The organism is Variovorax sp. Soil_C_17 (assembly GCF_057657265.1).
Map to the genome: position 1 here is coordinate 394,022 of NZ_JBDGIT010000001.1, position 109,398 is coordinate 503,419.

The following is a 109,398-nucleotide window of genomic DNA, read 5'->3' on the forward strand; positions in this document are numbered from 1 at the left end:
CTGATGCCGGCCGGGACTTGCGGCAACGCGGCGCCGCTGGTGGCCTATGCCAAGGGCACCGACGTGCAGAAGCCGCGCACGCTGGTCAATCCGCAGGACCCGGAAACCTTCATGCTGACCGCGATGTACGCGGCCCAGGGCTATGCAGTGGTGGCCACCGACTACCTGGGCTACGCCAAGTCCACCTTCCCCTACCACCCCTACCTGCATGCCGACTCGGAAGCGCGCACGGTGCTCGACTCGGTCCGGGCGGCTCGTGCCGCGGCGGTCAGCGCCGGCGGCTCGCTGTCGGGCAAGGTGATGTTCACCGGCTACTCGCAGGGCGGCCATTCCTCGATGGCCGCGCACCGTGCCGCCGAGCGCGACAACGCCTCGGAGTTCAACGTGGTGGCCGGTGCGCACCTGGCCGGGCCCTACAACGTCTCGGGGTCCTTCAAGCTCACGCAGGCGATCGCGGGCTACCAGTTCTTCGTGCCCTTCATCGTGAACTCCTATCAGAAGGTGTACGGCGACGTCTACACCGACGTGAACACGGTCTACAAGCAGCCTTATGCCGGCTACATCGAAAACCTGCTGCCGAGCCCGACGCTGAACTACACCACGCTGGTCACCAGCGGCTCCCTGCCCGGCGCCAACGGCGAGACGCCCAACCAGGCGCGCGATGCGATCTTCCAGAGCGCCTTCCTCAGCGATGTGCAGACCAACCCGAACAACACGCTGTTCCTGAACGCCAAGAAGAACGACCTGCTGGGCTGGAGCCCGCGCGCCAAGACGCTCTTGTGCGGCGGCGCCGGCGATCCCACGGTGCCGCCGGCCCTGCACATGGTTCCGGCAAAGGCGGACTTCGATGCGCGCGGCGTGACCACGGTCACGACGGTAGACGTGGATGCGCAGATCCAGGCGACCTACGGGCCGGGCGGCAAGGCGCCGACCGATCCGACCACGGCCGCCTACGCCACCTACTTCGGCGCCTACCACGGCACCTACGAGCCGCCCTTCTGCCACGTGCGGGCCCGGGCGCTCTTCGACACGGTGAAGTAAGGCTCAGGCTGCAGCAGCGCGCTGCAGCCGGTCTCGCACGCCTTCCCATTCGGGGCCGGCGGGCGGGGTCTCGACCCAGATCAGCTTGGCGCCTTCGGCATCGAAGGCCCGCAGCACGGCAAACAGCTGCTGGGCGGCGGCCGCGGCGTCGTCGGGCATGCGCCGCAGCAGCACGCGCTGCGAGCGGCACTTGAGCGGGCTGCGCGACCACACGGCCAGGTGCGCGGCATTGACGCCCAGCACGTCGAGGCCGGTCTGCAGTGCCTTGGCCTCCATCAGCCGCAGCTTGGCGGTGGGCGCGTAGTGGGCCTCCAGCGTGCCGGAGGCCCGCGGATCGGGTGCCGCGAGCTCGTGCCTGTCGCGCAGCGGCTCGCCGCAGGCGGCCTCGATCTGGGTGCGGGTGATGGCGCCCGGGCGCAGCAGCACCGGCTGGCCGCGGCTGCAATCGACGATGGTCGATTCGATGCCGACCTCGCAAGGTCCGCCGTCGATCACCAGCAGCGCGTCGCCGAATTCCTGCTGGACATGCTGGGCGGTGGTCGGGCTCACCCGGCCGAAGCGGTTGGCGCTGGGGCCTGCCACGCCAGGCACGCCCTGCTCGGCGCAGGCCACGAGCAGGGCCTGCGCCACCGGGTGGGCCGGGCAGCGCAAGCCGATCGTGTCTTGCCCGCCGGCCGTGGCGGCAGCGACGCCGGGCTGGCGCGTGACGATCAGGGTCAGCGGGCCGGGCCAGAAGGCCTGCACCAGCTTCTGGGCAAAGGGCGGCAGCGGCTGGGCGAAGCGCGACAGCGACTCGGAGCCCTTGACGCCGGCGGCCACATGCACGATCAGCGGATGGTTGCTGGGCCGGCCCTTGGCCTTGAAGATGCCGGCCACGGCATCGTCGCTCGTCGCGTCGGCGCCCAGGCCGTAGACGGTCTCGGTCGGAAAGGCGACCAGGCCGCCGGCGCGCAGCACCCGGGCGGCTTCCTGGATGGCATCGGGCGAGCGGCCGTCGCGAACTGTCATCGCGCCCGGCTTATTCGGACAAGGGGATCGGCAGCCCCAGCAGCGCGGCAGCGAAGTCGGCCGTGCCGCGAACCGTTTCGATGCTGCTGCCCGTGATCGTGAGATGCCCCATCTTGCGGCCGCGCCGCGGCTCTGTCTTGCCGTAGAGGTGCAGGTGCGCGCCGGGCAGCGCGAGCACGTCGGCCCAGCGGGGCTCGACGGGCTTCGATTCGCCGTCGGGGAACCACAGGTCGCCCAGCAGGTTCAGCATCAGCGCCGGGCTGTGCTGGCGCGGCGCGTTGAGCGGCAGGCCGGCCAGGGTGCGCACCTGCAGCTCGAACTGCGAGACGTCGCAGGCATCCAGGGTCCAGTGGCCGCTGTTGTGCGGGCGCGGCGCCATCTCGTTGACCACCAGCGCGCCATCGGCCAGCACGAAGAACTCGACGCACAGCACGCCCACGTACTGCAGGCCTTCCGCGATCGCGACGGCCGATTCGACCGCCAGCCGCGCTGCCGCCTCGGGGACGTTGTCCGCATGCACCTCGGTCACGGCGAGGATGCCGTCGCGATGCAGGTTGCGCTGCGGCGGAAAGTGCACGATCTGGCCGTCCTGGCCGCGCGCCACGATGACGGAGCATTCGAAGTCCAGCGGCAGCAGCTTCTCGAGCACGCACGGCACCTGGCCGGCGCGCTCCCAGGCCGCGGCCAGTTCCTCGCGGGTGTTCACGCGCTGCTGGCCCTTGCCGTCGTAGCCGAGGCGGGCGGTCTTCAGGATGCCGGGCAGCAGGTTGGGCGGCACCAGCATGGCATGCTCGGCCGACTCGATGACCGCGTAGGGCGCGCAGTCCACGCCGCAGCCGACGAAGTGGCTCTTTTCCCGGACGCGGTCCTGGGCGATCGCCACCGCGGCGGCGGCCGGGCGCACGGGCCGGGCCACGGCGAGATGCTCCAGCGAGGGCGCGGGCACGTTCTCGAACTCGGTGGTGATGGCATCGGCCAGGCCGGCGAGCCGGGCGAGGCCGTCGATGTCCGCGTAGTCGGTGTGGATGTGATGGTGGCTCACCCGCCCGGCGGGGCTGTCGGCATCGGGGTCGAGCACCGCGACGAGGTAGCCCATGCGCTGGGCCGCGTGCGCAAACATGCGGCCCAGTTGCCCGCCGCCCACCACGCCGAGCGTGGCGCCGGGCAGGATCACGCTCACAGCGCGCCTCCGCCCTGGGGCGAGAAGGGCGACACGGTCTCTGCTTCGGGCGGCGGCAGCGTCATGGATCGGGCGGCCTCGGTCTGCTGCGCGCGGAAGGCGTCGAGCCGCTCGCGCAGCGCCGGATCGGCCACGGCCAGCATCGCGACCGCGAACAGGGCCGCGTTCGCCGCGCCGGCGTTGCCGATGGCGAAGGTCGCGACCGGCACGCCCTTGGGCATCTGCACGATGCTGTAGAGCGAATCCACGCCCTGCAGGTGACGGCTCGCGACCGGCACGCCGAGCACCGGCACGGTGGTCTTGGCCGCCAGCATGCCGGGCAGGTGGGCCGCGCCGCCCGCGCCGGCGATGATGGCCGCCAGGCCGCGCGGGGCGGCGTTCTCGGCGTAGGCGAACAGTTCGTCGGGCATTCGGTGGGCGGAGACCACCCGCGCCTCGTGGGCGATGCCGAATTGCTGGAGAATCTCGACCGCGTTGCGCATCGTCTCCCAATCGGAGTTCGAGCCCATCACCACGCCGACCTGTATGGCTTGCTTCATGGTTTCAATTTTACGTTTCACCCTCAGCTTCCCGCGATGATGGACATCACCCTCGAAAATTTTCAGACCGAGCTGATCGACGGCTCGATGACCACCCCGGTGCTGCTCGACATCTGGGCCGAATGGTGCGGGCCGTGCAAGCAGCTCGGGCCGGTGCTCGAGAAGCTCGAGCTCGAGTATGGCGGGCGCTTCACGCTGGCCAAGCTCGATGCCGACAAGGTGCCGCAGATCTCGCAGCAGCTGAGCCAGATGTTCGGCGTGCGCAGCATCCCCTTCTGCGTGATGTTCAAGGACGGCCAGCCGGTCGACGGCTTCGTCGGCGCGATCCCCGCCGACCAGATTCGCGCCTTCCTCGACAAGCACGTACCGGGCCAGGAGGAGCTCGAGGCTGCCGAGCACGAAGAGGCTGCGCAGGATGCGCTGGCCGAAGGCGACACCCAGGGCGCGCTGGAACGGCTGCAGCATGCGGTCGCCACCGACCCGGCCAATGACGACGCGCGCTTCGACTACATCAAGCTGCTGCTCCAGGAGGGCCGCATCGACGATGCCAAGGTCGCCTTCGCGCCAGTCATCGCCAAGGCGCCGGCAGTGCGCCGATTCGACGCGCTGCAGCGCTGGATGGATGCGATCGATTTTGCGGCGCCGGCCACGGGCGCAGCCCCGACGATCGCCGACGCCGAGTCGCGCATTGCCGCCGACAAGCGCGACTTCCAGGCCCGCTTCGACCGGGCGCGCCTGCTGATGGCCGCGCAGCGCTGGACCGACGCGATGGACGAGCTGCTCGACATCCTGATGCGCGACAAAAGCTGGAACGAGGAGCTGGCGCGCAAGACCTACATCGCGATCCTCGAGCTCATCGAGCCGCCCAAGCCGAAGGTGGCGGACGGCCAGATCCCGCCGGACGACCCGACCGTGGCGACCTACCGGCGTCGTCTCAGCAGCGTGGTGCTGAGCTAGCGACAGGGTGAGCGCAGGCTCACTTCGACATCGGCGAAGCGGGTGGGCCGGCCGGGCGTGACGTTGGCGCACCGAACGGGCTGGCATACGATTGGCGGGTTTCGACATGTTGCAAAGGAAAAGTCCGGCCATGCGCTCTCTCTTCTTGACGGCGGCCCTGTTCGCGTCTGTGCTCGCGAGCGGTTGCGGCAGCGGCATCAACCTGGACGAGCCGATCGAAGGACCGGTCTGGCAGCTGGAGCAGTTGGGCAGCGAGTTGATCGAGCCGAGCAGCGATCCGCGCCGCAACGCCCAGATCCAGTTCGACCGCAGCAGCGGACGGGTGAGCGGCTCGGGCGGCTGCAACCGCGTCACCGGCACTTACGAGCGCAGCGGCAGCACCCTGCGGGTGCGCCAGCTGGGCGCCACGCGCATGGCCTGTCCCAACGAGGCGAGCACCATCAACGAAAGCCAGTTCTTCGCGGCGCTGCAGGCGACGGCCAGCTACCGGCTGCAGGGGACGTCGAGGCTTTCGCTGCTGGACGCGAGTGGACGAACGGTCGCCACCTTGAGCAACGGCGGAGTGCGCTGAGCCCCGCCCCGACTCACCATTTCGCCGGCAGCGGCTTGAGCACGACCAGCCGCGGCCCGCGGACCTCCACGAAGCCGCCGCCCTCCAGGTCCTTCAGCAGCCGGCTCACCATCTCGCGCGAGCATCCGATTTCGCTGGCGATCGCCTGGTGGGTCAGCCGCTCCATCTGCATGACGCCATCCGCCTGCGGCAGCGATCGATCCTCCAGCAGGGCTTTCAGGCGGCTGTAGACGTCGAGCAAGCCCATGCTGCGGGCACTCTCGGTGGCCAGTCTTGCACGGCGGATCAGCCGCATGATCAGCTCCTGGGCCAACTCCGGATCGAGCGCCAGGTGCCGCAGCATGGTCTGGCGCGTCACCACGACGCACACCGTCGGCTTCACTGCCTGCACGCTGGCCGAGCGCGGCCCCCCATCGAGCGACATCTCCCCCACGTATTCGCCCGGCCCGTGCAGGCCCAGCGTCACCTCGCGTCCCCGGGCATCGGAGACGAAGGCGCGCAGCCGGCCCGAGAGCACGATGTAGACCGTGCCGCCGTGGTCGCCTTCCTCGATCAGCATGGCGTGCGTCCGGTAGCGTCGCTGCACGCCCAGCGCGGCGAGCCTCTGGAGCGGGGGCGGCAGTTCGGCGAGGGGGTCGGCGCGGGATGCAACGGGCGTCGGCGGCATGCGCGGACTATACGGCCCGCCTCCGCTGCGGCGCGCCCCTGCGATGCAGCGGGCAAGGCGCCGGCGTGGTCGCTCCCTGTTCAGTCTTGGCCCACGAGCCGCAGCGAAGACACGATCTGCGGCATGCGCGAGAGCTCGCGCACGATCTCGCGAACGCTGCCGCGGCCGGTCTTCTGCCGCACGTTCTTGATGTGTGTGCGCACGGTGGAGACGCGAATGCCCTGCTCGCAGGCGATCTCCTGGGCGCCGCGGCCCGCGCACAGCTGCGTCAGAACGGCCTGCTCCGCCGGCGTCAGGCGCTTGGCACGGGCGAACATCTGCACCGTGAGGGTCTCGCAGCTCGAGCGCCGGCTGCAGATGATCAGCACCGCGTCGACCGCGGCGGCAGCGTGCACCACGGCCAGCGGCACGAAGGCCAGCGAAAGCGTCTCGCCTTCGGGGTCGAGCTCCACGATGCTGCGGCAGTCGCGCTCTGCGTCCTTGAGGGCCTGGCGCAGCTTGGCCTGCCAGGCAGGCTGGGCTGCCGACAGGCTGCCATCGACATCCCGCAGCGCGCGCCCGCCCACGAGCTCGCGGCGCGCCGGCCGGTTGGCATGCAAGATGCGGCCGCTCAGGTCGACCAGCAGCAGGCCGTGGTCCATCTCGTCGAGCACACGCGCCAGCAGGCCGGCTTGCAGGGAGTCCGGCGTGGGCACATCGGCCCGGGCTTCGCAGGGGGGAGCGAACAGTTCGGCAGTCACGTTCATGGCACTTTCCTCATCCGTTGTAATGAGGACAAGTGTGTGAAATCGTGGCTTCGCGGTGCGGTGACTATTGCCCGCGGATTTGTGATTTATTCACGTCCGGCGGTGGGGGGGCTTCAGCCGGTCAGCCGCTGCAGCGCCTCTCGGTACTTGGCGGCCGTCTTCTCGATCACCTCGGCGGGCAGGCGCGGCGCCGGCGGGGTCTTGTCCCAGGGCTTGCCGTTGACCTTGACAGCCTCCAGCCAGTCGCGCACGAACTGCTTGTCGTAGCTCGGCGGGTTGGCGCCGGCAGCCAGCGCGGCCTGGTAACCCTCGATGGGCCAGTAGCGCGAGCTGTCGGGGGTGAGCACCTCGTCCATCAGGACCAGGGTGCCGGCCTCGTCGAGGCCGAACTCGAACTTGGTGTCGGCAATGATCATGCCCTTGGTCAGCGCGATGGCGGCGGCCGCCTCGTAGATCGCGATGCTGGTGTCGCGGATCTGCTGCGCGAGCGCGGGGCCGACCACCTCGACCACGCGCTCGTAGCTGATGTTCTCGTCGTGCGCACCCGCAGCCGCCTTGGCCGCGGGCGTGAAGATCGGCCGCGGCAGCTTGCTGGCATTGCCCAGGCCCTCGGGCAGCGGCACGCCGCAGACGGAGCGGCTCTCCTGGTATTCCTTCCAACCGCTGCCCGCGAGGTAGCCGCGCACGACCGCTTCGACCGGGATCGGCTTGAGGCGCTTGACCAGCATCGAGCGGTCGCGGACCTGGGGCACCTCGGCAGCCGTCACCACGCTCTCGGGCGCCTCGCCGGTCAGGTGGTTGGGGCACAGGTGGCCCAGCCGGTCGAACCACCACAGCGCCATCTGCGTCAGGATCACGCCCTTGCCCGGGATCGGCTCGCCCATGATCACGTCGAAGGCCGAGAGGCGGTCGCTCGCGACCATCAGGATGCGGTCCTCGCCGACCGCGTAGTTGTCGCGCACCTTGCCGCGCGCGAGCAGGGGCAGGCTCTGGATGGAGGATGTGTGGACGGTGGTCATGGCGGGTGAATGGAACAGCGGGAACGGGGGACGACCGAGATTGTGCGCGCAGAAAAAAGCCACCGCGAAGGTGGCTTCGGCAGGAAGTCGAAGAGATCAGAGCACTTCTTGCGCCAGCTCGCCCTTGGCGTACTTGGCGGCAACGACCTGCAGGGTCTCGCCCTTGATCTTGGCGCCCTGGCCTTCGCAGCCGAATTCGATATAGCGCTGCTTGCAGATCTGCTTGGCGGCCTCGCGCGCGGGCTTGAGCCATTCGCGGGCGTCGAACTTCTCGGGGTTCTCGGCCATGAACTTGCGCACCGCGCCGGTCATCGCCAGGCGGATGTCGGTGTCGATGTTGATCTTGCGCACGCCGTACTTGATGGCTTCCTGGATCTCCTCGACCGGCACGCCGTAGGTCTCCTTCATGTTGCCGCCGTACTGGCGGATGATGGCCAGCAGGTCCTGCGGCACGGAGGACGAACCGTGCATCACGAGGTGGGTGTTGGGAATGCGGCGGTGGATTTCCTTGATGCGGTCGATCGCCAGGATGTCGCCGGTGGGCTTGCGGGTGAACTTGTACGCGCCGTGGCTGGTGCCGATGGCGATGGCCAGGGCGTCGAGCTGGGTCTTCTTCACGAAGTCCGCGGCCTGCTCCGGGTCGGTCAGCAGCTGCTCGCGCGTCATGGTCGCGTCGGTGCCGTGGCCGTCTTCCTTGTCGCCCTTCATGGTCTCGAGCGAGCCCAGGCAGCCCAGTTCGCCTTCCACGGTCACGCCGACCTTGTGTGCCATGTCGACCACCTTGCGGGTGACGTCGACGTTGTAGTCGTAGCTCGCGATGGTCTTGCCGTCGGCTTCCAGCGAGCCGTCCATCATTACCGAGGAGAAGCCCAGGTTGATCGCGCCCTGGCACACGTCGGGGCTCTGGCCGTGGTCCTGGTGCATCACCAGCGGAATGTTCGGATAAGCCTCGACGGCCGCCAGGATCAGGTGCTTGATGAAGGGCTCGCCCGCGTACTTGCGCGCGCCTGCACTGGCCTGCAGGATCACCGGTGCGCCGGTTTCCTTGGCCGCTTCCATGACGGCCTGCACCTGTTCCAGGTTGTTGACGTTATAGGCCGGGATGCCGTAGCCGTTGGCCGCGGCGTGGTCGAGCAGTTCGCGCATCGAGACAAGTGCCATGGGTGTACCTCGCGGGGAAAATTAAGAAGGAAAAACTACCGCGATTCTACTGAGCACCCCTGTCGGACGGCTCCGACGCCCCGTTCGGGACGGCCGCGCCTCAACCCACCCGGCAGATCTTGAGCATGTTGGTGCCGCCCGGCGCGCCCATCGGCTCGCCACAGGTGATGGCGTAGATGTCGCCGGTCTGCACGATGCCGCGCTTCTTGAGGTGGGCCTCGGCCTGCAGCAGCGCCGTGTCGCGGTCGCTCTCGGCATCCATGAGCAGCGGGCGCACGTTGCGGTAGAGGGCCATCTTGCGCTGGGTTGCCAGGCGCGAGGTCAAGGCGTACATCGGGATGTGGGCGCGGTGGCGGCTCATCCACAGCGGGGTCGAGCCCGACTCCGTCAGCGCGACGATCGCTTTCGCGCCGAGGTGGTGCGCGGTGAAGAGGGCGCCCATGGCGATCGACTGGTCGATGCGGCTGTAGGTCTGGCCGCTGAAGTCGGCGTCCAGCTGCAGGTCCTCGGCGGCTTCGGCGGCCTCGCAGATGCGGCTCATCTCCTGCACCGTCTCCAGCGGATAGCGGCCTGAGGCGGTCTCGGCCGAGAGCATCACGGCGTCGGTGCCGTCGAGCACCGCGTTGGCCACGTCGCTCACCTCGGCGCGGGTGGGCACCGGGTTGCTGATCATCGACTCCATCATCTGCGTCGCCGTGATGACCACCTTGTCCATCTCGCGCGCCATGCGGATCATCTTCTTCTGCAGCGCCGGCACGGCAGCGTTGCCCACCTCGACCGCGAGGTCGCCGCGCGCAACCATGATGCCGTCGCTCGCGCGGAGGATCTCCTCCAGCTTGGGAATCGCCTCGGCGCGCTCGATCTTGGCGATCAGCCCCGGCTTGTGGCCGAACTCGGCCGCCGCCACGTTGCACAGCTGGCGCGCCATCTCCATGTCGGTGGCGTTCTTGGGGAAGCTCACCGCCACGTAGTCGGCCTGGAAGCTCATGGCAGTCTTGATGTCCTCCATGTCCTTGGCCGTCAGGGCCGGCGCCGTGAGGCCGCCCCCCTGCTTGTTGATGCCCTTGTTGTTCGAGAGCTCGCCGCCCAGCCGCACCGTGGTGTGCACCGCCTCGCCCTTGACGGCATCGACCGTGAGGACGATGAGGCCGTCGTTCAGCAGCAGGCTGTCGCCGGCCTTCACGTCGCGCGGCAGATCCTTGTAGTCCAGCCCGACGGCATCGACGTCGCCCAGCTCGGTGCGCGCACCGTCCAGGACGAACTTCGCCCCCGGCTCCAGCCACACCTTGCCCTCGGCGAACTTGCCGACCCGGATCTTCGGGCCCTGCAGGTCGGCCATGATCGCCACCTCGCGGCCTGCCGTGCGCGCCGCCTCGCGCACCATGGTGGCGCGGTTGATGTGGTCCTGCGCCGTGCCGTGGCTGAAGTTGAGGCGCACCACGCTGACCTTGTTGTGGATCATCTGCACCAGCAGCTCGGGCGTGCTCGAGGCCGGACCGAGCGTGGCGACGATCTTGGTGGCGTGGCGGGGAGGGCGGGTCGTGCTCATGCTGCGGGTCTCCGGTTTGTATTCCATACTGTATACACTTTTCGAGTGCGGCGATAGTCCCGCCGGCGCCATTTCCGGTGCCGCCCGCGCCGGGCTCAACCCGCCGCTCGTTTTTCGAGGATCTCGAAAGCCGGAAGCGTCTTGCCCTCCAGCACTTCGAGGAAGGCGCCGCCACCCGTGGAGATGTAGCCGACCTGGTCTTCGATGCCGTACTTGGCGATCGCCGCCAGCGTATCGCCGCCGCCGGCAATCGAGAAGGCGCTGCTGTCGGCGATGGCGCGCGCGATGGCTTCCGTCCCCTTGGAAAAGGCGTCGAACTCGAACACGCCCACGGGGCCGTTCCACACGATGGTGCCGGCCTCGCGCAGTTGGGCGGCGAGGATCTCCGCGGTCTTCGGGCCGATGTCGAGGATCAGGTCGTTCTCGGCCACGTCGTTCGCGGCCTTCACCGTGGCGGGCGCGTCGGCGGCGAAGCTCTGGGCGGTGACCACGTCGACGGGGATCGGCACCGCGGCACCCCGCGCGCGCATGGCCTCGATCACGGCCTGGGCCTGGTCTTGCAGATCGGGCTCGGCCAGCGACTTGCCGATGGGGAGGCCGGAAGCCAGCATGAAGGTGTTGGCAATGCCGCCGCCCACGATCAACTGGTCGACCTTGTCGGCCAAGCTCTTGAGGATGGTGAGCTTGGTGCTGACCTTGGAGCCCGCGACGATGGCCACCAGCGGCCGCTTCGGGTTGGCCAGCGCCTTGGTAATGGCATCGATCTCGGCCGCCAGCAGCGGACCGGCGCAGGCGATCTTCGCGTACTGGGCGATGCCGTAGGTGGTGGCCTCGGCGCGGTGCGCAGTGCCGAAGGCATCGTTGACGTAGATGTCGGTGAGGGCGGCGAGCTTGCGCGCGAGGGCCTCGTCGTTCTTCTTCTCGCCCTTGTTGAGGCGGCAGTTTTCCAGCAGCACGGCCTGGCCCGGCGCGACCTGCACGCCGTCGATCCAATTCGACACCAGCGGCACTTCGCGGCCCAGCAGCTCGCCCAGGCGCTTGGCAACCGGCGCCAGCGAATCCTCGGGCTTGAACTGGCCCTCGGTGGGCCGGCCGAGGTGCGAGGTCACCATCACCGCCGCGCCGGCATCCAGCGCCTGCCGGATGCAGGGCACCGACGCACGGATGCGCGTGTCTTCGGTGATGTTGCCGGCATCGTCCTGCGGCACGTTGAGGTCGGCTCGGATGAACACGCGCTGGCCGGCGACTTTGCCTTGCGCTGCGAGGTCGGTGAATCGAAGGACGTTCATGGGTAGGAGCGAGAGGATTGAAGCGGGGGGAGGTGCCTCGATGGAGGCGAAGAGCGATTGTAGGTTTGGCCGCGGGGGCAAGCTGCATCAGCCCGCCAGCCCGGACTGCGCGAATCGCTCCAGGATCTGGACGAAGCCCGCCGCTGCCGGCGAGAGCGAGCGCCGCGCCGCCGCGTACACGCACACCTCGCGATGGAAGTCGGGCCGGTCGAGCTTGACCATCTGCAGCCCATGGGCCCGCACCAGCGAGGCGGAGTAGGTCGGGCAGACCGTGAGCCCGAGCCCCGAGGCCACCATGCCGAGCGCAGTCGTCATGTACGACACCTCCTGCGTCGAGGCCCGCAGCAGGAAGGCGCGCGCATCGGCCTCCAGCTCCGGCAGCACGCGCTGGCGGAAGTCGCGCGTGGGCGCGATGAAGGTATACGGCCCGAGCTCGCTCCAGCGCACCATGCGCCGGCGCGCAAAGGGGTGGTCGGGCGGGCAGATCAGCCAGTGGCGGTCGCGGAACAAGCTGCGGCGCTCGACGGTGGCTGCATCCACTGCCACGTCCTGCCCCACTGCCAGTTCCGCCTCGCCCGAGGCCAAGCCCGCCAGCAGGTGCTCGGGCAGGGTATCGGCCAGTCGCACCTCGATGTCCGGATAGCGCGCGCGGTAGGCGGCGATCACGCGCGGCATCAACGTGCAGGCCATCAGCTGCGGCGCGGCCAGGCGCAGCAGGCCGCGCTTCTGGTCGCGCAACTCGGTGACGCCGGCCACCGCGCCGGCGAGGTCGGCCAGCAGGCGCTGCACCGAGGGCTGGAATGCGCGGCCGGCCTCCGACAGCAGCACGCGCCGCGTGTGGCGGTCGAAGAGCTGCACACCCATCTCGCGCTCCAGCTCGCGCACCAGCACGCTCAGCGCCGATTGCGTGAGATGCAGGCGCGCGGCGGCGGCGGTGAAGCTGCCGGTCTCGGCCACGGCGTCGAAGGCGCGCAGCTGGCGCAGGGTGATATTCATGGCCATTCTTCATCAATTGATGAATTTATTTCGATTGAATCATAAGAAGAACAAAGGCCCAATCCGGCCTGTTCCCCCCTGGAGACAACCCATGCCCCCTGCCGAGACCGTGCCGCCTGCCCTGCCTCCCGTGCCCGTGCGCGGGCTGCACCACTTCGCCTGGCGCTGCCGCGACAGCGAGGAGACGCGCCACTTCTACGAGGACCTGCTGGGCCTGCCGCTGGTGCACGTGATCAAGAGCGACCACGTGCCGAGCACCGGCGAGTACTGCCCCTACGTCCACATCTTCTTCCAGATGCGCGACGGCTCGTACATCGCCTTCTTCGACCTCGGCGACGACACGGCGGCCCTGCCCTCGCCCAACACGCCGGCCTGGGTCAACCACATCGCACTGCGGGTGGATTCGGTGGCCGACCTGCGAGCCGCCAAGGCGCAACTCGAATCGGCCGGCGTCGAGGTGCTGGGCGTGACCGACCACCACATCATCGAGTCGATCTACTTCTTCGATCCCAACGGCATCCGCGTGGAGCTGACCACGCCCACGGTGCCGCAGGCCGAGATGCAGGCGCATGCGCAGCGCGCACACGCCGAGCTGGACGCATGGACCCTGCGCAAGGCGCAGCTGCGCGCAAGGGCGGCGGCATGACGCAGTTGCAGCTCGCCGTCATCGACGTCAAGCCCGGCGCGGCGATGGAAAGCCAGTCGGGCCTGCAAATGCTGCGCCCGCGCATCTATGGTGCTTACCGCGCGCCCGCCGGCCGCAAGAAGATCGCCGCGATCGTGATGCATCCCACGAGCAACTTCATGGGCCACTACCTGATCGCGCCGCTGGCCGAGCGCGGCATCTGCTGCATGGGCCTCAACTCGCGCTACATGGGCAACGACACGGTGCTGCTGATGGAGCGCGCGATCCAGGACCTGGGCGCGGGCGTGCAGTTCCTGCGCGGCCTGGGCTACGAACACGTGGTGCTGATCGGCAACTCGGGCGGCGCAGCGCTTGCCAGCTTCTACCAGGCGCAGGCCGAGAAGCTCACCGCTCACCACTTCCCCGACGGCGACTCCACGCACCTGCACCCGGACGACCTGCCGCCGGCCGACGGCATCGCGCTGTGCGCGGCGCACCAGGGCCGCTCGAAGCTGATGCGCGACTGGATCGACCCGTCCGTCACCGACGAGCACGACCTGCTCTCGGTGGACCCCGAGCTCGACATGTACGACGCGCGCCATCGCGTGCCCTACAGCGCCGAGTTTCTCGCCCGCTTCGGCGCGGCGCAGAAGGCCCGCCTCGACCGGCTGGAGGCCTGGGCGCTGGAACGGCTGCACCTGCTGCGCAACACGCCCGGTGCGCCGCGCGACCAGGCCTTCGTCGTCTATCGCACGCACGCCGATCCGCGCTGCGTGGACCTCTCGATCGACGCCAACGACCGCGCACCCGGCAGCGTCTGGGGCGATGCGCGGCAGGTGAACTACTCGGCCAATGCGATGGGCCGCACGACCTCGCTGACAGCCTTCCTGTCGCAATGGTCCTCGCGCTCGCAGGCCGACGGTCCGTCGAACCTCGCCCGGACCGCCTGCCCCAAGCTGCTGTTGACCTACACGGCCGACCAGTCCACCTTCCCGAGCACGCGCGATGCGTGGATGAAAGCCGGCGGCGAACGCATACGCAATGTCGACATCGTCGGCGGCAACCACTACCTCGCCGGCCAGCCCGAGCTGGTGCAGCGCGCCGCGGACGCGATCGCCGAATGGGCACACGCGCTATGAGCACTGCGACGGAAGCCTTTCACTTCGCGCCCGCGTACCAGCTGCCGCACTGGCCCTTCGTGCCGCCGCCGGAGCTCGGCGGCGACGCGCTCGTTCGGCATCCGATCGTCATCGTCGGCGCGGGCCCGGCCGGCCTGACGCTCGCCTGCGACCTGGCGCAGCGCGGCGTGCCCGCCGTGCTGCTGGACGAGGACGACACGGTGGGCGTGCGCGGCGCGTCCTCGCGCGGCATCTGCTACGCACAGAAGAGCCTGGAAATCTTCGAGCGGCTGGGCATCTACCAGCGCATCGCGGACAAGGGCATCACCTGGTCCTTCGGCCGCACCTTCTCGGGCGAGACCGAGGTCTACAACTTCAACCTGCAGGCGAGCTGCGTCTCGGCGCAGCCGCCCTTCATCAACCTGCAGCAGTTCTACCTCGAATGGTTCCTGGTCGACCGCCTCCTCGAGCTGGGCGTGGTCGAACTGCGATGGAAGAACCGGGTGACGCGCATCGAGCCGGGCGAGCAAGGCGTGCGCGTCGAGATCGAGACGCCGGCCGGCGCGTACGCCATCGACGCCGGCTACCTCATCGATGCGAGCGGCGCCAACAGCCCCATCCGCGCGCAACTGGGCCTGGACGCCCACGTCTCGCGCAGCACCGACCGCTGGTGCATCAGCGACGTGCGCTTCAAGAAGCCGCTGCCCGTGGAGCGCTGGACCTGGGTCGACGCGCCCTTCAACGAGGGCCGCGCGGTCTGGCAGCACCTGATGGCCGATGGTGTCTGGCGCATCGACTACCAGATGCCCGAGGACTGCGATGCGGCCTACATCAGCAAGCCGGAGGTCGCCGGCGCGCGGCTGCGCGAGCAGCTCGGGCCGGGCGTGGAGTTCGAGTTCGTCTGGATCGGGCCGTACGGCTACCGCGACCACCTGCTCGACCGCTTCCGCCATGGACGCCTGTTCTTCATCGGCGATTCGGCGCATGTGGTGAGCCCCTTCGGCGCGCGTGGCGGCAACAGCGGCATCCAGGACGCGGCCAACCTGGGCTGGAAGCTGGCGCTGGTTGCGCAGGGCCGGGCCGGCGATGCGTTGCTCGACACCTACGATGCCGAGCGCCGGCCCGCGGCGGCCGAGAACCTGAAGGTCACCAGCCGCACCGCCCGCTTCCTCGCGCCCCGCTCGCAAGCCGAGCACACGATGCGCCGCGCAGTGCTCGCGCTGGCTTCGCGCTATCCGTTTGCGCGCGCGCTGGTCAACACGGGGCGCATGTCGGTGGCCAACGACTATCCGGCGGGGCGGCACCTGCTGAAAGGCGGGCGCAGCGTGCAGAACCTGCCGCTGCGCTGGCGCGACGGCCGACCCTGCACGCTGATGCAGATGCTGGCCGAAGGCACGCGCTGCCTCGGGCTGTGGTTCGCACCGTCGCGCGAGCAGGTCCGGGCGGCGGCCGACACGGTGGCGTCACTGCCGCTGCAGCTCGTCGCGATCGGCGGCGACAGCGGCCTGCCCACGCTCGAGCCCGACGACGCGCTGGCCATGCAGCTGGGCGATCAGGCGCCCGGCAGCTTCTGCCTGCTTCGTCCCGACGCCTACCGCGCCACGCTGCTGCAGGATCCAACGCCCGCGGCCATCGCCGCCGCTGTCCACACCGCCCTTGCCCACGGCTGAAGGGCCGCCCCGGGAACCCGCGAACACGACGGCGAGCTCCAGAAGGCGCCAGCTCACCAGTTCAGGCCCAGACGCAGGGGCAGGTACACCGCCATGCCGGCCAGCATCGTCCCCAGCACGCCCCGGCGCTGGAAGAAGTAGGCCGCTCCGGCCGCCGCGCCGTACAGCCGCGCGTCCTGCCAGGTCGAGACCAGGTGGCCCTGCGTCATCACGATCTCGGGAATGATCACCGCCGCGAGCGCGGCCACGGGGGCGTAGTGCAGTGCGCGGTGCGCCCAGTCGGGCAAGCCCCAGGGGCGGTCGAGAATGAAGAAGAAGCAACGCGTGAGCACGGTCACGCAGGCCAGGCCGACGATCACGGCCAGGGTCCAGGGATCGGTGGTGGCGCCGCTGCCCAGGGTCATTGATCGTCCTCCGCGTCGGCATCGAGCCCGAATTGCTTCTCGAGCCAGAAGCACAGCAACACGGCCACGCCGATGCCGGCCACGATGTTGAGCTTCAAAGGCAGCGCGTAGGCCGCCACGGCGGTCACGCCCGCGATCAGGGCCGCGAGGATGCGCAGCCGCGTCGTCGCCATCGAGCAGACCACGGCGACGAGGCACAGCACGCCGGCGAAGCCCAGCCCCCAGCTTTGCGGGATCAGGTTCGCGAGCACGACGCCGAGCACGCTCATGCCCATCCACGAGCACCACACCACGAAGTAATTGCCGGTGAGATAGGCCTCCTGCGCGCGCTCCTCGGCCGCGTTGGCGGGCGGCTGCGCGTACTGCCGGGTGAAAAAGGCGTAGGTCATGTCGGCCGTCAGGTAGCCGTGCGTCATGCGGCGCCAGCGCGGCATGTGCATCAGATAGGGCCGCAGGTGCAGGCTGAACACCACGAAGCGCAGGTTGACGCAGAAGCCGGTGGCCAGGATGACCCACGCCGGAGCGCCTGCGATCAGCAGCGGGATGGCCGCCAACTGCGAGCTGCCGGCATAGACCAGCAACGTCATCGCGATCGACTCGAAGACGCTCATGCCCGCCTTGACCATCGCCACGCCGGTCATCAGGCCCCAGGCGCCGGTGCCGAGGGCGACCGAGGACATGTCGCGCGCGCCCTGGCGGAACTCGGGGAGACGGCGGATCGACGAGAGAAAGAACATCAGCCGAAGACCTGCCCGGGCTTCAGGTCGAAGCCGCGCAGGAAGTCGGCCACCGGCAGGCGCTTGCCGCCTGGGCGCTGCAGTTCGGTGAGCACCACGACGCCATCCAGGGCCGCCACGGCGACGCCGGTCGGGCCGACCGCCAGCACCGTTCCGGGCGGCTCCGTCGAAGGCTCGGGATGAACCTTCGCGGCCCAGAGCTTGAGGGTTTCGCCGTCCACGTTGCTGCTGGCGCCCGGAAACGGATCGAAGGCGCGGATGCGGCGCACGATGGTCGCGGCCGGCTGCGTCCAGTCGATGTGCGCCTCCTGCTTCTCGACCTTGTGCGCGTAGCTCACGCCTTCGGCGGGCTGGGGCTCCGGGCGCAGCGTTGCGGCCTCGGCCTGCTTCAGCGCGTCCACGATCAGCCGGCCGCCGAGCGCGGCCAGCCTGTCGTGCAATTGCGCGGTGCTGTCCTCGCCGATGACGAGCGATTCGCCAAGCAGCATGTCGCCGGTGTCCAGCCCCGCGTCCATTTGCATGATGGTGATGCCCGTCTGCTCATCGCCGGCCTCGATGGCGCGGTGGATGGGCGCCGCCCCGCGCCAGCGCGGCAACAGGCTGGCATGGATGTTGAGGCAGCCCAGCCGCGGCGCATCGAGCACCCATTGCGGCAGGATCAAGCCATAGGCCGCGACCACCATGACGTCGAGCTCGGCGCCGACGATGGCGTCACGCGCCGCGGCCGCGTCCTCGGGGTACTTGCCGTCCAGCCGCAGGCTGCGCGGCTGTGCCACCGGCCAGTTGCGGGCGAGGGCGAGCTGCTTGACCGGCGAGGCCTGCAGCTTCATGCCGCGGCCCGCGGGGCGGTCGGGCTGCGTCAGCACCAGCAAGATCTCGAAACCGGCGGCAGCGATCGCCTCCAGCGCGACGCGGGCGAACTCGGGCGTGCCCGCGAATGCGACTTTCATGGGGCCCTCACAGCGGCGCCAGCAGCTCGAGCATCAGGTCGTCACCTGTGTGGTAGCGCTGCACCACACCGGTCGGATCGATGTAGATGTAGAGCAGGCGCGGCGTGTTCTGCCACTTGTAGCGCCAGGTCCAGATGTCGCCCTCGAAGGAGCTCACCTTCGTGATCTCGAAAGGCCGGCCGTACACGCGCAGCACGTCGGCCACGCGCCAGCGGCCGACGCCGGGCTGGATGGTCCGGTCGAACAAGCGCTCGTCGAGCTCCTGCTTGACCGAGACCACGTGGCCGCCTGCATCGAGGTCGACATTGTTGACCTCGAAGCCGGCCGGCGCGCGCGAGTACTGCAGCCGCTCGCCGCCGCCGGACAGGGGATAGACGGCCGTCGGCGCGCCGAGCTCGCGCACGGTCTGGTCGCGCGAGCTGCCCATGGCCAAGCGCGTCGGCTCGCCAGCGCAACCGGCCAGCAGCGCCGCCGCGAGCAGCGCAGCCGGGCCGGGCCGCAGGGCGAGCGTCAACGGCGCCCTTCCCGCGCGTCGAGGCGCTGGTCCTCGCGCTGCTGCTTGAGAAGCTTGCTCTTGATGCGGTTGCGCTTCAAAGGCGAGAGGTATTCGACGAACACTTTGCCCAGCAGGTGGTCGAGCTCGTGCTGGATGCAGACGGCCAGCAGGCCCTCGGCCTCGATGGTGCGCAGCTCGCCCTCGGCGTCGAGTGCCGTCACGCGCACGGCGGTGGAACGCTCCACGCCGTCGTAGATGCCGGGCACCGAGAGACATCCTTCCTCATTGAGGACTTTTTCATCACTGGCCCAGACGATCTCGGGGTTGATCAAAACCAGGGGCTCGTTACGCTCCTCGGATACATCGACCACGACCAACCGCTCATGCACGTCGACTTGGGTGGCCGCGAGGCCGATGCCGTTGGCGTCGTACATGGTTTCGAGCATGTCGGCGACCAAGGTCTTGATGCGTGCATCGACGCCCTGCACCGGCTTGGCTACCTTGTGCAGGCGCGGGTCGGGATAGCTCAGGATGGTTCTTTTGGCCATGAACGGGAGGAAAAATTGTCGTTATTTTCGCCATTTCCGCGACGCCCAAAGGCCTCGCGACTTGATAAACGTTGCCCGATCAAGGGCTTCAGCGCAAAATTGGTTTCAAATTGTGAGTATTCGTACGCCCTCCCGGTCCCGTGCGCGCACACCATCCGACCATGAAGAAACTTCGCATCGACAACAGCCCGCGTCCGAACCTTCTCGCCACGCTGGCGGCGATCGCCATGGCAGGCTTGGGCGCAACGGCGCAGGCGCAGAATTATCCCGTCACGCCTCAGCAGCGCGGCACCGCGCAGCAGACAGCGCAGGCCGGCGTCCCACTGTCCGAGCTGGCACCGAACGCGCCCGACGAGTACACGGTCAAGCCACGCGACACGCTGTGGGCCATTTCCCGGCTGTATCTACGCAGTCCCTGGCGCTGGCCCGAGTTGTGGGGCATGAACATGGGCGAGATCCAGAACCCGCACCGCATCTACCCCGGTCAGGTGCTCTACCTCGACAAGAGCGGGGGCCGCGCCCGCCTGGCGCTGCGCCGCGGCGGCAGTGGCATGCCGGAGGGCGGCACCATCAAGCTGTCCCCGCGCACGCGCTACGAATCCCTGTCGGACATGGCGCTTCCCACGCTGAACCCCAGCGTGATCGAGCCCTTCCTTGCCGAACCGGTGGTGGTCGACGCCGAGACGCTGGCGACCGCGCCACGCATCGTGGCGGGCAACGAAAGTCGCGTGGTGCTGGCGCGCGGCGACCGGGCCTATGCGCGCGGCGAACCCAACGCGCCGCTGATGGAAGCGCCCGGCCCGATCCGGACCTACCGCGTTTTCCGCAACGCCACTCCGCTGAAGGACCCGGGCACGGGCGAGATCCTCGGGTACGAAGCGCAATACGTGGGCAAGGCCCAGCTACAGCGCGGCGAATCGAGCGTCAAGGAAGAGGTGGAGGGCAAAGAGGTCGTGTACCCGGTGCCGGCCACCATCGACATCATCGCCGCCCGCGAGGAGATCCGAGCCGGCGACCGCCTGCTGCCCGAGCCGCCTCGCCAACTGGTGAGCTACGTGCCGCGCGCCCCGGCGCACACCATCGCCGACGGCCGCATCGTCTCGGTCTACGGCAACGCGGTGCAGTTCGCGGCCCAGAACCAGGTCGTGGCCATCAACAAGGGCACCATCGACGGGATCGAGAACGGCCATGTGCTGGCCATCCTCAAGAACGGCGAAACCGTCATCGACAAGACCGGCGCCGCCAAGGAGACGCTGAAGCTGCCGAACGAGCGCATCGGCCTCCTGATGGTGTTCCGTCCCTTCGAGCGGGTGTCGTACGCGCTGGTGCTCGAGATCAACGACGCACCCCGTATCGGCGACCTGCTGGTCAACCCCTGACGCCGGCCCCGCCGTCGCGTGGAACGTGACGAACTCGCAGGCTGGCTGCGGCTCACGCTGACGCCGGGCATCGGCAACACGGCCGCGCGCAGGCTGCTGGCGGCCTTCGGCCTGCCCTGCGATGTCTTTGCACAACCGGCGGCGGCGCTCCGGCAGATCGTGCCCGAGGCGCAGGCCAATGTCTTGCTGCAGGCGCCGGACGAGCTCGGTGCCCTGCTCGACCGCACCGTCGAATGGCTTCAGCGCATCGAGCCGCAGGGCGCGACGCACCGCATTCTCACGCTGGCGGACGCCGCTTATCCGGCCTCTCTGCTCGAGATGGCCGATCCGCCCCTGATGCTCTACCTGATCGGGCCGGCGCCGCTCGAGCTCGCCCAGTTGGGCCGCAGCGTCGCGATGGTGGGCAGCCGCAACCCCACGCCGCAGGGCGTCTCGAATGCGCGCGCCTTCGCCCGGAGCTTCGGCGAGGCTGGAATCACCGTCGTGTCGGGGCTGGCGCTGGGCATCGACGGCGCGGCCCACGAGGGCGCGCTGGAGGCGGCGACCGATTTGCTCTGGCCGGCGACGGTGGCGGTGGTCGGCACGGGGCTGGACCGCGTCTACCCCGCCCGTCATCGCGCGCTCGCACAGCGCATCGCCGAGCGCGGGCTGATCGTGAGCGAGTTCCCACTGGGCACGCCGCCCCTCAACCAGAACTTCCCGAAGCGCAACCGAATCATCGCCGGCCTATCGCGCGGCACGCTGGTGGTGGAGGCGGCGCTGCAGTCGGGTTCGTTGATCACCGCACGGCTCGCCAGCGAGCAGGGCAGGGAGGTGTTCGCCATCCCCGGGTCCATCCATTCGCCGCAGTCGCGCGGCTGCCACGCTCTGATCCGCCAGGGCGCCAAGCTGGTCGAGACGGTCGGCGACGTGCTCGAGGAGCTGCGCTTCGATGCCGCCGCCCCTCCACCCGCGCCAGCCCCGCAGAACGAGCCCGCCTCGCTCCCCGGAGGCCTGCTGCACGCCATGGGCTACGACCCGGTGAGCCTGGACGCGCTGTGCGCGCGCACCGGCCACCCGGTCGCCGCACTGCAGGTTCAGCTATTGGAGCTGGAGCTCGCCGGTCACGTGGCCCGGCTGCCCGGCGCCCTGTTTCAGCAAATCGCCCAAGGCTGAGCCCTGTCGGCGCCGCGTTCCGGCAACGCAACTGCGCCGACGCGGAGCTGGGCTATATTGGGCCCATGTTCGAAGTGCTCGTGTACGTGTACGAAAACTACTGGCGCGGTGATGCCTGCCCCGAGTCCGGCCAACTGGGCCGCAAGCTCAGCGCACAAGGCTTCGACCCGCAGGAGATCCGCGACGCCCTGCACTGGCTGGACGGCCTGAGCCTTGCCACCCAAGGCATCCAGCTCACGCGCCATGCCGACGGCACCAGCGCCACCGTGAGCCGGGAAGGCCCGGCTGCGCTTCCCGAATCACCCCGGTCGATGCGCGTCTACTCGATGGCCGAGCAGGAGCATCTGGGCGCAGAGTGCCTGGGCTTCATCAGCTTCCTCGAATCCTCCGGCGTGCTGCCGGCCAGCCTGCGCGAGATCGTGATCGAGCGCGCGATGGCCACCACGGGCGATCCGCTGGAGTTGGACGAACTCAAGATCATCGTGCTGATGGTGCACTGGAGCACCGGCATCGAGCCCGACGCGTTGGTGCTCGACGAGCTCTGCGACGACACGCTGAACCGCATCGCCCACTGAGCTCCGCGCTCAGTTCAGCAGCCGTTCGGGATTCGCGTCCAGCTTGGCCAGCGCTTCGCGGGTGGCGCGCACCGTGAGCGTCTCTTCCTCGGCCGGCACCAGCAGCCCCGCCTGCAGATAGGAAGCCAGCCGTCCCACCTGAATCAGGAAGCTGCGCCCATCGCTGGAGGCGAACAGATGCAATTGCTTGCGCTCGCTGCGCCAGACGAACTGGACTTGGCTCACCCGGTCGTTGTGATCGAGCATGAACCAGGTGCCCACCTGCAACTCGTGCGCCCACTGGAGCATGTCCTCGCCGACCTTGTTGCCGGTGTCGGGGACGATCTCGAGCGAGGCGGCATCCACCCCGAGCAGAAGCTCGATGCTGGCGGCATCCAGCGGGAGGTCGGTTGCATCGCCCTCGTCGGTGACGAAGTCCTCGAGGTTGGCCAGACGCTTGGCCATGGCCTCGATCTTGGCGGGTGGGATGGCCTCGGTCTTGGAGAGGAAAGCATCGGAAAGCGTCGACCCGATGGTCTTGATCTGCGCCTCCTGCGGCTCGCCCTCGATGCCCAGCAGGCTCATGCCCTGGCGCAGGCGCTGCAGCAGCTGCGGCAGGTCCTGGATGACGCGGGCGCGGTCGTTGCGGTTGGGCTTGGCGCTTGCGGCCCACACCAGGTCGGAGGCCGCACGCTTGAGGGTGACGGTCTGCTCGTCCTGGGCACCGTAGCGCAGGGCGGCGATGGCCAGCACTTCCGCCCAGATCTTGAACAAGAACTCGCGGATCTCCTCGCGCACCGGCATGTCGTTGAGCATCTTGCGCAACTCGATGGTGTACTGGATCGCCATCGTCTCCTTCTGCTCGACCTGCTGCGCCACGCTCATCAGCCGCTGGGTGGCGTCGCTCTGCGTCAGGTACTTGTTCAGGAAGGCGACGAATTCATCGAACACCAGCTTGAAGACGCGCTGGCCGGTCTCGGGGTACTGCTCGATCACCTGCACCACGCGCCGGATCTCGCCCTCCAGCGCACTGCCCGAGATGGCGGCGGCGTCGAAGCCCATCACGCAGGAGCCCATGCGGTCGATCAGCATGCGCGCCGGGTGCTGCAGCGTGCCGAAGAATTCCGGCTCGGCAATCGCCACCCGCAGCACCGGCATCTGGAGGCGAGCGAACCACACGCGCGCCGAGAAGGGGATGCGCTCCTCGGCCAGAATGGCCTGGAACATCAGCGCAACGATCTCGACCGTGGCCTTGTCGGCCGTGGTCGGCGCCTTTTTCTTGAGCTCGCTGGTGCGCCGACGCAGCTCGGCGGCAGTTTGGTGGATGGCCGTGGCCTCTTCGCCGACCACGTACTGGGAGGCCATCACCTGGTAGGCCGCCTCGGCGTCGGCGATGGCCGCGGCGAAGGCCGGCGCGGCCAGACCGATCGGGCCGCCACCGCCTCCCGCACCGCTGCCACCACCGCCCAAGGCGCCGGCCCCAGGGCCCTGGGCGCCCGGCGCGCGCAGTTGGCCCAGGTCGCCGCCTATCCGGGCGGTCACGAATCGCTTGAGATTGAGCAGCACGCCCTGGGCGCGCTGGCGTGCCAACACCAGGGGGGAGCCGCCGGTGGCGACCAGCGTGTCGCCGCCCACCTGGCCTTGCCCGCGGCCGACACCGATCGCCGCTGGCGCAAAACTGCCCGGCGGGGCGCCGAAGCCGCCCGGCATGGCGCGGGGCGCGCCGCCGACGCCGGGCTGGGTGGTGCCGGCCTGCGAGGCGTGCGCGAAGCTGCCGCCGAGCGCGGCCGGCGCCGAATTGACGCTGCCGGTGCGTTTGACAAAGCTCTTGAGATCGATCTCGGGCATCACCCCGCGCTCGATCAGGAAGGCATTGGCGTCCTTGTAGGCTGCGACGACCACGTCGACCAGGCGCTGCTGGACGATGTCCTGCACCCGCGTCCAAGTCTCGCGAGTCAGGCCGACGGCCAGCCACTGGTCGACCAAGGTCCGGGCCAGCGCCTCGGGCTTGAGCACGTCCTTGGCATCCAGCTCGGCGGTGCCCTCCAGGTACTGGATGCGCAGGCGCAGGTCGTTCAGCTCGAACTGGGCTTTGTCCTGGATCGACTGTGCCAAGCGAGAGGACAGGATGCCGGTCTCCACCACCTCGTCGCCGATCAGCTCCAGGCGCAGGCCGCCGGTGGCGCCGCCTTGCGTGCTGCCTCCCAGCGCCTTGCGCCACGCGCTCCGGGACATCGGCACCCAGTTGGAACCCTGGGCCTGGAAGGCCAGGTAGTCGTCGCGATGCTGCTGCATGTCGCGCGCGTTGGCGGTCATCCCGGCCAGCGCCGCGAGACGTTCGCGGACCGCATCGGCCACCGGTACGATCGCTCCCTCGGTGGCGGCGACGAAGCGCTCACGGGTCTCTCGGGCGAGCTGCTGGGAAGAGGCGGGGGACCGCGAGATCATGGAAAGGGCGAGGACGGCAATTAATACGTTTCAACAAGTCCGAGCTTGCATCGCGAAGCGTAACCGCACAAGGGTACCGGATGCTGCTCGGCAACCCGAATCCGCAGCTGCCCGGGCAAAGGCCCGGGCCGGTTACACCGTGGCGCCGGCGTTCGGATCGTCCGGGTCGCCCTGCTTGGGGGTTGCCTTGACCAGGTCCTCGCGCTTCACGCCCAGCCACATCGCGATCGCCGCCGCGACGAAGGCGGACGAATAGATGCCGAACAGGATGCCGATGGTCAGCGCCAGCGCGAAGTAGTGCAGCGTCGGACCGCCGAAGAAGAACATCGACAGCACCACCAGTTGGGTCGAGCCATGGGTGATGATGGTGCGGCTGATGGTGGAGGTGATGGCGTTGTCGATCACCTCGCGCGTCGACATCTTGCGGTAGCGCCTGAAGTTCTCGCGCACCCGGTCGAAGATCACCACCGACTCGTTGACCGAGTAGCCCAGCACCGCCAGCACCGCCGCCAGCACCGCCAGCGAGAACTCCCACTGGAAGAAGGCGAAGAAGCCCAGGATGATGATCACGTCGTGCAGGTTGGCCAGCACCGTGGCCAGCGCAAACTTCCACTCGAAGCGGAAGGCCAGGTAGATCATGATGCCGACCACCACCATGCCCAGCGCCTTGAGGCCGTTGGTGGTGAGCTCCTCGCCCACCTGCGGGCCGACGAACTCGTTGCCGCGCAGGTTGGCGCTGGGGTCGACCGCCTTGAGCGCCGCCATCACCTGCTCGCTTTGCTGCGCCGAGGTCTGGCCCTTCTGCACCGGCAGGCGGATCTGCACGTCGCGCGAGGTGCCGTAGTTCTGCACCTGCACGTCGGCATAGCCGAGCTTGGCGATGGTCTCGCGCACCTTGCCCACGTCCACCGACTGCTGGTAGGCGACCTCCATGACGGTGCCGCCGGTGAACTCCACCGACAGGTGCAGCCCGCGGTGGAACAGGAAGAAGACCGCCAGCAGGAAGGTGAGGACGGAGATCGCGTTCAGCACCAGCGCGTAGCGCATGAACGGGATCGTGCGGTGGATTCGGAAGAACTCCATGTTTCTAGTGCTCCCTTACTTGGCGGCGGCTGCGGCCTTGTCGGCGTCGGGCTTCCAGACCGTGCCGATGGACAGGCTCTTGAGCTTCTTCTTGCGGCCGTACCAGAGGTTCACCAGGCCGCGCGAGAAGAACACGGCCGAGAACATGGAGGTAACGATGCCGATGCAGTGCACCACGGCGAAGCCGCGCACCGGCCCCGAGCCGAAGGCCAGCAGTGCGATGCCGGCGATCAGGGTGGTGACGTTGGAATCCAGGATGGTGCCCCAGGCGCGGTCGTAGCCCGCATGGATGGCGGCCTGCGGCGAGGCGCCGTTGCGCAGCTCCTCGCGCACGCGCTCGTTGATCAGCACGTTGGAGTCGATGGCCACGCCGATCGCCAGCGCCATGGCCGCGATGCCCGGCAACGTGAGCGTCGCCTGGAGCATCGACAGGATGGCCACCAGCAGCAGCAGGTTGACCGCCAGCGCAATCGACGAGAACAGGCCGAACAGCATGTAGTACACGCACATGAACACCATGATCGCGGCGAAGCCGTACATCACGCTGTCGAAGCCCTTCTGGATGTTGTCGGCGCCCAGGCTGGGGCCGATGGTGCGCTCCTGGATGATCTCCATCGGCGCAGCCAGCGAGCCGGCGCGCAGCAGCAGGGCCAGGTCGTTGGCCTCCACCACGTTCATCGAGCCCGAAATCTGAAAGCGGTTGCCCAGCTCGCCGTTGATCGACGGCGCCGTCAGCACCTCGCCCTTGCCCTTCTCGAAGATCAGCATCGCCATGCGCTTGCGGAAGTTCTCGCGGCTGACGTCGCGCATGATGCGGCCGCCCTTGGCGTCCATGGTCAGGTCGACCTTGGGCTGCTGGGTCTGCGAGTCGAAGCCCGGCTGGGCGTCGGTGAGGTTCTCGCCGGTCACCAGCACCTGCTTCTTGACGATGACGGTGCGGCCTTCGCGGTCGAGGAATTTCTCGGAGCCGAAAGGCACCGGGCCGCTGCCCGTCTCGGCCGCGCGGCCCTCGGCGGATTCGTCCACCAAGCGCATCTCGAGGGTGGCGGTGCGGCCCAGGATGTCCTTGGCCTTGGCCACGTCCTGCACGCCCGGCAGCTGCACCACGATGCGGTCCAGGCCCTGCTGCTGGATCACGGGCTCGGCCACGCCCAGCTCGTTGATCCGGTTGTGCAGCGTGGTGATGTTCTGCTTGAGCGCAGCATCCTGCAGCCGGCGCGCCGCCTCGGGCTTGATGGTGGCAGTGAGCCGCCACTCGCTGCCCTCCTGGCTGTCGGTGGTCGCCAGGTCGGGGAACTGGTCCTGGATCAGGGCCTTGGTCGTTTCCAGTGCGGCGGCGTCTCGGAAGCGCACCTCGATGGTCTGGCCGTTGCGCGTGACCGCGGCGCCGCGAACGTTCTTGTCGCGCAGGCCCGAGCGCAGGTCGTTGGCGAAGGACTCGGCCTTCTTGTCGATGGCGCCCTTCATGTCGACCTGCAGCAGGAAGTCCACGCCGCCGCGCAGGTCCAGGCCCAGGTACATGGGGTAGGCGCGCAGCGCTGCCAGCCAGGAAGGCGAGCGCGACACCAGATTGAGGGCCACCACGTAGGGCGGGTCGCTCGGGTCCGGCACCAGCGCGCGCTGCAGCACGTCGCGCGCCTTGAGCTGGTCGTCGGTGGTCGCGAAGCGCGCCCGCACCGAGGTGGCGTCGAGCGTGATCAGGTCCGGCGCGAGGCCGGCAGCCTTCAGCGTTTCCGCCACGCGGGCCTGGGTGCCGGCATCGATCTTGACGGTCGACTTGCCCGAAGACACCTGCACTGCAGGCGCCTCGCCGAAGAAATTGGGCAGGGCGTAGATCAGCCCCACGAGCAGCACGACGACGATGATCGCGTACTTCCAGACCGGGTAACGGTTCATGATCGCGCTTGGGAAATAGAGCTTCAGCCCGTTCGGGTTGAGCTTGTCGAAGCCGGATGAAGGCCCTTCGACAAACTCAGGGCGAGCGGCAGGATGGGTTACTTGATTGCGCCTTTGGGCAGCACTTGCACGACGGCCGAGCGCTGCACCTGCACCTCGACGCCCTTGGCGATCTCGACGGTCAGGTACTGCTCGCCGAGCTGCGTGATCTTGCCGAGCAGGCCGCCGGCGGTCGCGACCTCGTCGCCCTTGGCGAGCGCCTCGATCATGGCGCGCGCTTCCTTCTGGCGCTTCATCTGCGGGCGGATCATCACGAAGTACAGCACCACGAACATCAGCACCAGCGGCAGCATGCTGCCGAGAGAGGACATCATGTCGCCACCACCGGCAGCAGCGGGCGCGGTCTGGGCGAAAGCGGAGGAAATGAACAAGGGAGTCTCCAGCAAGAGAGGAAGGTATGAGCGCGCACCCCGGCGGGGTACGCGGTTCGCGCAGCGCACGGCACGGGCCATGGAACAGGCGCACTAAAGCGGGGCCGGGCCCCGCACAGCATCGCGCATTGTATTCGGCGGCGTCCGGCCCGCCGGCGCTAAGCCGGCAGGGCTGACAGGGCTTTCAGGACCGCCGCGGCGGACAGCCCCGAGGGAGTTCAGGCCGCCGCGCGAGCGCCCTGCGGCTCGCGCCACTTGGCCATCAGGTCGGCCCAGCGGGTGCGCGCCGCCTCGAGGTTGCGCTCCTTCACATGGCCGTAGCCGCGGATCTGCTCGGGCAGGCTCGCGATCTCCAGAGCCAGCGCGTGATTGCCGGCATTCAGGCCGGACAGCAGCTCCTCGATGCTCGCGCGGTACTCGCCGATCAGCGCGCGCTCGGTCTTGCGCTCTTCGGTACGGCCGAAGGGATCGAGAGCCGTGCCGCGCAGGCCCTTGAGCTTCGCGAGCAGGCGGAAGCCGGTCAGCATCGCCGGGCCGAACTTCTGCTTCTGCAGTTCGCCCTTGGCGTTGCGCTGGGCAATGATCGGCGGAGCGAGGTGGTAGTTGAGCTTGTAGTCGCCTTCGAACATGCCTTCGACCCGCTCCAGGAAGCTGCGGTCGCTGTGCAGCCGCGCAACCTCGTACTCGTCCTTGTACGCCATCAGCTTGAACAGGTAGCGCGCCACCGTCTCGGCCAGGCTGGTCTTGCCCAGCGCCGCCTCCGCCTGCTGCACCTTGGCCACGAAAGCCTTGTACTGCCCGGCGTAGCCGACGTTCTGGTAAGCCGTGAGGAACTCGACGCGGCGCGCCACCAGGCTCTCGACCGTGTCACGCTTCTTGAACTCGACGACCTGTCCGGGCGAGACGCGCTTGCGCAACTCTTCCGGCCGCTGCGCCGCCTGACGGCCCCATTCGAACGCTGCCTTGTTGTTGTCGACCGCGACCGCATTGAGCTCGATGGCGCGCATCAGCGAAGCATGCTCGAGCGGAATCCAGCCCTTCTGCCAGGCATAGCCCAGGATCATCGGATTGACGTAGATGGTGTCGCCCATCAGCGAGCTCGCGGCCGCATCGGCGTCGAAGGCGCCCAGCCCCGCCGGCCCGACGGCGCGCGCGATCTCGGCCGCGCAGGCCTCCTGCGGGTTCTGCCAGTTGGCGTTGCGCACGAAGGATGCGGTAGGAGTGCTGTGGCTGTTGAGCGCCACGTGCGTGCGCCCCTCGCGCATGCGCGCCATGGTCTCGGCGTTCACGCTGACCAACGGGTCGCAGGCCAGCACCAGGTCGGCCGCCGCCGTGCCCACGCGGGTGGTGCGGATGTCGTCCTGGGTGTCGCCGATCAGCACATGGCTCCAGGTCGCGCCGCCCTTCTGCGCGAGGCCCGCTGCATCCTGGGTGACGATGCCCTTGCCCTCGATGTGGGCCGCCATGCCGAGCAGCTGGCCGATGGTGATCACGCCGGTCCCGCCGACGCCGGCGACCACGATGCCCCAAACGTTGCCGCCGGCGAGCGAAGGCAGCGCCGGTTCGGGCAATGGGCCCAGTTCGGCCGGCGTGGAGGCCTTGTTCTTCGCCTTCTTCTTGAGCTGCCCGCCTTCCACCGTGACAAAGCTGGGGCAGAAGCCCTTGAGGCAGCTCATGTCCTTGTTGCAGGTGCTCTGGTTGATGGTGCGCTTGCGGCCGAACTCGGTCTCCAGCGGCTCCACCGACAGGCAGTTGCTCTTCACGCTGCAGTCGCCGCAGCCCTCGCAGACCAGCTCGTTGATGACCACGCGCTTGGCCGGATCGACCGCCGTGCCGCGCTTGCGGCGCCGGCGCTTCTCGGTGGCGCAGGTCTGGTCGTAGATGATGGCGGTCGTTCCCTTGATCTCCCTGAACTCGCGCTGGATCTCGTCCAGTTCGTCACGATGCCGCACCTTCACGTCCTTGCCGGGGACGTTCACGCCTTCGTACTTCTCGGGTTCGTCGGTGACCACCACCACCTTCACCGTGCCTTCGGCGTGCAGGCTCTCCGCGATCTGCAGCACCGAGTGGCCCTCGGGCCGCTCGCCGACCTGCTGGCCGCCGGTCATGGCGACGGCGTCGTTGTAGAGGATTTTGTAGGTGATGTTGACGCCGGCCGCGATGCTCTGGCGGATCGCCAGCAAGCCGCTGTGGAAGTAGGTGCCGTCGCCGAGGTTGGCGAAGATGTGCGGATCGGTGGTGAAGGGCTGCTGCCCGACCCACGGCACGCCCTCGCCGCCCATCTGGGTGAAGCCGAGCGTCGAGCGATCCATCCAGGTCGCCATGAAGTGGCAGCCGATGCCGGCCATCGCGCGCGAACCCTCGGGCACCACGGTGCTGGTGTTGTGCGGGCAGCCGGAGCAGAACCAGGGCTGGCGCGCGGCGTCGGCCACGCCGACGGTCTGCGGCGCCGCCATCGCGCGCTCCTTGGCCTCGAGGATGGCGAGCTGGGCGTCGATGCGCGCCGCCATGTCGGCGCCGGCCGCGGCCAGGACGCCGGTCGTCTTCAGCCGCTTGGCGATGGCCTTGGCGATCAGCGCCGGGTTCAGGTCGGCGTTCGCGCGCAGCAGCGTGTGCGCCGTCGGATTGGGCATCGACCATTCGCCGCCCGAATAGCCCTCGGCCTCGTGCACCTCGCCCTCGTCGAACTTGCCGACCACGTTGGGCCGCACGTCGGCGCGCCAGTTGTAGAGCTCCTCCTTGAGCTGGTACTCGATGACCTGGCGCTTTTCCTCGACCACCAGGATTTCCTGAAGGCCGGTGGCAAAGTCGCGCGTGAGCTGGGCCTCGAGCGGCCACACCACGGCCACCTTGTGCAGTCGAATGCCGAGCTGGCGGCAGGCGGCGTCATCCAGGCCCAGGTCGATCAGGGCCTGGCGGGTGTCGTTATAGGCCTTGCCGCTGGCCATGATGCCGAAGCGGTCGTGGGGCCCTTCGATCACGTTGTGGTTGAGCCGGTTGGCGCGGATGTAGGCCAGCGCGGCATACCACTTGTAGTGCATGAGCCGCGCCTCCTGCTCCAGCGCATGGTCGGGCCAGCGGATGTGCAGGCCGCCGGGCGGCATCTGGAAATCGGTGGGCATCACGATTTCGACGCGCTCGGGGTCGATCATCGCCGTGGCGCTCGACTCGACGATCTCCTGGATCGTCTTCATGCCCGACCAGATGCCGGCGAAGCGGCTCATGGCGAAGGCGTGGATGCCGAGATCCAGGATCTCCTGGACGTTGGTCGGGAAGAAGACCGGCGTGCCGCAGGCCTTGAAGATGTGGTCGCTCTGGTGCGCCGCCGTCGAGCTCTTGGAGATGTGGTCGTCGCCGGCGACCGCGATCACGCCGCCCCAGGGCGTGGTGCCCGCCATGTTGGCGTGCTTGAAGACGTCGGAGCAGCGGTCCACGCCCGGGCCCTTGCCGTACCAGATGCCGAACACGCCGTCGTACTTGTTGGTGCCCGGCGGCGCGAAGCCCAGCTGCTGCGTGCCCCATAGCGCGGTGGCGGCGAGCTCCTCGTTCACGCCCGGCTGGAAGACGATGTGCTGTTCCTTCAGGTACTTGCTGGCCTTCCACAGCGCCTGGTCGTAGCCGCCGAGCGGCGAGCCGCGGTAGCCGCTGATGAAGCCTGCCGTGTTCTTGCCCGCCTGCTGGTCGCGCAGGCGCTGCAGCATGGGCAGCTTGACCAGGGCCTGGACGCCGCTCATGAAGGCGCGGCCGTAGTCCAGTGAATATTTGTCGTCGAGCGTGACCGTTTCGAGTGCCTTGCGAATGTGCTCGGGCAGCGGTGCGTTCATGTCATGCCTCCCGACGAGTCGCCTGAAGGGAGGCATGCGCCCCCTCGGGGTGCGGCGAATACACGAAGTGATGAGCGTGGGGGTCCATGTGTCTTGTCTCCGTGGCTGTGCCTTGTGGGCGTGGCGGTTGGTAGGGCGAGGCGATCGGGTAGGAACATTCCCCGCAGCCATCATGCTCGCAAAGTGTATGCCTGGCGCCTTGATAGGTGTTTGCGTTCTTTGCCCGTTCAAGGCCCCTTTCTGAAAGGATCTTGCTTAAGATGCCTCCTTATGGAAAGCATTGACAAGTTCGACCTGGCCATCCTGCAAGAACTGCAGGCCGACGCGCGGCTCACCAACGCCGAGCTGGCGCAGCGCGTGGGACTGTCTGCGGCACCCTGCTGGCGCCGGGTGCGCGCGCTGGAGACAGCCGGCTACATCCGCGGCTACCACGCCGAGATCGACCGCCACAAGATCGGCCTGGGCGTGCTGGCCTTCGTGCGCCTGGACACCGATCGGGCCACCGGCGAGGTCACGCGCAAGATCGAGGAGGCGATCCGCAAGCTGCCCGAGGTGGTGGCCTGCCATTACATCAGCGGCACCGGCATGTTCGAGCTGCAGGTGGTGGCCGAGGACCTGGACGGTTTTTCGCGCTTCGCGCTCAACAGCCTGATGCACCTGCCCAACGTGAAGGACCTGCACACCAGCTTCTCGCTCGGCGAGGTCAAGGCCAGCCGCGCGCTGCCGCTCGGCCACCTCGCGCGCAAGACCGGCAAGGCCGGCCGGCCCGGGACCGGACAATAGCGGCTCATGCCACCGATCTCGCCCGACGAAACCCCCGTCGCTCCGAAGCGCGCGCAGCCGCCGCGCATCGGCCCCTTCGAGCCGCTCAAGCTGGCCGTGTTCCGCATGCTGTGGAGCACCTGGCTGGTCGCCAACATCTGCATGTGGATGAACGACGTGGCAGCAGCCTGGATGATGACCTCGCTGACCACCTCGCCGATGTGGGTCGCGCTGGTGCAGTCGGCCTCCACGCTGCCGGTATTCCTCCTGGGGCTGCCCAGCGGCGCGCTGGCCGACATCCTGGACCGGCGGCGCTGGCTGGTCGCCACCCAGTTCTGGCTGGCCGGCGCCGCGATCGTGCTTTGCACCGCCGTGGTCCTCGATCTCATGAGCGCGCCGCTCCTGCTGGCCTTGACCTTCGCCAACGGCATCGGCCTGGCGCTGCGCTGGCCGGTGTTCTCGGCCATCGTGCCCGAGCTGGTGCCGCGCACCCATCTGCCGGCGGCGCTCGGGCTCAACGGGCTGGCGATGAACGCCTCGCGCATCATCGGGCCGCTGCTGGCCGGCACGCTGATCGCGAGCGCCGGCACCGTCTGGGTCTTCGGCCTCAACGCGGTGCTGTGCGTGGTCTCGGGCTTCATCGTGCTGCGCTGGCGGCGCGAGCACAAGCCGAACCCGCTGGGCCGCGAGCGGCTGATCAGCGCGATGCGGGTGGGCGTGCAGTTCGTGCGCCAGTCGCAGCGCATGCGCGCGGTGCTCACGCGCATCTCGATCTTCTTCCTGCATTCGACCGCGCTGCTGGCGCTCCTGCCGCTGCTCGCGCGCAACCTGCGCGGCGGCGGGGCCGGCACCTTCACGTTGCTGCTGGCCGCCATGGGCGCCGGCGCGATCGTGGCGGTGATGTTCCTGCCGCGCCTGCGCCAGGCGCTGGCGCGCGACCAGCTGGTGCTCCGCGGCACGCTGCTGCAGTCCGCCGCCACCGCCGTGATGGCCGTGGCGCCCAGCGCGTGGATCGCGGTGCCGGCGATGGTGGTCGGCGGCATGGCGTGGATCACGGTCGCCAACTCGCTCTCGGTCTCGGCCCAGCTGGCGCTGCCCGACTGGGTGCGCGCCCGCGGCATGTCCATCTACCAGATGGCGATCATGGGCGCCAGTGCCTTCGGCGCGGCCATCTGGGGGCAGGTGGCGGAGCTCTCCTCGCTCTCCATCACACTCGGCATCGCAGCGGTCAGCGGCACCGCCCTCATGCTGCTGGCGCTTCGCTACGTGACCGACGGCGTCGGCGAGGACGACGACACCACCCCCGCTCGCAAGGGCTGGGTCAAGGGCCCGCCGGCCGAGGCGCCGGACGAGGACGGCCGGGTGGTGGTCACCGTCGAATACCTGATCGACCCGGCGCGCGCCGCCGCCTTCCATGTGGTGATGCAGCAGACCCGCCGCACCCGCCTGAGCCAGGGCGCGATCGGCTGGGAGCTGCTGCACGACATCGCCGAGCCGGGCCGCTACATCGAGGAAGTCGTCGACGAGTCCTGGACCGAGCACCTGCGCCGCTTCCACCGCGCCACCGCGGCCGACATGGCGCTGCGCGACCGGCGCCTGGCCTTCCACCAGGGCGAGACGCTGCCGGTGGTGACGCGCTACGTGGTCCGGCGCTGATCCTGCTGCCCGTCGGGCGTGAAGCGACCGACAGCTTCCTGAAAGCTCCGCTGCGGCAGCATGGGCGCCTTTCGAATACCGATGGAGACCACCATGAACGATCCGAAGCTTGCCGGGCCCCAGCCCCATTTCCCGGCCACGCGCCGCCACCTGCTCGGCTTGACGGGCGCCCTCGGGCTGGCTGCCCTCTGGCCTCACGGCGCCCGAGCCCAGGCGGGCTGGCCGAGCAAGCCCGTGCGCTTCGTCGTGCCCTTCGCGCCGGGCGGCAGCTCCGAGATCGTGGCGCGCTCGGTGGCGGCCGAGCTCTCGCGCACGCTCGGGCAGAACGTGTTCGTCGAGAACAAGCCCGGCGCCGCCGGCAACATCGCGATGGCCGAGGTGGCGCGCAGCGACGACCAGCACACGCTGATCCTCGGCCACATCGGCACGCTGGCAGTCAATCCCTACATCTTCGACAAGCTGCCGTACGACGCCAACAAGGACTTCAAGCCGGTCAGCCTGCTGGCCAAGGTGCCCAGCCTGTACGTCGTGCACCCCGACGTGCCCGCAAAGAACCTGCGCGAGCTGATCGCCTACGCGCAAGGCAGGCCCGGCAAGCTCAGCTACGGCTCGGCCGGCAACGGCAGCGCCGGCCACCTTGCCTTCGAGTACCTCAAGATGACGGCCAACATCTTCATGCTGCACGTGCCCTACCGCGGCACCGGCCCCATGCTGACCGACCTGATGGCCGGGCGGCTCGACGCCTCGGCGATCGGCGCCGCGGCGGTCCTCCCCTTCATCAAGGCCGGCAAGCTGCGCTGCATCGCCACCGGCTCCTCGGCGCGGCTGCCGCAGCTGCCGGAGGTGCCCACCGTGGCCGAGCAGGGCTTCCCGGGCTTCGAGATGACGCAGTGGTACGGCCTGCTCGCCCCGGCGAACCTTTCGGCTGCAAACCTCGCCAAGCTGTCGGCCGAGACCGTGAAGGCGGTGAAGGCGCCGGCCGCGATGGAGCGGCTCAAGGGCGACGCCGCCGAGGCGGTCGGCGACACGCCCGAGCAGTTCGCCAAGTTCATCGCCGGCGAGCAGGCGCGCTGGAAGAAGGTCATCACCCGGGCCAACATCAAGCCCGACTGACGCCGACCGCGCATAGCATCCCGGCATGCGCATCCTGCTCGCCGAAGACGAACACACGCTGGGCACCTGGCTCAGCAAGGCGCTGGAGCATGCCGGCATCCAGGTCGACTGGGTGGACGATGGCCGGCTGGCGGACCGGGCCCTGCAGCAGCACGACCACGATGCGCTGGTGCTCGACCTCGGCCTGCCGGGCCTGGACGGCCACACGGTGCTGCAACGCCTGCGTGCCCGCGACCAGCGGCTGCCGGCGCTGATCCTGACCGCGCGCGACTCGGTGGACGAGCGGGTGCGCGCTCTCAACGCCGGTGCCGACGACTTCCTCGCCAAGCCCTTCGCGCTGGCCGAGCTGGAAGCCCGGCTGCATGCGCTGGTGCGGCGGGCGCGCGGCATCGAGCATCCACGCCTGGCCTGCGGGCCGCTGGCCTGGGACGCCGCGCGCCGTCAGTTTCTGCTGCACGGCGAGCCGCTGCCGCTGACGCCACGCGAGCAGGCCGTTCTGCGCGTGCTGGTGCAGCGCAGCGGCGAGCCCTTCTCCAAGCAGCAGATCCTGGAACGCGTGTTCTCCGACGAGGCGGACGTGCAGCCGGAGGCGGTCGAGGTGCTGGTCCATCGCCTGCGCAAGCGGCTCGACGGACGCGGCGTGGGCATCACGACGCTGCGCGGTCTCGGCTATGCGCTGGAAGTGGCCTGAGCGGCTGCGCCAAGCCAGCCTGTGGCAGCGCCTCGCCTGGCTGCTGCTGCCGGTGCTGGTGGCGGTGACCGCACTCGAGCTCTGGATGACGCGGCACGATGCGCTCGAAGCCGCGGACGCCGCCTACGACCGCTCGCTGCTGGGCGCGCTCAAGTCCATCGATGCCAACATCTCGACCGCCTCGGGCGGCCTGTCGGTGGAGCTGCCCTACCGCATGTTCGAGTTCTTCGAGCTCACCGCGAGCGGGCAGGTCTTCTTCCGCGTCGCCACCTCCGACGGCCTGGTGGAGCTGGGCAGCGCCGACCTGCCCGCGCCGCCGGGCACGCTCGCGAGCGGCGTGCCGGTGTTCTACGACGCGCCCTACTTCGAGGAGCCGGTGCGCTTCGCCGCCTACCGGCGCGCACTGGAACAGGCGCCGGCCGGCAGCGAGGCGCGCAGCGTGCTCGTGCAGGTGGGCGAGAGCACGCGCTCGCGCCAGGAATTCACCCGCCGCTTCGTGCGCCGCGCGGCGCTGCGCGATGCGCTGGTGCTGGCCCTGCTGGTGTGCAGCACCGCGGCCGCGCTGGCCGCCGCCCTGCGCCCGCTGGCGCGGCTGGCGCGCGAGGTGCAGACGCGCAGGCCCGAGGACCTGGCGCCGATCGCCGACGCCGGCTTGCCGGCCGACATCCGGCCCCTGGTGGCGGCCGTCAACCAGCAGATGGCGAGAACGCAGGCACTGGTGACGCAGCAGCGGCAGTTCCTCGACGATGCCTCGCACCAGCTGCGCACCCACCTGACGACGCTGCAGATGCAGGCCGACTACGCCCAGCGCGAGCAGGACGGCGAGCAGGTGCGGGCCGCACTGCGCGCGCTGGGCGCGGAGATCGGCCGCGCCACCCGCAGCACCCAGCAGCTGCTGGCGCTGGGCCGCAGCGACACGGCCGCGCTCGAAGCCGGGCCGCTGGACCTGGCGGCCTTGCTGCGCGAGGTGGCGCTGGACTTCCTGCCGCAGGCGCGCGCGAAGCAGATCGACCTCGGCATCCACGCGCCCACGCCGGAATTCCCGGCAGTGGCCGACCGCGGCCTGTTGCGCGAGGCGCTGGCGAACCTGGTGGCCAATGCCATCGCCAACACGCCCGCGGGCGGTACCGTGACCTTGTTCGCCGCGGCCGACGCGCAGGGCTTCAGCCTGAACGTGGAGGACGACGGCCCCGGGCTGAGTGCGGAGGAGCGCGCCTTGCTGGGCCAGCGCTTCCGGCGCGGCAAGCGCGCGGCCGGCGGCGGCTCGGGGCTGGGCTTGGCGATCGCGCGCGCGATCGCCGAGCGCCACCAGGGTGCGCTGCGGCTGGAAGCGCGCGACGCGGGCAGCGGGCTGCATGCCATCCTGTGGTGGCCGAGGACGAGATGAGCCGCCCCATGCAGGCCACGCCCACCCTTGCCCGCTCACGCCGCGCAACGCTGCGCGTGCTGTGCGTGTTCGCGGCTCTTGGAGACACGCCGCTGCGCACCGCCCTGGCGGCGGAAGACGATCCCTCGAACGGCCCCGCCGAATGCGTGGTCCCGGCCAAGCCCGGCGGCGGCTTCGACCTGAGCTGCATGCTGGCCCGCGAAGCCCTGCAGGCGGTGCGGCCGGCGCGGCCGCCGCTGGCGCGCCGCTACCTGCCCGGCGGCATCGGCGCCGTGGCCTTCGACCGTGTCGCGACCGGCCGCCTGGGCGGTCCGTCGACGCTCGTGGCCTTCTCGAGCGGCTCGCTGCTCAACCTGGCGCAGGGCCGCTTCGGGCCGCATTCGCCCTCGGCCGTGCGCTGGATCGCCACGCTGGGCACCGACTACGGCGTGATCGCCGTTCATGGCGACGCGCCGTTCAGGACGCTGGCCGATCTCGTCGCCGCCCTGCGCCGGGACCCCGGGCGCCTCGCCTTCGGCGCGGGCGGCACCGTGGGCAGCCAGGACTGGGTCAAGGCCGCGCTGCTCGTGCGCGCCGCCGGGCGCGACCACAAGGCCATGCGCTTCGTGGCCTTCGAGGGCGGCGGCGAGGCCCTGGCGGCACTGCAGGGCCGGCACGTGGACGTGTTCCCGGGCGACGCGGCCGAGGCGCTGCAGGCCCAGGCCGGCGGCGCGCCGCTGCGCATCCTGGCGGTGCTGGCCGAAGCCCGGCTGTCGGGCGCCCTGGCCGGTATTCCGACCGCACGCGAGCAGGGCATCGAGCTGGTCTGGCCGACCGTGCGCGGGCTGTACCTCGGCGCGGACGCCCCCGAAAGCGCCGTGCGCGCCTGGACCGAGGCCTTCCGGCAGGCGATCGCCAGCCCCGGCTATGCCGCCCTGCGCGAGCGCCATGGCCTGCACCCCTTCGAGCCGCTCACCGGCGCCGCGCTGGAGGATTTCGTGCGCCTTCGCATCGAGGATTACCAGCGCCTGGCCGCTGAACTGGGCCTGCGGCGCTGGTCGCGGTAGCATCGGGCTTCTGCCAGGGTGGGGAACCTAATCCGGGCCTCACACTCCCAAGGCATGATCCGCTGCACAACAAGGGCCCTTGCGCCTGCCACGACACCAGCAGCCTGCACCGCACAACAAACAGGAAAGTCTTTTCATGCGACTCACCACCAAAGGCCGTTTCGCAGTCACTGCCATGATCGACCTGGCGCTGCGTGAGCGCACGGGGCCCGTCACGCTGGCCGCCATCAGCCAGCGGCAGCGCATCTCCCTTTCATACCTCGAACAGCTGTTCGGCAAGCTGCGCCGCCACAAGCTGGTCGAGTCGACCCGCGGTCCGGGCGGCGGCTATTCGCTGGGCCGCAAGGCGGCGGACATCACGGTGGCCGACATCATCTTTTCCATCGAGGACGAACCTTCGGAAAAGAGCGAGCCCGATGCCGACGCCGACGGCCGCTGCAGCACCGAGGAGCTCTGGGCCTCGCTGAACCGCCGCACGGTGGAATTCCTGGACTCCGTCACGCTGCAGAGCCTGGTGTTGGAGCAGCTGGCCAAGGGCGTGAAGGTCGAGGACGGCCCGGCCGTCAGGCGCGTGCCGGCCACCACGCCACCCCCCAAGCGGCCGCGCGTGAACGCGCCCAACTCGGTGTTCGCGCTGGGCCGCGCGCTCGCCACCAAGCGCTGAAGCAGCCTCCGCGCTTCAGCTGACCGGCAGCAGCAGGCGCAGCAGCCCGCGCGCCGTCACCAGTTGGCCGGGGCTGTAACTCTCCTCGAGCACCCCACTGAGCCGGCGCACGATGCCCGGGCTGCGGCGGGCCCGCCAGATCACGAAGTCCGCGATCCACGGGTGGTCGTTGATGCGATTGGCGTGCTCGTAGGCCGCGAAGCGCGGTCGCAGCGCCGCCAGGCCTGCCTCGTAGCGCGCACTGGCCGAGGCGTCGCCGGCGCCCGCCGCTGCGGCGATGGCCTCGCCCGCGAGCATGCCGGACTCCAGCGCCTTGCCGATTCCCTCGCCGGTGAAGGAATAGGTGCTGCCCGCCGCCTCGCCCGCCACCAGCAGGCCGGGCCGCGACCAGCGAGCCCCTTCGAGCGAGCAGCGCAGCGGCGCGCCTTTGAGCTCGCCCAGCAGGCAGCCGCCCTGCATCAGCTCGCGCGCCGGCGCATGGGCGCGCGTGAAGGCGGCGAAGAGCTCGCGCAGATTGAGATCCGGCACGCTGCCGCCCTCGCCTTTCAGCGAGCCGACGCCGACGTTGAACACACCCCCGCCGCAGGGAAAGATCCAGCCGTAGCCGCCCCGCAGCGCCTGGTTCCAGACGACCTCGAGCTGGCGCAGGCGCCCGGCCATCGCCTCGTTCCTCACGTAAGCCCGCAGGGCGACCCCGCTGGGCACACGCCGGCTGCACATGTCCGCGGCCAAGAGCGGCGCCGCCGCCGCGCCGGTGGCCAGCACGGTCCAACGCGCCCGCAGCTCGCGCGCGGTGCCGTCGGAGAGCCGCAGCCGCGCGCCCGCCACGCGCCCCTTCGCATCGGCCAGCGGTGCCTCGAAGCGCGCAGGCGCCAACCAGCGCGCGCCAGCCTCGAGCGCGGCGCGGCGAAGGATCTCGTCGAGTTCGCGGCGCGGCAGCACCGCCAGCCTGGCCGGGACCTCCAGCCGGCCGCCGCGCGGCGCGACGCAGCCCACATGGCTGGCCACGGCGGCGCGCGCCAGCACGACATCGAGCACGCCCAGGCGCGCGAGCGCGCGCTGGGCGTCGGGGATCAGCCCGTCGCCGCAGACCTTCTCGCGCGGGAAGTCCTGCCGGTCGACGAGCAGCACGTCCACCCCTGCGCGTGCCAACGTCTGCGCGCAGGCGCTGCCGGCCGGCCCCGCACCGACCACCAGCACCTCGCAATCGGCGGGTTCAGCCGCGGCCACTTCCGTACGGCCGGGTGATGATCTCGAGCCGATGGCCGTCGGGGTCGTCCCAGTAGACGCCGCGGCCGCCGTCATGGTGGTTGATCCGCCCGGGCTGCTGCTGTTCGGGATCGGCCCAGTAGCGGAGCCCGCGGGCCCGGATGCGCCCGAAGATCTCGTCGAACTCCTCCTCGCTCACCAAAAAGGCGTAGTGCTCGACCGGAATCCGCTCCTCGCTGCGGATGAAGTCGAGCGTGACGCCGTTGTCGAGCTGCACGCAATGAAAAGGTCCGAAGGTGGTGGGTTCGTTGCGCCCGAGCAGCTCCGCCAGGAAGACGGCGGAGGCCTTCGGATCACGCGCCCGAACGATCGTGTGATTGAGCTGGATGGGCATGGTGTTCCTCCACGAAGGCGGCAACGGCGGTGTGGCGCACTCGCCGAGCGAAGAGCGCCCATGGTAAGACCTGCCCGTGGAATCCGCGCGCCGAAGCGGGCGCCGCCGGGCCGTGCCCGCCCGCAGGGAATCCGGTCCAGCGTGAACAGTTGCGTGGACCCGCCAGCGATTTGCTTATAGAACAGAATGAATTTCGGCTCCCGGGCATTAGCATGGGGCATGGCTTGAGGGATCAACATGCGCAGCAGGAGCGGAGACGACATCGGATTCGACGGCAACCCATCGGACAACGGCAAGCCGCCCGTCGGCACGCTGGACTGCGACGGCCCGCTGGTGGTGCAGGCCCTGTCCTCCATGCTGGAGCTGATCCGTGAACAGCTCGGGATGGACGTTTTCTTCGTCTCCGAGTTCGTCGGCGCGCGCCGCGTGTTCCGGCACGTCGCCACCGCTCCGTCCATGGGCATCATCCACGTCGGCGACTCCCACACCATGGAAGACAGCATCTGCCAGCAGGTGCTCGACGGCCGCGTTCCCAAGCTCGCCCACGACCTGCGCGTGCTGCGCACCCGGCAGCCCCTGCCCGAGGTGACCAAGCCCATCGGCACCCACATCAGCGTGCCGGTGGTGATGCCGGACGGGCGCATCTACGGGACGCTGTGCGGCTTTGCGGTGGAGCGCACCGTCGATTTGACCGAGCGCGACGTGAAGAGGCTGGAAGTTGCGGCCCAGGCGACGGCGCGGGTGCTGGCGCAGGCGGCGGGGCACGCAGCGGCCGGCTGACGGCGTCACCCGCCCTCGCCGACGTGCCGCCGCGGCTCAGCCGGGGCGAATCAGCCCATCAGCTTCGGATTGCGGCGTGCTTCGCCGAGCCTCTGCTGCCGTATCGTTTCGGCACACTGGGCGCTGCGTCGGAACTCCGGCCGCGCGCATTGGTTGTTCATGCAGACCGCGCGGCCGATGAAGCCCAGGTCGCCGCAGCGGGCCAAGGGACTCGCCACACCGGCGCTTCGCAGCGCGCCCGGCTTCGGGGCCGGCGGCGCGGATGTGCGTGCAGCGCGAGCTTTTGCCGGCGACTCCTCGCGCGCAAGGACTTCAGCGGGCGCCGGTGCCAGGGCCGGCGCCGCCTCGGAAGGGGCTGCAACGACCGGCAAGAGGCTCCGGGCGACCCGCGCGGTTTCGGCGGCGGCCACGGGATCGACCCGCGCCACCGTGCGCTCGATGGGCGCCGGCAGCGCCGCATGCGCCAGCGGGCGCGTGGGCACACCGGCCTCCCGAGGCCCACGGGCCACGACCAGAGCCACCGCAGCCACCGTGCCCCAGAGACCGATCAGCGCGAGGACGGCGTAGCGGGAGCGGCGCACCTCGGCGTCGCCTGCGCTCATCAGCGGCGAGGGATGCGTCTCGCTGTCGACGGTTGCGAAATAGGCAGGCAGCTTGCCGTCGCAGCCCTTGCAGAAGCGTGCGTGGCACGGGTTGATGGTCTGGCAAGCCTCGCAGACCTCCGCTTGGGCGGGCTCGCTGCGCAAGCGCACCAGGTCCAGCACGCTGCCGAAGGCGACGGCAACCGGCGGCCTCTGCCGCTCCGGGAAGATCGCGGCGGCGTTCATGTCAGCGCTCCCAGAGCAAGGCGGTGTCGGCGTCCTCCGGTACCGCCGAGGCGGACGCGAGGAGCCGGCGCTGCAGCCGCATCTCGGACACTGCGAGACGGGCGAAAAGGATCAACTGCTCGTCGGACGGCTGGGGTGCGCCGCCCAGGTGTGCGCGGAAGGAACGGACGATTTGCGCCTGCGCAGCTTCCCGCAGCCGGGTTGCGGTGATGGCGGCGCATGCGGCAGTCGCTTGCACAGGCATGGGAACGTTCATGACGGTCTCCTGAGCGGCAGCAAGGCCCGGCGCATCTCTGTTGTCGACGACACGAGCGGCACGCAAGAGCCTTCGATGGCCAAAGCCTTCCTTGTTGACCGGAGGCTTCCCGTCCCTTGTCGGACAACGCCTGATGCGCCCGTCGTTGTCAGTTCATCGAGGCAGGAGGATGCGCGAAGGGTTCGAGGTCCTGAATTGACCGACCGGGCAATTCCGCCCTTCGACGTGGTTGGCGATCTTGAAAATCTCGCGTTTCAGCGACGAGGCCTAAAGTCCGCGCAAGGTGCTGACCGAGCGGATCCAGCGCAGGATGCAGTTCTCCTTCGATGACCCGCTGCGCTCGCGGATCTGCGGCGCCCGGTTCGCCCGCTTGTCATCGAATCGTCAAATCGCGTCAGCGGCTTGACCATTTCGTCACTGCCGGCTCAATGAGGGTCGCGGGCCTGGACGTAGGGCGTTGCGTACTCGCGGCCGATCATTCCGCGGGCGAAGAGATAGTTGTTGCGAGCCCTCTCGCTCATCGCGTCGAGGTTGACCATGCCCGTGCTGTCGCAAGGGAAGGCCAGCGCGCGCCCCTGGTTGAACAAGGACTGGAACCGGATCTCGAACGCGGCTGCAGTCTGCATCGAAGAAGAACTGTGCGACATGGTCGTCTCCTGCGGGCGGCAAAAAATGGATGACTGAATCAAACAGCTGACACGGAATCCCCGCTTGCCGATTGCCTTGCATCAATCGTGCCGGGCTCGTTTGAATAACGGTCCGCGCGGTTCAGCGTTGCAGGGGATTACGCAAAAAGCCGAGGCTTGGTTGTGTGAAATGCCACGATTCGCGAGATTTGCGCGCCAACTTTTTGCCGGGCAGCGTGCAGCGGCCGTCGGCCGCGCGTCAACGGGCGCTTGGGCGCGATGCGGCGATTGCGGACCGCTGCTCTTCAGCCGCGCTGCAGCGCCCGCAGCCAGCCCAGCCCGTCGGAGCTGCCCCGGGGCACCGCGCCGCGCGCCGGCCGGTATTCGCAGCCGACCCAGCCTTCCCAGCCGCATTGCGCCGCCACCTCGTCGATCACCCCAAACAGGTAGGAATGGTTCAGCTCGCCGATGTCGGGCTCGTGGCGCTCGGGCACGCCGGCGATCTGGAAATGGCCGACGCGGCCGGTGGGCAGGTACTTGCGGATCTTCATCGCGACGTCGCCCTCGACGATCTGGCAGTGGTAGAGGTCCATCTGCACCTTGAGGTTGGGCGCGCCCACCTCTTCGACGATCTCGTGCGCATGGTCCTGCCGGTTCAGGAAGAAGCGCGGGATGTCCCGGGTGTTGATGGGCTCGATCAGCAGATCGCGCCCGGCCTTGGCGGCCTCGCCCGCGGCCCAGCGCAGGTTGTCGATGTAGGTGGGCTGCACCGCCTCGCGCTCCAGGCCGGCCGCAACCAGGCCTGCCATCACGTGCACGCGGGGGCAGTCCAGGGCCTCGGCATAGTCCAGCGCCTTCAGCACGCCCTCGCGGAACTCGGCCTCGCGCCCCGGCAGGCAAGCCAGGCCGCGCTCGCCGCCCTCCCAATCGCCGGGCGGGCCGTTGAAGAGCACCTGCTGCAGGCCGTTGGCCGAGAGCCGGGCGGCCAGCTCGCGCCGCTCGTAGGGGTAGGGGAAGAGGTACTCGACCGCCTGAAAGCCGTCCTTCGCGGCGGCTTCGAAGCGGTCCAGGAAATCGAGCTCGGGATAGAGCATCGAGAGGTTGGCGGCGAATCGGGGCATGGGGATGTGTCCTTCGTTCTCTTACCAGCGCGCGCCGAAGTGACGGCGCAGCTCGTCGATCATCGACGGTGCCAGCGGTTGGGCAGCCTGCTTGTTCGATGCCCACAGCCTGGCCGTCTCTTCGAGTTCCTCGATCACGGCCATGGCCGCGGCGGGCGTGTCGTGCCAGACGTTGGGGCCGAGGCGCTCCAGCATCACGGCGCGGATCGGCGTGCCCTGAGCGCCGTAGCGCGCGATGGCTTGCGCGACCTGCTCGGCGGCCTCGGGCGCACCGGGCCGGTGGTAGGGGATCACGGGCACGTGGCCGACCTTCATCACGAAATAAGGCGTGAGGGCCGGCAGCAGTTCGTCGCTCGTGGTGTCCAGCGTGAGCGCCACGCAATGCGTGCTGTGGGTGTGGATCACGCAGCGCGTGCCGGCGTCGAAGTCTGTGGCGGCGGCGTAGATGCGGGCATGCAGGGCGATGGTCTTGCTGGCGCGGTCGCCGCCGCTCTGGTTCAGGTCGACATCGAGCCGCGCGAGCTTCGCCGGATCGAGGAAGCCCAGGCAGGCGTCGGTGGGGGTGATGAGGAAGCCATCGTCGAGCCGCACGCTGATGTTGCCGGCGGTGGCATGCACATAGCCGCGCTCGAACAGGCTGCGGCCGATGCGGCAGATCTCTTCGCGCGCCTGGCTCTCGTTCATTGGAGAACTGTAAAGGCTTTGCCGAAGAAATCGTCGGTGCCGAAGTTGCCTGACTTGAGCGCGATATGCAGCCCGGCGCCGCCCGCCGCCTCTGCCGACGCATGGCACCAGGGCACGCCCGGGTCGATCTGCGCCCCGATCTGCATCTGTGCAATGCCCAGCGCCTGCACGCAGGCGCCCGAGGTCTCGCCGCCGGCCACCACCAGTTGTCGCACGCCGAGCGCGACCAGCCCGCGCGCGATCGCGGCGATCGTGCGCTCCACCATCGCGCCGGCTTCCTCGACGCCGAGCCGGCCCTGCACCGATTTCACGGCGCCGGACTCGGCCGTCGAATAGACCAGCACCGGCCCGCCGTCCAGCAGCGGCGCGGCCCAGGCCAGCGCCTCGGACGTCACGTCGACGCCCGCGGCGATGCGCAGCGGATCGATCGCCAGCGCGGGGCGGCCCGCCTGGATGAAGCTCAGCACCTGCCGATTGGTGGCGAGCGAACAGCTGCCCGAGACCACCGCCTTCAAGCCGCCCGCAGGCGGCAGCGCGCTGGCGGTCGACGATGGTGCGAGGCCGAAATTGGCAGGCAGGCCGATCGCCACGCCCGAGCCCGCGGTCACCAGCGGCAGGTCCGCCAGCGCCGGCCCGAGGCGCAGCAGGTCGTCGTTGGAGACCGCATCGACGATCGCGATGCCGATGCCCTCCGCCCGCAGCTGCGCGATGCGCTCGCGTACCGCCGGGGCGCCGCGCGCGACCACCGCGTGGTCGATCAGCCCCACCCGGCGCCGCGTCTGCGCCTGCAGCACGCGCACGAGGTTGGGGTCCGTCATCGGGGTCAGCGGATGGTTCTGCATGCCGCTCTCGTTGAGCAGCACCTCGCCGGCGAACAGGTAGCCCTTGAACACCGTGCGCTTGTTGTCCGGGAAGGCCGGCGTGGCGATGGTGAAGTCGCAGCCCAGCGCCTCCATCAACGCCTCCGTCACCGGCCCGATGTTGCCCGCGGGCGTGCTGTCGAAGGTGGAGCAGTACTTGAAATAGATCTGCCGCGCCCCCTGCGCCTGCAGCCAGCGCAGAGCCTCGAGCGATTGCGCCACCGCCTCGGCCGGCGCGATGGTGCGCGACTTGAGCGCGACCACCACCGCATCGACCTCGGCCGCGAGCGGCCCGGCCGGCACGCCGATGGTCTGCACCACGCGCATGCCGGCGCGCACGAGGTTGTTGGCAAGGTCGGTGGCGCCGGTGAAATCGTCGGCGATGCAGCCGAGCAGGATCTTTGCGCTCATGGGGACTCCGGGGGGTTGGAACGGGACGGCAGCTCGATGCCCGGAAATATCTTGATGACCGCGCTGTCGTCCTCCCGCGCGAAGCCCGCGGTCGAAGCCTGCATGAACATCTGGTGCGCGGTGGACGCCAGCGGCAACGGAAACTTGCTGGCCCGCGCGGTGTCGAGCACCAGCCCCAGGTCCTTCACGAAAATGTCGACCGCCGACAGCGGCGTGTAGTCCCCCGCCAGCACGTGGGCCATTCGGTTCTCGAACATCCAGCTGTTGCCGGCGCTGTGCGTGATGACTTCGTAGAGCGCATCGGCCGCCACGCCCTCGCGCAGGCCCAGCGCCATGGCCTCGGCCGCCGCGGCGATGTGCACGCCGGCGAGCAGCTGGTTGATGATCTTCACCTTGCTGCCGGCGCCGGCCTTGTCCCCCAGGCGGTAGACCTTGGCCGCCATCGCGTCGAGCGCGGCACCGGCCTTGGCGTAGGCCTCGGGCGAGCCGGCCGTCATCATCGTCATCTCGCCGCTCGCGGCCTTGGCGGCGCCTCCGGAAATCGGGGCGTCGAGGTAGAGGATGCCCTTCTCGGCCAGGCGCGCCTCGAGCGCGATCGACCAGTTCGGGTCCACCGTCGAGCACATCACGAACACGCTGCCGGGCTTCATGGCGGCGGCGCAGCCGGGCGTATCGTCGGTGCCGAACAGCACCGCCTCGGTCTGCGCGGCGTTCACCACGACGCAGACCACGACCTCGCTGTTGCGGCCCAGCTCGGCCAGCGTGGCGCAGGCGGTGCCGCCATCCCTGGCAAAGGCCTGCGCCGCTTCGACGCGCACGTCGTAAACGTTCAGCGTAAAGCCTGCGCGGCGCAGCGACTGCGCCATGCCGCCGCCCATGGCGCCGAGGCCGATCAGGCCAATGGTGGAAGTCATGCGAAAAACTCCTTGTACGAAAACGGCTCAGCGATCGACGAGTTGCTTCGGCGTCAACCATACCGCGACGGCGCCCACCACGAGCGCGCCTGCCAGCACATACATGCCGACCTGCGTGCTGCCGGTCGCGTCCTTCAGATAGCCGATGAGGTAGGGGCTCACGAAGCCGGCCAGGTTGCCGACCGAATTGATGGCCGCGATGCCGGCGGCCGCCGCGGTGCCCGAGAGAAAGGCGGTGGGCAGCGACCAGAACAGCGGCGCGCAGGTCAGCACGCCGGCTGCGGCGAGCGAGAGAAAGGCCAGCGAGACGGCGGTGTTGCGGGTGTACGAGGCGGCGACGACGAAGCCGATGGCCCCCATGAGGGCGGGAACGATCAGGTGCCAGCGCCGCTCGCGGCGCTTGTCGGCGCTGCGTCCGAACAGGTTCATGGCCACGATGGCGCAAAGGAAGGGCACCGCGCTCAGCAGCCCGATGTGGAGGTTGCCCGTGACGCCGGTGGTCTTGATCAGCGTCGGCAACCAGAAGGTCAGCGCGTACTGGCCCATGACGAAGCTGAAGTAGATCAGCGCCATCCACCAGATGCGGGCGTCCTTGAACACGCCGGCCACCGAGTGCGGGCCGCGCCGGCCGAACTGCTGGTCGAGCTCGACCTCGCGGGCCAGCAGTCTCTTCTCGTCCGCATCGAGCCACTTGGCCTTGGCGATGCCGTTGTCCAGGTAGAACAGGACGATCAGGCCGACGAGCACCGCCGGCACCGCCTCGACCAGGAACATCCATTGCCAGCCTTGCAGCGACGAGACGCCGTGGAAGGCATCCATGATCCAGCCCGACAAGGGGTTGCCGAAGATGCCCGCGACGGGAATCGCCGACATGAAGACCGCGATGATCTTGGCGCGCCGGTGCGCCGGGTACCAGTGGGTGAGGTAGAGGATCACGCCCGGGTAGAAGCCGGCCTCGGCCAGGCCGAGCAGGAAGCGCAGGACGTAGAAGCTGGTGGGCGTCTTCACGAACATGAAGCACGCGGAGAGCAGGCCCCAGGTGATCATGATCCGTGCGATCCAGACGCGCGCGCCGACCTTGTTCATCAGCAGGTTGCTCGGCACCTCGAACAGGAAGTAGCCCAGGAAGAAGATGCCCGCGCCGAGCCCGAACACCGTTTCGCTGAAGCCCAGGTCCTGCCCCATCTGCAGCTTCGCGAAGCCGACGTTCACGCGATCGAGGTAGGCGATCACGTAGCACAGCATGAGAAAGGGCACGAGGCGCCAGAACACCTTGCCGTAGGCGCGGCGCTCGAGCTCGTCGTCGGCCGGCTTCGCGCCGGCGAGGATGGATGCAGTCATTGGCAGGTCTCCGGTGTGGTGTCTCGACATGGCGGGGCGCGCATTTGTCATCTCATATTGTCATCATACAAATTTGAATTCGAAGTGAGAACCAAGGGAAAACCCGAGCAAGTCTTACTTGCCGGGAGACGCGCGGATTCAGGAGCTGACAGGCAGTCCGCTGGTGAGCGGACGCGCGAGGGCCTCGCCCTCCTGCTGCCAGAAGGCAGGATCGGCCTGTTCGATGCGCCGGATCGCGCCGTCCATGTGGCCCGCCGCGGCGAGGCGCGCCTTCGCGGCATCGCCGGCGTCGATGGCTTCCACGATGGCGCGGTGCTCGTCGGCGACCTGCTGCGCGAAATCGGCGCGGCGTGCTTCGTTGGCGCGGGTCACCCGCGTGGCGCCGTAGAGGAACTGGCCCAGGTACTGCAGCGTGTCGAGAAGGAAGGGGTTGCGCGCGGCATCCGCGATGGCGCGATGGAAGGCCACGTCCTGCTCCGCCCCGTCGCTCCCGCCCTGCACCGCCTTCGCCAAGGCCGCCATGGCAGCCCGGATGCGGCGCACGTCGGCCGCCGTGCGCCGTTGCGCGGCCAGTGCGGCGACTTCGGCTTCGAGCGCGCGCCGCACTTCCACCATCTGGATCACCGCCGTCTTCGAGCCGGCATAGCGCGCATCGAAGCTGAGCGGCGCGAAACCCGTCTCGCACACGTACATGCCGCTGCCCTGGCGGGAATCCACCAGGCCCAGGGACTTGAGCCGCGAGATCGCTTCGCGCACCACCGTGCGGCTGACGGCGAACTGCTCCACCAGCGCCGCCTCGGTCGGCAGCTTCTCGCCGGCAACCAGCCGCCCGGCCTTGATCTCGGCCGCCAGCGCATCGGCCACCCTATCGGACAACCGGGCGCCGGGGGTGATGGATTGGAAGCGGGCCGTCATGGGTCATGGGAAATTGGTCGTACGACTTTAGCGCAGCCCCGACCGCGGGGCTTCCAGGTTGACCGGGGTCCGCGCCCGTGGCATGGTCAGAGGCAGCGCCTCACCAAGGAGACACCATGGACCAAGACAAGGGCGACAAGGGCGAAGACCCTCGGGACTGCGCACACGATGCCCTTTCGGGCGACCGGTGGACCGCCTTCATGGGCTGGGCCCTGAAGACCGTGATCGCGCTCATCGCCATCGGCGCCGCGGCCGCCTCCATTCCCTACTGGGAGCGGGCCGACTTCCCGGTGACCAGTCTCATCATCTACGTCGCGGGCATGGTGTTCATCGCCATGCCGCTGTGCCTCTACTACGAATCACTGCTCGAGTCGCACGAGGATTCCAGGGTCCCGCACCCGAGCTAAACCGAGGCCTGGGGCAGCAGCTTCGCCCGGTGGCTTCGAACTGCCGATGCGACGATCGGCAGCAGCTGGGTGGCGCCGCCGGCGTCGAGCTGGCTGATCAATTGCCCACGCATGCTGGGCGCCCAGAAGGACTTCAGGTGTGCGGCGATCGCCTGCGTGGCGGCGACGGCATCGTCGGGCGTCTGGGCCTGGAAGAAGCTGCCGATCTGGTTGGCCATCTTGACCAGTTGCGCGGTCATGTCGTGCATGCGCTGATGCCTTTCTTCCTCTTCGTTCAATGGGCCGCTGCGGGTGCCGCCGACAGGCGCTCCGGCAGGCAATACACGACAAGATCCTCCTTGCGCGCGAAGCCGACCAGCGTCAGGCCGGCCCGCTGCGCGGTCTGGACCGCGAAGGCGGTCGGCGCCGACACCGCGGCGAGCAGCGAGACGCCGGCCATGGCGGTCTTCTGCACCATCTCGAAGCTGGCCCGGCTGGTGACGGCGATGAAACCGGCCGACGCATCCACTTCGGCAGCCGCCAGCGCGCCCACCAGCTTGTCGAGCGCGTTGTGGCGCCCCACGTCCTCGCGCAGGAACATCACCTCGCCCTTGGCCGAGCACCACGCGGCCGCGTGTACCGCGCCGGTGGCCTGCTGCAGGGTTTGCTGCGCCTGCAGCCGCGTCATTGCCCGCGCGATCGCCCGGCGCTCCAGCCGCATGCCGCCTGCCAGGACCGGCAGCGCGCGCGACACCTGGGCCAGGCTCTCGGTGCCGCACAGGCCGCAGCCGGTGCGCCCGGCCATCGAGCGGCGCTTCTGCTTGAGGCGGGCGAAGGCGGCGCCGGCCACGTCCAGCCGCAGCGTGATGCCGAGCGCCGAGGGCTCGGCTTCCACGCCATAGAGCTCGTGCGCACCGTCGAGGATGCCCTCGGTCAGCGAGAAGCCGAGCGCGAAGTCCTCCAGGTCCAGCGGCGTCGCCAGCATCACCGCGTGCGAGATGCCGTTGAACTCCAGCGCGACCGGCACTTCCTGCGCCACCCAGTCCTGCACCGCGAAGGCCAGGCCGCCGCGCACGCCGCGCACCGGCAGCAGCATGGCGCCTTCGCAGGACGGCGCGTCGGCATAGGTGACGGCGCAGGGCAAGGCAGCCAGGCTCATGTCATTCATGTCACTTGGCCCCGACCGTCGCGTCATCGCGCACCGCGGCCGTCAACAGCGCCTGTTGAGTCTCGTTGAAGCGGCTGTACTCCTGCTGCCACGCGGAGGACTGCATCACCCGCATGACCTGCACCGCCGTGACCTTGTACTCCGGGCAGTTGGTGGCCCAGTCGGAGTTGTCGGTGGTGATCACGTTGGCGCCCGACTCCGGAAAGTGGAAGGTGGTGTAGACCACGCCCGGCTGCATGCGCTCGGACACCGTGGCGCGCAGCACCGTCTCGCCGGCGCGGCTCTGGATGCCGACCCAGTCGTCGTCCCGGATGCCGCGCTCCTGCGCATCGTGCGGATGGATCTCCAGCCGGTCCTCGCTGTGCCACCGGTTGTTGTCGGTGCGCCGCGTCTGCGCGCCGACGTTGTACTGCGACAGGATGCGGCCGGTCGTGAGCAGCAGGGGGAACTTGCGCGTGACCTTCTCGTCCGTCGCCACGTACTGCGTGACGATGAAGCGGCCCTTGCCGCGCACGAAGCTGTCGATGTGCAGGGTGGGCGTGCCCTCGGGCGCGTCCTCGTTGCAGGGCCACTGGATGCTGCCGAGCTCGTCCAGGCGCTTGTAGCTCACGCCGCGGAAGGTCGGCGTCAGCGCGGCGATCTCGTCCATGATCTCCTCGGGACTCCCGTAGTCCATCGGGTAGCCCAGCGCCTGTGCCAGCTTCACCGTCACCTCCCAGTCCGCATAGCCTGCCTTGGGGGGCATGACCTTGCGCACGCGCGAGATGCGGCGCTCGGCATTGGTGAAGGTGCCGTCCTTCTCCAGAAAGGAGGAGCCGGGCAGGAACACGTGGGCGTACTTCGCGGTCTCGTTGAGGAACAGGTCCTGCACCACCACGCATTCCATCGCCATCATGGCGGCCGCCACATGCTGCGTGTTCGGGTCCGACTGCACGATGTCCTCGCCCTCGCAGTACAGGCCCTTGAAGCTGCCGCCGATCGCGGCGTCGAACATGTTGGGGATGCGCAGGCCCGGCTCGGGGTCGATGCGCACGCCCCAGGCCGCCTCGAAAGAGGCGCGCGAAGCGCTGTCCGACACATGCCGGTAGCCCGGCAGCTCGTGCGGGAAGGAGCCCATGTCGCAGGAGCCCTGCACATTGTTCTGGCCGCGCAGCGGATTGACGCCCACGCCCTCGCGCCCCACGTTGCCGGTGGCCATCGCGAGGTTGGCGATGCCCATCACCGTGGTCGAGCCCTGGCTGTGCTCGGTCACGCCCAAGCCGTAGTAGATGGCGCCGTTGCCGGCCGTGGCGTACAGGCGTGCTGCGGCGCGCACCTCCTCGGCCGGCACGCCGGTGGCGGCTTCGGTGGCTTCGGGCGAGTTCTCGGGCTTCGACACAAAGGCACGCCACTCGGCGAAGGAAGCGAGGTCGCAGCGCTCGGCCACGTACTGCTCGGCGATCAGGCCTTCGGTCGCGATCACGTGCGCCAGCGCCGTGACCACCGCCACGTTGGTGCCGGGCCTCAACTGAAGGTGATGCGCGGCCTTCACATGCGGCGACCTCACGATGTCGATGCGCCGCGGGTCGATCACGATCAGCTTCGCGCCTTCGCGCAGCCGCTTCTTCATGCGCGATGCGAACACGGGATGCCCATCGGTCGGGTTGGCGCCGATCACCACGATCACGTCGGCCTTCTCCACCGACTTGAACGTCTGCGTCCCGGCCGATTCGCCCAGCGTCTGCTTGAGGCCGTAGCCGGTGGGCGAGTGGCACACGCGGGCGCAGGTGTCGACGTTGTTGTTGCCGAAGGCCGCGCGCACCAGCTTCTGGACCAGGTAGGTTTCCTCGTTGGTGCAGCGCGAAGAGGTGATGCCGCCGACGGCGTCCCGGCCGTACCGGGACTGCAGGCGCTTGAACTCGCCGGCGGCATGGGCCAGCGCGACCTCCCAGCTGACCTCCTGCCACGGGTCGGTGATCTTCTTGCGGATCATCGGCTTGAGCATGCGGTCCTGGTGCGTCGCATAGCCCCAGGCGAAGCGGCCTTTGACGCAGGAATGGCCGTCGTTGGCCTTGCCGTCCTTCCACGGCACCATGCGCACCACCTCGTTGCCCTTCATCTCGGCCTTGAAGGCGCAGCCCACGCCGCAGTAGGCGCAGGTGGTAATGACGCTGTGCTCGGGCTGGCCGAGCCAGATCACCGACTTTTCCTGCAGCGTGGCCGTCGGGCAGGCCTCGACGCAGGCGCCGCAGCTGACGCATTCGGACTCCATGAACGGCGCGTCCTGCCCCGGCGAGACGCGCGACTCGAAGCCGCGGCCGCTGATCGTCAATGCGAAAGTGCCCTGCGTCTCTTCGCAGGCGCGCACGCAGCGGTTGCAGACGATGCACTTCGACGGGTCGTAGCTGAAGTACGGATTCGAGTCGTCCTTCTTGCTGTCCAGGTGGTTGGCGCCGTCGAAGCCGTAGCGCACGTTGCGCAGGCCCGTGACGCCTGCCATGTCCTGCAGCTCGCAGTTGCCGTTGGCCGAGCAGGTGAGGCAGTCCAGCGGATGGTCGGAGATGTAGAGCTCCATCACGCCCTTGCGCAGCTCCTGCAGCTTCGGCGTCTGGGTGCGCACCTTCATGCCCGCTTCGGCCGGCGTGGTGCAGGAGGCCGGGAAGCCCCGGCGGCCTTCGATCTCGACCAGGCATAGCCGGCAGGAGCCGAAGGGCTCCAGGCTGTCGGTCGCGCAGAGCTTGGGCACCTGGATGCCGGCATCCACGGCCGCACGCATCAGCGAAGTGCCGGCCGGGACGGTGACTTCGTTGCCGTCGATCTCGAGCGTGACTTCACGCTCGGACTCGCGCTTCGGCGTGCCCCAGTCGGTTTCTTTCAGATGGTCCAGCATGTCTTTTTTCCTGTTGGGCGTCATTTCAGGCGGCTTCGCGGTCGGGCGTGACGATGCCGAAGTCTTCTGGGAAATGATCGAGTGCCGACAGCACCGGGAAGGGCGTCATGCCGCCCATCGCGCACAGCGAGCCGTGGACCATGGTGTTGCACAGGTCGCGCAGCAGGATCACCTGCTGCGGCCGGTTCTGGTCTGCCCGGATCTTGTCGATCACCTCGACGCCGCGGGTCGAGCCGATGCGGCAGGGCGTGCACTTGCCGCAGGACTCGATGGCGCAGAACTCCATGGCGTAGCGCGCGAGCTTCGACAGATCGGCCGTGTCGTCGTGAACCACGATGCCGCCATGCCCCACGGTGCCGCCCACGGCGGCGTAGGCCTCGTAGTCCAGCGGCAGGTCCCATTGCGATTCGGGCAGGTAGGCACCGAGCGGCCCGCCCACCTGCACGGCCTTGATCGGCCGGCCCGAGGCGGAACCGCCGCCGTAGTCGTAGAGCAGCTCGCGCAGCGTGACGCCGAAGGCCTTCTCGACCAGCCCGCCGTGCTTGATGTTGCCGGCCAGTTGCATCGGCAGCGTGCCGCGCGAGCGCCCGACGCCGAAGTCGCGGTAGAACTCGGCCCCGCGCGCCAGGATCAGCGGCACGCTGGCCAGCGTGATCACGTTGTTGATCAGCGTCGGCTGGCCGAACAGGCCTTCGATGGCCGGCAGCGGCGGCTTGGCACGCACGATGCCGCGCCTGCCTTCCAGGCTTTCGAGCAAGGCCGTCTCCTCGCCGCAGACGTAGGAGCCGGCGCCCTTGCGCACCTCGAGCCTGAAGGCATGGCCCGAGCCGAGGATGTCGTTGCCGAGGAAGCCGGCCACCTCGGCCCGCGCAACGGCGGCGTTCAGCGCGGCGATGGCGTGGGGGTACTCCGAGCGCACGTACACATAGCCCTGCGTGGCGCCGGTGGCGATGCCCGCGATCGTCATGCCCTCGATCAGCATGAAGGGATCGCCCTCCATGGTCATGCGGTCGGAGAAGGTGCCCGAGTCGCCTTCGTCGGCATTGCAGACGATGTACTTCTGCACCGCCGCCGTGGCGAGCACGGTCTTCCATTTGATGCCGGCCGGGAAGGCCGCGCCGCCGCGGCCGCGCAGGCCCGAATCCAGCACCTGCTGCACGATGTCCGCGGGCGCCATCGCGAGTGCGCGCCGCAGGCCGGCGTAGCCTTCGTGCGCCTCGTAGTCGGCGAGCGACAGCGGATCGGTGATGCCCATCCGCGCGAAGGTGAGCCGTTCCTGCTTTTTCAGATAGGGGATCTCGTCGGTCGGGCCGAGGTGCAAGGCGTGCGCGGCGCCGGCGAGGAAGTCCGCATCGAACAAGTCGGACACGTCGGCGACCGTGACGGGGCCGTAGGCGATCCGGCCCGCAGGCGTGCCCACTTCGACCAGGGGCTCGAGCCAGAACAGGCCGCGCGAACCGTTGCGCACGATTTGCACATCGAGGCCGCGCCGCGCTGCCTCCTCGGCGATCCGGCGGGCCACGCGGTCGGCGCCCACGGCCAAGGCCGCGGAGTCGCGCGGCACGTACACGGTCAGCCTGCTCATCGCTTCGCCTCCTGCAGGCCTTGGGTCTCGTGGATCAGCGCGTCGAAGGTGTCGGGCGTCATGCGCGCATGTGGCTCGTCGTCGATCGCCATGGCGGGCGAAGACGCGCACAGCCCCAGGCAGAACGCGGGCTCGAGGGTGAAGGCGCCGTCCTTCGTGGTGCCGTGCGCGGCGCAGCCCAGGCGCTGCTGTGCATGCGCCAGCAGATCGTCGGCGCCCATCGCCTGGCAGGCCTCGGCGCGGCAGATCCGGATCACGTGGCGCCCTCCGGGCTCGCTGCGGAAGTGGTGGTAGTAGGTGATGACGCCATGGACTTCGGCGCGCGACAGGTTCAGGGCGCCGGCGATCTCCTGCACAGCGTCCGGCGGAATATGGCCGAGCGTGTCCTGCAGCTCGTGCAGGATGGGCAGCAGCGCGCCGGGCTCGTCCATGCGGCGGGCCAGCACGGCGCGCACGGCGGCAGTGGTGGCGAGTGTGTTTTCCATGGCGTTCATCGTGGATGCACCGGGAGGTGCCTGGCCAGTGTCGGGAATGCCGCGAGCCCGGTCCAATTTATTCGGGGAATGAGGCGATTCGCGCAGGCAATCGAAGTCGAAGGTGCCTCGGGCGCCATCCGTGGCTGCGGGGTGTTCCGGTGTCGTTCGAGGATTCATGACAAGGGGCAATGTCGATGAATCGGCCCGCCCGACCCTTGACCCCGGTCAATTTCCAGGACACAGGCCTGTCGCCCCGTGCTCGCAACGCGCCACAGGCCCACCTTTCCGGGAATGCGACGCCGGCACCCTCGTGGTATTGCGTGTGCGGCGCGCTAGTGCGGCGTGTCGAGCGGCACGATCTGCGCGATCAGCGCCGCGCCGTCGCTCACCAGAAAGTCCTTGAAGGCCTGCGCCACCGGCGGCAGGCGCTTGGTGCGCAGGTGCACCACGTACCAGTTCAGCATCAGCGGAAAGCCCTGCACGTCGAGCACGCACAGGCTGCCGGCGCGCAGCTCCTGGCTGATGGTGTGGGCCGACAGGAAGCTCACGCCCATGCCGGCGATCACGGCCTGCTTGATGGTCTCGGTGCTGCGGATCTCCATTGCGATGTTGAGACCGCGCAGGTCACCGCCGAAGCCCTCCTCCATCGAGTGCCAGGTGTCGGAGCCCTTCTCGCGCACGACGAAGCGCTCGCGCATCAGGGTGGCCAGCGGGATGCTCTTTGCGCCGACCAGCGGATGGTGCGGCGCCGCGACGATCACATACGGATGCGGTGCGAAAGCCTGGTGCACCGTGTCCATGCCGGCTGGCGGCCGCACCATGATCGCCAGGTCGGTGAGGTTCTCGGCGATGTGCGTCAGAAGGCCCGCGCGGTTGTGGACGGTGAAGTTCAGCGTCACCCCGCGATGGCGGCCGGCGAACTCCACCAGCAGGCGCGGAAAGAAATAGTCGCCCGCGCTGATCACGCCCACGTTGAGCCGGCCGCCCGAGATGCCCTGGAACTGCGTCATCGCATGCTCGGCCGTCTCGAACTGCTGGATGATGGCGCGGCTGATCCCGAGCAGCTCGGTGCCGGCCGGCGTCAGGTAGATCTTCTTGCCGAACTGCTCGAACAGCACGTTGCCGGCATGCTCCTCGAGCTTGCGGATCTGGGTCGAGACGGCCGGCTGCGTGAGGTGGAGCTCCTCTGCCGCGCGCGAAAAGCTCAGGAGCCGCGCGACCGCCTCGAAGACCTTCAACTGGCGCAGGGTCGCGTTCTTCATCCGGGAAATGTAAGCGTGCCGGCGCGCGTCAATGTGGCGGAACGATGCGTGCTTGCTGGAGAAAACATCGGCACACTCATCGAATCGCATTTGCGAACCCAGTTGCAGCCCATGCTGTCTTGGCGACCGGGACGCCGGCTTTCAACGCGGGATGCGTGCGACGTGCAGCAGGTTGGTGGTTCCGGATTGCCCGAAGGGCAGGCCCGCGACGACCACCACGTGATCGCCCGGGTTCGCGAAGCCTTCGGTGCGCGCGGCGCGACACGCTCGCACGATCATCTCCGCGACATCGTGGACGTCGTCGACCAGCACCGCATGCACGCCCCACACCATCGCCATGCGGCGTGCGCTGACGATGTCCGGCGTGAGGCTCAGGATCGGCACCGCGGGCCGCTCGCGGGCCGCGCGCAGGCTGGTGAAGCCCGAGGAGGTGTAGGTCACGGTGGCGGCCGGCGCGAGCAGCGCCGCCACATCGCGCAGCGAGGCGCAAACGGCGTCGGCCGTGGTCGCCTGCGCAGCGGCATGCGTGGCGTCGATGCCGCTGCGGTACGACGGGTCCGCCTCCACGCGGGCAATGATGCGGTCCATCATCGCGACCGCTTCCAGCGGGTATCGGCCCGAGGCGGATTCGGCGGACAGCATCACCGCGTCCACGCCGTCGTAGACCGCCGTGGCAACGTCGGAGACCTCGGCACGCGTGGGCACCGGCGCGGCGATCATCGATTCGAGCATCTGCGTCGCCACCACCACCGGCTTGCCCGCCTGGCGGCAGGCACGCACGATGCGGCGCTGCAGCTGCGGCACCTGCTCGGGCGGCAGCTCCACGCCGAGGTCGCCGCGGGCGACCATGATGCCGTCGGACAGCGCGACGATGCCCTCCAGGTGCTCGATCGCCGCCGGCTTCTCGAGCTTGGCCATGATCCAGGCGCGGCCGCCGATGAGGGCGCGCGCCTCCTCGATGTCCTCGGGCCGCTGCACGAAGGACAGCGCCACCCAGTCCACGCCCAGCGCGAGGCCGAAGTCGAGGTCGTCGCGGTCCTTGGGCGTCAGCGGCGAGAGGGGCAGCAGCACGCTCGGTACGTTGACGCCCTTGCGGTCGGAGATCGGCCCGCCGACGAGCACGGTGGTCTCGGCGAAGTCGGCGCCATGGCGCTCCACGCGCAGCCTGAGCTTGCCGTCGTCGAGCAGCAGCTCGGTGCCGTCCTGCAGCGCGGCAAAGATCTCCGGGTGCGGCAGCGGTGCGCGGCGCACATCGCCCGGCGTGCGGTCCATGTCGAGGCGCAAGCGTGCACCGGCCTCGAGCTGAACGCGACCGCCATCGAAGGTGCCGAGGCGCAGCTTGGGGCCCTGGAGGTCCAGCAACACGCCGATCGCGCGGCCGGACTCCTGCTCCAGCGCACGGATGATTTCCAGCCGCCGCGCATGGTCGGATTGCGTGCCGTGGCTGAAGTTGAGCCGGAACACATCCACGCCGCGCTCGAACAGGGCGCGAATGGCGGCCTCGTCCGAGCTGGCCGGGCCGAGCGTGGCGACGATGCGGGCGCGGCGGGTGCGTCTCATGGCAATCGCTTCAGGCCATCTCGTGCAGACGCACCCGGCCGCGCTGGTCTTCCATCGTGCGGGCCAGCAGCTTGACCAGCGAGTAGACGGTGTCGATGTGCGGTGTCGGGGTCTCGGTGAGCCGGGCCAGCTCGACCACGGCGCCGACCAGCGCATCGATCTCGGGCGCGCGCCCGGCCTCCACGTCCTGCAGCATCGAGGTCTTGTGCTTGCCCACCTTCTCGGCACCGGCGATGCGCTTGTCCAGCGACACGCGGAACTCGATGCCGAGCTTGTGCGCGACCGCCTGCGCTTCGCGCATCATCGCGGCGGCGAGCTCGCGCGAGGGCGGGTACTGGCAGATGTCGACCAGCGTGGAATGCGACAGGCTGCTGATGGGATTGAAGGTGAGATTGCCCCACAGCTTGAGCCAGATCTCGGCACGGATGTTGTCGAGCACGGGCGCCTTGAAGCCCGCCTCGCCGAAGCAGGCCGAGACGCGCTGCACGCGATCGCTCGAGCTGCCGTCCAGTTCGCCGACGGGGAAACGGTCGCCTTCGATGTGCTTGACCACGCCCGGCGCCACCAGCTCCGAGGCGGGGTAGACCACGCAGCCGATGACCCGCTCCGCCGGGATTCTGGCGGCGACCACGCCGTGCGGGTCGACGCTCTTCACCGTGCTCCCTTCGAGCGGTCCGCCGTGTTTGTGGAAGTACCAGTACGGGATGCCGTTCTGCATCGTCACCACCACGGTCTCGGGCCCGAAGAGCTTGGGCACCTCGTTCGCCACGGCCTCGACCTGGTGCGCCTTCATCGCCAGGACGACGATGTCCTGCGGGCCGGCCTGGTCGTAGCGGTCGGTGGCCTTGACGTTGCGCGCCACCTGCTCCTCGCCCTCGGCGGAGATGAGCCGGATGCCGTTCGTCGCGATGGCATCGAGGTTCGCTCCCCGCACGATGAAGCTCACGTCCTCGCCGGCCAGTGCGAGCTTCGCTCCGACCAGGCCGCCGATCGCGCCGGCGCCTATCACTGCTATCTTCATGTCGATCCTTGGAAGTGTTGAATCTCTCCGATGCGCTGGCCGAAGCGGTTGCTCAGCCTGCCGATGCCGTTGATCTCGACCTCGACCAGGCTGCCGGGCTTCATCGAGCCGACGCCGACCGAGGTACCGCACAGGATCACGTCGCCGGGATGCAGCGTCATGTCGGCGGAGATCAGGCTGACCAGCTGCGGCACAGAAAAGCGCATGTCGCTGATGGGATAGTGCTGGCGCGCCGCGCCATCGAGCAGCGTGGTCACGGTGAGCGTCGCGGGGTCGAGCCCGGTGGCCACCACCGGGCCCATGGGGCAGAAGGTGTCGAAGCCCTTGGCGCGCGCCCATTGGGCGAAGGAGGCGTCGCGGTTGAGGATGTCCGCCACGGTCACGTCGTTGGCGCAGGTGTAGCCGAACACGTGATCGAGCGCCTGGTCCTCGGGCACCGCGGTGCAGGTCTTGCCGATGACGATGCCGAGCTCGCCCTCGAACACCACCTTGCCTTCGCACAGCGGCTTGCGGATGGGCTCGCCGGCGGCGAGGAAGGAGTTGGGCGCCTTCAGCAGGTACAGCGGCTCGGCCGGCACCGGCAGCTGGAGCTTCTCGCCGAGCGCGTGGAAGTTGTTCCACAGCGCGATGACCTTGGTGGGCTGGGTAGGCGTGAGCGGCTTGAGCTCGTTCAGCGCGAACACGCTGCCGGTCGGCTCGGGCGCGGCGAACATGTCGCCGCGGTGCTCGCGCACATGCTTGCCGTCCAGCGTGCCGAAGCCCGGCTTGCCGGCGCGTTCGAAGCGGATCCATCGTTGCGATTGCTGCATGTTTTCAGTCGAAAGGGAGGTAGTCGGGAATGACCAGCGATGCGAGCAGCTTTCCGATGTCCGCGGGATTGCGGGTGACGTGGATGCCGCATTCCTTCATCACCGCCAGCTTGGCCTCCGCCGTGCCCCGGCCGCCGGAGACGATGGCGCCCGCATGGCCCATGCGCTTGCCCGGCGGCGCGCTGGCGCCGGCGATGAAGCCGACCACCGGCTTGCGCATGTGCTCCTTGATCCAGCGCGCACAGCGCTCCTCGGCGTCGCCGCCGATCTCGCCGACCATGACCACGGCGTCGGTGTGCGGGTCGTCGTTGAAGAGCTTCAGCACGTCGATGTGGGCGAGCCCGCCGACCGGGTCGCCGCCGATGCCGACCACCGTCGACTGGCCGATGCCGAAGGCCGCGAGCTGGCTGGCGGCCTCGTAGGTCAGCGTACCGGAGCGCGAGACCACGCCGATGCGGCCGCGCTGGTGGATGTGGCCGGGCATGATGCCGATCTTGATCTCGTCGGGCGTGATCAGGCCCGGGCAGTTGGGGCCCAGCAGCAAGGTCTTGCGGCCCTGCATGCGGTGGCGAGTGCGGATCATGTCGCGCACCGGGATGCCCTCGGTGATGCAGATCACCAGGTCGAGCCCCGCATCGACCGCCTCGTCGATGGCCGCGGCCGCGAAGGGTGGCGGCACGTAGATCACCGAGACGGTCGCGCCGGTGCGCTCCTTCGCCTCCCGGACGGTGCCGTAGACCGGGATGCCGTCCAGCGATTCGCCGGCCTTGTGGGGGTTCACGCCCGCGACGAAGCATTTGCGGCCGTTGCCGTACTCGCGGCACATCGCGGTGTGCAAGCGCGCGGTCTTGCCGGTGATGCCCTGCGTGATCACGCGGGTGCTGCGGCTGACGAGGATCGACATCTCAACGGCTCCTTGCGGCAGCGACGACCAGCTCGGCCGCGTCCGCCATGTCGTGTGCGCTCACGATCGGCAGGCCCGATTGCGCGAGCAGGGCCCGGCCTTCCTTCTCGCGCGTGCCCTTCATGCGCACCACCATCGGCACCTTGAGCCCGACCTCGCGCGCGGCGGCGATGACGCCCTGCGCGATCAGGTCGCACTTCATGATGCCGCCGAAGATGTTGACCAGGATCGCCGCCAGGCGCGGGCTGCGCAGCATCAGCTTGAAGGCCTCGGTCACCTTCTCGGCCGTCGCGCCGCCGCCCACGTCGAGGAAGTTGGCGGGCGATCCGCCGTAGAGCCGGATCACGTCCATGGTCGCCATCGCCAGGCCGGCGCCGTTGACGAGGCAGCCGATGTTGCCGTCCAGCGGGATGTAGGCCAGCTCGAACTTCGAGGCCTCGACCTCGGCCGGGTCCTCTTCGTCGAGGTCGCGCAACGCAGCGAGTTCCGGATGGCGGAAGAGCGCGTTCGCATCGAAATCGAACTTGGCGTCCAGCGCGAGCACGCGTCCGTCGCCGGTCAGCACCAGCGGATTGATCTCGGCCAGCGAGGCATCGCAGTCGTCGAAGGCGCGGTAGAGGCTCTGCATCACGGCGCGCGCCTGCGGAATCGCTTTTTCCGGAAGTCCGATGCCGCGGGCGACTGCATCGGCCTGCGCGGAGCGCAGGCCCGCACCGGGGTCGATGCAGAGCTTGTGGATCTTGTCCGGCGAGCGGGCGGCCACCGTCTCGATGTCCACGCCACCTTCGCTCGAGGCCATCAGGGCGACGCGCTGCGCCTCGCGGTCGACCACGAGGCCCAGGTAGAACTCCCGGCCGATGTCGACGGCCTCTTCGACCAGCAGCCGCTTCACCACGCGCCCCTCGGGGCCGGTCTGATGCGTGCGCAGGCGCATGCCGAGCAGGTGCCTGGCGTGCTGGCGGACCTGCGCAAGTGAGCGTGCGATCTTCACGCCGCCGCCCTGGCCGCGCCCGCCGGCATGGATCTGCGCCTTGAGGACCCAGGCCTCGCCGCCCAACTGCATGGCCGCATCGGCCGCCTCGTCGCAGGATCGGCAGACGAATCCACGGGGCGTCGCCACGCCGTACTTGCGCAGCATCTCCTTGCCCTGGTATTCGTGGATATTCATGGCGGCGCGCAGTCGAGCGGGTGTCGGACGAATTTCAAATGCCGAGTTCGCTGCCGCCGGCCTGCGCCCAGTCGAAATGCCTGGACCCGGCCGCGCCGCAACGCTGGATGTATTGCGCCTTCTTCTGCTGGATGAGCTCGGCCAGGAATGCCGCGTCGTAGGCCTTCAGCAGATGCGGCTGGCAGGTCTCCAGGTAGTGGCAAATGCGCTCGGCCGGATGCTGGCTCGCGCCCATCAGCGCCTCGTAGGTGCTGCAATCCCAATGCCACCGAAAGCCCAATTCGTAAAACGCCGCGTTGTAGGCATTGCGCTCCACTTCGTCGTTCCTGTATTGAATTGGCAAATCATTGATCATGACCTTCTCCTTCAAATTGAATGCCGCGGTCGGGTGAATTGAATTCGCTCGGCATGGGCAAAATGTAGAAGGGCTGATCGATAAATAACAGTGAAACTATTTTATTGAAAGCATTCGCCAAGAGTTATGGATGGGGCGCGTGGGTGTGCGGCTCGCGCGCCCTTCCGGGCGGCCGGGCGCGCCTCAGATCACGCCTTCTGCCCTCAGCATCGCCAGGTCGTCCGTGCCGTAGCCCAGTTGCCGCAGCACTTCCTCGGTGTGCTCGCCGAGCAGCGGCGAGCGGGTCACCTCGGTCGGGCTGTCCGACAGCTTGATGGGATTGCCCACCGTCAGGTACTTGCCCCGCACCGGGTGGTCCACCTCGACGATGGTGCCGCTCTCGCGCAGCGATTCGTCCGCGGCGATCTCCTTCATCGAGAGGATCGGCCCGCAGGGAATGTCGTAGCGGTTGAGGATGTCCATGGCCTCGAACTTGGTCTTGGTCATCGTCCACTGCTCGATGCGCGCGAAGATGGGCTTGAGGTGCAGGAGGCGCGCGGCCGGCGTGGCGTAGGCCTCGTCCTCGATCCAGCCCTCTTCGCCGATCACCTTGCACACCGCCGGCCACACGGCCCCCTGCGTGATGAAGTAGATGTAGGCGTTGGGATCGGTCTCCCAGCCCTTGCAGCGCAGGATCGAGCCCGGCTGGCCGCCGCCCGAGGCGTTGCCGGCACGCGGCACCGCATCGCCGAACTTGCCGTCCGGATACTGCGGGTATTCGTGCAGCGTGCCGGTGCGCTCCAGCCGCTGCTGGTCGCGCATTTTCACGCGGCAGAGGTTGAGCACGGCGTCCTGCATCGGCGCCAGCACCTTCTGGCCGCGCCCGGTGCTGTTGCGCTGGTAGAGCGCTGCCATGATGCCGAGCGCCAGGTGCAGGCCGGTGCCGCTGTCGCCGATCTGCGCGCCGGTCACCACCGGCGGGCCGTCCTCGAAGCCGGTCGTCGATGCCGCGCCGCCGGCGCACTGGGCGACGTTCTCGTAGACCTTGCAGTCGGCGTACTTGCCCGGCCCGAAGCCCTTGACCGACGCCACGATCATGCGCGGGTTGAGGTCCTGGATGTGGCTCCAGGTGATGCCCATGCGGTCGAGCGCGCCGGGCGCGAAGTTCTCGACCAGCACGTCGCAGGTCTTGATCAGCGTGTCCAGCACCTGCTTGCCCTTGGGCTTCTTGGTGTCCAGCGTGATCGAGCGCTTGTTGTGGTTCAGCATCGTGAAGTAGAGGCTGTCCACGCCGGGGATGTCGCGCAGCTGGCCGCGCGTCGCGTCGCCCTCGCCGGCGCGCTCGACCTTGATCACGTCGGCGCCGAACCAGGCCAGCAGCTGGGTGCAGGTGGGGCCGGACTGCACATGGGTGAAATCCAGGATGCGGACGCCTTCGAGGGCCTTGCTCATCGTGTGTCTCCTTTGAGTTGGGCCTCGGCCTCGGCCAGCCGGGCGCGCAGCTTGCGATCTTCGGCGAAGCGGGCGCTTTCGTCGCGCACGATCGCGACAATGCCCGTGACCTTCCGATCCTCGGAGAACAGCATCGAAACGGTGAAGGCGATCGACAGCGTGTGCCCGTCCTTGTGCAGCGCAGGCACGCGCAGCAGGTCGGCGCCGTACTTGGTGATGCCGGTGGCCATGGTGGTGCGATAGCCGTCCCAGTGCCGCCCGCGCTGGCGCTCGGGAATGATCAGGTCCAGCGAGCGGCCCAGGGCCTCGGCTTCGGTGAAGCCGAAGATGCGCTCTGCGGCCGCGTTCCAGAACACGATCGCGCCCTCGGCGTCGCACACCAGGATGGCATCGCCGGCACCCTCGACGAGTTGCTTGAAATCAATGTTCGATGGCACGGCGCCGCTCCCTTTCCGCCTTCAGATGGCTTTCGCCTCGCGCAGGCTCGCGATCTGCTCCTTCGAGTATCCCAGCTCGGCCAGCACCTCCTCGCTGTGCTCGCCCAGGAGCGGCGAAGGGGTGATCTCGGGCTTCAGGTCGGAGAACTTGATGGGGCTGCCGACGGTGAAATAGTTGCCGCGCTCCTTGTGGCCCTTCACCTCGACGATCGAGCCGCTCTTGCGCAGCGACTCGTCGTGCAGCAGTTCCTTCATCGTCAGGACCGGCGAGCACGGGATGTCGAACTTGCGCAGGATGTCCACCGCCTCGAACTTGGTCTTGTCGGCCAGCCAGTCCTCGATGGTGGCGAAGATCTGGGTGATGTGCGGCTGACGCGCCTTGGCGGTCATGTAGTCGGGATCGGTCTTCCATTCGGGCTTGCCGATGGCATCGCAGATCGGCGCCCAGGCGTGGCCCTGCACGGTGAAGTAGATGTACGCGTTGGGGTCGGTCTCCCAGCCCTTGCACTTGAGCACCCAGCCCGGCTGGCCGCCGCCGCCGGCGTTGCCGCCGCGCGGCACCACGTCGCTGAAGGTGCCGTGCGGGTACTGCGGATACTCTTCCAGGTAGCCGAGCCTGTCCAGGCGCAGCTGGTCGCGCATCTTCACGCGGCAGAGGTTCAGCACCGCATCCTGCATCGCGCAGGCGACGCGCTGCCCCTTGCCCGTCTGCTGGCGGCCGATGATGGCCGTGAGGATGCCGATCGCCAGGTGCATGCCGGTGTTGCTGTCGCCCAGGGCGGCGGCGCTCACGGTCGGCGGGCCGTCCCAGAAGCCGGTGGTGGAGGCGGCGCCGCCGGCGCACTGCGCGACGTTCTCGTACACCTTGAGGTCGTCGTAGTGATGGCCGTCGCTGAAGCCCTTGACCGACGCGACGATCATCTTGGGGTTCAGCTCCTGGATGCGCTCCCAGGTGAAGCCCATGCGGTCGAGCGCGCCCGGGCCGAAGTTCTCGACCAGCACGTCGGATTCGCGGATCAGCTTCTCCAGCACGACCTTGCCCTCGGGCTGCTTGGTGTCCAGCGTCAGCGAACGCTTGTTGCTGTTGAGCATGGTGAAGTACAGCGCATCGACATCCGGAATGTCGCGCAGCTGCGTGCGCGTCACGTCGCCGGAACCCGGGCGCTCGACCTTGATCACGTCGGCCCCGAACCAGGCCAGCATCTGCGTACACGCGGGACCGGCCTGGACGTGGGTGAAGTCGATGATCTTGATGCCGTTGAGTGGTTTGTTGCTGCTGCTGCTCATGTGATAGCTCCTGGTTTGCCTGGGATTACTTCTTTTTCGCCGTGCTCGGATTGAGGCTGGTGATGCGGCCGCTTTCGGTGCCGGCGGTCTCGTCGATGACGGCGTTGATCAGGGTCGGACGGCCGGAGGCGACGGCTTCGGCCAGGGCCTTCTGCAGCTCGTCGGCGGTGGTGGCGTGCACGCCGACGCCGCCGAAAGCTTCCATCAGCTTGTCGTAGCGCGCGTTCTTGACGAACACGGTCGGCGCCACGTCGGCGCTGCCGCTGGGGTTCACGTCGGTGCCGCGGTAGACGCCGTTGTTGTTGAAGACGACGACGCAGATCGGCAGGTTGTAGCGGCAGATGGTCTCGACCTCCATGCCGCTGAAGCCGAAGGCGCTGTCGCCTTCGATGGCGATCACCGGCTTGCCGGTGACCACGGCCGCGGCGACGGCGAAGCCCATGCCGATGCCCATGATTCCCCAGGTGCCGACGTCGAGGCGCTTGCGCGGCTCGTACATGTCGACGATGCTGCGCGCGAAGTCGAGGGTGTTGGCGCCCTCGTTGACGACGATCGCATCGGGCCGTGCCTTCACCTGGTCGCGGATCACGCTGAGCGCGCTCTGGAAGCTCATCGGCGAAGGCCTCGCGGCCAGCGTGGCGGCCATCTTCGACAGGTTCTTGTCCTTGCGCTCGGCGATGGCGCCGGTCCATTCGGCCGGCGGCCTGGCCCATTGGCCGTCGATGCCGGCGAGCAGCGCCGCCACGCAGGAGCCGATGTCGCCGATCACCGGCGCGGCGATGGCGACGTTGCTGTCGATCTCGGTCGGCGCGATGTCGATCTGGATGAACTGCTTGGCGCCCTTGTCCTGGCCCCAGGTCTTGCCCTTGCCGTGCGAGAGCAGCCAGTTGAGGCGCGCGCCGACCAGCAGCACGACATCGGCCTCCTGCAGCACGTAGGAACGTGCCGCGGCGGCCGACTGTGCATGGGTGTCGGGCAGGAGGCCCTTGGCCATCGACATCGGCAGGTAGGGGATGCCGGTCTTCTCGACCAGCGCGCGGATGTCGGCGTCGGCCTGCGCATAGGCGGCGCCCTTGCCCAGCAGGATCAGCGGCTTCTTCGCGCCCTTGAGCAGTTCGAGCGCACGCGCCACCGCGTCCGCGGCCGGGATCTGGCGCGGCGCCGGGTCCACCACCTTGATCAGCGACTTCTTGCCGGCCGCGGCATCCAGGGTCTGCGCGAACAGCTTGGCCGGCAGGTCCAGGTACACGCCGCCCGGGCGGCCCGAGAGCGCCGAGCGGATCGCCCGCGCGATGCCTACGCCGATGTCCTCGGCATGCAGCACGCGGAAGGCGGCCTTGCACAGCGGCTTGGCAATGGCGAGCTGGTCCATCTCCTCGTAGTCGCCCTGCTGGAGGTCGACGATCTCGCGCTCGCTGGAACCGCTGATGAGGATCATCGGGAAGCAGTTGGTGGTGGCGTTGGCCAGTGCCGTGAGGCCGTTGAGGAAGCCGGGCGCCGACACGGTGAGGCAGATGCCGGGCTTCTGCGTCAGGAAGCCTGCGGCGGCGGCGGCGTTGCCGGCGTGCTGCTCGTGTCGGAACGAGATCACTCGCATGCCCTCGGCCTGCGCCATGCGCGTGAGGTCGGTGATCGGGATGCCGGGCAGCGCGAAAAGGGTGTCGATGTCGTTGAGCTTCAGCGCATCGATGACCAGGTGGAAGCCGTCGGTAAGCTTGGGTTCCTCCGCGGCGTCGTCGAGCGGGACGCTGTGAAGTGCGCGTGCGGCCGCGTCGCCGGCGCTTGCGCCTGGCTGCCTGGCTGTGATGACTGAAGACATGTCTCTCCTTGTGATCGTGTGGAATGGCCGGTGGCCGTGCCCAGACTATGATTTGGACCCCGGCCGCCCGCCGTTGACCTGGGTCAACTTTCCGGAAAACGACACCCCCGCGAAGACCCTGTGTCGTTGCGAAACGAAGGCAAGACGCGAACGCATGACCACGTTGGAACACCACCCGGAGAAGAACATCATTCGTGCGCAGCTCCGGCAGAACATCCTGCTGAAGGACCTGAGCGAATCCGACCGCGCGGAGCTGGAGGCGCATCTCGCCATCGTGGACGGCAACAAGGGCGACTTCCTGCTGCACCAGGGCGTGCGGGAGATGGAGCAGTACTTCATCCTCGACGGCATCCTCAAGCGGGTGGTGAGCAACCCGGAAGGCAAGGAGATGATCTTGCGCTTCGCCGACGAGTTCGACATGGAGACCAGCTATGCCGCCCTGCGGCTGGGCACGCCGACGCCCTACGGCATCGTGTGCGTGACCAAGGCGCGGGTGGCCAGCCTGCCGCTGAAGGAATGGATTGCCTTCCTGGCCCGTCGCCCGCAAGCCAAGGAGCTGTTCGAGTTCAGCGTGATGCGCGGGATGAGCGAGATCATGGCGCACACCATCACGCTGCACCTGCTGGACGCGCCGGGCCGGGTGCATCGCTTCATGCGCAAGCACCCGGAGCTGGTGGACCGGATTCCGAGCAAGGAGCTGGCGTCGTACCTCAATCTCTCGGCGGAGACCCTGAGCCGCCTGAAGAAGCGCGGGAAGATCTGACTCAGGTCTGCTTCGCCGAAGCGAAGCGCCGCGAGCTGGTCATCAGCCTCAGTTCATTGGCGACAGCCGAGACGCCGGGCACCGCGGCGGCCACGCTCTCCGCCTGCTCGCGCTCGTCGGCATCGAGCACGATGCCGCGCAGCCTCACCTCGCCCTGCTTCGCAAGGATCGTGATGCTGGTGTCGCGTGTGTCCGCATGCTCCTTGAGCGCGGCGCGCACGCGCGCCTCCAGCGCCATGTTGGCCAGCAGCGCGCGCGAATCGGGGGTCTCCGCAAATTCGGGCCGCTGCGTCATCAGCCGGATCTGCTCCGCGCAGCTGTCGACCGACACGCGATCGGTGTTGAGCACCAGGTCGTAGAGCACCGGATCGCCCCAGGTCACGCCGAACTGCTCGTGCATGCGCGCGGCGTGCGCGTGGTCGCTGCGGCGGATCTCGGCCTCGGCGAACTCGGCGTCGTCGGTGTCCAGGTGGGTCATCAGCCAATCGATGCGCTTCTTCAACGAACGGGTGATGCGCACGCACACCACGTGCGGCACCGGGCGCAGCAGGCAGGTGGCGCCCCAGCCGCGCAGCACCACGTCGCCGCCGTCGGCCAGCGAAAACACCTCTTCCGCCGTGTAGAGCGCGACGCTGCGCTTGTCGGTGGTGAGGCGCTCCACCAGACCGGCCTTGCCGTCGCGCAGCCGGCCGATCAGGCTCGTCGACACCTGCGCGCGGTCGGCCACACGCTCGATGGCTTCGTGGCGCATCACGGCCAGGCCGAGCACGTCGGCGACTCGGAGCGACACGTCTTTGGCGAGGGACCCCATCTCCTGGGTCATGGCAATCACGGGCATGTGCTTGGCTCCTTCGATCTGTCAGTCCACTGGCCGCTCGGCAGCGAACTCGTCAGCTTTTTTTGGCTTGATCATCGCCAGCACCTTGGAGATCAGCGGCCAGAACAGCATGGTCAGTGCCAGCGTGGTGATGCTGCCCACCAGCGGGTTCGACCACATGATCCCGACGTCGCCCTGCGACACCAGCATGGCTTGGCGGAACGAGTCCTCGGCCTTGTCGCCGAGCACCAGGGCCAGCACCAGCGGCGCCAGCGGGAAGTCGAGCTTCTTGAAGACGTAGCCCACCACGCCGAAGCCGAGCATGAACCAGATGTCGAGCATCGCGTTGTGCACGGTGTAGGCACCGATGGCGCAGATCACGATGATCACCGGCGCGATGATCGAGAAGGGAATACGCAGGATCGAGGCGAACAGCGGCACCGTGCTCAGCACCACGATCAGGCCGACGACGTTGCCCAGGTACATGCTGGCGATCAGGCCCCACACGAAGTCCTTCTGCTCGACGAAGAGCAGCGGCCCGGGCTGCAGGCCCCAGATGAGCAGGCCGCCCAGCAGCACGGCCGCCGTCGGCGAGCCCGGGATGCCCAGGGCCAGCATCGGCAGCAGCGCGCTGGTGCCGGCGGCATGCGCCGCCGTCTCGGGCGCGACCACGCCCTCCATTTCGCCGGTGCCGAACTTGGGGCCCTTCTTCGACATCTTCTTGGCCAGGCCATAGCTCATGAAGGAGGCGGGCGTGGCGCCGCCGGGCGTGATGCCCATCCAGATGCCGATCAGCGAGCTGCGCAGCGAGGTGACCCAGTACTGCGGCAGCTGCTTCCAGGTCTGCAACACGATCTTGGGATCGATCTTGGCGCTCTTGCCGGAGAACTTCAGGCCCTCCTCCATCGACAGCAGGATCTCGCCGATGCCGAACAGGCCGATCACGGCGATGAGGAAGTCGAAGCCGCGCATCAGCTCGGGCTGGCCGAAGGTCAGGCGCAGCTGGCCCGTGACGGTGTCCATGCCGACGCTGGCGAGTGCGAAGCCCAGCGCCATCGACGCCAGGATCTTGAAGGGCGAGCCCTTGCCCATGCCGACGAAGCTGCAGAAGGTCAGCAGGTACACCGCGAAGAACTCGGGCGAGCCGAACTTGAGCGCGAACTTGGCCACCAGCGGCGCCAGGAAGGTGATCATCACCACCGCCAGGAAGGCACCGACGAAGGAGGAGGTGAAGGCAGTGGTGAGCGCGGCGCCGGCCTTGCCCTGCTGGGCCATCGGGTAGCCGTCGAAGGTGGTGGCCACGGACCAGGGCTCGCCCGGTATGTTGAAGAGCACGGAGGTGATCGCCCCGCCGAACAGCGCGCCCCAGTAGATGCAGGACAGCATGATGATCGCCGAGGTCGGCGACATCGTGAAGGTGAGCGGCAGCAGGATCGCCACGCCGTTGGCGCCGCCCAGTCCGGGCAGCACGCCGATCAGCACACCCAGGATGATCCCGACGAACATCAGGACGATGTTCATGGGTGTCAGGATCACGGCGAAGCCCTGCAGCAGGGCGCTGATTTCATCCATTTCGGGTTCGCTCCGTGAAGTTCAGTAACCGAGGAAGCGAAGCGGATCGAGCGAGCCCTTGAAGAGCGGCACCTTGAACCAGACTTCGAACATGAGAAAGAAGAGCGCGTTGACGGCGAACGCGATGGCCGCGCTCTTCACCCAGGAGTACTTGCCGAGCACCACCATGAAGAGCGCGATGTAGACGGCCGAGGCGACGTACAGGCCCAGGAAGGTGACGGCCAGCACGTAGACGACGGCCGGCACCAGCACGGACAGCACGCGCTTGAGTTGCTCCGAATCGACGAAGACCTCGGTGTTCCGGCTCTTGCCGAGCAAGGCCTGGTAGAGGATGCCGGCGCCGGAGACGACGATGATCACGCCAATGTAGAAGGGAAAGTAGCCGGCGCCGGGACCATCGGTGGTCCAGCCCGCGCCCAGCTTGCGGCTCTCGAAGACCACGGCCAGGCCGATGATCAGCAGCAGGGCCGCCGCCACCGCCTCGACGATGTTGGTGCGCACGCCGGTGCGCACCGCGCTGTCGGAATTCTCGTTGTGCTCCATGGAGCCCCCATCGTGTGTGTCGAGAAAGATCGGAGGCGGGCTTCCCGCTCTCCGGCCGGCCGCGCGAGCGCGCGGCGCTCTGCCGCTGCTGCCTGGCTACTTGGCGCTGGCGGCGAGGAAGCCCGCCTCGGTCATCAGCGTGCGGTGCGTGACCTCGGCGCTGGCAAGCCACTTGGAGAAGGCGTCGCCGGTCATGAAGGTCGGGTTGAAGGCGCCCTTCTCCATGTACTCCTTCCAGTCGGGCGTCTCGGCCACCTTGGTCAGCAGGTTCACGTAGAAGGCGAGCTGGTCGGGCGTCACGCCGGCGGGCATGAAGATGCCGCGCAGCATGGTGTACTTGGTCGGCACACCGGCTTCCTTGCAGGTCGGGATGTCGTTCCACGACTGCGTGTCGGTGACCTTGGCCTTGAAGGGCATGCGCTCGTCGTCGAACACGCACAGCGCGCGCAGCTTGCCGGCGCGCCACTGGGCGACCGCCTCGATCGGGTTGTTGACGGTGGAGTTCACGTGGCCGCCCACCAGCTGCACCGCCACCTCGCCGCCGCCCTTGAAGGGCACGTAGATGAACTTGGTGCCGGTGGCCTTCTCCAGCGCGACGGTGATGATCTGGTCTTCCTGCTTGGAGCCGGTGCCGGCCATCTTGAACTTGCTCGGGCCCGCAGCCTTGACGGCGGCAATGTACTCGCCGGCACTCTTGTAAGGCTGCTCGGCGTTGGTCCACAGCACGAACTGGTCGAGCGCCAGCATGGCGACCGGCGTCATGTCCTTGTAGTTGAAAGGCACGCCGGTGGCCATGGGCGTGGTGAACAGGTTCGACAGCGAGATGATGATCTTGTGCGGATCGCCCTTGGCCTCTTTCACCGCGAGAAAGCCTTCGGCGCCGGCGCCGCCCGACTTGTTGACGACGATCAGCGGCTCCTTCATCAGCTTGTACTTGATGATGATGCCCTGCAGCAGGCGCGCCATCTGGTCGGCCCCGCCGCCGGTGCCGGCGGGGATCACGAACTCCACCGGTTTGGTCGGCTCCCAGGCCAGTGCGGGCGTGGTGCCGGCCAGGGCCAGCAGGGCGGCGGCCAGGGCTTGAGTGCCGCGGGTCCGGGCGCGCGTAAAGATGCTTTCGATCATGTTGTCTCCTGTTGAATCTGCGCTCTTCTTGCTTGGCATCGCAGTCGAAATCCCAGTGCGGCAATGCTGCGCGCGCGCCGCGAAAGGCGGCTTGACCATGGTCAACTTTTCTGAGATTGCGTATCCGGGTTAGCCCGCGATGGGCGCGCGAGAAGGCTTGCGTTTCCCTGCGGGGGCGGGGTCTCGGGTAAACCCTATAAGATCGCCCCATCCCACCCGCAATCCAGGAGTTCCCGCATGTCAGCCCTCGACCGCTCGTCAGGCTCGCGCGCATCCGGCGGCTTGATCGGCACGTTGAAGGCCTTGGCCGACGAAGCCGGCGTGCTGCTCGACGCCTTGTTCAGCCCCGGCAGGATCATCGAAGAAGTCGAAGAGATGCGCGCGCTGCACCAGCGCGCGAATGGCCTCGAGGCCACCGACCCGCAGCGTGCGGCGGTGCTGCGCTGGCACGCCTCGCGCGTCGGGCTGCGCTGAGGCTGGCCAATTCCTAATCGGCGGGCTGGTGCTCGAAGGGCTGGCCGTTCCAGCCGAGCAGTTCCGCCAGCCGCCGGACGATCCAGCGGGCTTCGGCCGCGGAGACGCCGGCCTCGGGCGTGCTCAGGCCGTCATGGATGCGCGTGAGGATCTCGGCTTCCGACGGCACCTCGACATGGTTCAGCACCTGCGCGTGCGAGACGAGGTGGTTGGCGAGGTCCTCGCACACCTCGTAGCGCTCCCGCACGGTGGCGATGGGTTCGGCGAGCCGCTGCCGCGCATCGGTGTAGATCGCGAAGAAGGAAGGCGGGATGTGGATCTGGTAGTCGTCGGACATGCGCTGGTGCCCCCAAGAAAAACGCGCCCGTAGGCGCGTCGTTCGTGTGAAGGAAGAAGCCGGTCGGGCTTCAGCCGCCCTTCTTGGCCCGCTTGCCCGGGTTCTTCTTGCTGCGGGTCGCGGTGCCGCGCTCCAGGCTCACCTTCTGGCCGCCGCCCATCTTGGGCAGGGTGTAGCCGGACATCGGAACGGGCGGGGGGGTGGCCTTGCGGTCGGCCTCGGTGCGGATCTTCTGGGTCATGGAAGGCTCGGTGAAAAAAGAGGAAAGGGCGACATTAGGCCACATCGAGCAGCCGGACCTTGACGGACCGGCCCTTGACGCGACCGGTCGAAAGCTTGTGCAGGGCCTCGCTCGCGATACGCCGGTCGACCGCCACATAGGTCGAGAACTCGTTGATGCTGATCTTGCCGACCTGCTCCCGAGTGAAGCCGGCCTCGCCGGTGAGCGCGCCCAGCACGTCGCCGGCGCGGATCTTGTCCTTGCGCCCGCCCGTGATCTGCAGCGTGGCCATGGGCGGCTGCAGCGGGCCTTCGGCATCGCTGGCGGCCGAGGCCAGCTCGGCCAGCGGATGCCATTCGCATTCGCGGCCCTGCAACTGCTCGATCTTGCCGACGCGGCCCATCTCGTCGAGGCTGGCGAGACTCAGCGCCAGGCCTTCGGCGCCGGCGCGGCCGGTGCGGCCGATCCGGTGGACATGGACCTCGGGGTCGGGCGTGACGTCGACGTTGATCACGGCTTCGAGCTGTGCGATGTCCAGTCCCCGCGCGGCCACGTCGGTGGCGACCAGGACCGAGCAGCTGCGATTGGCGAACTGCACCAGCACCTGGTCGCGCTCACGCTGCTCGAGCTCGCCGAACAGGGCGAGTGCGCTGAAGCCCTGGGCCTGCAGCACCTGCGCCAGGTCGCGGCACTGCTGCTTGGTGTTGCAGAAGGCGAGCGTGCTCTGCGGACGGAAACTGTTCAGCAGCAGGCCGACGGCGTGCAGGCGCTCGCTGTCCTGCACCTCGTACCAGCGCTGGCGGATCTGGCCTTCCTCATGCTGCGCCGCCACGGCGATCTGCTGCGGGTTCTTCATGAACTGCGCGGCGAGCTTGGCGATGCCCTCGGGATAGGTGGCGGAGAAGAGGAGGGTCTGGCGCTCCTTCGGGCACTGGCGCACGACGGTCGCGATGTCGTCGAGGAAACCCATGTCCAGCATGCGGTCGGCCTCGTCGAGCACCAGCGTGGAGAGGGCGTCGAGCTGCAGACTGCCGCGCTCCAGGTGATCGAGCACGCGGCCCGGCGTGCCGACCACGATGTGGGCACCGTGCCCCAGGCTGGACAGCTGCCCGCGCAGCGCGACGCCGCCGCACAAGGTGACCACCTTGATGTTCTCCTCGGCGCGGGCGAGGCGGCGGACTTCGGCCGTCACCTGGTCGGCCAGTTCGCGCGTCGGGCACAGCACCAGGGCCTGGACGTCGAAGCGGCGCGCATCGAGCCTCGTCAGCAGGGGGAGTGCGAAAGCCGCCGTCTTGCCGCTGCCGGTCTTGGCTTGGGCGATGAGGTCCGTGCCGGCCAGGGCCACGGGCAGGCTGGCCGCCTGGATCGGCGTCATCTGCAGGTAGCCGAGCTGCTGCAGGTTCGCCAGCACGGGTGGCGAAAGCGGCAGCGTCGAGAAGTCGACGGCGGGACCGGTCACTGCAGCGCTGCTCAGCGGCGCGGGCCGTTGTTGTTGCCCCCGGTCGGCGGTGGGCCGCGGCGCTCCAGGTGGCGGAAGGTGATGCGGCCCTTGGTCAGGTCGTAGGGCGAGAGCTCCAGCGACACCTTGTCGCCGGCCAGGATGCGGATGTGGTGCTTGCGCATCTTGCCACCGCTGTAGGCGATCAGCTGATGACCGTTGTCAAGGGTCACGCGGTAGCGGGAGTCGGGCAGCACTTCGGTGACTGCACCGTTCATTTCGATCAGTTCTTCCTTGGGCATGAGGACCTCTGAATGTTGCGTGGATGATTCGAATCGGGCGCCTGCGCAAGGCGACACCGCCTTGCGCCGAAAACAGTGAGAAGGGCGCGGGCCCGCCGGATATGGCGCCCACCGGAGCGGACAGCGCGCTCTATTCGCTTCAATGGAGTACGAAGGCAGTGGCGGCATTCATGGGCACCCGGCCTGGCGCACCAACACACTGCGTGAGCCGGCCGAAAGAGAGCCTGAGGAACCCAGGTCGGCCGGGGAGTGACGAAGTGCTTCGTCGACTATCGAAGCGAACCCCGCATTCTAACCGGACTGGCACGACTGTTGCTCGACCCGCAGCAGCCGGGACCAAAGCCCATGGCCGCCGGCGACATCGCGAGAGGCGCTTGCGAGCGCCCGGCCCGCGGCGCACCATCGCATGAACCATCGTTCCAAGGAGCGCGGCCATGAAAGATCGAGCATCGTCCCGCCGGCTCCAGATGCTGGTTGCCGGGATCTTCTGGCTGCTCCTGCTCGCCGCCATCCCGCTGGTCCTGGCCGCCTCGCCACCCCGGCCCGATGCCCAGGTCCAGGTTCAAGCCCTGCAGCGTGCGGGCGACGCGGTGGTCGCCCTGCGCGTCACCGTGACCGAGGGTGCCACTTCGGCCGACAGCCTGGGTGTGCGGCGCTCCGGCTCAGGCGTGGTGATCGGGCCCGACGGGCTGATCCTCACCATCGGCTATCTCCTGCTCGAGGCCGAGACCATCGAGGTCATCACGCAGGACGACCGCACCCTGCCCGCGCGCCAGGTCGCCTACGACCTGGCGACCGGCTTCGGACTGCTGCGGCCGCTGGTGCCCTTGCGCGGCATCACGCCGGTGCCCTTCGCGGGCGTGAGCGGCCTGGCGCCGGGCGAGCCCCTGCTGGTCGCCACCGGCACCAGCAACGGCACCGAGGTGGGCTTCACCCGGCTGCTGGCCGTGCGGCCCTTCTCGGGCTATTGGGAGTACCACATCGAGTCGGCCCTCTTCACGAGTCCGCCGGTTCCCAATCACAGCGGGGCACCGCTCTTCAACCGCCAGGGCGAGCTGCTGGGCATCGGCAGCCTGTTCGTGCTCGAAAAGGCGGCAGAGGGCCAGGAACAGCGGGTGATCCCGGGCAACATGTTCGTGCCGGTCGAGCTGCTGCGTCCGGTGCTGGACGAGATGCAGGCCACCGGCCGCACGCGCGCCAGCGTCCGGCCCTGGCTGGGCCTCTCGTCCTCGGAGCGCGACGGGCACGTGCAGATCGTGCGGGTCGACCGCCAGGGGCCTGCGCTGGCCGCCGGGCTCCAGCCGGGTGACGTGGTGCTGGAGGTGGATGGCATCCAGGTCGCCACGCTGGAGGCCTTCTACAAGCAGCTCTGGAAGCGGCCCGCACCCGACGCCGAGGTCGAGCTCACGGTGCAGCAGGGCTCCGAGACGCGCAAAGTGCGCATCCATGCGGTGGACCGCATGAAGACGCTGCGCAAGCCGGCGGGGATCTGACTCAGCCCGGAATGCCCAGCACCCTGCGGTTGGCAGCAATGTCGATGCCGCCGGCCGCGAAGTCGTCGAAGGCGCGGTCGGCCACGCGGATGATGTGGTCGGCAATGAACAGCGCGCCCTCGCGCGCCCCGTCCTCCGGATGCTTGAGGCAGCACTCCCATTCCAGCACGGCCCAGCCGGGGAAGTCGTAGGCCGCCATCTTCGAGAAGATGGCCCCGAAGTCGACCTGGCCGTCGCCCAGGGAGCGGAAGCGGCCGGCCCGGCCGAGCCACGGCTGAAAGCCGCCGTAGACGCCCTGCTTGCCGGTCGGATTGAACTCCGCATCCTTCACGTGGAAGATCTTGATGCGCTCGTGGTAATGGTCGATGTAGGCCAGGTAATCGAGCTGCTGCAGCACGAAGTGGCTGGGGTCGTAGAGCAGGCAGGCGCGCGGGTGCTGGCCCACGCGCTCGAGGAACATCTCGTAGCTGACGCCGTCGTGCAGGTCTTCGCCCGGGTGGATCTCGTAGCAGACATCGACGCCGGCATCGTCGAACGCATTGAGGATCGGCAGCCAGCGCCGCGCCAGCTCGTCGAAGGCCTCCTCGATCAGGCCCGGCGGGCGCGGCGGCCACGAGTAGAAGTAGGGCCAGGCCAGCGCCCCCGAGAAGGTGGCGTGCGCCGTGAGCCCGAGGTTCGACGAGGCTCTGGCCGCCAGGTGCAGCTGCTCCACCGCCCAGGCCTGGCGCTTGACAGGGTCGTTGCGCACCTCGGGCGCCGCGAAGCCGTCGAAGCCCGCGTCGTAGGCCGGGTGCACGGCCACCAGCTGCCCCTGCAGGTGCGTCGACAGCTCGGTGATCCGGATGCCATGCCGCGCCAGCGTGCCCTGCACCTCCTCGCAGTAGGTCTTGCTGTCCGCCGCCAGGCGCAAGTCGAAGAGACGGGCGTCCCAACTGGGGATCTGCACGCCCTTGTAGCCCAGCCCCGCAGCCCAGCCGGCGATGGCGTCGAGCGAGTTGAACGGAGCGGCATCGCCCGCGAACTGGGCCAGAAAGATGGCCGGGCCCTGGATGGTCTTCATTCGGTCACTCCTGTGTGTCGAGTCGCACGCCAAAGAGGACGATCCTATCCCTGCGGCACTGTCCGACGCAGCGCCGGGGTGTGCTGTCCACTGCGAGGGGCTTTGGAACGTTTCACAATGCTTGTACCGTTACCGAAGGCGTGCGGCCCAGCACGGCGCCTTGATCGCGATGCCACAAACCGTTTCCGGCCGATTGAAGATCGGCTTGTCCGCCTGTTTTTCCCACGCCGACCCGGCGCGATCGCTGTTCACCAACAAGACGCTGCAGTACGTCGAGCAATCGATCACCCACTGGCTGATGTCGGCCGGTGCCATGGTGGTCATGGTGCCCTGCCCCACCGGCGAGACGGCGCGCGGCGACACCAAGCTCTCGCACTACGCGGAATGGCTGGACGGGGTGGTGATGCATGGTGGCGCCGACGTCTGGCCCGGCAGCTACGGCGAGGTGCCGCTGAAGGACGCCTGGGTCGGCGACCGCGTCCGCGACCTGTACGACCTCGCACTGGTCGAGGCCTTCGAAGAAGCCGGCAAGCCCATTTTCGGCGTCTGCCGCGGCCTGCAGCTCATCAACGTGGCCTTCGGCGGCACGCTTTACCAGGACATCGAGGCGCAGCATCCCAATGCGCTGCGGCACCGCGACCCGGTGACCTACGACCAGAACTTCCACGAGATCGGCATCGCCCCCGGCTCGCGGCTGGCGAAGCTCTATCCGGGCATGCAGCGCGCCCGGGTCAACAGCATCCACCACCAGGGCGTGAAGGACCTGGCGCCCGGCTTCGAGGTCGAGGCCTGGAGCATCCCCGACCGCGTGCCCGAAGCCATCCGCCGCAAGGACGGGCGCGGGCGCAGCTACATCGCCGCCACGCAGTGGCATCCGGAATTCCACAAGTACGGCAGCACCGAGACGGTGGACGACACACCGATCCTGGAAGACTTCCTATGGGCGTGCGCGACCGCGAAGGTGAGCCCGAGGGGCCCGCTGCGCACCGCCCCGGGCCGCATCCGCAACCGTGCGGCGCGGCTGCTGCGGCAGGCGCTGCTGATGCGCTAGGACGGCGGCGCTAGTCGCGCGAGGACCGGTTGCGCGTGCCGCTGACGGCCGCGTCGATGGTGCCGAACACCGTCACGCCGCTGCTGCTGCCGATGGTGGGACGCTCGCCGGCGGCGGGCGCAGGCGACGAGGCGCAGCCCGCGACGGCGCCCAGCGCTGTAACGAGGCACAAGGCGAAAACAAGTCTCTTCACTGGCTTTTCCTTTCGTCAGCTCAGGTGCTTGCCCACGATACCGGCGATCTCGAACATCGTCACCTGGTCCTTGCCGAACACCGGCTTGAGCTTGGCGTCGGCATTGATGGCCCGCTTGTTGGCCGCATCCTGCAGCCCATGGGCCTTGATGTAGTCCCACAGCTTCTTGATGACTTCGGTGCGCGCCACGGGTTCCGCGCCGATCACCGCGGCCAGTGCATCGCTGGGTTTCAGGCCGGCCGCGGGCTTGCGCGCGGCGGCCTTCTTCGCCGCGGGCGCCTTCGCCTTGGCCGGTGCAGCGGCCTTCTTCGCGGCCGCCGGCGCGGACTTGGCAAAGCTCTTGCGCGCCGGGAACTTGCTGTCGCGCGGCTCGAACTCGAAGCTCACCTTGCCCTCCTCCGCATTCCAGGCCAGGAAGGCCTTGAAGGGCCGGCGCGTGCGCATGGAGACGAACTTGTCGAGCAGGTCGGTCTTGCCGGTGGCCAGCAGCTTTTCGATCTGCGCGCGCTCCACCGGCTGCTGCAGGATGATCTTGCCGGTCTTGAAGTCGCAGCTGGGCGTGGGCTGGGCATCGGTGGGCACGGACTTCTCGCAGACATAGTTGCTGGCGTTCTCGAACACGCGCGCGCCGCATTTCGGGCAGGGGCCGAGCGGATGCTGGTCGCTGAAATCGACGATCTCGCCGGTCTCGCCATTCTTGTCGTCACCGAAGTCGAACTCCAGCTTCCAGTTCTTCGCCTCCTCGTCGTACTTGAGGATGATCTCCGAGGTGAAGGGCCAGCCGGCCTTGGAGCGGAAGCCCTCCAGCGGGCCGATGTGCTTGTCGCGCACCAGCTGCTCGGCCTCCACCACCTCGAAGGTGCGGCCGGCCGGCGACTTGCCGAAGGAGAAGCCGCAGCCCTCCTGGCCGGGCTTTCCGGTGCAGGCATAGCGGCGGTAGTTCTCGCGCACCACGCCGCCGCAGTTGGGGCAGGGCGTGGCGAGCGTTGCGTAGTCGCCGGGCACGGTGTCGCGGTCGTATTCCTTGGCCTTCTTGACGATGTGCTCCGTCATCTCGGCGATCTCGCGCATGAAGGCCGCCCGGCTGAGCTTGCCGTGCTCCATCTGCGCGAGCTTGTATTCCCACTCGCCGGTGAGCTCGGCCTTGGACAGCTCCTCCACCCCCAGGCCGCGCAACAGCGTCATCAGCTGGAAGGCCTTGGCGGTGGGGATCAGCTCGCGGCCTTCGCGGTGGATGTACTTCTCGGCCAACAGGCCTTCGATGATCGCGGCGCGCGTGGCGGGCGTGCCCAGGCCCTTTTCCTGCATCGCCTCGCGCAGCTCGTCGTCGTCGATGGTCTTGCCGGCGCCTTCCATGGCGCCGAGCAGCGTGGCTTCGGAGTAGCGCGCCGGCGGGCGGGTCTTGAGGGCCTTGAGCTCCGCCGATTCGACCTGCACGATCTCGCCGGGCTTGACCGGCACGAGGCGCTTGCCGTCCTTGTCGTCTTCCTTCTCGTCGTCCTGGGCTTCCTTGCCGTAGATGGCGAGCCAGCCCGGCTTGACCAGCACCTTGCCGTCGGTACGGAAGGGGTACTTCTTGCCGCCCTGCTCGACCGTGCTGATGCGCGTGGTCACCTGGTACTCGGCGCTCGGAAAGAACACCGAAAGGAAGCGCCGCACCACGAAGTCGTAGAGCTTCTGCTCGGCATCCGACAAGCCGCTGGGCGCCTGCAGGGTGGGAATGATCGCAAAGTGGTCGCTGACCTTGGCGTTGTCGAAGACGCGCTTCGAAGGCTTCACGTAGTTGTCGTCCAGCGCCTGCCTGGCGAAGGGCGCGAGGTGCTTCATGCCGCTGTTGGCCAGCATGCCGAGGGTCTGCTTGACCACCGGCAGGTAGTCTTCGGGCAGAGCGCGCGAGTCGGTGCGAGGGTAGGTCAGCGCCTTGTGGCGCTCGTAGAGGCTTTGCGCCAGTGCGAGCGTGGTCTTGGCGCTGAAGCCGAAGCGGCTGTTGGCTTCGCGCTGCAGCGAGGTCAGGTCGAACAGGAGGGGCGAGGCCGTGGTGGTGGGCTTGCTTTCCTCGGTGACGCTGGCCGGCTTGCCGCGTGCGGCCTCGGCGATCTCCCTGGCCTCGCGTTCGTTCCAGACGCGATCGGCGCGCTGCTCGGGATCGGCCAGGCCGTCGGGCCCGGGCGGTGGCTTCTTCCAGGTCGGGTCGAACCACTTGCCCGGGTAGGTGCCCGCCTCGGCCAGGAAGCTGCCATGCACTTCCCAGTAGTCGCGGCTCACGAACTTGCGGATTTTCTCCTCGCGTTCGACCACCACCGACAGCGTGGGCGTCTGCACCCGCCCCACCGTGGTGAGGAAGAAGCCGCCGTCGCGCGAGTTGAAGGCGGTCATGGCGCGGGTGCCGTTGATGCCGACCAGCCAGTCGGCCTCCGAGCGCGAGCGCGCGGCGTCGGCCAGGCCCTTCATCTGCTGCTCGGTGCGCAGCTGCTCGAAGCCTTCGCGGATCGCCTGCGGCGTCATCGACTGCAGCCACAGGCGCCTGACCGGCTTGCCCAGGGGCGCCTTGCCGCCCGCGTACTGCTCGATCAGGCGGAAGATCAGCTCGCCCTCGCGGCCTGCGTCGCAGGCGTTGATCAGCTGGCCCACGTCCTTGCGCTTGGCCTGCTTCACCACGGCGTTCAGGCGGGTCTTGGTTTTGTCGACCGGCTTCAGGTCGAAATGCGGCGGGATCACCGGCAGGTTGGCGAAGCTCCACTTGCCGCGCTTGACGTCGAACTCCTCCGGCGCCTGGATCTCCACCAGGTGGCCGACCGCACTGGTCACCACGTACTGCTCGTTCTCGAAATGTTCCTCGTGCTTGTCGAACTTGCCGGCCACCGGCGTGAGCGCGCGCACGATGTCCTGCGCCACCGACGGCTTCTCTGCAATTACCAAAGTCTTCATCAACAGTTCCTCATATCAGGCCGACGCCGGGCCGCCCCAAGGCGGCCTGCGGCCCCCTCGGGGGGCAGCGACGACACGCAGTGCGGAGCGTGGGGGCCACATCTACAATCTGCGGCTTCTCGCGTGCGCACGCGCACGCGCATGCGTACATATTCAAACTAACAGACTTCGGCGATGGCTTCCAAATCCCCCACAAACGGCGGGCGCCGCATCCAGACGCGCCGCTCCGGTGTCCACGGCAACGGCGTATTCGCCGTCCAGGACATCGCGGAGGGCGAGACGCTGATCGAGTACAAGGGCGAGCTCATCACCTGGAAAGAGGCGCTCAGGCGCCATCCGCACGACCCCTCCCAGCCCAATCACACCTTCTACTTCCACATCGATGACGGGCGTGTGATCGATGGTGGAGTCAAGGGCAACGCCGCGCGCTGGATCAACCACTCCTGCGAGCCCAACTGCGAGGCCGACGAGGACAAGGGGCGCGTCTTCATCAAGGCGCTGCGCAACATCGCGGCGGGCGAGGAGCTCAGCTACGACTACGGCCTGATCATCGACGAGCCCTACACCAAGAAGCTGAAGGCCGACTTCCCCTGCTGGTGCGGCTCCGACCAGTGCCGAGGCACCCTGCTCGCGCCCAAGGACGACGAAAAGAAGGACAAGAAGAAGAAAAAGGCCAAGAAGGACAAGAAGGCCAAGAAGAAGGACGACAGGCACTGACCATGGCCGCCCCCTGGTTCGAAGACGACATCGCCGCCGCCGTGGCTCCGCTGCTGCCGCGCCTGGCGGTCGAGGTCGTCGACGAGATCGATTCGACCAGCAGCGAGCTGATGCGGCGCGCCCGCGAGGGCCGTGCGCAGCCGGTGCTGCTGGTCGCCAAGCGCCAGACCGCCGGCCGCGGGCGCATGGGACGGGCCTGGCAGAGCGCGCAGGACGCGGGCGAGCCCGCCTCGCTGACCTTCTCGCTGGGCCTGCCGCTGATGCCCCGGGACTGGTCGGGGCTCTCGCTCGCGGTCGGCGTCAGCGTGGCGGAGAGCCTGGACCCTTCGAACGAGGCGCGCATCGCGCTCAAGTGGCCCAATGACCTGTGGGTCGAGGACCGCAAGCTCGGCGGCATCCTGATCGAGACTGCGCTGCCCCAGGACGGCGCGGCCGAGCGCTACCTGGTGATCGGCATCGGCCTCAACATCGGCGCCCGCGAGGCCACGGGCATGAGCACTCCGCCGGCATGGCTCGCGCAATGGCGGCCCGACGCTTCCGCACCCCGGGTGCTGCGCGAGATCGTGCCGCCGCTGGTGGCGCATGTGCTGCTGTTCGGCGAGCGGGGTTTCGTGCCCTTCGCCGAGCGCTTCGCCGCCCGCGACACCCTGCGCGGCCGCGAGGTGCAGCTGAGCGACGGCACCACGGGCCGCTGTACCGGTGTCGGCTGGGGCGGCGAGCTGCTGGTGCAGACGCCCGCGGGCGTGAAGACCATCACCAGCGCCGAGGTCAGCGTGCGGCCGGCGCCGTCGAACGGCTGATCATGCGGCTGCGTGCGCTCGTCGTCCTCCTGCTGTTGGCGAACCTGATCTACTTCGCGTGGGCCCGCGGCGGGCTCGCGATGTTCGGCACCGTGCCTGCGCGCCTGGGCCAGAGCGAGCCGGAGCGGCTGAAGCAGCAGATCCGGCCACAGTTGCTGCAGATCCGCAAGGACGAGGGCGCGGCGGCCACCAAGCCCTAGTGGACCGTCGCAGTCGATCCGAATTGGCTGGCAGGGTCCGCTAATCATCCGCCTGCCCATTGGCGTCGAAGCGCAGGCTGAAGCGTGCGCCCGGCGGCTGCTGGCCTGGATGGGCGTCTTCCAGCTGCACGGTCGCATGGTGCTGCCGCGCGATCTCGAGCACGATCGGCAGGCCCAGGCCCGACCCGTCGGCCTCGTTGCCCAGCACGCGGTAGAACGGCTCGAACACCAACTCGCGCTCGTTCTCGGGAATGCCCGGGCCGTTGTCCTCCACCTGCAGCACGATGATCCGGCCGAAGGGGTCTCCCAGCACGCGCGCGGTGATCACGCCCGGGCGCCCGGGCACCGAGGGCGTGTAGTTGATGGCGTTGTCGACCAGGTTGCGCACCAGCTCCTTCAGCAACGTGGCATTGCCTTCCAGCACCACGCCCGGCGCGCCCGCTTCCGCCCCGTCGTAACCCAGGTCGATGCGCTTCTCGATGGCGCGCGGCACGGCTTCGCGCACCACCTCGATGGTGAGCTTGGCCAGGTCGCAGGGCTGGCGTGCCACGGCGGCGCCGCTGCCCTCGGCGCGCGCGAGCGACAGCAGCTGGTTGACCGTGTGCGTCGCGCGCATGCTCGCCCGGCCGATCTGCTTGAGCGACTGCTTGAGCTCGTCGGCATTGGCGCCCTCGCGCTGCGCCAGGTCGGCCTGCATGCGCAGCCCGGCCAGCGGGGTCTTGAGCTGGTGCGCCGCGTCGGCCAGGAAGCGCTTCTGCGTGCCGATGGAGTCGCTGAGCTTGTTCAGCAGATCGTTGACCGACAGCACCAGCGGCACCACCTCCAGCGGCACCAGCGATTCGTCCAGCGGGCTCAGATCGCCGGGGCGGCGTTCGCGGATGCGGGCCTCGATCACCGACAGGGGCTTGATGCCGCGCACCAGCGCCAGCCAGATCAGCAGCACCGCCAGCGGCAGGATCGCGAACTGCGGCAGCAGCACGCCCTTGATGATCTCGCCCGCCAGCACCGACTGCTTCTCGCGCGTCTCGGCCAGCTGCAGCAGGGCCGGCGGCGACTCGGTCGACGGGCCGGCGATCCACAGCGAGGCGACGCGCACCGGTTGGCCGTGCATCTCGCCGTTGTGCAGGTAGACCACGCCCGGCGCGGGCACCTCCTCGGTATTGGGCTCCGGTACGTCGCGATCGCCGGCGAGAACTTGTCCGTCGCCGTTCTTCAGCTGGAAGTAGATGTGGTCCGTGTCGTGGGCGCGCAGGATCTCGCGTGCCGAGGGGGTCAACACGAAGGGCTCGCGGTCCGGCGTCACGTCCACCTCCTTCGCCAACGCGCGGATGTTGTATTCGAGCGTGCGATCGAAGGGCGCGTTGGCGATGCCCTGGGCCACCAGCCAGGTCACGCCGATGCTCACCGGCACCAGCAGCAGGAGCGGCGTGAGCATCCAATCGAGGATCTCGCCGAAAAGGGAGCGCTGCGCGCGCTGGAAGAGCTTCACCGAGCGCTTTGAAAACGGATCAGGGGATCTTTTCGAGGCAGTAGCCGAGGCCGCGCACCGTGGCGATGTGGATCGGACCCTTCTCGATCTTCTTGCGCAGGCGGTGGATGTAGACCTCGATCGCGTTGAGGCTCACCTCCTCGCCCCACTCGCACAGGCGCTCGACCAGCTGGTCCTTGCTCACCAGCCTCCCGGCGCGCTGCAGCAGCACCTCCAGCAGGCCCAGCTCGCGCGCCGACAGCTCGATCATCTTGCCGTCGATGGTTGCCACCCGGCCGGCCTGGTCGTAGACCAGCGGGCCGTGCTTGATGGAATTGCTGGTCGCGCCCATGCCGCGCCGCGTGAGCGCGCGCACGCGCGCCTCGAGCTCCTGCAGAGAGAAGGGCTTGGCCATGTAGTCGTCGGCGCCGTAGTCCAGGCCCTTGACGCGCTCCTCCACGCTGTCGGCCGCGGTCAGCACCAGCACCGGCAGCTGCGAGCCGCGCGCGCGCAGGCGCTTGAGGATCTCGAGGCCGTGCATGTTGGGCAGGCCGAGATCGAGGATCAGCAGGTCGAATTCGCTGTTGGTCATCAGCGCGGCGTCGGCTTGCGAGCCGGTGGCCACGTGGTCCACCGCCGAGCCCGAGGTGCGCAGGCTGCGCAGCAGCGCATCGGCCAGCACCTGGTCGTCTTCCGCAATCAGTATTCGCATGCCGCGTCTCCAGAGATGGCGGGCTTGCGCGGGCCGCCGGGCCGTCTCCCGTTTCGGATTCTAGGCGGCCGCATAGGCTTCGAGCCCGATGGAAACCACGGTGGCGATCTCGTCCCCGACGCTCGCGCGGAACTCGCCCTCGGCCTGCGCCACCGCCTTGCGGAAAGCCTCCAGCCAGGCCAGGCCGTCGGCGGTGAACAGCACGCGCCGGGCGCGGGCGTCATGCGTATCGGGGCCGCGCGTCACCAGGCCCCAGGCCTCGCACTGGTCGACCAGCTTTCCCATGGCCTGCTTGGTCATGCCGGCGCGCTCGGCCAGCTCGGTCAGCCGCGAGCCCTCTCGCGCCAGGTGGCGCGTGATGTGGATGTGGGCGGCGCTCACCTGCGCGCGCGCTGCGAGGTTGGACAGCGCGAGCGGCACGTCGGCGTCGTGCGCCATCAGGGCCAGCACGCGCTCGTCGAAACGGCGCATGGCATGGCCCAGCAGGCGGCCCAGATGGGTCTGACGCCAAGCGTCGGGGTCGATCGAGAATGCGGGGTCCGTCACGGCCGCCGATAGTAAGCCAAGCTGACCAAAAAATGGGTTTACTCCGACCTATCGGCCTCTACACTACTGTTCAGGCATCCAGGCTGTTGTTAAAAGCAGCTTGGATGAATCCCTCTACAACCCATTGATCCTCCAGGAGATTTTCCGCATGGACGCAGTCGTCAAGGGCACCAGCATCGCCGGCGCCAACACCGAAAAAGCCAAGGCCCTCCAGGCCGCTCTGGCCCAGATCGAGAAGCAGTTCGGCAAGGGCACCATCATGCGGCTGGGCGAGGGCGAGGCGCTGGAGGACATCCAGGTGGTTTCCACCGGCTCGCTGGGCCTGGACATCGCCCTCGGCGTCGGCGGCCTGCCGCGCGGCCGCGTGATCGAGATCTACGGTCCCGAATCCTCGGGCAAGACCACGCTCACGCTGCAGGTCATCGCCCAGATGCAGAAGCAGGCCGGCACTTGCGCCTTCGTCGATGCCGAGCATGCATTGGACGTGCAGTACGCGCAGAAGCTGGGCGTGAACCTGTCCGATCTGCTGATCAGCCAGCCCGACACCGGCGAGCAGGCCCTCGAGATCGTCGATTCGCTGGTGCGCTCGGGCGCAGTCGACCTGATCGTCGTCGACTCGGTCGCCGCGCTCACGCCCAAGGCCGAAATCGAGGGCGAGATGGGCGACTCGCTGCCCGGCCTGCAGGCGCGGCTCATGAGCCAGGCGCTGCGCAAGCTCACCGCCACCATCAAGAAGACCAACTGCATGGTCATCTTCATCAACCAGATCCGCATGAAGATCGGCGTGATGTTCGGCTCGCCCGAAACCACCACCGGCGGCAATGCGCTGAAGTTCTACGCCTCGGTGCGCCTGGACATCCGCCGCATCGGCACCATCAAGAAGGGCGACGAGGCGATCGGCAACGAGACCAAGGTCAAGGTGGTGAAAAACAAGGTGTCGCCGCCCTTCAAGACAGCCGAGTTCGACATCCTGTTCGGCGAGGGCATCAGCCGCGAGGGCGAGATCATCGACATGGGCGTGGCCGCCAAGATCGTCGACAAGTCAGGCGCCTGGTACGCCTACAACGGCGAGAAGATCGGGCAGGGCCGCGACAACGCGCGCGAATTCCTGCGCGAAAACCCGTCGCTCTCGCGCGAGATCGAAAACAAGGTGCGCGAGTCGCTGGGCATTCCGCTCCTGCCCGAGGATGCGGGCGAGGCCGCTTCCGGGGGCTGATCACCGGTGATGGCCTCCAGCGCTCCTTCCCTCAAGGGCCGCGCCCTGCGCCTGCTCGGCCAGCGCGAACATTCCCGCAGCGAGCTCGAACGAAAGCTGGCCAAGTACGAGGAAGAGCCCGGCACGCTGGCGCGCGCGCTCGACGAGCTGGCCGCCAAGGACTTCATCAGCGAGGCCAGGGTGGTGCAGTCGGTGCTGCACCAGCGCGCAAGCCGTCACGGCGCGGCGCGCGTGCGGCAGGAGCTGCTGCACAAGGGCATTGCACCCGAGGCGGTGGCCGAGGCAATGGCCGCGCTGGCGGGCAGCGAGCTCCAGCGGGCCCGCGAGGTCTGGCAGCAGCGCTTCGGCACGCCGCCGCAGGATGCGGCCGAGCGCGCGAAGCAGATGCGCTTCATGCTGGCGCGCGGCTTCGCCGCCGGTGTGGTTGCGAAGGTGCTGCGGGACGACTTCGAGCTCTGAGCCGGCCTCGCCGCAGCGGGCTCAGAGCCCCAGCATCAGCTCGAGGTTTTGCACCGCCGCGCCGCTGGCGCCCTTGCCCAGGTTGTCCAGCCGGGCGATGACGACCGCATGGCGGTGGTCCTCGTTCGGGAACACGCGGATCTCCAGGTTGTTGGTGTCGTTGAGGCCCAGTGCGTCGAGCTTGCCGTCTTCGGTCGGCGGCAGCACCTTCACGAACTGCTGCGGCGTGTTGCTCTTCGCGTAGTGCGCCGCCAGCGCCTCCTGCAGGTCGCCGGCCTTGGGCTTGCCGGGCAGCTCGTCCAGATGCAGCGGCAACTGCACCAGCATGCCCTGCCTGAAGTTGCCCACCGAGGGGATGAACACGGGCCGGCGGGTCAGGCCCGTGTACTTCATGATCTCGGGGATGTGCTTGTGCTTGAGGCCCAGGGCATAGGTCTCGAACGGCGGTGCCTCGCCCTTCTCGTACGCCTCGATCATGGTGCGGCCTCCGCCGGAGTAGCCGCTGACGGAAGGCAGCGCGATGGCGTGGTCGGCGGGCAGCAGGCCGGCATCGACCAGCGGGCGGACGATGGCGATGGCGCCGGTTGCGTAGCAGCCGGGGTTGGCCACGCGATCGGCCTTGGCCACCGCGTCCTTCTGGCCGGCCACCAGCTCGGGGAAGCCGAACACCCAGCCGGCGGCCGTGCGGTGGGCGGTGGAGGCATCGATGATCTTGGGGCGGCGGCCCTGGCCTTCGAGCTGGTCGATGAGCGCCACGGACTCGCGCGCCGCATCGTCGTGCAGGCACAGCACCACCAGGTCGACGCCGGCCATCAGCTCGCGCTTGGCGGCCACATCCTTGCGCAGCTCGGGCGCGATGCTCACGAGCTCGACCTGCGGCATCTTCTGCAGCCGCTCGCGGATCTGGAGGCCGGTGGTGCCGGCCTCGCCGTCGATGAAGATCTTGGGCATGTTGGAAGCCTCGGATTGCCGGGGAAACCGGGAAAGGGCGTAAGAAGAAACTACGTAGTGACCGCAGCGGCCGCTCGCCGTTGGTGCGGCGCACCATGATACAGTCGCCTGCTGTCCTCCGCCCGGCCACCCCCGCGCGCCGTGGCCCGAGGGCAACACGAAATCTCCCGTTCCCCAACCCCTCGTCCCCGAGAGACACCCTCATGAAGATTCACGAGTACCAAGGCAAGGAAATTCTTGCCAAGTTCGGCGTGCCTGTGCCGCGAGGCATCCCGGCATACACGGTCCAGGAGGCGGTCGAGGCCGCCCAGAAACTCGGCGGCCCCGTGTGGGTGGTCAAGGCCCAGATCCATGCGGGCGGCCGCGGCAAGGGCGGCGGCGTGAAGGTCGCCAAGAGCATCGACGACGTCAAGAAGCTCGCCGGCGACATCCTCGGCATGCAGCTCAAGACCCACCAGACCGGCCCCGAAGGCCAGAAGGTCCGCCGTCTCTACATCGAGGACGGCGCCGATATCCAGAAGGAATACTACGTCTCGGCCGTGACCGACCGCGCGACGCAAAAGGTGGCCTTCATCGCGTCCAGCGAAGGCGGCATGGACATCGAGGAAGTGGCGCATTCCTCGCCCGAGAAGATCATCACCGTTTTCGCCGATCCCAAGGACGGCCTGACCGACGCGCAGGCCCGGCAGATCGCCGACGGCATCGGCATCCCGGCCGACTCGACCGCCCAAGCGGTGGACGTCTTCAAGAAGCTCTACACCTGCTACATGGAGACCGACGCGTCCCTGGTGGAGATCAACCCCCTCAATCGCGACAGCAAGGGCAATATCGTTGCGCTGGACGCCAAGTTCAACTTCGACAGCAACGCGCTGTTCCGCCACCCCGAGATCGTGGCCCTGCGCGACCTCGACGAGGAAGACGCCGCCGAAGTCGAAGCCAGCAAGTTCGACCTGGCCTACATCAGCCTCGACGGCAACATCGGTTGCTTGGTGAACGGCGCCGGCCTCGCGATGGCCACCATGGACACCATCAAGCTCTTCGGCGGCGAGCCGGCCAACTTCCTCGACGTGGGTGGCGGCGCCACCCCCGAGAAGGTCACCGAAGCCTTCAAGATCATGCTGAAGAACAAGAACGTCGAGGCCATCCTCGTCAACATCTTCGGCGGCATCATGAAGTGCGACACCATTGCCACCGGCGTGATCGCGGCCTGCAAGGCGGTCAACCTGCAGGTGCCGCTGGTGGTGCGCATGAAAGGCACCAACGAAGTCGAAGGCAAGAAGCTGCTGGCCGATTCGGGCCTGCCCATCATCAGCGCGGACACCATGGCGGAAGCGGCCCAGAAGGTCGTGGCGGCAGTCAAGAAAGCCTAAGGAAACGACATGTCGATCTACATCAACAAAGACACCAAAGTCATCACCCAGGGCATCACCGGCAAGACCGGCCAGTTCCACACCGAGAAGTGCCAGGAATACGCGAACGGCAAGAACTGCTTCGTGGCCGGCGTCAATCCGAAGAAGGCCGGCGAGTCGATCTTCAACATCCCGATCTTCGGCTCCGTGAAGGAAGCCGCCACGCAGACCGGCGCCACCGTCTCCGTCATCTACGTGCCGCCGGCCGGCGCCGCCGCCGCCATCTGGGAAGCCGCGGAGGCAGACCTCGACATGGCCATCTGCATCACCGAGGGCATTCCGGTGCGGGACATGCTCGAAGTGCGCAACAGGATGAAGGCCAAGGTCGCCGCAGGCGGCAAGGAAACGCTGCTGCTCGGCCCCAACTGCCCCGGCCTGATCACGCCCGACGAGATCAAGATCGGCATCATGCCCGGCCACATCCACCGCAAGGGCCGCATCGGCGTGGTCAGCCGCTCCGGCACGCTGACCTATGAAGCGGTCGCGCAACTCACCGAGATCGGTCTGGGCCAGTCCAGCGCCGTGGGCATTGGCGGCGACCCGATCAATGGCCTGAAGCACATCGACGTGATGAAGGCCTTCAACGACGATCCCGAAACCGACGCCGTGATCATGATCGGCGAGATTGGCGGCCCTGACGAGGCCGATGCCGCACGCTGGTGCAAGGAGCACATGAAGAAGCCGGTGGTCGGCTTCATCGCCGGCGTGACCGCCCCCCCGGGCAAGCGCATGGGCCATGCGGGCGCTCTGATCTCGGGCGGCGCGGACACGGCGGAAGCCAAGCTCGCGATCATGGAAGAAAGCGGCTTCAAGATCACTCGCAACTTCTCGGAGCTCGGCAAACTTCTCAAGGCACAGATCTAAGGCCGCTGCGCTCCCGTCCACGCCAGAAGAAAAGCGCTCGCAATTCACGTTGCGGGCGCTTTTTCAATACATGACAGTGGAAAAGAGGCATGGATTATTTGCAAACTGCCGACTTCTGGATTGGGCTCGTCAAGATTGTCTGGATCAACATCATTCTTTCCGGGGACAACGCGGTGGTGATCGCGATGGCCGCCCGCTCGTTGCCACCTGCACAGCAGAACAAGGCTGTGATCTTGGGCTCGGGCGCCGCCGTGGTGCTGCGGATCGCGCTGACTGTCGTCGCCGCCAAGCTGCTGGCACTGCCCTACCTGCAGATCCTGGGCGGCGCGCTGCTGCTGTGGATCGGCGTGCAGTTGCTCGGGGATGAGCACGAAGACGACGGCGAGGAGAAGCAGTACGGCAGCATGTTCGGCGCGGTGCGGACCATCCTCTTGGCCGACCTGGTGATGAGCCTGGACAACGTGATCGCCGTCGCAGCGGCGGCGCGGGGCAGCATGGTGCTGCTGGCGCTGGGCCTGGCCATCAGCATCCCGTTGGTGATCTTCGGCAGTACCCTGATGATCAAGGTCATGGAGCGCTTCCCCATCATCATCATGCTCGGCGCCGCCCTGATCGGCTGGGTCGGCGGCGAGACCATCGTGAGCGACCTTGCCCTGAGCGGCGTGCTGGCGGCCACCCCCTGGCTCCACGACGCCGGCGCGGCGGCCGGTGCCCTCTTCGTCGTCGCCTACGACAGGTGGCAGCGGCGGCGCGCGGCCTCGGCCGTGCAATGATCGCGCCCCTCCGACCCCCTATTTGACTGATTCATGGCGAACCTAGGCGCATCCGTTTCCCCCGACACCGACTCGCTCGCCTGGGATTTCGCGGCCCTCACGGACCCCGGCCGGGTGCGCGCCAACAACGAGGACACGATCGCCTACGACCCTGATCTGGGCCTCGTGCTGCTGGCCGACGGCATGGGCGGTTACAACGGCGGCGAGGTCGCCAGCGGCATGGCCGTCGCGCTGCTGCAGGCCAGCTTCGGCCGCTGGCTCGCTCACGCGGGGCCGAACGCCAACCCCCGGGCGGTGCGGCGCGCCCTGCAGGCCGGCACCGACGAAGCCAACACCGCAATCCTGGAAGCCGGCGTCGCCAACCTCCAGTTGCAGGGCATGGGCACCACGCTCGTGCTGGCCGCCTTCGGCCCACGGCGCGCGATCATCGGCCACATCGGCGACTCCCGCTGCTACCGCCTGCGGCAGGACAAGCTGGAACTGCTCACCCGCGACCATTCCCTGCTGCAGGAGCAGCTCGATGCAGGCGCCATCACGCCCGAGCAGGCCAGCCTGTCGCCGCATCGCAATTTGGTGACGCGGGCACTGGGGATCGAACGCCATGTCGAACTCGAAATGCACGAGCACAACGTGAAGGCGGGAGACGTTTTCCTGCTATGTTCCGATGGCCTGAGCGAAATGGTGCCCGATGGGCAGCTTTTCACGATTTTGTTACAAGAGACGGGGCTATCTGAGAAAGCAACACTTTTGGTTGCAACCGCGAACGAGAATGGCGGCAAGGACAACATCTCCGTCGTCCTGGCCAGGGCCGGTTCGAGCGACGCGGCGCAGGCATCCGGATCGCCAGGCTCGGGCTAGCATTCACTGCAGGTGACCGCCGTGATACAACAAATGAGATCCAGGAGTCGGCCATGCCGAAAATGATCGTTTCGATCGACGGTGTCGTCATCAAGGAAGTGACGCTCGCCAAGGACCGCACCACGATGGGCCGGCGGCCCTACAACGACATCGTGATCGACAACCTCGCCATCAGCGGCGAGCATGCCGTGTTGCACATGATCGGCGGCGATGTCTACCTGGAAGACCTCAACAGCACCAACGGCACCTACGTCAACGGGCGTGCCGTCAAGAAGCAGGCGCTCGAGCACAACGACGTGATCGAGGTCGGCAAGTACAAGATCCGTTACCTGGTGGGCGGCGGTGCGAACGAAGGCGCCACGGGGCATGGTCCGGCCCTCATGGCTGCGTCTTCGGAGCCCATTCCCCTGTCTTCCGCACCCACGGTCCACACGCCGCTGGGCGGCTCCACGGGCGTGGCCGTGATTCGCGTGCTCTCGGGCAGCGGCGCCGGACGCGAGCTCTCGCTGCAGAAGGTCGTCACCACCATCGGCAAGCCCGGGGTCGCCGTCGCAGCCGTGACACGGCGCTTGCACGGCTACGTGGTGGCACCGATCGACGGCGGCACGGCCCTCAATGGCGAGCCCCTGGGCAACGAGGCCGTCGCCCTGCAGGACGGCGACGTGCTCGAGCTCGGCGGCACGCGGATGCAGTTCGTCGCCAGCTGAGCGCGTGAAGCGCGAGCGCTGCCGCGCCCGCCCGCCCCCATGAACGGACTGCGGCGACACGGCGCCCGCATCGCCATCACCCTGCTGCCCTTGCGCCTGGCGCTGCTGCACGCCGCCGGCGTCTGCCGCCTCCCCCTGCTGGTTCGGCTGGACCAGTTCATCTACGACGCCCGGCTGCGCGCCACCATGCCGGGCACGCTCGCCCCCGCATCGTGATCGTCGACATCGACGAGCCCAGCCTGCAGCAGCTCGGCCAATGGCCCTGGAGCCGAGACAAGCTGGCGCGCCTCACGGACGAGTTGATGCAAGGCGCGGCCCCGGAATTCGCCTGGCAGGAGCTCGACCTCGTGCGCGTCGAGGGCAAGGCGCAGGCGGTGCGCATCTTCACGCCACTGGGACGGAAGGGCGATGCGGCAGAGGGGTCGCATGAGGCGCTCGCGCGCTGGGCTCGTACACTGGCTGCCTACCGCGCGCAGGATTGGCATCAAGCGCAAGACCTGCTGGGCCCCTCTGCTTGCCGCCGATGCCAAAAAAGTCCTTTACCGGCTGTATGCCGAGCGTTTAGCCTCGCTGGCGTTGCAGGCCAAGGACCCCGACTGGGACGGCGCAACCCGGTTCGACAGCAAATAGAAATAGAGGGTCTCGCAAATGCAGGTGCGCGTGTTGGGGTGCTCGGGCGCCATCGCCAAGGACTGCCGCACGACCTCGTTCCTGGTCGACAGCGACCTGCTGGTCGACGCCGGCACCGGCGTGGGCGACCTGAGCCTCGACGAGATGGGCGCCATCGACGACGTGGTGCTCACCCATTCCCACCTCGACCACGTGGCCGCCCTCCCGCTCATGCTGGACGCGGTGGCCAGCCGCCGCAACAAGCCGCTGCGCGTGCATGCCTTGCGCGCGACCATCGAGGCGCTGCGGGCCCATGTGTTCAACAACGTGATCTGGCCGGATTTTTCGAGCATTCCGAGCCTGGAGGCGCCCTTCGTGAGCTTCCACGACATCGTGGTCGGGCAGGAGCTGCAACTGGGAACGCAGGCCCTCAAGAACATCGAGGTATTGCCGGCTGTTCACACGGTCCCGGCCTGCGGGTACGCGGTGCGCTGCGCCAAGGGCGGCCCGCACTGGGTTTTCAGCGGGGACACCGAGCGGAATCCGGCGTTCTGGCGGCGAGTGAATCAGCTGGATGTCGCGATGCTGGTCATCGAGACGGCGTTCAGCAATCGGGAGCAGGCGCTGGCAAGGCGGAGCCTGCATCTGTCGCCGGCGACCCTGGCAGATGAATTGGCGCACATTGCGGAAGATAAGGGCTACCCCATCTACATCACGCATACCAAGCCGGCGGAGACGGAGGAGATCATGAGCCAGATCGCTGCGCTGGCGGATGGGTCCCAGATGCACGGGGGCGGACGAGGGTGGGACATTCGGTGGCTGGAGGCGGCGGGGGTGCTGCAGGTCTGACTCGGAGCGTCGGGGAGTGACAAAATTTGTCAGCCGCTGTGCCAAATCGGCAACGGATATGTCACACGACGTAAGAAGAGTGTGAACTATTAGACGGTTTGACTGCGTCGAGCAGGGGCTACCAAGGTGGCACGGATGCTGCGGAAGGTTGAACGCACCGGGGGCCCACCTCGGGCCCCTCAACCCAACCAGGAGTTTCTTGAATGAACCGTCGTACCATCGCACGTAGCGTGCAGAAGGGTTTTACCCTTATCGAGTTGATGATCGTTGTGGCGATCATCGGTATCTTGGCGGCTGTGGCGCTGCCGGCTTATCAGGACTACACCACGCGAGCAAAGATCTCGGAAGTGATCGTTATGGGCGCCCCGGCCAAGCTCGCGGTCGCTGAAACCACGTCGTCGCTCGGCCTTCTGAGCAGCGTCACAGCATCCAATAGCGGCTACACGTTTCCTGGCGCGACAAAGTATGTGTCGAACGTGGTCATCACAGATGCTACGGGCGTCGTGACGATTACCTCGACGGTTCCGAATGCGACGGGCGACATCGTCCTGACTCCCGCGACCGTTGGTACGAATACCGGTCAGTTGCGTTGGACGTGCTCCTCTGCTATTTCTCCAAAGTACTTGCCTTCCGAGTGCCGCCCCACCTGAGCATAGACCGACGATAGAAGCGGCCCTTGAGGCCGCTTTTTTGTTCCCTCTTTCATGACGCATCGAAATCTTGCAGACGGCGTTCTGGCGTGGATGATCCCCGCCTTCGCAGTTGTTGCGTTTTCCGGCGTCATCACTTTTTTCGGGATCGCAGATCCGTACGATTTTTCACGAAAAGCGCAGATCATCTGCCTGTCGATTCTCATCGTTTGCTCCGTGTTTCGCCTGCCCGCCGTTCTTCATGAAAGACCACGATCCGGCGGCTTCTGGATCTGGGCGGTTGCGTCGGCGTTTCTAATGGTCTGCCTGCACGGCACTCGGTGGTCGCCGTTTTCCGTCGCCGACGCTTCGTTGTACGGCATGCTTTTCCTGGGGGTCTATTTCTGCGCGACGCTTTCGGAAGGCGACCCGCAAGGGCAGGATCGAAGCGCGGTAATCCTGGCGCTGGCGCCGTTGCTTAACGTCTGGATGATGGTACTGAGCATCATCGATGTTTGCCTGAGCGGCACATGGAATGACTGGCAGTTGGTGTTCTCGACAATTCGTGAATTCGACGACGCCTTGCTTCCATGCCTGTTCCTGCTCTGGCATCGGCCCGGCGGATTGGCGCGAGCGAGGATGACGCCGCTGGTTTGGCTGCTTTCGACCCTCTATCTGCTGGCGCTCTGGCAAGACGGCGCCCGCTCTGTCCTGCTGTCTGCGACAAGCGCGCTGCTGCTGGTGGCGCTTCTCCGAAAGAATCCAGCCCTGCTTCATCTGCCGATTTCCTCGCTCGCTGTCGCGGGGGCATTGTTCTACGGCATGCGATGGCTCTTCGACTCGGACCATACGACACGGACCGTGTTTCGCCTGACCACTTCGTATCGAAGCGACTTGTGGGGCGGCCTCGTGGAATCCTGGGCCCGATCGCCGTGGGTCGGGATAGGCGGCGATCAATTCGGAAGGCACGACGGCCTCGTGATCGCAATGCACCCTCACAATATAGCGCTGCAATGGATCGGGGAGTACGGATTCTTGGGGGCAGGCGCCGTCCTTCTCGTCGGCTTGCTTCTTTGTCGGTTGGTTCGGGGGCATTCCTGGATTCCTCCGTTTTGCCTCGGCGGCCTTTTGGCTTGCGTCATGAACAGTCTTTTTTCAGGTGCATTCGTCTATCCCTTGAGTCAGCTGCTGATCATGTGGATGGCTGGATGGGCCCTGGCGTGCTACCGCGAGCGCTCAACCGATGCAGCCGCGGCGGCCGCTCCAGTTGCGAATCTCAGGTGGCGTGCGCCGATCGTGCTGGTATCCGCGATGCTGCTGGCGGGCATGTGGACTGTCCATGGGCGCGACCTGGTGTCGCGCCAATCTTCAAATGATTCAGACAAAACGTCCCCGCCGCGCTTCTGGCAACGCGGGGCTGTCCTTCATCTCGACAAGCCTGGTGCGAGGCAGTAGCTTGCTTTGACGACCGAACAGAGTCCCATGTCGAACCTCCAGCAGGCCTTGGAGAGCACCGTGACGGTGGAGCCGAAGGCGCGCTCGAACCGCAATGCATCGGCGGGTGTGGGCTGGTCGCTGTTGGCTTTCGGCTTCGCCCTACCGTGGCTAGTTCCCGTCCATTCCTATCCGTGGCCTACGCTCTACAACGAGGTCGCCGCCGGTCTTGCCCTCCTGCCGCTGGCCCTTTGGGCGGTGACACGGCGTGCGCGAATGGATTTAGACATGCTCTCGCTGGGCTTTGCTGCCGTTGCGTTGGTTCCCCTGCTGCAGGCTGCGGGCGGCATGTTTGCGTTTCCTGGCGAGGCGCCTCTAATCAGCGTGTACCTTTTGGGTTGCGCCGTTGCGGTCGCGATCGCCAGGTCCTGCGAGGCGCTGGCCCCCGGCCGCTTGCCGGACGCGCTGTTCGCAAGTTTCATCATCGCCGCCAAGGCCTCCACGGCACTTGCGCTCGCGCAATGGCTCTTGCTCGATTGGGGACCGTTCATGGCCCCCATCTCGATTGGTAACCGCCCCATGGCCAATGTGGGCCAGTCCAACGAGCTGAGCACGCTGCTGCTATGGGGGCTGATCGGTTTGTGGTGGGCTCACGCCCGACAGCGCATTGGGGGCCAGGTGGCACTTTTTGCTGCAGCCACCCTGTTGCTCGGAGTCGCAAGTACGCAGTCTCGAACGGGCTGGCTTGGCATTGCACTGTTGCTCGCTGTTGCTTGGGTCTCGCCAGCTTCTCTGGGGACCGCGAAGCACCGACTGGTCCTTGTCGGGCTGGGACTCTGGTTCGCTGTGCTGGCCTTCGGCTGGACATTCGCGACCGAACTCATTGGTGCCGGTGGGGCAGATAGTCTGGGTTCGCGGCTAAGGTCGGGGCTCCGACCGGAAATTTGGTCCATGATGATCGATGGGATACATCATCGACCATGGCTGGGCTACGGTTGGAACCAAGGCCGATTGGTCCAGGTCGACGAACTGCCCCAGTACGCCGACCTGAAGAGGGGCATCCAGCACGCCCACAACCTTGTGCTCGACTTAATGCTGTGGAATGGGGTGCCCCTGGGCCTGGCCATCGCTGCACTGTTGGGTCTTTGGTTATGGTGGCAGGTGCAACGCGCCTCCAGCGCAGAGCAGATCCTGATTCTGCTTGCCATCGGTACATTCACGCTGCACGCTTTGCTCGAGCTGCCGCATTGCAAGGCCTTCTTCCTGGTTCCGGTCGCGCTGATGATGGGCATCCTGAACGCGCGCTCGACGCTCGTTGCACCCGCCCGCCTGCCACTCGCCGTATCGGCGGCCCTTGTGATTGCGCTGGGCAGCGTCCTGCTTCTCATGTGGAAGGACTACCGCGCGATTGAAATGGACGTGCAATCCCAGCGCTTACGAGCCGCCCGAATCGGTGTTCGGGCGCCCCCTCCGGCGCCTGAGATTCATATCCTGAACGGATTGCAGGCCGCTCTTGTCAACGAGCGCATCGAGCCGCGCGAAGACATGCCGGCAGACGAGATCGAGCGCTTGCGCTTGACCGCACGGCGCTATCCCGAGGAGGCCGCGCTCTTGAGGTATGCCAAGGCTGCCGCGCTCAATGGGCAGTCGCTGGCTGCGCAGGACGCGCTGCGGCAATCGTGCATGCTCTTCCAGCATAGTTATTGCGACAAGCTTCGAATCGCCTGGGGCGAATTCGGGCGCGAACATCCTGGAGTCGAGCCGGTGCCCTTTCCTCGTCTGGATCTCAGTATCCAATGAACGCACAGCGATGCAAGAGACGATCCTGAGCTGGTCTCGTTCGCGAAAGCGCATGGTGGTCATGGCGCTCGACGCCGTGCTCGCGCTGGTCTCGATGTGGCTTGCATTCACCTTGCGGCTCGACACGCTGCATTGGCCCATGGGAGCCGAATGGGTCGCCTACGCAGTGGCGCCAACGCTGGCTCTACCGGTCTTCCTCCGGCTGGGCCTGTACAAGGCGATCTTCCGCTACACGGGCGTGGCATCGATCCTGGCAACGGGCCGCGCTGTCGCGCTGTACGGCTTGGCGCTGTGTCCGCTCGTCTGGCTGCTCTTCCAATGGGAGGGCATCCCTCGCAGCCTCATCATGCTGCAGCCGCTCCTCTTCCTAATCCTCGTGGCATCGAGCCGCGCACTGGGCTGGCAATGGATCGCCAGCCGCACCCGTTTGCGCGGCACGCCCTTGTTGATCTATGGAGCCGGCATTGCAGGGGCGCAGACAGCGGCCGCGCTCTCCGGAACACACGACTACACGCTGGTCGGATTCGTCGATGACGATCCCCAGAAGGTCGGACGCACAATCAATGGGGTCAAGGTCCATGCCTATGCCGAAACCGCGGATGTCGTTGCGCGGTACAGGGTCACGGATATTCTTCTCGCGGTGCCGAGCGCGACGCGGCAGCGGCGCAATCAGATCATCGAGCGTCTGCAATCGCTGCCTGTACGGATTCGTTCGTTGCCTGGGTTGGCGGATCTCGCCAGCGGGCGAGTCACGGTGGACGATTTCCGCGACCTCGACCTCGACGACTTGCTCGGGCGCGAACCCGTGACGTCACGGCCCGATTTCCTTGCCGGCGCCCTGGCCGGCCGGGTCATCATGGTGACCGGAGCGGGAGGCAGCATCGGCAGCGAACTGTGCCGTCAAATTGCGCGCCAAGCGCCCAGCACGCTTCTTCTCGTCGACCACAGCGAATATTCGCTTTACAAGATCCACCACGAGCTCGAGCAATGGGCGCTCGGCGGCGGTTCGAGCATGACCCTTGTGCCCGTGCTCTGCAATGTCTGCAACCTGCAGCGCTTGGAGTCGCTCAACGAGGCTTACCGTCCACAGGTGATCTACCACGCGGCAGCCTATAAGCATGTCCCCATGGTCGAATCCAATCCAGGAGAGGCGGTCATCAACAATGTGTTGGGCACGCTCAACTTGGCCCGCACGGCACTCAAGTGGGGTGTCGATAGCCTAGTTCTCGTGTCCACCGATAAAGCTGTCAGGCCGACCAGTGTGATGGGTGCCACCAAGCGGATTGCCGAACAGATCCTGCAGTCGCTTGCTGATTGTGAGACCGACCCTTTCGACGATGGAAGTCCAAGGCGCGTTAAGACGGATTCAATGACGCGATTCTCGATGGTGCGCTTCGGCAATGTCCTAGGGTCGAGCGGCAGCGTAGTTCCCCTGTTTCGCGCCCAGATCGCTAGTGGCGGCCCAGTGACGGTGACGGACCCGGAGGTTACGCGATACTTCATGACGATCCCGGAGGCTGTGCAACTGGTGCTGTATGCGGGAGCAATGGCACGGGGGGGAGATCTCTTTGTGCTCAACATGGGCGCGCCTGTGAAGATCGCGGATCTCGCCAAGCGCATGATCACGCTTTCCGGGCGAACGGTCCGAGATGAGTTTCGTCCGACCGGTGATATCAGCATCGCCTTCACTGGTCTTCGCGCAGGGGAAAAGCTCTTTGAGGAGCTCCTCATCGGAGAAAATCCAATGCCCACAGCGCACCCCCGCATCATTCGCGCATTGGAGGAGTTTGTGACTTGGCCTGACCTGAAGGTACATCTTCAAGCGTTGCTGGATGCTGCGCGCCTCGATGACGTGGCGCGAATGAAGGAAACACTGTCCTTGCTAGTCGCTGGCTATAGCCACCTCGACCTCAATGACAGCATGCCCATTCGGCCCTGAAGCGTATTGACGATGTCCACCCTCCGTTGGAGTACAGGGGTCTACGCATCAGCCGTTCTGGTCGATCGTCTATTGGGGTTTTTTCTGTTGCCTCTGTTGACGCGCTCGATCAGTCCGGCGGATTATGGCGCGTGGACCCAAACCGCGATCACGGCGAGCATGCTTATGCCGATAGTCCTCTTTGGGTTCTCGACGACCATCGTTCGCTACTTCTCCACGGCAACAGTGACGGCGATGCGGAGGCGTTACTTCTGGCAACTGGGCATGGTCGCCCTCGCGCTGTTCGTCGTCTGTGGAGCCTGTGTGACGGCTTTCCCGGGACCTGTCTCTCATGCTATTTTTGGAGACAGCTCAAAGCAAACCTTACTGCCATCCCTTCTAATGCTGCTCGCAGCAGACGCTACAGCAGACTATGCGTGTGCATGGTTGCGTGCGTCTGGCCGCATCGGGCTGATTGCAGCGACGCTGATCGCGCGCAGCCTTATCCGCTATGGTGTCGTACTGGCGCTGGTGGGGCAATACGCACCCTCGATGGCTGTCTGGTTCGCGCAATATGCTGGTACTCAGCTCATCCTGTCGTTCTTGGCCTTCTGCCTTGCTGCTGCAGTCGTCACTCGCCAAAAACAGGTCTTAACGGAGACGACCGACAGCCCCGACCTTAATGAGTTGCTCCGATTTTCCGCACCACTTGTCTTGCTGGCTCTCCTGACCTGGATGTGCGGCTTTTTCGATCGCTTCTTGCTGGTTCATTCGCTCGACCTGGAATCGGTCGCTTTCTACGCGGCCGCGGTCTCGCTATGCGCCATTCCCGCCGTGATTCACAGCGTGCTCGGCTTCACGCTCTTTCCAGTCCTTTCCGAGCACTGGCAGGCGGGCCGGCTCGCCGAGGTGTGCAAGCTGATGAGCTTGGCCGTGCGGGTGTTCCTGTTCCTCACCATCCCGATGGCACTTCTGCTTGCGATCGCCGGCCCGCGCCTCCTTTCGTTGTTCGCCACCGTGGAGTACCGGGCAGAAGCCCCAGTGTTTGCCTTCCTTGCCGTGTCCGTCGCAGCATTTGGCGTCTATCAAATTCTTCTCTACGCCCTACTGCTGGAGGGCCGCAGCAAGCACGTGCTTGGTTTAGCCGGGCTGGCCGTGGCGGTCAATCTTGCACTCAATCTAGCCCTGATTCCTGGCTTGGGACTTGTCGGCGCCGCAGCAGCGGCAGCGACTTCCAATATCGTGATGGTCTGTCTGGCGGTGCGACTGGCGCGAGCGGCATTGCCTTGGTCGTTCCCATGGCAGGAATCGCTTCGGATTCTGGCCAATGCCGTCACGGCATCATTGCCTTTGCTCCTGCTCATGGCATACGGCTCCGGGTCACTTGCCGCGTCCGCTTCGGCTTCGGCCTTGAGTTTGTCGATCTATTTGGGGCTGGATTGGTCGCGGTCGGCCTCTATCGCTCGATTGCTTGCAAAGCCATAGAGGTCTCATGAGCGACAACGCATTTGACGCGCAATTCGAGTTGACGCAAAGGCAGTATTTGGCCGGAGTCGACTTCTACACGTGGGCCCGCCACTTCCATGTGGTCAAAGACCTGTGCAGGCTCGCGCAGGGGACCGTTCTGGAGGTGGGCACGGGCGATGGCGTCGTGAAGCGCTGCGTCCAGCCCTTCGTCAAGAGCTACACCGTGATGGATGTTAACTACAGGCTTCAGCCTGATGTACTGGGCGACCTCCGCATATCAGTTCCAAGCCTGGTCGATCGTTTCGATGTAGCGATCGCAACGGAGGTTTTGGAGCACATCCCGTTCGAGGACTTCTCAATCTGCCTCGGACACTTGCACACCTACTTGCGGTTAGGCGGGCGTCTGTTGCTCACAGTGCCACACCGCAAGGGCCACATGCTGGTTGTCACGCCTCGCCAGCATCTCTGGAAATGGCGCTTTCCGGTCGGTCTTACAAGCCTGAGCGAGGCCTACCATCGATTCGTTCGTCGCAGGATCTGGATCGATCCGCATCATTGCTGGGAAATCGGCGACGGCCGCGTGAAGCGCGAACACATAACTGCTGCCTTGCGGGCGCAGGATTTCACCGTGGAGCACTTTACCGAGTTGCCGTACTGCGACTATTGGCTGCTTCGAAAACAGCAGTCCTCGGCCCGATGAAGATACTGCTGATCTCCTACTACTTCCCACCGATGGGCGGCGCCGGAGTGCAACGCGCGCTGAAGCTCGCGAAGTATCTGCCGGCATTTGGCGTTACGCCTGTGGTCGTGAGCGGCTTTGACCCGCACTATGTCCAGGACGCGTCCCTGACCAGCGAACTGTCCGAGGATCTGGTTGTTCGACGCGTCCCGCACACGCCGTTGCTGACCAAGCTGGCTGCCATCAGGCGGGCGCGACGCGTCTCGATGCCAGCGACCGAGGTCAAGGCCTCCTCGGCTGGCTTGCGCAATGCGTTTCTCGGCGCCTGGAACGCGCTGCACTACCCCGACGACAAGGCGGGCTGGGCGCGAACCGCATGGCGTGAGGCTCGTCGCCTTTTGCGCCAAGAGGCGCATCGTGGCGTGCCTTTCGACCTCGTGTTCACCACGTCGCCGCCCGCCTCGGCTCACGCGATCGGAGAAAGATTGAGTCGGGAGTTCGGACTTCCTTGGGTTGCCGACTTTCGTGATCTATGGACCGAAAACCCCGCATACCTCGTCTCGCGATGGAGGCACGTTCTCGATCGTCGGTTGGAGCAACGTTGGCTCAATCGCGCAACAGGCATCGTGACCGTCACCGAATCATGGCGGGGACTGTTGACCGCGCGTCGTCCGCAAGGGGCTTCTTCGGCTTTCATACCTAACGGCTACGACGAAGACGACTTCGCCGGTCTCGAACACTCATCAGCCTCTCCCGGCGTCTTTACGCTGGTGCATACGGGGACCTTCTATGGTCCACGCGACCCCTCGGCCTTTCTCGAAGGGGTCTCGCTGTACCTTCAGGGGCGCCGCGAAGGACACGACGCGCTTCGCGTACGCTTGGTCGGCAACATGGGCGATCGCTTTCGGGCACAACTTGAGGTATTCAGCGACCGCCATCCGAATGTCATCGAGTGCATCGAGTATCTGCCGCACCGCCAGGCAATCGCCGAGCTAATGGCGGCCGATGCGTTGTTGCTGATCGTAGGAGGAGGGCGTGGCGCCGGCGTCAGCGGCTGGCTGCCCGGAAAGATTTTCGAGTACCTGCGCGTGCGCAAGCCAATCCTGTTGCTTGGTGATATTGATGGCGACGCTGCGCAGTTGCTCCGCCGCCATGGCCATGGATGGTTGGTGCAGGAAGGTGACGCCGAGGGCGTCGCAGCAGTGTTGCGCTCCATGCTCGATCTGAGCTGCGCCAGCGCCAGCCACCTGCCAGGCGGCGGTCTGGACGTGGACAAACCGGTGGCATGCTTCGAACGGCGCGAACTTGCGCGCCGGATGGCAGACTTCATGAGGGAGTGTGCCGAACAGCATCAGCAACCTAGAAAGGCCGGTCATGTCTGAGGACGATCGCGTTCGCAGTCGCTACGCGGAACGCGACGCCAGCCAGACGCTTAGCGGATTCTGGACGCTTACGAACCCGGTCGTGCTGCATCTCGCCCAGGAGCGCGAACGGGTCGCGATTGCAGCGCTGGCGAGGCATACGGAAATCGATCTTCGCGAGGCGCGAATACTCGACGTAGGATGCGGATGGGGTGTGGAGTTCGCCAACTACCTGCGCTGGGGTGCGTCGCTGGAGAATCTTGTCGGTATCGACCTGATGCTGCCGCGCCTGCAGGAGGCGAGGCGCCGCTACAGCGCATCTGTAGTCAACGCATCAGGCGCCGCACTTCCCTTTTTGGATGGATGCTTCGACGTTGTTTGCCAGAACGTCGTGTTCAGTTCCATCATCGACAACGGCGTGAAAAAGCAAGTTGCCCGCGAGATGTTGAGAGTTCTGCGCCCCGGCGGGCTTGTGTTCTGGTACGACGCATTTCGCACTCGTTCCCGCGACGTCCATTTCCGCGCGGTTCCGATGGCTGAAGTACAGTCCCTTTTTCCAGACACTCGCTTCACCTGGCATCGGCTTACCACAGATCTCGGATTGCTCAAACGATTGAACTCCGTGTTCGGCTCGCGCGCAATGTCATTGTTCGACCTGTCCAGAGTACTCAAGACGCACTTGCTTGCGATCGGAGTGAAGTCTTGACCATCGACCTATGCCTGCTGGGCGACGCGAGCAGCGTGCACACCCAACGCTGGGCCAGGGAGATGCTTGCGCGCAATTTCAAGGTATCGTTGATCACCGCGCGACCACAGGCACTGGATGGCGTCGAGCAACGTGTTCTGTCTCCGGTCAAGCGATCCGCCGATTGGTTACTGCGTGTCGGCGAAGCCCGCAGGCACCTTCGCGAACTGGCCCCGGACATCGTACATGCGCACTACATCACCTCCTATGGCTATCTAGCAGCGCGTTGCGAGCAACGTCCGCTGGTGATGACGGCATGGGGCAGCGATATTCTCGTGTCGCCGGTTGCGAGCGCCTTGATACGCGGGCTGACCCGGTGGACACTCAAGCATGCCGACCTTCTAACAGGCGATTCGCGGGACCTCGTTGAAGCCATGTTGGACTATACGCCGGGAAGCGTGGTCGAACAGGTGCATTGGGGTGCCGATATGACACGGTTCCGGCCGTCGCCATGGACAGAGAAGACTGGTTTTCAGATTGCAAGTCTGCGTTCCTGGGAGTCAAATTATCGAATCGAGACAATCGTCGAGAGCGCGGCACTCTTCCATCGTCAGCACCCGGAGGCCAACATGCACCTCCACCTTCTGGGCGGAGGGTCGCAGGAGGCTGCGTTGCGTTCGCGTGTGCGAGCGCTAGGCATCGATGCCCGCGTGAGTTTGCATGGTAGGCTGGATGATGCAGGCATGATGGCGGTTCTCGACCGGTGCAAGGTCTCGATATCGATACCCGTGAGCGATGCGACTTCGGTCTCTCTCCTCGAGAGCATGGCATGCGGGCTACCTGTCATCGCCTCGGACTTGCCCGCAAATCGCGATTGGCTCGACGGCCAAGAAGGGCTGATGCTCCCCAAAGTCGACAAGGAACCGGTGGCGGCCTTACTCGCGGATCTATGGCGCGACGAGGGGAAAGCGAAGGGTTTCGGCTTGAAGAACCTCGATCGCATGCGGCGCGATGGATCTCGGTCTGTACAGATGGACCGAATGGCGGCGCTCTACGCTACCCTGCTCGAGCAACGGCGCGTCGCTGGGGACTTCCGATGAACGCTTCTCCGGGTCGGGTCAGCGTCATCGTTCCTTGCCGGAACGAACAACGGTATGTCGAAGCGTTCTGTGCCGCGGTACTCGCGCAGACGCTGCCGGCGGGATGGTCGATGCAACTTGTAGTCGCGGATGGAATGAGCGAAGACGGGACCCGTGAAGTGTTGGAGCGCGTTTCGCAGGCCGAGTCTCGTGTGCAGTGGATCGACAATCCAGATCTTGTCGTCTCTGCGGGGCTCAACCGCGCGTTGGCTTGCGCTGACGGCGAGGTGATCGTTCGCATGGACGTGCATACCGAGTATGCAACCGACTACATCGCCGAATGCATCGCGGTTCTGGCCGAAACCCACGCGGACAATGTGGGTGGCGCGTGGCGTGCTGCGCCCGAATCCGACGCTGGCGCGACACAGCGGGCCATCGCCGCTGCGTTTCAATCCCCGTGGGTGGCTGGCGGCGCTCTTTCTCGACGGCTCGACCACGAGGGATGGGTCGACACGGTGTACCTCGGCTGCTGGCCGCGGGCGACCTTTGAGCGTTTTGGCGTGTTTGACGAATCATTGGTCCGCAATCAAGACGACGAACACAACTTACGGCTCATACGTGGCGGTGGAGGAGTGTGGCAGTCGCCGCGCATCCGCAGCATCTACCGTCCCCGGGCATCACTCACGCAACTTCTTCGCCAGTATCTGCAATATGGCTACTGGAAACCGTTTGTCATCTGGAAGCACGGACACGCGGGGTCAGCGCGGCATCTCGTGCCTGCCCTCTTCGTCGCCGGCTCGGGTCTGCTGTTTCTGGCGAGCTTGTTGGGGGCTTCGATGTGGTCCTCGCTCGGCTGGCTGCTGCTCTACGTCGTCGTGCTCGGGGTTCTGACGTGGGACGTCGCGTTTCGCGAACGACTCGACGCGGCAACGCTTGCCCTTGTTCCCATTGTGATTGCTGCCTATCACCTGGGCTACGGGACCGGCTCAATTCTCGGGTGGTGCGATGTACTGCGCGGTGCCAAGCCAAACGAGCGGTTCGCGACATTGACCAGGTAACCGTGATGCCCGACGCAAACACCGAGCCCGATAAGGAGCTTCGAGCAGTTCGAGAACGCTACTCTCGGCGCAGTTCGCAGGATGCTCGCTACAGCGCTTTCAATCCTGCCGCGCTCTACTCCCAGCAAGAACGACAGCGCGTCATGCTGCATCTGCTCGCTGGGAGCGGCTTGACGGGGCTCGGTAGTGTCGACCTTGTCGAAGTTGGAAGTGGTGATGGGGCCAACCTATTGGAATGGCTACGCTTCGGCTGCTCGCCTGAGAGGCTTCGTGGAGTCGAACTTCTTCCGGAGCGCCACGCCGCAGCACGTTCGCGCCTACCCGCCTCTGTGCGATTGACGCTGGGCGATGCCGTAACTGCAGAGATCGAAGAAAGCAGTTGCGACGTGGTGCTCGCATCCACGGTTTTCTCATCCCTGCTTGACGACGATTTCCAATGTCGTCTGGCTCGTGCGATGTGGCGCTGGTTGAGGCCCGGCGGTGGTGTCCTGTGGTATGACTTCACCGTCGACAATCCACGCAACTCCGACGTCCGTGGCGTGCCACCGAGCCGCGTACGCGCTCTGTTCCCACAAGGACGCATGAACGCCAAGCGCGTGACTTTGGCGCCTCCGATCTCGCGCCGTGTAGCAGCGGTGCATCCATCTCTCTACATCCTCTTCAATGCGTTCCCGTGGCTGCGCACTCACATGGTCGCTTGGATCATCAAACCCTAAAACCATGCCTCAAGATCCATTTCTCCCATTTGCGCTGCCTGAGCTCGGCGACGAGGAACTCGCCGAGATTGCGGACACCCTCAGATCGGGTTGGGTCACAACCGGACCCAAGACGCGACGCTTTGAGGATGCCCTTCGCAACTTTCTCGGGGACGAGGCGCTCCACTGCCTAGCGGTCAACTCTGCCACTGCTGGACTCCATCTGGCTTTGGAAGCCTTTGGCATCGGCCCGGGCGATGAGGTGATCACGACCACCCATACTTTCACAGCAACCGCCGAAGTCATTAGATACCTAGGTGCCGATGTGACCTTGGTCGATATCGATTCCAACTCCCTGTGCATCGATCCCCGGCTGATCGAGAAAGCGATCACGCCGCGCACCAAAGCGATCGTTCCGGTTCACTATGCCGGTCTCGCCGCGGACATTCCGGCCTTGTTGGAACTTGCACGGCCCCGTGGTCTGAAGGTCATCGAGGACGCCGCGCATGCTCTGCCCGCCACATCTGGAGGACGACTGATTGGCACCCTGGAATCGGATGCCACCGTTTTCAGCTTCTATGCCAACAAGACCATGACAACAGGCGAAGGCGGGATGGTCGTCACGCGTGACGATGCTGTCGCCCGGCGTATGAAGGTCATGCGCCTGCATGGCATCGACCGCGATGCCTTCGATCGCTTTCGATCCGAGCGGCCCGCGTGGTACTACGAGGTCGTCGCTCCCGGCTACAAGTACAACCTCACCGACATTGCTGCGGCCATTGGCTTGGTGCAACTGACCAAGTTGCCTCGATTCCTGCAACGTCGGAAGTACCTTGCCGGACGATATCGAAAAGCACTGAACGCCCTTCCGCTGCTCTGCCCTCCGGATGCACCTGAAGGTGAA

At 67.5% G+C, this 109,398-nt stretch carries 109 protein-coding genes and 1 pseudogene (2 of these 110 only partly in view); 48 read left to right on the forward strand and 62 right to left on the reverse strand.

What is annotated here, in order from left to right; genetic code table 11:
* On the forward strand, window positions 1-1,041 hold the 3' portion of the coding sequence (locus AC3A6Y_RS01805) for a lipase family protein (RefSeq protein ID WP_487866521.1). 309 nt of this gene lie to the left of the window's left edge; the window shows 1,041 of its 1,350 coding nt (coding positions 310-1,350); the start codon falls outside the window, past its left edge; its stop codon occupies window positions 1,039-1,041.
* Window positions 1,042-1,044: 3 nt separating this feature from the next.
* Here AC3A6Y_RS01805 and AC3A6Y_RS01810 read toward each other — a convergent pair whose 3' ends face one another.
* The 3 genes from AC3A6Y_RS01810 to purE are packed head-to-tail and all read right to left on the reverse strand — an operon-like array spanning window position 1,045 to window position 3,768.
* Window positions 1,045-2,049: an L-threonylcarbamoyladenylate synthase gene (locus AC3A6Y_RS01810; RefSeq protein ID WP_487866522.1), complete on the reverse strand. Its 1,005-nt coding sequence runs from the start codon at window positions 2,047-2,049 to the stop codon at window positions 1,045-1,047.
* A gap of 10 nt (window positions 2,050-2,059) precedes the next feature.
* Window positions 2,060-3,223, reverse strand: coding sequence for a 5-(carboxyamino)imidazole ribonucleotide synthase (locus AC3A6Y_RS01815; protein ID WP_487867781.1), 1,164 nt, complete (start codon window positions 3,221-3,223; stop codon window positions 2,060-2,062).
* A 2-nt stretch (window positions 3,224-3,225) separates the two neighbouring features.
* The gene (gene purE / locus AC3A6Y_RS01820) at window positions 3,226-3,768 is read right to left on the reverse strand and encodes a 5-(carboxyamino)imidazole ribonucleotide mutase (protein ID WP_487866523.1); all 543 of its coding nucleotides are present in this window, start codon (window positions 3,766-3,768) and stop codon (window positions 3,226-3,228) included.
* Window positions 3,769-3,804: 36 nt separating this feature from the next.
* Between purE and AC3A6Y_RS01825 the strand changes: the two genes are divergently transcribed.
* Both AC3A6Y_RS01825 and AC3A6Y_RS01830 read left to right on the forward strand, forming a co-directional pair.
* The gene (locus AC3A6Y_RS01825; RefSeq protein WP_487866524.1) at window positions 3,805-4,725 is read left to right on the forward strand and encodes a tetratricopeptide repeat protein; all 921 of its coding nucleotides are present in this window, start codon (window positions 3,805-3,807) and stop codon (window positions 4,723-4,725) included.
* A 130-nt stretch (window positions 4,726-4,855) separates the two neighbouring features.
* Complete coding sequence (locus AC3A6Y_RS01830; RefSeq protein ID WP_487866525.1) at window positions 4,856-5,296, forward strand: META domain-containing protein; 441 nt, start codon at window positions 4,856-4,858, stop codon at window positions 5,294-5,296.
* Window positions 5,297-5,309: 13 nt separating this feature from the next.
* On the opposite strand, the gene AC3A6Y_RS01835 is transcribed toward AC3A6Y_RS01830, so the two are convergent.
* The 7 genes from AC3A6Y_RS01835 to AC3A6Y_RS01865 form a co-directional block, all read right to left on the reverse strand.
* Entirely contained in the window at window positions 5,310-5,963 is a 654-nt protein-coding gene (locus AC3A6Y_RS01835; protein ID WP_487866526.1) for a Crp/Fnr family transcriptional regulator, read from the reverse strand.
* An 80-nt stretch (window positions 5,964-6,043) separates the two neighbouring features.
* On the reverse strand, window positions 6,044-6,709 hold the full coding sequence (locus tag AC3A6Y_RS01840; protein WP_487866527.1) for a helix-turn-helix transcriptional regulator: 666 nt from the start codon (window positions 6,707-6,709) through the stop codon (window positions 6,044-6,046).
* Between the two features lie 113 nt (window positions 6,710-6,822).
* Entirely contained in the window at window positions 6,823-7,728 is a 906-nt protein-coding gene (locus tag AC3A6Y_RS01845; protein WP_487866528.1) for a phosphoribosylaminoimidazolesuccinocarboxamide synthase, read from the reverse strand.
* 96 nt (window positions 7,729-7,824) lie between these two features.
* A complete protein-coding gene (fba, locus tag AC3A6Y_RS01850; protein WP_487866529.1) occupies window positions 7,825-8,889 on the reverse strand; it encodes a class II fructose-bisphosphate aldolase in 1,065 nt (354 codons plus the stop codon).
* 100 nt (window positions 8,890-8,989) lie between these two features.
* Entirely contained in the window at window positions 8,990-10,438 is a 1,449-nt protein-coding gene (gene pyk / locus AC3A6Y_RS01855) for a pyruvate kinase (protein ID WP_487866530.1), read from the reverse strand.
* A 95-nt stretch (window positions 10,439-10,533) separates the two neighbouring features.
* A complete protein-coding gene (locus AC3A6Y_RS01860; RefSeq protein WP_487866531.1) occupies window positions 10,534-11,727 on the reverse strand; it encodes a phosphoglycerate kinase in 1,194 nt (397 codons plus the stop codon).
* 87 nt (window positions 11,728-11,814) lie between these two features.
* Window positions 11,815-12,723 (reverse strand): LysR family transcriptional regulator, encoded by a 909-nt coding sequence (locus tag AC3A6Y_RS01865; RefSeq protein WP_487866532.1) that lies wholly within the window; start codon window positions 12,721-12,723, stop codon window positions 11,815-11,817.
* 91 nt (window positions 12,724-12,814) lie between these two features.
* Between AC3A6Y_RS01865 and AC3A6Y_RS01870 the strand changes: the two genes are divergently transcribed.
* The 3 genes from AC3A6Y_RS01870 to AC3A6Y_RS01880 are packed head-to-tail and all read left to right on the forward strand — an operon-like array spanning window position 12,815 to window position 16,136.
* Complete coding sequence (locus AC3A6Y_RS01870; protein WP_487866533.1) at window positions 12,815-13,369, forward strand: VOC family protein; 555 nt, start codon at window positions 12,815-12,817, stop codon at window positions 13,367-13,369.
* Window positions 13,366-14,487, forward strand: coding sequence for an alpha/beta hydrolase family protein (locus tag AC3A6Y_RS01875; protein WP_487867782.1), 1,122 nt, complete (start codon window positions 13,366-13,368; stop codon window positions 14,485-14,487). The genes AC3A6Y_RS01870 and AC3A6Y_RS01875 overlap by 4 nt, the downstream gene beginning before the upstream one ends.
* Entirely contained in the window at window positions 14,484-16,136 is a 1,653-nt protein-coding gene (locus AC3A6Y_RS01880) for an FAD-dependent monooxygenase (RefSeq protein ID WP_487866534.1), read from the forward strand. Before AC3A6Y_RS01875 ends, AC3A6Y_RS01880 begins: the two co-directional genes overlap by 4 nt.
* Window positions 16,137-16,189: 53 nt before the next feature.
* On the opposite strand, the gene AC3A6Y_RS01885 is transcribed toward AC3A6Y_RS01880, so the two are convergent.
* The 5 genes from AC3A6Y_RS01885 to def are packed head-to-tail and all read right to left on the reverse strand — an operon-like array spanning window position 16,190 to window position 19,271.
* The gene (locus AC3A6Y_RS01885) at window positions 16,190-16,540 is read right to left on the reverse strand and encodes an AzlD domain-containing protein (RefSeq protein ID WP_487866535.1); all 351 of its coding nucleotides are present in this window, start codon (window positions 16,538-16,540) and stop codon (window positions 16,190-16,192) included.
* Complete coding sequence (locus AC3A6Y_RS01890) at window positions 16,537-17,277, reverse strand: AzlC family ABC transporter permease (protein ID WP_487866536.1); 741 nt, start codon at window positions 17,275-17,277, stop codon at window positions 16,537-16,539. The genes AC3A6Y_RS01885 and AC3A6Y_RS01890 overlap by 4 nt, the downstream gene beginning before the upstream one ends.
* The gene (fmt, locus tag AC3A6Y_RS01895; protein ID WP_487866537.1) at window positions 17,277-18,227 is read right to left on the reverse strand and encodes a methionyl-tRNA formyltransferase; all 951 of its coding nucleotides are present in this window, start codon (window positions 18,225-18,227) and stop codon (window positions 17,277-17,279) included. The genes AC3A6Y_RS01890 and fmt overlap by 1 nt, the downstream gene beginning before the upstream one ends.
* A 7-nt stretch (window positions 18,228-18,234) precedes the next feature.
* Window positions 18,235-18,741, reverse strand: coding sequence for a hypothetical protein (locus tag AC3A6Y_RS01900; protein WP_487866538.1), 507 nt, complete (start codon window positions 18,739-18,741; stop codon window positions 18,235-18,237).
* A complete protein-coding gene (def, locus tag AC3A6Y_RS01905) occupies window positions 18,738-19,271 on the reverse strand; it encodes a peptide deformylase (protein ID WP_487866539.1) in 534 nt (177 codons plus the stop codon). Before def ends, AC3A6Y_RS01900 begins: the two co-directional genes overlap by 4 nt.
* A gap of 161 nt (window positions 19,272-19,432) precedes the next feature.
* On the opposite strand from def, the gene AC3A6Y_RS01910 reads away from it, so the two are divergent.
* From AC3A6Y_RS01910 to AC3A6Y_RS01920, 3 genes are all read left to right on the forward strand, one after another.
* A complete protein-coding gene (locus tag AC3A6Y_RS01910) occupies window positions 19,433-20,650 on the forward strand; it encodes a LysM peptidoglycan-binding domain-containing protein (RefSeq protein ID WP_487866540.1) in 1,218 nt (405 codons plus the stop codon).
* A gap of 18 nt (window positions 20,651-20,668) precedes the next feature.
* Window positions 20,669-21,805, forward strand: a complete 1,137-nt coding sequence (gene dprA, locus AC3A6Y_RS01915) for a DNA-processing protein DprA (RefSeq protein WP_487866541.1) — start codon at window positions 20,669-20,671, stop codon at window positions 21,803-21,805.
* Window positions 21,806-21,870: 65 nt separating this feature from the next.
* Window positions 21,871-22,380: a Smg family protein gene (locus AC3A6Y_RS01920; protein ID WP_487866542.1), complete on the forward strand. Its 510-nt coding sequence runs from the start codon at window positions 21,871-21,873 to the stop codon at window positions 22,378-22,380.
* Window positions 22,381-22,389: 9 nt separating this feature from the next.
* On the opposite strand, the gene AC3A6Y_RS01925 is transcribed toward AC3A6Y_RS01920, so the two are convergent.
* From AC3A6Y_RS01925 to AC3A6Y_RS01945, 5 genes are all read right to left on the reverse strand, one after another.
* A complete protein-coding gene (locus tag AC3A6Y_RS01925; protein ID WP_487866543.1) occupies window positions 22,390-24,807 on the reverse strand; it encodes a DUF1631 family protein in 2,418 nt (805 codons plus the stop codon).
* A gap of 132 nt (window positions 24,808-24,939) precedes the next feature.
* Window positions 24,940-25,890 (reverse strand): protein translocase subunit SecF, encoded by a 951-nt coding sequence (gene secF / locus AC3A6Y_RS01930; RefSeq protein WP_309959488.1) that lies wholly within the window; start codon window positions 25,888-25,890, stop codon window positions 24,940-24,942.
* 15 nt (window positions 25,891-25,905) lie between these two features.
* Window positions 25,906-27,786, reverse strand: coding sequence for a protein translocase subunit SecD (gene secD / locus AC3A6Y_RS01935; RefSeq protein ID WP_487866544.1), 1,881 nt, complete (start codon window positions 27,784-27,786; stop codon window positions 25,906-25,908).
* Between the two features lie 98 nt (window positions 27,787-27,884).
* Window positions 27,885-28,217 carry a preprotein translocase subunit YajC gene (gene yajC, locus AC3A6Y_RS01940; RefSeq protein ID WP_487866545.1) on the reverse strand — a complete coding sequence of 111 codons (333 nt, stop codon included), beginning with the start codon at window positions 28,215-28,217 and terminating at the stop codon, window positions 27,885-27,887.
* A gap of 218 nt (window positions 28,218-28,435) precedes the next feature.
* Window positions 28,436-32,041, reverse strand: coding sequence for an indolepyruvate ferredoxin oxidoreductase family protein (locus tag AC3A6Y_RS01945; protein ID WP_487866546.1), 3,606 nt, complete (start codon window positions 32,039-32,041; stop codon window positions 28,436-28,438).
* Window positions 32,042-32,311: 270 nt separating this feature from the next.
* Between AC3A6Y_RS01945 and AC3A6Y_RS01950 the strand changes: the two genes are divergently transcribed.
* From AC3A6Y_RS01950 to AC3A6Y_RS01980, 7 genes are all read left to right on the forward strand, one after another.
* Window positions 32,312-32,824 (forward strand): Lrp/AsnC family transcriptional regulator, encoded by a 513-nt coding sequence (locus AC3A6Y_RS01950; protein ID WP_487866547.1) that lies wholly within the window; start codon window positions 32,312-32,314, stop codon window positions 32,822-32,824.
* Window positions 32,825-32,830: 6 nt separating this feature from the next.
* Window positions 32,831-34,459: an MFS transporter gene (locus tag AC3A6Y_RS01955; protein ID WP_487866548.1), complete on the forward strand. Its 1,629-nt coding sequence runs from the start codon at window positions 32,831-32,833 to the stop codon at window positions 34,457-34,459.
* 93 nt (window positions 34,460-34,552) lie between these two features.
* A complete protein-coding gene (locus tag AC3A6Y_RS01960) occupies window positions 34,553-35,572 on the forward strand; it encodes a Bug family tripartite tricarboxylate transporter substrate binding protein (RefSeq protein ID WP_487866549.1) in 1,020 nt (339 codons plus the stop codon).
* A gap of 25 nt (window positions 35,573-35,597) precedes the next feature.
* Entirely contained in the window at window positions 35,598-36,263 is a 666-nt protein-coding gene (locus AC3A6Y_RS01965) for a response regulator (protein WP_487866550.1), read from the forward strand.
* On the forward strand, window positions 36,244-37,650 hold the full coding sequence (locus AC3A6Y_RS01970; RefSeq protein WP_487866551.1) for a sensor histidine kinase: 1,407 nt from the start codon (window positions 36,244-36,246) through the stop codon (window positions 37,648-37,650). Before AC3A6Y_RS01965 ends, AC3A6Y_RS01970 begins: the two co-directional genes overlap by 20 nt.
* Window positions 37,647-38,696, forward strand: coding sequence for a tripartite tricarboxylate transporter substrate binding protein (locus tag AC3A6Y_RS01975; RefSeq protein WP_487866552.1), 1,050 nt, complete (start codon window positions 37,647-37,649; stop codon window positions 38,694-38,696). The genes AC3A6Y_RS01970 and AC3A6Y_RS01975 overlap by 4 nt, the downstream gene beginning before the upstream one ends.
* A gap of 136 nt (window positions 38,697-38,832) precedes the next feature.
* Window positions 38,833-39,360: an Rrf2 family transcriptional regulator gene (locus tag AC3A6Y_RS01980; RefSeq protein WP_487866553.1), complete on the forward strand. Its 528-nt coding sequence runs from the start codon at window positions 38,833-38,835 to the stop codon at window positions 39,358-39,360.
* A 15-nt stretch (window positions 39,361-39,375) separates the two neighbouring features.
* Here AC3A6Y_RS01980 and AC3A6Y_RS01985 read toward each other — a convergent pair whose 3' ends face one another.
* Together AC3A6Y_RS01985 and AC3A6Y_RS01990 are read right to left on the reverse strand one after the other, a co-directional pair.
* Window positions 39,376-40,590: a geranylgeranyl reductase family protein gene (locus tag AC3A6Y_RS01985; protein WP_487866554.1), complete on the reverse strand. Its 1,215-nt coding sequence runs from the start codon at window positions 40,588-40,590 to the stop codon at window positions 39,376-39,378.
* Entirely contained in the window at window positions 40,577-40,963 is a 387-nt protein-coding gene (locus AC3A6Y_RS01990) for a VOC family protein (protein WP_487866555.1), read from the reverse strand. The genes AC3A6Y_RS01985 and AC3A6Y_RS01990 overlap by 14 nt, the downstream gene beginning before the upstream one ends.
* Window positions 40,964-41,200: 237 nt before the next feature.
* Between AC3A6Y_RS01990 and AC3A6Y_RS01995 the strand changes: the two genes are divergently transcribed.
* Entirely contained in the window at window positions 41,201-41,743 is a 543-nt protein-coding gene (locus tag AC3A6Y_RS01995; RefSeq protein ID WP_487866556.1) for a GAF domain-containing protein, read from the forward strand.
* Between the two features lie 50 nt (window positions 41,744-41,793).
* Here AC3A6Y_RS01995 and AC3A6Y_RS02000 read toward each other — a convergent pair whose 3' ends face one another.
* The 9 genes from AC3A6Y_RS02000 to AC3A6Y_RS02040 all read right to left on the reverse strand — a co-directional run bounded on the left by AC3A6Y_RS02000 (window position 41,794) and on the right by AC3A6Y_RS02040 (window position 49,698).
* The gene (locus AC3A6Y_RS02000) at window positions 41,794-42,570 is read right to left on the reverse strand and encodes a hypothetical protein (RefSeq protein WP_487866557.1); all 777 of its coding nucleotides are present in this window, start codon (window positions 42,568-42,570) and stop codon (window positions 41,794-41,796) included.
* Between the two features lies 1 nt (window position 42,571).
* Window positions 42,572-42,826, reverse strand: coding sequence for a hypothetical protein (locus AC3A6Y_RS02005; RefSeq protein ID WP_487866558.1), 255 nt, complete (start codon window positions 42,824-42,826; stop codon window positions 42,572-42,574).
* A gap of 425 nt (window positions 42,827-43,251) precedes the next feature.
* Complete coding sequence (locus AC3A6Y_RS02010) at window positions 43,252-43,473, reverse strand: hypothetical protein (RefSeq protein WP_487866559.1); 222 nt, start codon at window positions 43,471-43,473, stop codon at window positions 43,252-43,254.
* A 284-nt stretch (window positions 43,474-43,757) separates the two neighbouring features.
* The gene (gene otnI / locus AC3A6Y_RS02015; protein ID WP_487866560.1) at window positions 43,758-44,573 is read right to left on the reverse strand and encodes a 2-oxo-tetronate isomerase; all 816 of its coding nucleotides are present in this window, start codon (window positions 44,571-44,573) and stop codon (window positions 43,758-43,760) included.
* A gap of 21 nt (window positions 44,574-44,594) precedes the next feature.
* Window positions 44,595-45,257, reverse strand: a complete 663-nt coding sequence (locus AC3A6Y_RS02020; RefSeq protein ID WP_487866561.1) for a class II aldolase/adducin family protein — start codon at window positions 45,255-45,257, stop codon at window positions 44,595-44,597.
* On the reverse strand, window positions 45,254-46,528 hold the full coding sequence (otnK, locus tag AC3A6Y_RS02025) for a 3-oxo-tetronate kinase (RefSeq protein ID WP_487866562.1): 1,275 nt from the start codon (window positions 46,526-46,528) through the stop codon (window positions 45,254-45,256). Before otnK ends, AC3A6Y_RS02020 begins: the two co-directional genes overlap by 4 nt.
* Complete coding sequence (gene ltnD / locus AC3A6Y_RS02030; RefSeq protein WP_487866563.1) at window positions 46,525-47,442, reverse strand: L-threonate dehydrogenase; 918 nt, start codon at window positions 47,440-47,442, stop codon at window positions 46,525-46,527. Before ltnD ends, otnK begins: the two co-directional genes overlap by 4 nt.
* Window positions 47,443-47,469: 27 nt before the next feature.
* A complete protein-coding gene (locus AC3A6Y_RS02035; RefSeq protein WP_487866564.1) occupies window positions 47,470-48,783 on the reverse strand; it encodes an MFS transporter in 1,314 nt (437 codons plus the stop codon).
* A gap of 138 nt (window positions 48,784-48,921) precedes the next feature.
* Entirely contained in the window at window positions 48,922-49,698 is a 777-nt protein-coding gene (locus tag AC3A6Y_RS02040; RefSeq protein WP_487866565.1) for a FadR/GntR family transcriptional regulator, read from the reverse strand.
* Window positions 49,699-49,814: 116 nt separating this feature from the next.
* On the opposite strand from AC3A6Y_RS02040, the gene AC3A6Y_RS02045 reads away from it, so the two are divergent.
* On the forward strand, window positions 49,815-50,105 hold the full coding sequence (locus tag AC3A6Y_RS02045; RefSeq protein WP_487866566.1) for a hypothetical protein: 291 nt from the start codon (window positions 49,815-49,817) through the stop codon (window positions 50,103-50,105).
* Here the strand turns inward: AC3A6Y_RS02045 and AC3A6Y_RS02050 are convergent.
* The 16 genes from AC3A6Y_RS02050 to oxc all read right to left on the reverse strand — a co-directional run bounded on the left by AC3A6Y_RS02050 (window position 50,102) and on the right by oxc (window position 68,235).
* The gene (locus AC3A6Y_RS02050; RefSeq protein ID WP_487866567.1) at window positions 50,102-50,353 is read right to left on the reverse strand and encodes a formate dehydrogenase subunit delta; all 252 of its coding nucleotides are present in this window, start codon (window positions 50,351-50,353) and stop codon (window positions 50,102-50,104) included. The genes AC3A6Y_RS02045 and AC3A6Y_RS02050 overlap by 4 nt on opposite strands.
* Window positions 50,354-50,379: 26 nt before the next feature.
* Entirely contained in the window at window positions 50,380-51,243 is an 864-nt protein-coding gene (fdhD, locus tag AC3A6Y_RS02055) for a formate dehydrogenase accessory sulfurtransferase FdhD (protein WP_487867783.1), read from the reverse strand.
* Between the two features lie 10 nt (window positions 51,244-51,253).
* Entirely contained in the window at window positions 51,254-54,121 is a 2,868-nt protein-coding gene (gene fdhF / locus AC3A6Y_RS02060) for a formate dehydrogenase subunit alpha (protein ID WP_487866568.1), read from the reverse strand.
* Between the two features lie 25 nt (window positions 54,122-54,146).
* Window positions 54,147-55,706: a formate dehydrogenase beta subunit gene (locus AC3A6Y_RS02065; protein ID WP_487866569.1), complete on the reverse strand. Its 1,560-nt coding sequence runs from the start codon at window positions 55,704-55,706 to the stop codon at window positions 54,147-54,149.
* Window positions 55,703-56,200, reverse strand: a complete 498-nt coding sequence (locus AC3A6Y_RS02070) for a formate dehydrogenase subunit gamma (RefSeq protein ID WP_487866570.1) — start codon at window positions 56,198-56,200, stop codon at window positions 55,703-55,705. Before AC3A6Y_RS02070 ends, AC3A6Y_RS02065 begins: the two co-directional genes overlap by 4 nt.
* Before the next feature lie 314 nt (window positions 56,201-56,514).
* On the reverse strand, window positions 56,515-57,444 hold the full coding sequence (locus AC3A6Y_RS02075) for a LysR family transcriptional regulator (RefSeq protein ID WP_487866571.1): 930 nt from the start codon (window positions 57,442-57,444) through the stop codon (window positions 56,515-56,517).
* Window positions 57,445-57,585: 141 nt separating this feature from the next.
* Complete coding sequence (gene pyk, locus AC3A6Y_RS02080; RefSeq protein ID WP_487866572.1) at window positions 57,586-59,004, reverse strand: pyruvate kinase; 1,419 nt, start codon at window positions 59,002-59,004, stop codon at window positions 57,586-57,588.
* 10 nt (window positions 59,005-59,014) lie between these two features.
* Window positions 59,015-60,025, reverse strand: coding sequence for a 2-dehydropantoate 2-reductase (locus AC3A6Y_RS02085; protein WP_487866573.1), 1,011 nt, complete (start codon window positions 60,023-60,025; stop codon window positions 59,015-59,017).
* A complete protein-coding gene (locus tag AC3A6Y_RS02090; RefSeq protein ID WP_487866574.1) occupies window positions 60,022-60,834 on the reverse strand; it encodes a fumarylacetoacetate hydrolase family protein in 813 nt (270 codons plus the stop codon). Before AC3A6Y_RS02090 ends, AC3A6Y_RS02085 begins: the two co-directional genes overlap by 4 nt.
* A gap of 4 nt (window positions 60,835-60,838) precedes the next feature.
* Window positions 60,839-61,738, reverse strand: a complete 900-nt coding sequence (gene sucD / locus AC3A6Y_RS02095) for a succinate--CoA ligase subunit alpha (RefSeq protein ID WP_487866575.1) — start codon at window positions 61,736-61,738, stop codon at window positions 60,839-60,841.
* Between the two features lies 1 nt (window position 61,739).
* On the reverse strand, window positions 61,740-62,906 hold the full coding sequence (gene sucC, locus AC3A6Y_RS02100; RefSeq protein WP_487866576.1) for an ADP-forming succinate--CoA ligase subunit beta: 1,167 nt from the start codon (window positions 62,904-62,906) through the stop codon (window positions 61,740-61,742).
* Window positions 62,907-62,940: 34 nt separating this feature from the next.
* The gene (locus tag AC3A6Y_RS02105) at window positions 62,941-63,276 is read right to left on the reverse strand and encodes an HAD family hydrolase (RefSeq protein WP_487866577.1); all 336 of its coding nucleotides are present in this window, start codon (window positions 63,274-63,276) and stop codon (window positions 62,941-62,943) included.
* 168 nt (window positions 63,277-63,444) lie between these two features.
* Complete coding sequence (frc, locus tag AC3A6Y_RS02110; protein WP_487866578.1) at window positions 63,445-64,692, reverse strand: formyl-CoA transferase; 1,248 nt, start codon at window positions 64,690-64,692, stop codon at window positions 63,445-63,447.
* Entirely contained in the window at window positions 64,689-65,129 is a 441-nt protein-coding gene (locus AC3A6Y_RS02115) for a PAS domain-containing protein (RefSeq protein WP_487866579.1), read from the reverse strand. Before AC3A6Y_RS02115 ends, frc (AC3A6Y_RS02110) begins: the two co-directional genes overlap by 4 nt.
* A 21-nt stretch (window positions 65,130-65,150) precedes the next feature.
* Entirely contained in the window at window positions 65,151-66,416 is a 1,266-nt protein-coding gene (gene frc / locus AC3A6Y_RS02120) for a formyl-CoA transferase (RefSeq protein ID WP_487866580.1), read from the reverse strand.
* Window positions 66,417-66,441: 25 nt separating this feature from the next.
* Window positions 66,442-68,235 carry an oxalyl-CoA decarboxylase gene (gene oxc / locus AC3A6Y_RS02125; RefSeq protein ID WP_487866581.1) on the reverse strand — a complete coding sequence of 598 codons (1,794 nt, stop codon included), beginning with the start codon at window positions 68,233-68,235 and terminating at the stop codon, window positions 66,442-66,444.
* A 154-nt stretch (window positions 68,236-68,389) separates the two neighbouring features.
* Here oxc and AC3A6Y_RS02130 point away from each other — a divergent pair, with 154 nt between their 5' ends.
* Complete coding sequence (locus AC3A6Y_RS02130; protein WP_487866582.1) at window positions 68,390-68,998, forward strand: Crp/Fnr family transcriptional regulator; 609 nt, start codon at window positions 68,390-68,392, stop codon at window positions 68,996-68,998.
* A 1-nt stretch (window position 68,999) separates the two neighbouring features.
* Here the strand turns inward: AC3A6Y_RS02130 and AC3A6Y_RS02135 are convergent, their stop codons facing one another.
* The 4 genes from AC3A6Y_RS02135 to AC3A6Y_RS02150 form a co-directional block, all read right to left on the reverse strand.
* Window positions 69,000-69,836, reverse strand: coding sequence for a cytidylate kinase family protein (locus tag AC3A6Y_RS02135; RefSeq protein ID WP_487866583.1), 837 nt, complete (start codon window positions 69,834-69,836; stop codon window positions 69,000-69,002).
* A 21-nt stretch (window positions 69,837-69,857) separates the two neighbouring features.
* Entirely contained in the window at window positions 69,858-71,387 is a 1,530-nt protein-coding gene (locus AC3A6Y_RS02140; RefSeq protein ID WP_487866584.1) for a tripartite tricarboxylate transporter permease, read from the reverse strand.
* Between the two features lie 21 nt (window positions 71,388-71,408).
* On the reverse strand, window positions 71,409-71,930 hold the full coding sequence (locus tag AC3A6Y_RS02145) for a tripartite tricarboxylate transporter TctB family protein (RefSeq protein ID WP_487866585.1): 522 nt from the start codon (window positions 71,928-71,930) through the stop codon (window positions 71,409-71,411).
* A 96-nt stretch (window positions 71,931-72,026) separates the two neighbouring features.
* Window positions 72,027-73,055, reverse strand: a complete 1,029-nt coding sequence (locus AC3A6Y_RS02150) for a Bug family tripartite tricarboxylate transporter substrate binding protein (RefSeq protein WP_487844146.1) — start codon at window positions 73,053-73,055, stop codon at window positions 72,027-72,029.
* A gap of 237 nt (window positions 73,056-73,292) precedes the next feature.
* Between AC3A6Y_RS02150 and AC3A6Y_RS02155 the strand changes: the two genes are divergently transcribed.
* A complete protein-coding gene (locus tag AC3A6Y_RS02155) occupies window positions 73,293-73,529 on the forward strand; it encodes a hypothetical protein (protein ID WP_309959580.1) in 237 nt (78 codons plus the stop codon).
* Between the two features lie 13 nt (window positions 73,530-73,542).
* Here the strand turns inward: AC3A6Y_RS02155 and AC3A6Y_RS02160 are convergent, their stop codons facing one another.
* The 4 genes from AC3A6Y_RS02160 to infA all read right to left on the reverse strand — a co-directional run bounded on the left by AC3A6Y_RS02160 (window position 73,543) and on the right by infA (window position 75,826).
* Window positions 73,543-73,866 (reverse strand): hypothetical protein, encoded by a 324-nt coding sequence (locus AC3A6Y_RS02160; RefSeq protein WP_487866586.1) that lies wholly within the window; start codon window positions 73,864-73,866, stop codon window positions 73,543-73,545.
* Window positions 73,867-73,936: 70 nt separating this feature from the next.
* On the reverse strand, window positions 73,937-74,107 hold the full coding sequence (locus tag AC3A6Y_RS02165; protein WP_487844143.1) for a hypothetical protein: 171 nt from the start codon (window positions 74,105-74,107) through the stop codon (window positions 73,937-73,939).
* Between the two features lie 34 nt (window positions 74,108-74,141).
* Window positions 74,142-75,545: an ATP-dependent RNA helicase DbpA gene (gene dbpA / locus AC3A6Y_RS02170; RefSeq protein ID WP_487866587.1), complete on the reverse strand. Its 1,404-nt coding sequence runs from the start codon at window positions 75,543-75,545 to the stop codon at window positions 74,142-74,144.
* Between the two features lie 11 nt (window positions 75,546-75,556).
* Window positions 75,557-75,826 (reverse strand): translation initiation factor IF-1, encoded by a 270-nt coding sequence (gene infA / locus AC3A6Y_RS02175; protein ID WP_086920445.1) that lies wholly within the window; start codon window positions 75,824-75,826, stop codon window positions 75,557-75,559.
* Window positions 75,827-76,260: 434 nt separating this feature from the next.
* Between infA and AC3A6Y_RS02180 the strand changes: the two genes are divergently transcribed.
* On the forward strand, window positions 76,261-77,319 hold the full coding sequence (locus AC3A6Y_RS02180; RefSeq protein ID WP_487866588.1) for a S1C family serine protease: 1,059 nt from the start codon (window positions 76,261-76,263) through the stop codon (window positions 77,317-77,319).
* Between the two features lies 1 nt (window position 77,320).
* Here AC3A6Y_RS02180 and AC3A6Y_RS02185 read toward each other — a convergent pair whose 3' ends face one another.
* Window positions 77,321-78,379 (reverse strand): sugar phosphate isomerase/epimerase family protein, encoded by a 1,059-nt coding sequence (locus AC3A6Y_RS02185; protein ID WP_487866589.1) that lies wholly within the window; start codon window positions 78,377-78,379, stop codon window positions 77,321-77,323.
* Between the two features lie 169 nt (window positions 78,380-78,548).
* Here AC3A6Y_RS02185 and AC3A6Y_RS02190 point away from each other — a divergent pair, with 169 nt between their 5' ends.
* The gene (locus AC3A6Y_RS02190; RefSeq protein WP_487866590.1) at window positions 78,549-79,430 is read left to right on the forward strand and encodes a gamma-glutamyl-gamma-aminobutyrate hydrolase family protein; all 882 of its coding nucleotides are present in this window, start codon (window positions 78,549-78,551) and stop codon (window positions 79,428-79,430) included.
* Window positions 79,431-79,440: 10 nt separating this feature from the next.
* Here AC3A6Y_RS02190 and AC3A6Y_RS02195 read toward each other — a convergent pair whose 3' ends face one another.
* Together AC3A6Y_RS02195 and AC3A6Y_RS02200 are read right to left on the reverse strand one after the other, a co-directional pair.
* The gene (locus AC3A6Y_RS02195) at window positions 79,441-79,623 is read right to left on the reverse strand and encodes a hypothetical protein (protein ID WP_487866591.1); all 183 of its coding nucleotides are present in this window, start codon (window positions 79,621-79,623) and stop codon (window positions 79,441-79,443) included.
* Window positions 79,624-79,638: 15 nt separating this feature from the next.
* A complete protein-coding gene (locus AC3A6Y_RS02200) occupies window positions 79,639-82,551 on the reverse strand; it encodes a DNA topoisomerase III (protein ID WP_487866592.1) in 2,913 nt (970 codons plus the stop codon).
* A gap of 174 nt (window positions 82,552-82,725) precedes the next feature.
* Here AC3A6Y_RS02200 and AC3A6Y_RS02205 point away from each other — a divergent pair, with 174 nt between their 5' ends.
* Genes AC3A6Y_RS02205 through AC3A6Y_RS02215 form a run of 3 tightly spaced genes read left to right on the forward strand, consistent with a single transcriptional unit; the run spans window position 82,726 to window position 84,268 of the window.
* Complete coding sequence (locus AC3A6Y_RS02205) at window positions 82,726-83,268, forward strand: SET domain-containing protein (RefSeq protein ID WP_487866593.1); 543 nt, start codon at window positions 82,726-82,728, stop codon at window positions 83,266-83,268.
* Between the two features lie 2 nt (window positions 83,269-83,270).
* Window positions 83,271-84,068, forward strand: a complete 798-nt coding sequence (locus AC3A6Y_RS02210; protein ID WP_487866594.1) for a biotin--[acetyl-CoA-carboxylase] ligase — start codon at window positions 83,271-83,273, stop codon at window positions 84,066-84,068.
* Between the two features lie 2 nt (window positions 84,069-84,070).
* Window positions 84,071-84,268: a sporulation protein gene (locus AC3A6Y_RS02215; RefSeq protein WP_487866595.1), complete on the forward strand. Its 198-nt coding sequence runs from the start codon at window positions 84,071-84,073 to the stop codon at window positions 84,266-84,268.
* Window positions 84,269-84,308: 40 nt separating this feature from the next.
* Here AC3A6Y_RS02215 and AC3A6Y_RS02220 read toward each other — a convergent pair whose 3' ends face one another.
* The 3 genes from AC3A6Y_RS02220 to AC3A6Y_RS02230 are packed head-to-tail and all read right to left on the reverse strand — an operon-like array spanning window position 84,309 to window position 86,994.
* The gene (locus AC3A6Y_RS02220; protein ID WP_487866596.1) at window positions 84,309-85,757 is read right to left on the reverse strand and encodes a sensor histidine kinase N-terminal domain-containing protein; all 1,449 of its coding nucleotides are present in this window, start codon (window positions 85,755-85,757) and stop codon (window positions 84,309-84,311) included.
* Between the two features lie 19 nt (window positions 85,758-85,776).
* Window positions 85,777-86,448 (reverse strand): response regulator, encoded by a 672-nt coding sequence (locus tag AC3A6Y_RS02225; RefSeq protein WP_106556183.1) that lies wholly within the window; start codon window positions 86,446-86,448, stop codon window positions 85,777-85,779.
* Between the two features lie 60 nt (window positions 86,449-86,508).
* Window positions 86,509-86,994 (reverse strand): MarR family winged helix-turn-helix transcriptional regulator, encoded by a 486-nt coding sequence (locus AC3A6Y_RS02230; RefSeq protein ID WP_487866597.1) that lies wholly within the window; start codon window positions 86,992-86,994, stop codon window positions 86,509-86,511.
* A gap of 148 nt (window positions 86,995-87,142) precedes the next feature.
* On the opposite strand from AC3A6Y_RS02230, the gene recA reads away from it, so the two are divergent.
* Both recA and recX read left to right on the forward strand, forming a co-directional pair.
* Window positions 87,143-88,210 (forward strand): recombinase RecA, encoded by a 1,068-nt coding sequence (gene recA / locus AC3A6Y_RS02235; protein ID WP_487866598.1) that lies wholly within the window; start codon window positions 87,143-87,145, stop codon window positions 88,208-88,210.
* Between the two features lie 9 nt (window positions 88,211-88,219).
* Window positions 88,220-88,669 (forward strand): recombination regulator RecX, encoded by a 450-nt coding sequence (gene recX / locus AC3A6Y_RS02240; protein ID WP_487866599.1) that lies wholly within the window; start codon window positions 88,220-88,222, stop codon window positions 88,667-88,669.
* Window positions 88,670-88,690: 21 nt separating this feature from the next.
* On the opposite strand, the gene argC is transcribed toward recX, so the two are convergent.
* Window positions 88,691-89,620 carry an N-acetyl-gamma-glutamyl-phosphate reductase gene (gene argC, locus AC3A6Y_RS02245; protein WP_487866600.1) on the reverse strand — a complete coding sequence of 310 codons (930 nt, stop codon included), beginning with the start codon at window positions 89,618-89,620 and terminating at the stop codon, window positions 88,691-88,693.
* Window positions 89,621-89,823: 203 nt separating this feature from the next.
* On the opposite strand from argC, the gene sucC (AC3A6Y_RS02250) reads away from it, so the two are divergent.
* The 21 genes and pseudogenes from sucC (AC3A6Y_RS02250) to AC3A6Y_RS02350 all read left to right on the forward strand — a co-directional run.
* Window positions 89,824-90,990 carry an ADP-forming succinate--CoA ligase subunit beta gene (sucC, locus tag AC3A6Y_RS02250; RefSeq protein WP_487866601.1) on the forward strand — a complete coding sequence of 389 codons (1,167 nt, stop codon included), beginning with the start codon at window positions 89,824-89,826 and terminating at the stop codon, window positions 90,988-90,990.
* A gap of 9 nt (window positions 90,991-90,999) precedes the next feature.
* On the forward strand, window positions 91,000-91,893 hold the full coding sequence (gene sucD / locus AC3A6Y_RS02255; RefSeq protein WP_487866602.1) for a succinate--CoA ligase subunit alpha: 894 nt from the start codon (window positions 91,000-91,002) through the stop codon (window positions 91,891-91,893).
* A gap of 89 nt (window positions 91,894-91,982) precedes the next feature.
* Window positions 91,983-92,666 (forward strand): TerC family protein, encoded by a 684-nt coding sequence (locus AC3A6Y_RS02260; RefSeq protein WP_487866603.1) that lies wholly within the window; start codon window positions 91,983-91,985, stop codon window positions 92,664-92,666.
* 33 nt (window positions 92,667-92,699) lie between these two features.
* Window positions 92,700-93,524 (forward strand): Stp1/IreP family PP2C-type Ser/Thr phosphatase, encoded by an 825-nt coding sequence (locus AC3A6Y_RS02265; protein WP_487866604.1) that lies wholly within the window; start codon window positions 92,700-92,702, stop codon window positions 93,522-93,524.
* Window positions 93,525-93,577: 53 nt separating this feature from the next.
* On the forward strand, window positions 93,578-94,231 hold the full coding sequence (locus tag AC3A6Y_RS02270; protein ID WP_487866605.1) for an FHA domain-containing protein: 654 nt from the start codon (window positions 93,578-93,580) through the stop codon (window positions 94,229-94,231).
* 39 nt (window positions 94,232-94,270) lie between these two features.
* Complete coding sequence (locus AC3A6Y_RS02275; protein WP_487866606.1) at window positions 94,271-94,447, forward strand: hypothetical protein; 177 nt, start codon at window positions 94,271-94,273, stop codon at window positions 94,445-94,447.
* Window positions 94,444-94,494: pseudogene (locus tag AC3A6Y_RS02280) on the forward strand (hypothetical protein); the annotation flags it as partial. The gene AC3A6Y_RS02275 and the pseudogene AC3A6Y_RS02280, both read left to right, overlap by 4 nt.
* Before the next feature lie 163 nt (window positions 94,495-94,657).
* Entirely contained in the window at window positions 94,658-94,861 is a 204-nt protein-coding gene (locus AC3A6Y_RS02285; protein WP_487866607.1) for a hypothetical protein, read from the forward strand.
* An 18-nt stretch (window positions 94,862-94,879) separates the two neighbouring features.
* Entirely contained in the window at window positions 94,880-95,689 is an 810-nt protein-coding gene (locus tag AC3A6Y_RS02290; protein WP_487866608.1) for a 3',5'-cyclic-nucleotide phosphodiesterase, read from the forward strand.
* Window positions 95,690-95,892: 203 nt separating this feature from the next.
* Window positions 95,893-96,339: a pilin gene (locus tag AC3A6Y_RS02295; RefSeq protein WP_487866609.1), complete on the forward strand. Its 447-nt coding sequence runs from the start codon at window positions 95,893-95,895 to the stop codon at window positions 96,337-96,339.
* Window positions 96,340-96,393: 54 nt separating this feature from the next.
* The gene (locus AC3A6Y_RS02300; protein WP_487866610.1) at window positions 96,394-97,773 is read left to right on the forward strand and encodes an O-antigen ligase family protein; all 1,380 of its coding nucleotides are present in this window, start codon (window positions 96,394-96,396) and stop codon (window positions 97,771-97,773) included.
* A gap of 27 nt (window positions 97,774-97,800) precedes the next feature.
* Complete coding sequence (locus tag AC3A6Y_RS02305; protein WP_487866611.1) at window positions 97,801-99,552, forward strand: PglL family O-oligosaccharyltransferase; 1,752 nt, start codon at window positions 97,801-97,803, stop codon at window positions 99,550-99,552.
* Between the two features lie 10 nt (window positions 99,553-99,562).
* Window positions 99,563-101,491, forward strand: a complete 1,929-nt coding sequence (locus AC3A6Y_RS02310; RefSeq protein ID WP_487866612.1) for a polysaccharide biosynthesis protein — start codon at window positions 99,563-99,565, stop codon at window positions 101,489-101,491.
* 12 nt (window positions 101,492-101,503) lie between these two features.
* Window positions 101,504-102,955: a lipopolysaccharide biosynthesis protein gene (locus AC3A6Y_RS02315; RefSeq protein WP_487866613.1), complete on the forward strand. Its 1,452-nt coding sequence runs from the start codon at window positions 101,504-101,506 to the stop codon at window positions 102,953-102,955.
* A 7-nt stretch (window positions 102,956-102,962) separates the two neighbouring features.
* Window positions 102,963-103,637 carry a methyltransferase domain-containing protein gene (locus tag AC3A6Y_RS02320; protein ID WP_487866614.1) on the forward strand — a complete coding sequence of 225 codons (675 nt, stop codon included), beginning with the start codon at window positions 102,963-102,965 and terminating at the stop codon, window positions 103,635-103,637.
* Window positions 103,634-104,998: a glycosyltransferase gene (locus AC3A6Y_RS02325; RefSeq protein ID WP_487866615.1), complete on the forward strand. Its 1,365-nt coding sequence runs from the start codon at window positions 103,634-103,636 to the stop codon at window positions 104,996-104,998. The genes AC3A6Y_RS02320 and AC3A6Y_RS02325 overlap by 4 nt, the downstream gene beginning before the upstream one ends.
* A complete protein-coding gene (locus tag AC3A6Y_RS02330) occupies window positions 104,991-105,683 on the forward strand; it encodes a class I SAM-dependent methyltransferase (protein WP_487866616.1) in 693 nt (230 codons plus the stop codon). Before AC3A6Y_RS02325 ends, AC3A6Y_RS02330 begins: the two co-directional genes overlap by 8 nt.
* Entirely contained in the window at window positions 105,680-106,762 is a 1,083-nt protein-coding gene (locus tag AC3A6Y_RS02335) for a glycosyltransferase (protein ID WP_487866617.1), read from the forward strand. The genes AC3A6Y_RS02330 and AC3A6Y_RS02335 overlap by 4 nt, the downstream gene beginning before the upstream one ends.
* On the forward strand, window positions 106,759-107,799 hold the full coding sequence (locus AC3A6Y_RS02340; RefSeq protein WP_487866618.1) for a glycosyltransferase family 2 protein: 1,041 nt from the start codon (window positions 106,759-106,761) through the stop codon (window positions 107,797-107,799). The genes AC3A6Y_RS02335 and AC3A6Y_RS02340 overlap by 4 nt, the downstream gene beginning before the upstream one ends.
* Window positions 107,800-107,804: 5 nt before the next feature.
* Window positions 107,805-108,515, forward strand: coding sequence for a class I SAM-dependent methyltransferase (locus AC3A6Y_RS02345; RefSeq protein ID WP_487866619.1), 711 nt, complete (start codon window positions 107,805-107,807; stop codon window positions 108,513-108,515).
* A gap of 4 nt (window positions 108,516-108,519) precedes the next feature.
* A protein-coding gene (locus tag AC3A6Y_RS02350; RefSeq protein ID WP_487866620.1) for a DegT/DnrJ/EryC1/StrS family aminotransferase crosses the window boundary here: on the forward strand, window positions 108,520-109,398 show its 5' portion. The gene runs 282 nt beyond the window's last position; 879 of the gene's 1,161 nt are visible here — the first part of the coding sequence; it begins with the start codon at window positions 108,520-108,522; its stop codon lies beyond the right edge, outside the window.

Excerpts from the sequence above, each read along its gene's own strand:
- AC3A6Y_RS01810 (WP_487866522.1), bottom strand. The coding sequence starts at position 2,049 with ATGACAGTTCGCGACGGCCGCTCGCCCGATGCCATCCAGGAAGCCGCC.
- purE (WP_487866523.1), bottom strand. The coding sequence starts at position 3,768 with ATGAAGCAAGCCATACAGGTCGGCGTGGTGATGGGCTCGAACTCCGAT.
- AC3A6Y_RS01825 (WP_487866524.1), top strand. The coding sequence starts at position 3,805 with ATGATGGACATCACCCTCGAAAATTTTCAGACCGAGCTGATCGACGGC.
- AC3A6Y_RS01830 (WP_487866525.1), top strand. The coding sequence starts at position 4,856 with ATGCGCTCTCTCTTCTTGACGGCGGCCCTGTTCGCGTCTGTGCTCGCG.
- AC3A6Y_RS01835 (WP_487866526.1), bottom strand. The coding sequence starts at position 5,963 with ATGCCGCCGACGCCCGTTGCATCCCGCGCCGACCCCCTCGCCGAACTG.
- AC3A6Y_RS01840 (WP_487866527.1), bottom strand. The coding sequence starts at position 6,709 with ATGAACGTGACTGCCGAACTGTTCGCTCCCCCCTGCGAAGCCCGGGCC.
- AC3A6Y_RS01845 (WP_487866528.1), bottom strand. The coding sequence starts at position 7,728 with ATGACCACCGTCCACACATCCTCCATCCAGAGCCTGCCCCTGCTCGCG.
- fba (WP_487866529.1), bottom strand. The coding sequence starts at position 8,889 with ATGGCACTTGTCTCGATGCGCGAACTGCTCGACCACGCCGCGGCCAAC.
- pyk (WP_487866530.1), bottom strand. The coding sequence starts at position 10,438 with ATGAGCACGACCCGCCCTCCCCGCCACGCCACCAAGATCGTCGCCACG.
- AC3A6Y_RS01860 (WP_487866531.1), bottom strand. The coding sequence starts at position 11,727 with ATGAACGTCCTTCGATTCACCGACCTCGCAGCGCAAGGCAAAGTCGCC.
- AC3A6Y_RS01865 (WP_487866532.1), bottom strand. The coding sequence starts at position 12,723 with ATGAATATCACCCTGCGCCAGCTGCGCGCCTTCGACGCCGTGGCCGAG.
- AC3A6Y_RS01870 (WP_487866533.1), top strand. The coding sequence starts at position 12,815 with ATGCCCCCTGCCGAGACCGTGCCGCCTGCCCTGCCTCCCGTGCCCGTG.
- AC3A6Y_RS01875 (WP_487867782.1), top strand. The coding sequence starts at position 13,366 with ATGACGCAGTTGCAGCTCGCCGTCATCGACGTCAAGCCCGGCGCGGCG.
- AC3A6Y_RS01880 (WP_487866534.1), top strand. The coding sequence starts at position 14,484 with ATGAGCACTGCGACGGAAGCCTTTCACTTCGCGCCCGCGTACCAGCTG.
- AC3A6Y_RS01885 (WP_487866535.1), bottom strand. The coding sequence starts at position 16,540 with ATGACCCTGGGCAGCGGCGCCACCACCGATCCCTGGACCCTGGCCGTG.
- AC3A6Y_RS01890 (WP_487866536.1), bottom strand. The coding sequence starts at position 17,277 with ATGTTCTTTCTCTCGTCGATCCGCCGTCTCCCCGAGTTCCGCCAGGGC.
- fmt (WP_487866537.1), bottom strand. The coding sequence starts at position 18,227 with ATGAAAGTCGCATTCGCGGGCACGCCCGAGTTCGCCCGCGTCGCGCTG.
- def (WP_487866539.1), bottom strand. The coding sequence starts at position 19,271 with ATGGCCAAAAGAACCATCCTGAGCTATCCCGACCCGCGCCTGCACAAG.
- AC3A6Y_RS01910 (WP_487866540.1), top strand. The coding sequence starts at position 19,433 with ATGAAGAAACTTCGCATCGACAACAGCCCGCGTCCGAACCTTCTCGCC.
- AC3A6Y_RS01920 (WP_487866542.1), top strand. The coding sequence starts at position 21,871 with ATGTTCGAAGTGCTCGTGTACGTGTACGAAAACTACTGGCGCGGTGAT.
- AC3A6Y_RS01925 (WP_487866543.1), bottom strand. The coding sequence starts at position 24,807 with ATGATCTCGCGGTCCCCCGCCTCTTCCCAGCAGCTCGCCCGAGAGACC.
- secF (WP_309959488.1), bottom strand. The coding sequence starts at position 25,890 with ATGGAGTTCTTCCGAATCCACCGCACGATCCCGTTCATGCGCTACGCG.
- secD (WP_487866544.1), bottom strand. The coding sequence starts at position 27,786 with ATGAACCGTTACCCGGTCTGGAAGTACGCGATCATCGTCGTCGTGCTG.
- AC3A6Y_RS01945 (WP_487866546.1), bottom strand. The coding sequence starts at position 32,041 with ATGAACGCACCGCTGCCCGAGCACATTCGCAAGGCACTCGAAACGGTC.
- AC3A6Y_RS01950 (WP_487866547.1), top strand. The coding sequence starts at position 32,312 with ATGGAAAGCATTGACAAGTTCGACCTGGCCATCCTGCAAGAACTGCAG.
- AC3A6Y_RS01955 (WP_487866548.1), top strand. The coding sequence starts at position 32,831 with ATGCCACCGATCTCGCCCGACGAAACCCCCGTCGCTCCGAAGCGCGCG.
- AC3A6Y_RS01960 (WP_487866549.1), top strand. The coding sequence starts at position 34,553 with ATGAACGATCCGAAGCTTGCCGGGCCCCAGCCCCATTTCCCGGCCACG.
- AC3A6Y_RS01965 (WP_487866550.1), top strand. The coding sequence starts at position 35,598 with ATGCGCATCCTGCTCGCCGAAGACGAACACACGCTGGGCACCTGGCTC.
- AC3A6Y_RS01970 (WP_487866551.1), top strand. The coding sequence starts at position 36,244 with ATGCGCTGGAAGTGGCCTGAGCGGCTGCGCCAAGCCAGCCTGTGGCAG.
- AC3A6Y_RS01975 (WP_487866552.1), top strand. The coding sequence starts at position 37,647 with ATGAGCCGCCCCATGCAGGCCACGCCCACCCTTGCCCGCTCACGCCGC.
- AC3A6Y_RS01980 (WP_487866553.1), top strand. The coding sequence starts at position 38,833 with ATGCGACTCACCACCAAAGGCCGTTTCGCAGTCACTGCCATGATCGAC.
- AC3A6Y_RS01990 (WP_487866555.1), bottom strand. The coding sequence starts at position 40,963 with ATGCCCATCCAGCTCAATCACACGATCGTTCGGGCGCGTGATCCGAAG.
- AC3A6Y_RS01995 (WP_487866556.1), top strand. The coding sequence starts at position 41,201 with ATGCGCAGCAGGAGCGGAGACGACATCGGATTCGACGGCAACCCATCG.
- AC3A6Y_RS02000 (WP_487866557.1), bottom strand. The coding sequence starts at position 42,570 with ATGAACGCCGCCGCGATCTTCCCGGAGCGGCAGAGGCCGCCGGTTGCC.
- AC3A6Y_RS02005 (WP_487866558.1), bottom strand. The coding sequence starts at position 42,826 with ATGAACGTTCCCATGCCTGTGCAAGCGACTGCCGCATGCGCCGCCATC.
- AC3A6Y_RS02010 (WP_487866559.1), bottom strand. The coding sequence starts at position 43,473 with ATGTCGCACAGTTCTTCTTCGATGCAGACTGCAGCCGCGTTCGAGATC.
- otnI (WP_487866560.1), bottom strand. The coding sequence starts at position 44,573 with ATGCCCCGATTCGCCGCCAACCTCTCGATGCTCTATCCCGAGCTCGAT.
- AC3A6Y_RS02020 (WP_487866561.1), bottom strand. The coding sequence starts at position 45,257 with ATGAACGAGAGCCAGGCGCGCGAAGAGATCTGCCGCATCGGCCGCAGC.
- otnK (WP_487866562.1), bottom strand. The coding sequence starts at position 46,528 with ATGAGCGCAAAGATCCTGCTCGGCTGCATCGCCGACGATTTCACCGGC.
- ltnD (WP_487866563.1), bottom strand. The coding sequence starts at position 47,442 with ATGACTTCCACCATTGGCCTGATCGGCCTCGGCGCCATGGGCGGCGGC.
- AC3A6Y_RS02035 (WP_487866564.1), bottom strand. The coding sequence starts at position 48,783 with ATGACTGCATCCATCCTCGCCGGCGCGAAGCCGGCCGACGACGAGCTC.
- AC3A6Y_RS02040 (WP_487866565.1), bottom strand. The coding sequence starts at position 49,698 with ATGACGGCCCGCTTCCAATCCATCACCCCCGGCGCCCGGTTGTCCGAT.
- AC3A6Y_RS02045 (WP_487866566.1), top strand. The coding sequence starts at position 49,815 with ATGGACCAAGACAAGGGCGACAAGGGCGAAGACCCTCGGGACTGCGCA.
- AC3A6Y_RS02050 (WP_487866567.1), bottom strand. The coding sequence starts at position 50,353 with ATGCACGACATGACCGCGCAACTGGTCAAGATGGCCAACCAGATCGGC.
- fdhD (WP_487867783.1), bottom strand. The coding sequence starts at position 51,243 with ATGAGCCTGGCTGCCTTGCCCTGCGCCGTCACCTATGCCGACGCGCCG.
- fdhF (WP_487866568.1), bottom strand. The coding sequence starts at position 54,121 with ATGCTGGACCATCTGAAAGAAACCGACTGGGGCACGCCGAAGCGCGAG.
- AC3A6Y_RS02065 (WP_487866569.1), bottom strand. The coding sequence starts at position 55,706 with ATGAGCAGGCTGACCGTGTACGTGCCGCGCGACTCCGCGGCCTTGGCC.
- AC3A6Y_RS02070 (WP_487866570.1), bottom strand. The coding sequence starts at position 56,200 with ATGAACGCCATGGAAAACACACTCGCCACCACTGCCGCCGTGCGCGCC.
- AC3A6Y_RS02075 (WP_487866571.1), bottom strand. The coding sequence starts at position 57,444 with ATGAAGAACGCGACCCTGCGCCAGTTGAAGGTCTTCGAGGCGGTCGCG.
- pyk (WP_487866572.1), bottom strand. The coding sequence starts at position 59,004 with ATGAGACGCACCCGCCGCGCCCGCATCGTCGCCACGCTCGGCCCGGCC.
- AC3A6Y_RS02085 (WP_487866573.1), bottom strand. The coding sequence starts at position 60,025 with ATGAAGATAGCAGTGATAGGCGCCGGCGCGATCGGCGGCCTGGTCGGA.
- AC3A6Y_RS02090 (WP_487866574.1), bottom strand. The coding sequence starts at position 60,834 with ATGCAGCAATCGCAACGATGGATCCGCTTCGAACGCGCCGGCAAGCCG.
- sucD (WP_487866575.1), bottom strand. The coding sequence starts at position 61,738 with ATGTCGATCCTCGTCAGCCGCAGCACCCGCGTGATCACGCAGGGCATC.
- sucC (WP_487866576.1), bottom strand. The coding sequence starts at position 62,906 with ATGAATATCCACGAATACCAGGGCAAGGAGATGCTGCGCAAGTACGGC.
- frc (WP_487866578.1), bottom strand. The coding sequence starts at position 64,692 with ATGAGCAAGGCCCTCGAAGGCGTCCGCATCCTGGATTTCACCCATGTG.
- frc (WP_487866580.1), bottom strand. The coding sequence starts at position 66,416 with ATGAGCAGCAGCAGCAACAAACCACTCAACGGCATCAAGATCATCGAC.
- oxc (WP_487866581.1), bottom strand. The coding sequence starts at position 68,235 with ATGTCTTCAGTCATCACAGCCAGGCAGCCAGGCGCAAGCGCCGGCGAC.
- AC3A6Y_RS02130 (WP_487866582.1), top strand. The coding sequence starts at position 68,390 with ATGACCACGTTGGAACACCACCCGGAGAAGAACATCATTCGTGCGCAG.
- AC3A6Y_RS02135 (WP_487866583.1), bottom strand. The coding sequence starts at position 69,836 with ATGCCCGTGATTGCCATGACCCAGGAGATGGGGTCCCTCGCCAAAGAC.
- AC3A6Y_RS02140 (WP_487866584.1), bottom strand. The coding sequence starts at position 71,387 with ATGGATGAAATCAGCGCCCTGCTGCAGGGCTTCGCCGTGATCCTGACA.
- AC3A6Y_RS02145 (WP_487866585.1), bottom strand. The coding sequence starts at position 71,930 with ATGGAGCACAACGAGAATTCCGACAGCGCGGTGCGCACCGGCGTGCGC.
- AC3A6Y_RS02150 (WP_487844146.1), bottom strand. The coding sequence starts at position 73,055 with ATGATCGAAAGCATCTTTACGCGCGCCCGGACCCGCGGCACTCAAGCC.
- AC3A6Y_RS02155 (WP_309959580.1), top strand. The coding sequence starts at position 73,293 with ATGTCAGCCCTCGACCGCTCGTCAGGCTCGCGCGCATCCGGCGGCTTG.
- AC3A6Y_RS02160 (WP_487866586.1), bottom strand. The coding sequence starts at position 73,866 with ATGTCCGACGACTACCAGATCCACATCCCGCCTTCCTTCTTCGCGATC.
- AC3A6Y_RS02165 (WP_487844143.1), bottom strand. The coding sequence starts at position 74,107 with ATGACCCAGAAGATCCGCACCGAGGCCGACCGCAAGGCCACCCCCCCG.
- infA (WP_086920445.1), bottom strand. The coding sequence starts at position 75,826 with ATGCCCAAGGAAGAACTGATCGAAATGAACGGTGCAGTCACCGAAGTG.
- AC3A6Y_RS02180 (WP_487866588.1), top strand. The coding sequence starts at position 76,261 with ATGAAAGATCGAGCATCGTCCCGCCGGCTCCAGATGCTGGTTGCCGGG.
- AC3A6Y_RS02185 (WP_487866589.1), bottom strand. The coding sequence starts at position 78,379 with ATGAAGACCATCCAGGGCCCGGCCATCTTTCTGGCCCAGTTCGCGGGC.
- AC3A6Y_RS02190 (WP_487866590.1), top strand. The coding sequence starts at position 78,549 with ATGCCACAAACCGTTTCCGGCCGATTGAAGATCGGCTTGTCCGCCTGT.
- AC3A6Y_RS02200 (WP_487866592.1), bottom strand. The coding sequence starts at position 82,551 with ATGAAGACTTTGGTAATTGCAGAGAAGCCGTCGGTGGCGCAGGACATC.
- AC3A6Y_RS02205 (WP_487866593.1), top strand. The coding sequence starts at position 82,726 with ATGGCTTCCAAATCCCCCACAAACGGCGGGCGCCGCATCCAGACGCGC.
- AC3A6Y_RS02210 (WP_487866594.1), top strand. The coding sequence starts at position 83,271 with ATGGCCGCCCCCTGGTTCGAAGACGACATCGCCGCCGCCGTGGCTCCG.
- AC3A6Y_RS02215 (WP_487866595.1), top strand. The coding sequence starts at position 84,071 with ATGCGGCTGCGTGCGCTCGTCGTCCTCCTGCTGTTGGCGAACCTGATC.
- AC3A6Y_RS02225 (WP_106556183.1), bottom strand. The coding sequence starts at position 86,448 with ATGCGAATACTGATTGCGGAAGACGACCAGGTGCTGGCCGATGCGCTG.
- recA (WP_487866598.1), top strand. The coding sequence starts at position 87,143 with ATGGACGCAGTCGTCAAGGGCACCAGCATCGCCGGCGCCAACACCGAA.
- recX (WP_487866599.1), top strand. The coding sequence starts at position 88,220 with ATGGCCTCCAGCGCTCCTTCCCTCAAGGGCCGCGCCCTGCGCCTGCTC.
- argC (WP_487866600.1), bottom strand. The coding sequence starts at position 89,620 with ATGCCCAAGATCTTCATCGACGGCGAGGCCGGCACCACCGGCCTCCAG.
- sucC (WP_487866601.1), top strand. The coding sequence starts at position 89,824 with ATGAAGATTCACGAGTACCAAGGCAAGGAAATTCTTGCCAAGTTCGGC.
- sucD (WP_487866602.1), top strand. The coding sequence starts at position 91,000 with ATGTCGATCTACATCAACAAAGACACCAAAGTCATCACCCAGGGCATC.
- AC3A6Y_RS02260 (WP_487866603.1), top strand. The coding sequence starts at position 91,983 with ATGGATTATTTGCAAACTGCCGACTTCTGGATTGGGCTCGTCAAGATT.
- AC3A6Y_RS02265 (WP_487866604.1), top strand. The coding sequence starts at position 92,700 with ATGGCGAACCTAGGCGCATCCGTTTCCCCCGACACCGACTCGCTCGCC.
- AC3A6Y_RS02270 (WP_487866605.1), top strand. The coding sequence starts at position 93,578 with ATGCCGAAAATGATCGTTTCGATCGACGGTGTCGTCATCAAGGAAGTG.
- AC3A6Y_RS02275 (WP_487866606.1), top strand. The coding sequence starts at position 94,271 with ATGAACGGACTGCGGCGACACGGCGCCCGCATCGCCATCACCCTGCTG.
- AC3A6Y_RS02285 (WP_487866607.1), top strand. The coding sequence starts at position 94,658 with ATGAGGCGCTCGCGCGCTGGGCTCGTACACTGGCTGCCTACCGCGCGC.
- AC3A6Y_RS02290 (WP_487866608.1), top strand. The coding sequence starts at position 94,880 with ATGCAGGTGCGCGTGTTGGGGTGCTCGGGCGCCATCGCCAAGGACTGC.
- AC3A6Y_RS02295 (WP_487866609.1), top strand. The coding sequence starts at position 95,893 with ATGAACCGTCGTACCATCGCACGTAGCGTGCAGAAGGGTTTTACCCTT.
- AC3A6Y_RS02300 (WP_487866610.1), top strand. The coding sequence starts at position 96,394 with ATGACGCATCGAAATCTTGCAGACGGCGTTCTGGCGTGGATGATCCCC.
- AC3A6Y_RS02305 (WP_487866611.1), top strand. The coding sequence starts at position 97,801 with ATGTCGAACCTCCAGCAGGCCTTGGAGAGCACCGTGACGGTGGAGCCG.
- AC3A6Y_RS02310 (WP_487866612.1), top strand. The coding sequence starts at position 99,563 with ATGCAAGAGACGATCCTGAGCTGGTCTCGTTCGCGAAAGCGCATGGTG.
- AC3A6Y_RS02315 (WP_487866613.1), top strand. The coding sequence starts at position 101,504 with ATGTCCACCCTCCGTTGGAGTACAGGGGTCTACGCATCAGCCGTTCTG.
- AC3A6Y_RS02320 (WP_487866614.1), top strand. The coding sequence starts at position 102,963 with ATGAGCGACAACGCATTTGACGCGCAATTCGAGTTGACGCAAAGGCAG.
- AC3A6Y_RS02325 (WP_487866615.1), top strand. The coding sequence starts at position 103,634 with ATGAAGATACTGCTGATCTCCTACTACTTCCCACCGATGGGCGGCGCC.
- AC3A6Y_RS02330 (WP_487866616.1), top strand. The coding sequence starts at position 104,991 with ATGTCTGAGGACGATCGCGTTCGCAGTCGCTACGCGGAACGCGACGCC.
- AC3A6Y_RS02340 (WP_487866618.1), top strand. The coding sequence starts at position 106,759 with ATGAACGCTTCTCCGGGTCGGGTCAGCGTCATCGTTCCTTGCCGGAAC.
- AC3A6Y_RS02345 (WP_487866619.1), top strand. The coding sequence starts at position 107,805 with ATGCCCGACGCAAACACCGAGCCCGATAAGGAGCTTCGAGCAGTTCGA.